This is a genomic window from Azotobacter salinestris, from assembly GCF_009363155.1.
GTDB lineage: Bacteria > Pseudomonadota > Gammaproteobacteria > Pseudomonadales > Pseudomonadaceae > Azotobacter > Azotobacter salinestris.
On record NZ_CP045302.1, the window covers coordinates 875,205 to 984,176 of the forward strand.

General features: G+C 65.9%; 118 protein-coding genes, 3 pseudogenes and 1 riboswitch (2 of these 122 running past the window's edge). Of the genes and pseudogenes, 45 read left to right on the forward strand and 76 right to left on the reverse strand.

The window, feature by feature from the left end; genetic code table 11:
• The 3 genes in view from GCU53_RS04140 to GCU53_RS04150 are tightly spaced (at most 60 nt apart) and all read right to left on the reverse strand, a layout consistent with a single transcriptional unit that may run on beyond the window.
• Positions 1-196: the 5' end (the start) of a holin family protein gene (locus GCU53_RS04140; protein WP_152386489.1), read on the reverse strand. The gene continues 248 nt to the left of window position 1, outside the view; the window shows 196 of its 444 coding nt (coding positions 1-196); the start codon lies at positions 194-196; its stop codon lies off the left edge, out of view.
• On the reverse strand, positions 193-681 hold the full coding sequence (locus GCU53_RS25930) for a hypothetical protein (RefSeq protein ID WP_152386490.1): 489 nt from the start codon (positions 679-681) through the stop codon (positions 193-195). Before GCU53_RS25930 ends, GCU53_RS04140 begins: the two co-directional genes overlap by 4 nt.
• Before the next feature lie 60 nt (positions 682-741).
• Positions 742-978: a hypothetical protein gene (locus tag GCU53_RS04150; protein ID WP_152386491.1), complete on the reverse strand. Its 237-nt coding sequence runs from the start codon at positions 976-978 to the stop codon at positions 742-744.
• Between the two features lie 298 nt (positions 979-1,276).
• On the opposite strand from GCU53_RS04150, the gene GCU53_RS04155 reads away from it, so the two are divergent.
• On the forward strand, positions 1,277-2,641 hold the full coding sequence (locus GCU53_RS04155) for a hypothetical protein (protein WP_152386492.1): 1,365 nt from the start codon (positions 1,277-1,279) through the stop codon (positions 2,639-2,641).
• Positions 2,642-2,794: 153 nt separating this feature from the next.
• On the opposite strand, the gene GCU53_RS04160 is transcribed toward GCU53_RS04155, so the two are convergent.
• The 7 genes from GCU53_RS04160 to GCU53_RS04190 all read right to left on the reverse strand — a co-directional run bounded on the left by GCU53_RS04160 (position 2,795) and on the right by GCU53_RS04190 (position 13,599).
• Positions 2,795-4,546, reverse strand: coding sequence for a hypothetical protein (locus GCU53_RS04160; RefSeq protein WP_152386493.1), 1,752 nt, complete (start codon positions 4,544-4,546; stop codon positions 2,795-2,797).
• Positions 4,546-5,292: a hypothetical protein gene (locus GCU53_RS04165; RefSeq protein WP_152386494.1), complete on the reverse strand. Its 747-nt coding sequence runs from the start codon at positions 5,290-5,292 to the stop codon at positions 4,546-4,548. The genes GCU53_RS04160 and GCU53_RS04165 overlap by 1 nt, the downstream gene beginning before the upstream one ends.
• 3 nt (positions 5,293-5,295) lie before the next feature.
• Positions 5,296-6,273 (reverse strand): hypothetical protein, encoded by a 978-nt coding sequence (locus tag GCU53_RS04170; protein ID WP_152386495.1) that lies wholly within the window; start codon positions 6,271-6,273, stop codon positions 5,296-5,298.
• Positions 6,273-9,812 carry a hypothetical protein gene (locus GCU53_RS04175; protein WP_152386496.1) on the reverse strand — a complete coding sequence of 1,180 codons (3,540 nt, stop codon included), beginning with the start codon at positions 9,810-9,812 and terminating at the stop codon, positions 6,273-6,275. The genes GCU53_RS04170 and GCU53_RS04175 overlap by 1 nt, the downstream gene beginning before the upstream one ends.
• A gap of 52 nt (positions 9,813-9,864) precedes the next feature.
• Positions 9,865-10,695: a KilA-N domain-containing protein gene (locus GCU53_RS04180; RefSeq protein ID WP_152386497.1), complete on the reverse strand. Its 831-nt coding sequence runs from the start codon at positions 10,693-10,695 to the stop codon at positions 9,865-9,867.
• Between the two features lie 142 nt (positions 10,696-10,837).
• Positions 10,838-12,121, reverse strand: coding sequence for a phage antirepressor N-terminal domain-containing protein (locus GCU53_RS04185; protein WP_152386498.1), 1,284 nt, complete (start codon positions 12,119-12,121; stop codon positions 10,838-10,840).
• 440 nt (positions 12,122-12,561) lie between these two features.
• Entirely contained in the window at positions 12,562-13,599 is a 1,038-nt protein-coding gene (locus tag GCU53_RS04190; protein WP_152386499.1) for an IS630 family transposase, read from the reverse strand.
• Between the two features lie 104 nt (positions 13,600-13,703).
• Here GCU53_RS04190 and GCU53_RS04195 point away from each other — a divergent pair, with 104 nt between their 5' ends.
• From GCU53_RS04195 to GCU53_RS04240, 9 genes and pseudogenes are all read left to right on the forward strand, one after another.
• Positions 13,704-14,072, forward strand: a complete 369-nt coding sequence (locus GCU53_RS04195) for a hypothetical protein (RefSeq protein WP_152386500.1) — start codon at positions 13,704-13,706, stop codon at positions 14,070-14,072.
• A gap of 417 nt (positions 14,073-14,489) precedes the next feature.
• Positions 14,490-15,470, forward strand: a complete 981-nt coding sequence (locus tag GCU53_RS04200; RefSeq protein WP_152385958.1) for an IS5 family transposase — start codon at positions 14,490-14,492, stop codon at positions 15,468-15,470.
• A 562-nt stretch (positions 15,471-16,032) separates the two neighbouring features.
• Positions 16,033-17,550: a transposase gene (locus tag GCU53_RS04210; protein WP_152386501.1), complete on the forward strand. Its 1,518-nt coding sequence runs from the start codon at positions 16,033-16,035 to the stop codon at positions 17,548-17,550.
• A 351-nt stretch (positions 17,551-17,901) separates the two neighbouring features.
• Positions 17,902-18,945: an HNH endonuclease gene (locus tag GCU53_RS04215; RefSeq protein WP_152386502.1), complete on the forward strand. Its 1,044-nt coding sequence runs from the start codon at positions 17,902-17,904 to the stop codon at positions 18,943-18,945.
• Positions 18,946-19,084: 139 nt separating this feature from the next.
• Positions 19,085-19,240: pseudogene (locus tag GCU53_RS04220) on the forward strand (nuclease); the annotation flags it as partial.
• Between the two features lie 240 nt (positions 19,241-19,480).
• Positions 19,481-19,726, forward strand: a complete 246-nt coding sequence (locus GCU53_RS04225) for a type II toxin-antitoxin system prevent-host-death family antitoxin (protein ID WP_152386503.1) — start codon at positions 19,481-19,483, stop codon at positions 19,724-19,726.
• Positions 19,716-19,997 (forward strand): type II toxin-antitoxin system RelE family toxin, encoded by a 282-nt coding sequence (locus GCU53_RS04230; protein WP_152386504.1) that lies wholly within the window; start codon positions 19,716-19,718, stop codon positions 19,995-19,997. Before GCU53_RS04225 ends, GCU53_RS04230 begins: the two co-directional genes overlap by 11 nt.
• A 157-nt stretch (positions 19,998-20,154) precedes the next feature.
• A complete protein-coding gene (locus GCU53_RS04235; protein WP_152386505.1) occupies positions 20,155-20,430 on the forward strand; it encodes a BrnT family toxin in 276 nt (91 codons plus the stop codon).
• Positions 20,408-20,713, forward strand: a complete 306-nt coding sequence (locus tag GCU53_RS04240; RefSeq protein WP_152386506.1) for a BrnA antitoxin family protein — start codon at positions 20,408-20,410, stop codon at positions 20,711-20,713. The genes GCU53_RS04235 and GCU53_RS04240 overlap by 23 nt, the downstream gene beginning before the upstream one ends.
• Before the next feature lie 165 nt (positions 20,714-20,878).
• Here GCU53_RS04240 and GCU53_RS04245 read toward each other — a convergent pair whose 3' ends face one another.
• The 14 genes from GCU53_RS04245 to GCU53_RS04310 all read right to left on the reverse strand — a co-directional run bounded on the left by GCU53_RS04245 (position 20,879) and on the right by GCU53_RS04310 (position 34,264).
• Positions 20,879-21,271 (reverse strand): hypothetical protein, encoded by a 393-nt coding sequence (locus tag GCU53_RS04245; RefSeq protein WP_152386507.1) that lies wholly within the window; start codon positions 21,269-21,271, stop codon positions 20,879-20,881.
• On the reverse strand, positions 21,272-24,553 hold the full coding sequence (locus tag GCU53_RS04250) for a tape measure protein (protein WP_152386508.1): 3,282 nt from the start codon (positions 24,551-24,553) through the stop codon (positions 21,272-21,274).
• Between the two features lie 78 nt (positions 24,554-24,631).
• Positions 24,632-25,384: a phage tail tube protein gene (locus GCU53_RS04255; RefSeq protein WP_152386509.1), complete on the reverse strand. Its 753-nt coding sequence runs from the start codon at positions 25,382-25,384 to the stop codon at positions 24,632-24,634.
• A 15-nt stretch (positions 25,385-25,399) separates the two neighbouring features.
• Entirely contained in the window at positions 25,400-25,837 is a 438-nt protein-coding gene (locus GCU53_RS04260) for a hypothetical protein (RefSeq protein ID WP_152386510.1), read from the reverse strand.
• A 1-nt stretch (position 25,838) separates the two neighbouring features.
• Positions 25,839-26,144, reverse strand: coding sequence for a hypothetical protein (locus GCU53_RS04265; RefSeq protein WP_244307048.1), 306 nt, complete (start codon positions 26,142-26,144; stop codon positions 25,839-25,841).
• 1 nt (position 26,145) lies between these two features.
• Positions 26,146-27,153, reverse strand: coding sequence for a major capsid protein (locus GCU53_RS04270; protein ID WP_152386511.1), 1,008 nt, complete (start codon positions 27,151-27,153; stop codon positions 26,146-26,148).
• A 58-nt stretch (positions 27,154-27,211) separates the two neighbouring features.
• Complete coding sequence (locus GCU53_RS04275) at positions 27,212-27,559, reverse strand: head decoration protein (RefSeq protein ID WP_152386512.1); 348 nt, start codon at positions 27,557-27,559, stop codon at positions 27,212-27,214.
• A 3-nt stretch (positions 27,560-27,562) separates the two neighbouring features.
• Complete coding sequence (locus GCU53_RS04280) at positions 27,563-28,780, reverse strand: S49 family peptidase (RefSeq protein WP_152386513.1); 1,218 nt, start codon at positions 28,778-28,780, stop codon at positions 27,563-27,565.
• A gap of 2 nt (positions 28,781-28,782) precedes the next feature.
• Positions 28,783-30,366, reverse strand: coding sequence for a phage portal protein (locus GCU53_RS04285; protein WP_152386514.1), 1,584 nt, complete (start codon positions 30,364-30,366; stop codon positions 28,783-28,785).
• 2 nt (positions 30,367-30,368) lie between these two features.
• On the reverse strand, positions 30,369-30,581 hold the full coding sequence (locus tag GCU53_RS04290; protein WP_152386515.1) for a hypothetical protein: 213 nt from the start codon (positions 30,579-30,581) through the stop codon (positions 30,369-30,371).
• A gap of 9 nt (positions 30,582-30,590) precedes the next feature.
• Positions 30,591-32,603 (reverse strand): phage terminase large subunit family protein, encoded by a 2,013-nt coding sequence (locus tag GCU53_RS04295; protein WP_341873584.1) that lies wholly within the window; start codon positions 32,601-32,603, stop codon positions 30,591-30,593.
• Positions 32,521-33,045 (reverse strand): terminase small subunit, encoded by a 525-nt coding sequence (locus GCU53_RS04300; RefSeq protein WP_152386517.1) that lies wholly within the window; start codon positions 33,043-33,045, stop codon positions 32,521-32,523. Before GCU53_RS04300 ends, GCU53_RS04295 begins: the two co-directional genes overlap by 83 nt.
• Positions 33,046-33,148: 103 nt before the next feature.
• Entirely contained in the window at positions 33,149-33,922 is a 774-nt protein-coding gene (locus GCU53_RS04305) for a hypothetical protein (protein WP_152386518.1), read from the reverse strand.
• Between the two features lie 3 nt (positions 33,923-33,925).
• A complete protein-coding gene (locus GCU53_RS04310) occupies positions 33,926-34,264 on the reverse strand; it encodes a phage holin family protein (protein WP_152386519.1) in 339 nt (112 codons plus the stop codon).
• Positions 34,265-34,985: 721 nt separating this feature from the next.
• Here GCU53_RS04310 and GCU53_RS04315 point away from each other — a divergent pair.
• Together GCU53_RS04315 and GCU53_RS04320 are read left to right on the forward strand one after the other, a co-directional pair.
• On the forward strand, positions 34,986-35,264 hold the full coding sequence (locus GCU53_RS04315) for a BrnT family toxin (RefSeq protein WP_152386520.1): 279 nt from the start codon (positions 34,986-34,988) through the stop codon (positions 35,262-35,264).
• Complete coding sequence (locus GCU53_RS04320; protein ID WP_152386521.1) at positions 35,218-35,547, forward strand: BrnA antitoxin family protein; 330 nt, start codon at positions 35,218-35,220, stop codon at positions 35,545-35,547. The genes GCU53_RS04315 and GCU53_RS04320 overlap by 47 nt, the downstream gene beginning before the upstream one ends.
• A gap of 16 nt (positions 35,548-35,563) precedes the next feature.
• On the opposite strand, the gene GCU53_RS04325 is transcribed toward GCU53_RS04320, so the two are convergent.
• From GCU53_RS04325 to GCU53_RS04340, 4 genes are all read right to left on the reverse strand, one after another.
• Positions 35,564-35,935, reverse strand: a complete 372-nt coding sequence (locus tag GCU53_RS04325; RefSeq protein ID WP_152386522.1) for a PA0613 family protein — start codon at positions 35,933-35,935, stop codon at positions 35,564-35,566.
• Positions 35,932-38,166 carry a VapE domain-containing protein gene (locus tag GCU53_RS04330; protein ID WP_244307049.1) on the reverse strand — a complete coding sequence of 745 codons (2,235 nt, stop codon included), beginning with the start codon at positions 38,164-38,166 and terminating at the stop codon, positions 35,932-35,934. Before GCU53_RS04330 ends, GCU53_RS04325 begins: the two co-directional genes overlap by 4 nt.
• Positions 38,159-38,680 carry a phage regulatory CII family protein gene (locus tag GCU53_RS04335; RefSeq protein ID WP_208845441.1) on the reverse strand — a complete coding sequence of 174 codons (522 nt, stop codon included), beginning with the start codon at positions 38,678-38,680 and terminating at the stop codon, positions 38,159-38,161. The genes GCU53_RS04330 and GCU53_RS04335 overlap by 8 nt, the downstream gene beginning before the upstream one ends.
• A 337-nt stretch (positions 38,681-39,017) precedes the next feature.
• Positions 39,018-39,269 carry a transcriptional regulator gene (locus GCU53_RS04340; protein WP_341873585.1) on the reverse strand — a complete coding sequence of 84 codons (252 nt, stop codon included), beginning with the start codon at positions 39,267-39,269 and terminating at the stop codon, positions 39,018-39,020.
• Between the two features lie 63 nt (positions 39,270-39,332).
• Here GCU53_RS04340 and GCU53_RS04345 point away from each other — a divergent pair, with 63 nt between their 5' ends.
• Positions 39,333-40,328, forward strand: coding sequence for a LexA family transcriptional regulator (locus GCU53_RS04345; protein ID WP_280115878.1), 996 nt, complete (start codon positions 39,333-39,335; stop codon positions 40,326-40,328).
• A gap of 230 nt (positions 40,329-40,558) precedes the next feature.
• Here GCU53_RS04345 and GCU53_RS04350 read toward each other — a convergent pair whose 3' ends face one another.
• The 4 genes from GCU53_RS04350 to GCU53_RS04365 are packed head-to-tail and all read right to left on the reverse strand — an operon-like array spanning position 40,559 to position 43,309.
• A complete protein-coding gene (locus GCU53_RS04350; protein ID WP_152386523.1) occupies positions 40,559-42,256 on the reverse strand; it encodes a DUF2326 domain-containing protein in 1,698 nt (565 codons plus the stop codon).
• On the reverse strand, positions 42,243-42,476 hold the full coding sequence (locus tag GCU53_RS04355) for an ABC-three component system middle component 6 (RefSeq protein WP_152386524.1): 234 nt from the start codon (positions 42,474-42,476) through the stop codon (positions 42,243-42,245). Before GCU53_RS04355 ends, GCU53_RS04350 begins: the two co-directional genes overlap by 14 nt.
• A complete protein-coding gene (locus tag GCU53_RS04360; protein ID WP_152386525.1) occupies positions 42,463-43,011 on the reverse strand; it encodes a hypothetical protein in 549 nt (182 codons plus the stop codon). The genes GCU53_RS04355 and GCU53_RS04360 overlap by 14 nt, the downstream gene beginning before the upstream one ends.
• A 1-nt stretch (position 43,012) precedes the next feature.
• On the reverse strand, positions 43,013-43,309 hold the full coding sequence (locus tag GCU53_RS04365; RefSeq protein ID WP_152386526.1) for a hypothetical protein: 297 nt from the start codon (positions 43,307-43,309) through the stop codon (positions 43,013-43,015).
• 387 nt (positions 43,310-43,696) lie between these two features.
• On the opposite strand from GCU53_RS04365, the gene GCU53_RS04370 reads away from it, so the two are divergent.
• The 9 genes from GCU53_RS04370 (at position 43,697) to GCU53_RS04405 (ending at position 47,051) form a co-directional block, all read left to right on the forward strand.
• Positions 43,697-43,879, forward strand: a complete 183-nt coding sequence (locus GCU53_RS04370) for a hypothetical protein (RefSeq protein ID WP_152386527.1) — start codon at positions 43,697-43,699, stop codon at positions 43,877-43,879.
• Positions 43,879-44,478: a hypothetical protein gene (locus GCU53_RS04375; protein WP_152386528.1), complete on the forward strand. Its 600-nt coding sequence runs from the start codon at positions 43,879-43,881 to the stop codon at positions 44,476-44,478. Before GCU53_RS04370 ends, GCU53_RS04375 begins: the two co-directional genes overlap by 1 nt.
• An 11-nt stretch (positions 44,479-44,489) precedes the next feature.
• The gene (locus tag GCU53_RS04380; protein ID WP_152386529.1) at positions 44,490-44,780 is read left to right on the forward strand and encodes a phage antirepressor KilAC domain-containing protein; all 291 of its coding nucleotides are present in this window, start codon (positions 44,490-44,492) and stop codon (positions 44,778-44,780) included.
• Entirely contained in the window at positions 44,770-44,925 is a 156-nt protein-coding gene (locus GCU53_RS25410; protein WP_167520029.1) for a hypothetical protein, read from the forward strand. The genes GCU53_RS04380 and GCU53_RS25410 overlap by 11 nt, the downstream gene beginning before the upstream one ends.
• The gene (locus tag GCU53_RS04385; protein WP_152386530.1) at positions 44,922-45,260 is read left to right on the forward strand and encodes a pyocin activator PrtN family protein; all 339 of its coding nucleotides are present in this window, start codon (positions 44,922-44,924) and stop codon (positions 45,258-45,260) included. The genes GCU53_RS25410 and GCU53_RS04385 overlap by 4 nt, the downstream gene beginning before the upstream one ends.
• Positions 45,261-45,305: 45 nt before the next feature.
• Positions 45,306-45,797 carry a FliH/SctL family protein gene (locus GCU53_RS04390; protein ID WP_152386531.1) on the forward strand — a complete coding sequence of 164 codons (492 nt, stop codon included), beginning with the start codon at positions 45,306-45,308 and terminating at the stop codon, positions 45,795-45,797.
• Positions 45,794-46,210: a hypothetical protein gene (locus tag GCU53_RS04395; RefSeq protein ID WP_152386532.1), complete on the forward strand. Its 417-nt coding sequence runs from the start codon at positions 45,794-45,796 to the stop codon at positions 46,208-46,210. The genes GCU53_RS04390 and GCU53_RS04395 overlap by 4 nt, the downstream gene beginning before the upstream one ends.
• Positions 46,203-46,709: a hypothetical protein gene (locus tag GCU53_RS04400; RefSeq protein ID WP_152386533.1), complete on the forward strand. Its 507-nt coding sequence runs from the start codon at positions 46,203-46,205 to the stop codon at positions 46,707-46,709. The genes GCU53_RS04395 and GCU53_RS04400 overlap by 8 nt, the downstream gene beginning before the upstream one ends.
• A 75-nt stretch (positions 46,710-46,784) precedes the next feature.
• Positions 46,785-47,051 (forward strand): pyocin activator PrtN family protein, encoded by a 267-nt coding sequence (locus GCU53_RS04405; RefSeq protein ID WP_152386534.1) that lies wholly within the window; start codon positions 46,785-46,787, stop codon positions 47,049-47,051.
• On the opposite strand, the gene GCU53_RS04410 is transcribed toward GCU53_RS04405, so the two are convergent.
• The gene (locus GCU53_RS04410) at positions 47,031-48,185 is read right to left on the reverse strand and encodes a site-specific integrase (RefSeq protein WP_167520030.1); all 1,155 of its coding nucleotides are present in this window, start codon (positions 48,183-48,185) and stop codon (positions 47,031-47,033) included. The two genes, GCU53_RS04405 and GCU53_RS04410, sit on opposite strands and share 21 nt — an antisense overlap.
• Before the next feature lie 124 nt (positions 48,186-48,309).
• Between GCU53_RS04410 and dusA the strand changes: the two genes are divergently transcribed.
• Positions 48,310-49,314: a tRNA dihydrouridine(20/20a) synthase DusA gene (dusA, locus tag GCU53_RS04415; protein WP_152386535.1), complete on the forward strand. Its 1,005-nt coding sequence runs from the start codon at positions 48,310-48,312 to the stop codon at positions 49,312-49,314.
• 140 nt (positions 49,315-49,454) lie between these two features.
• Entirely contained in the window at positions 49,455-50,381 is a 927-nt protein-coding gene (gene tal / locus GCU53_RS04420; protein ID WP_152386536.1) for a transaldolase, read from the forward strand.
• A gap of 50 nt (positions 50,382-50,431) precedes the next feature.
• Here tal and rssC read toward each other — a convergent pair whose 3' ends face one another.
• The 3 genes from rssC to GCU53_RS04435 all read right to left on the reverse strand — a co-directional run bounded on the left by rssC (position 50,432) and on the right by GCU53_RS04435 (position 53,078).
• Positions 50,432-50,914 (reverse strand): anti-sigma factor antagonist RssC, encoded by a 483-nt coding sequence (rssC, locus tag GCU53_RS04425; protein WP_152386537.1) that lies wholly within the window; start codon positions 50,912-50,914, stop codon positions 50,432-50,434.
• On the reverse strand, positions 50,911-52,095 hold the full coding sequence (gene rssB, locus GCU53_RS04430) for a two-component system response regulator RssB (RefSeq protein WP_152386538.1): 1,185 nt from the start codon (positions 52,093-52,095) through the stop codon (positions 50,911-50,913). The genes rssC and rssB overlap by 4 nt, the downstream gene beginning before the upstream one ends.
• Before the next feature lie 278 nt (positions 52,096-52,373).
• The gene (locus tag GCU53_RS04435; protein WP_152386539.1) at positions 52,374-53,078 is read right to left on the reverse strand and encodes an MlaA family lipoprotein; all 705 of its coding nucleotides are present in this window, start codon (positions 53,076-53,078) and stop codon (positions 52,374-52,376) included.
• A 244-nt stretch (positions 53,079-53,322) separates the two neighbouring features.
• Here GCU53_RS04435 and GCU53_RS25415 point away from each other — a divergent pair, with 244 nt between their 5' ends.
• The 3 genes from GCU53_RS25415 to GCU53_RS04445 all read left to right on the forward strand — a co-directional run bounded on the left by GCU53_RS25415 (position 53,323) and on the right by GCU53_RS04445 (position 55,354).
• Positions 53,323-53,490 (forward strand): hypothetical protein, encoded by a 168-nt coding sequence (locus GCU53_RS25415; RefSeq protein ID WP_167520031.1) that lies wholly within the window; start codon positions 53,323-53,325, stop codon positions 53,488-53,490.
• A 39-nt stretch (positions 53,491-53,529) separates the two neighbouring features.
• On the forward strand, positions 53,530-53,793 hold the full coding sequence (locus tag GCU53_RS04440; RefSeq protein ID WP_152386540.1) for a DUF4404 family protein: 264 nt from the start codon (positions 53,530-53,532) through the stop codon (positions 53,791-53,793).
• 166 nt (positions 53,794-53,959) lie between these two features.
• Positions 53,960-55,354 (forward strand): adenylate/guanylate cyclase domain-containing protein, encoded by a 1,395-nt coding sequence (locus GCU53_RS04445; protein ID WP_152386541.1) that lies wholly within the window; start codon positions 53,960-53,962, stop codon positions 55,352-55,354.
• A 261-nt stretch (positions 55,355-55,615) separates the two neighbouring features.
• Here GCU53_RS04445 and GCU53_RS04450 read toward each other — a convergent pair whose 3' ends face one another.
• The 5 genes from GCU53_RS04450 to recQ form a co-directional block, all read right to left on the reverse strand.
• On the reverse strand, positions 55,616-56,671 hold the full coding sequence (locus GCU53_RS04450) for a glycosyltransferase family 4 protein (RefSeq protein WP_152386542.1): 1,056 nt from the start codon (positions 56,669-56,671) through the stop codon (positions 55,616-55,618).
• Complete coding sequence (locus GCU53_RS04455) at positions 56,668-57,492, reverse strand: UDP-2,3-diacylglucosamine diphosphatase (RefSeq protein ID WP_152386543.1); 825 nt, start codon at positions 57,490-57,492, stop codon at positions 56,668-56,670. Before GCU53_RS04455 ends, GCU53_RS04450 begins: the two co-directional genes overlap by 4 nt.
• Before the next feature lie 105 nt (positions 57,493-57,597).
• On the reverse strand, positions 57,598-57,882 hold the full coding sequence (locus GCU53_RS04460; protein ID WP_152386544.1) for an Rdx family protein: 285 nt from the start codon (positions 57,880-57,882) through the stop codon (positions 57,598-57,600).
• Between the two features lie 98 nt (positions 57,883-57,980).
• Entirely contained in the window at positions 57,981-58,427 is a 447-nt protein-coding gene (locus tag GCU53_RS04465) for a MarR family transcriptional regulator (RefSeq protein ID WP_152386545.1), read from the reverse strand.
• Positions 58,428-58,550: 123 nt separating this feature from the next.
• Positions 58,551-60,674, reverse strand: coding sequence for a DNA helicase RecQ (gene recQ, locus GCU53_RS04470; RefSeq protein WP_152386546.1), 2,124 nt, complete (start codon positions 60,672-60,674; stop codon positions 58,551-58,553).
• A 240-nt stretch (positions 60,675-60,914) separates the two neighbouring features.
• On the opposite strand from recQ, the gene GCU53_RS04475 reads away from it, so the two are divergent.
• Together GCU53_RS04475 and GCU53_RS04480 are read left to right on the forward strand one after the other, a co-directional pair.
• Entirely contained in the window at positions 60,915-61,502 is a 588-nt protein-coding gene (locus tag GCU53_RS04475) for a UPF0149 family protein (RefSeq protein WP_152386547.1), read from the forward strand.
• Between the two features lie 10 nt (positions 61,503-61,512).
• The gene (locus tag GCU53_RS04480; RefSeq protein ID WP_152386548.1) at positions 61,513-61,917 is read left to right on the forward strand and encodes a YbaN family protein; all 405 of its coding nucleotides are present in this window, start codon (positions 61,513-61,515) and stop codon (positions 61,915-61,917) included.
• Here GCU53_RS04480 and GCU53_RS04485 read toward each other — a convergent pair.
• From GCU53_RS04485 to cysK, 3 genes are all read right to left on the reverse strand, one after another.
• Entirely contained in the window at positions 61,883-62,524 is a 642-nt protein-coding gene (locus GCU53_RS04485) for a tRNA-uridine aminocarboxypropyltransferase (protein WP_152386549.1), read from the reverse strand. The two genes, GCU53_RS04480 and GCU53_RS04485, sit on opposite strands and share 35 nt — an antisense overlap.
• Positions 62,525-62,612: 88 nt before the next feature.
• Positions 62,613-62,750: a PA1414 family protein gene (locus GCU53_RS25420; RefSeq protein WP_167520032.1), complete on the reverse strand. Its 138-nt coding sequence runs from the start codon at positions 62,748-62,750 to the stop codon at positions 62,613-62,615.
• 191 nt (positions 62,751-62,941) lie between these two features.
• Positions 62,942-63,919, reverse strand: a complete 978-nt coding sequence (cysK, locus tag GCU53_RS04490; protein WP_152386550.1) for a cysteine synthase A — start codon at positions 63,917-63,919, stop codon at positions 62,942-62,944.
• 159 nt (positions 63,920-64,078) lie between these two features.
• Between cysK and GCU53_RS04495 the strand changes: the two genes are divergently transcribed.
• A complete protein-coding gene (locus tag GCU53_RS04495; RefSeq protein WP_152386551.1) occupies positions 64,079-64,924 on the forward strand; it encodes an AAA family ATPase in 846 nt (281 codons plus the stop codon).
• Between the two features lie 52 nt (positions 64,925-64,976).
• Entirely contained in the window at positions 64,977-66,155 is a 1,179-nt protein-coding gene (locus tag GCU53_RS04500; RefSeq protein WP_152386552.1) for a vWA domain-containing protein, read from the forward strand.
• Positions 66,156-66,183: 28 nt separating this feature from the next.
• Here GCU53_RS04500 and GCU53_RS04505 read toward each other — a convergent pair whose 3' ends face one another.
• Both GCU53_RS04505 and GCU53_RS04510 read right to left on the reverse strand, forming a co-directional pair.
• A complete protein-coding gene (locus tag GCU53_RS04505; RefSeq protein WP_152386553.1) occupies positions 66,184-66,966 on the reverse strand; it encodes a class II glutamine amidotransferase in 783 nt (260 codons plus the stop codon).
• 33 nt (positions 66,967-66,999) lie between these two features.
• Positions 67,000-67,455 carry a hypothetical protein gene (locus GCU53_RS04510; protein ID WP_152386554.1) on the reverse strand — a complete coding sequence of 152 codons (456 nt, stop codon included), beginning with the start codon at positions 67,453-67,455 and terminating at the stop codon, positions 67,000-67,002.
• Between the two features lie 104 nt (positions 67,456-67,559).
• On the opposite strand from GCU53_RS04510, the gene GCU53_RS04515 reads away from it, so the two are divergent.
• A complete protein-coding gene (locus GCU53_RS04515) occupies positions 67,560-69,608 on the forward strand; it encodes a S9 family peptidase (RefSeq protein WP_152386555.1) in 2,049 nt (682 codons plus the stop codon).
• On the opposite strand, the gene GCU53_RS04520 is transcribed toward GCU53_RS04515, so the two are convergent.
• The 8 genes and pseudogenes from GCU53_RS04520 to GCU53_RS04555 form a co-directional block, all read right to left on the reverse strand.
• Complete coding sequence (locus tag GCU53_RS04520) at positions 69,609-70,478, reverse strand: YihY/virulence factor BrkB family protein (protein WP_152386556.1); 870 nt, start codon at positions 70,476-70,478, stop codon at positions 69,609-69,611.
• Between the two features lie 115 nt (positions 70,479-70,593).
• Positions 70,594-71,043 (reverse strand): bacteriohemerythrin, encoded by a 450-nt coding sequence (locus GCU53_RS04525; RefSeq protein WP_152386557.1) that lies wholly within the window; start codon positions 71,041-71,043, stop codon positions 70,594-70,596.
• Positions 71,044-71,263: 220 nt separating this feature from the next.
• Entirely contained in the window at positions 71,264-72,502 is a 1,239-nt protein-coding gene (locus GCU53_RS04530) for a M61 metallopeptidase family protein (RefSeq protein ID WP_152386558.1), read from the reverse strand.
• 100 nt (positions 72,503-72,602) lie between these two features.
• A complete protein-coding gene (locus GCU53_RS04535; RefSeq protein WP_152386559.1) occupies positions 72,603-73,052 on the reverse strand; it encodes a YcgN family cysteine cluster protein in 450 nt (149 codons plus the stop codon).
• A 121-nt stretch (positions 73,053-73,173) separates the two neighbouring features.
• A complete protein-coding gene (locus GCU53_RS04540) occupies positions 73,174-73,611 on the reverse strand; it encodes a hypothetical protein (RefSeq protein ID WP_152386560.1) in 438 nt (145 codons plus the stop codon).
• A gap of 290 nt (positions 73,612-73,901) precedes the next feature.
• Entirely contained in the window at positions 73,902-75,254 is a 1,353-nt protein-coding gene (gene gudD, locus GCU53_RS04545; RefSeq protein WP_152386561.1) for a glucarate dehydratase, read from the reverse strand.
• Positions 75,255-75,331: 77 nt separating this feature from the next.
• Complete coding sequence (locus GCU53_RS04550) at positions 75,332-76,669, reverse strand: MFS transporter (protein ID WP_152386562.1); 1,338 nt, start codon at positions 76,667-76,669, stop codon at positions 75,332-75,334.
• A 78-nt stretch (positions 76,670-76,747) separates the two neighbouring features.
• Positions 76,748-77,011, reverse strand: a pseudogene (locus tag GCU53_RS04555) (dihydrodipicolinate synthase family protein); the annotation flags it as partial.
• Here GCU53_RS04555 and GCU53_RS04560 point away from each other — a divergent pair.
• Positions 76,892-77,566: a FadR/GntR family transcriptional regulator gene (locus tag GCU53_RS04560; RefSeq protein ID WP_425278163.1), complete on the forward strand. Its 675-nt coding sequence runs from the start codon at positions 76,892-76,894 to the stop codon at positions 77,564-77,566. The pseudogene GCU53_RS04555 and the gene GCU53_RS04560 sit on opposite strands and share 120 nt — an antisense overlap.
• A 77-nt stretch (positions 77,567-77,643) precedes the next feature.
• Here the strand turns inward: GCU53_RS04560 and GCU53_RS04565 are convergent, their stop codons facing one another.
• Complete coding sequence (locus GCU53_RS04565) at positions 77,644-77,937, reverse strand: YcgL domain-containing protein (protein WP_152386563.1); 294 nt, start codon at positions 77,935-77,937, stop codon at positions 77,644-77,646.
• Positions 77,934-79,061, reverse strand: coding sequence for a ribonuclease D (gene rnd / locus GCU53_RS04570; protein ID WP_152389786.1), 1,128 nt, complete (start codon positions 79,059-79,061; stop codon positions 77,934-77,936). The genes GCU53_RS04565 and rnd overlap by 4 nt, the downstream gene beginning before the upstream one ends.
• A gap of 253 nt (positions 79,062-79,314) precedes the next feature.
• Here rnd and GCU53_RS04575 point away from each other — a divergent pair, with 253 nt between their 5' ends.
• From GCU53_RS04575 to GCU53_RS04590, 4 genes and pseudogenes are all read left to right on the forward strand, one after another.
• The gene (locus GCU53_RS04575; RefSeq protein ID WP_152386564.1) at positions 79,315-80,169 is read left to right on the forward strand and encodes a sulfurtransferase; all 855 of its coding nucleotides are present in this window, start codon (positions 79,315-79,317) and stop codon (positions 80,167-80,169) included.
• Between the two features lie 230 nt (positions 80,170-80,399).
• Positions 80,400-80,858 (forward strand): annotated as a pseudogene (locus GCU53_RS04580) (hypothetical protein); the annotation flags it as partial.
• Positions 80,859-81,342: 484 nt separating this feature from the next.
• A complete protein-coding gene (locus tag GCU53_RS04585) occupies positions 81,343-81,822 on the forward strand; it encodes a hypothetical protein (protein ID WP_152386566.1) in 480 nt (159 codons plus the stop codon).
• A gap of 73 nt (positions 81,823-81,895) precedes the next feature.
• A complete protein-coding gene (locus GCU53_RS04590) occupies positions 81,896-82,231 on the forward strand; it encodes a four-helix bundle copper-binding protein (protein WP_152386567.1) in 336 nt (111 codons plus the stop codon).
• Between the two features lie 11 nt (positions 82,232-82,242).
• On the opposite strand, the gene GCU53_RS04595 is transcribed toward GCU53_RS04590, so the two are convergent.
• The 13 genes from GCU53_RS04595 to GCU53_RS04660 all read right to left on the reverse strand — a co-directional run bounded on the left by GCU53_RS04595 (position 82,243) and on the right by GCU53_RS04660 (position 95,229).
• Complete coding sequence (locus GCU53_RS04595) at positions 82,243-82,974, reverse strand: adenosylcobinamide-GDP ribazoletransferase (RefSeq protein WP_152386568.1); 732 nt, start codon at positions 82,972-82,974, stop codon at positions 82,243-82,245.
• A gap of 2 nt (positions 82,975-82,976) precedes the next feature.
• Complete coding sequence (gene cobC / locus GCU53_RS04600) at positions 82,977-83,546, reverse strand: alpha-ribazole phosphatase family protein (RefSeq protein ID WP_152386569.1); 570 nt, start codon at positions 83,544-83,546, stop codon at positions 82,977-82,979.
• Positions 83,543-84,601, reverse strand: a complete 1,059-nt coding sequence (cobT, locus tag GCU53_RS04605) for a nicotinate-nucleotide--dimethylbenzimidazole phosphoribosyltransferase (RefSeq protein WP_152386570.1) — start codon at positions 84,599-84,601, stop codon at positions 83,543-83,545. The genes cobC and cobT overlap by 4 nt, the downstream gene beginning before the upstream one ends.
• A complete protein-coding gene (gene cobU / locus GCU53_RS04610; protein WP_152386571.1) occupies positions 84,598-85,119 on the reverse strand; it encodes a bifunctional adenosylcobinamide kinase/adenosylcobinamide-phosphate guanylyltransferase in 522 nt (173 codons plus the stop codon). The genes cobT and cobU overlap by 4 nt, the downstream gene beginning before the upstream one ends.
• 255 nt (positions 85,120-85,374) lie before the next feature.
• Entirely contained in the window at positions 85,375-86,832 is a 1,458-nt protein-coding gene (locus GCU53_RS04620; protein ID WP_152386573.1) for a cobyric acid synthase, read from the reverse strand.
• A complete protein-coding gene (cobD, locus tag GCU53_RS04625; protein ID WP_152386574.1) occupies positions 86,829-87,827 on the reverse strand; it encodes a threonine-phosphate decarboxylase CobD in 999 nt (332 codons plus the stop codon). Before cobD ends, GCU53_RS04620 begins: the two co-directional genes overlap by 4 nt.
• Positions 87,820-88,728: an adenosylcobinamide-phosphate synthase CbiB gene (cbiB, locus tag GCU53_RS04630; protein ID WP_152386575.1), complete on the reverse strand. Its 909-nt coding sequence runs from the start codon at positions 88,726-88,728 to the stop codon at positions 87,820-87,822. Before cbiB ends, cobD begins: the two co-directional genes overlap by 8 nt.
• Positions 88,725-89,381: a 5,6-dimethylbenzimidazole synthase gene (bluB, locus tag GCU53_RS04635; protein ID WP_152389787.1), complete on the reverse strand. Its 657-nt coding sequence runs from the start codon at positions 89,379-89,381 to the stop codon at positions 88,725-88,727. Before bluB ends, cbiB begins: the two co-directional genes overlap by 4 nt.
• A 170-nt stretch (positions 89,382-89,551) precedes the next feature.
• Entirely contained in the window at positions 89,552-90,844 is a 1,293-nt protein-coding gene (locus tag GCU53_RS04640; protein ID WP_152386576.1) for a cobyrinic acid a,c-diamide synthase CobB, read from the reverse strand.
• A gap of 160 nt (positions 90,845-91,004) precedes the next feature.
• Positions 91,005-91,616: a cob(I)yrinic acid a,c-diamide adenosyltransferase gene (gene cobO / locus GCU53_RS04645; protein ID WP_152386577.1), complete on the reverse strand. Its 612-nt coding sequence runs from the start codon at positions 91,614-91,616 to the stop codon at positions 91,005-91,007.
• On the reverse strand, positions 91,613-92,197 hold the full coding sequence (locus GCU53_RS04650) for a hypothetical protein (protein ID WP_152386578.1): 585 nt from the start codon (positions 92,195-92,197) through the stop codon (positions 91,613-91,615). Before GCU53_RS04650 ends, cobO begins: the two co-directional genes overlap by 4 nt.
• Before the next feature lie 44 nt (positions 92,198-92,241).
• On the reverse strand, positions 92,242-94,095 hold the full coding sequence (gene btuB / locus GCU53_RS04655; RefSeq protein WP_152386579.1) for a TonB-dependent vitamin B12 receptor: 1,854 nt from the start codon (positions 94,093-94,095) through the stop codon (positions 92,242-92,244).
• 94 nt (positions 94,096-94,189) lie between these two features.
• Positions 94,190-94,419, reverse strand: a riboswitch (cobalamin riboswitch).
• A 72-nt stretch (positions 94,420-94,491) separates the two neighbouring features.
• A complete protein-coding gene (locus GCU53_RS04660; RefSeq protein WP_152386580.1) occupies positions 94,492-95,229 on the reverse strand; it encodes an SIR2 family NAD-dependent protein deacylase in 738 nt (245 codons plus the stop codon).
• Positions 95,230-95,329: 100 nt separating this feature from the next.
• Here GCU53_RS04660 and GCU53_RS04665 point away from each other — a divergent pair, with 100 nt between their 5' ends.
• Together GCU53_RS04665 and GCU53_RS04670 are read left to right on the forward strand one after the other, a co-directional pair.
• Entirely contained in the window at positions 95,330-96,037 is a 708-nt protein-coding gene (locus GCU53_RS04665) for a glutamine amidotransferase (protein WP_152386581.1), read from the forward strand.
• A gap of 14 nt (positions 96,038-96,051) precedes the next feature.
• Entirely contained in the window at positions 96,052-96,759 is a 708-nt protein-coding gene (locus tag GCU53_RS04670) for an MOSC domain-containing protein (protein ID WP_152386582.1), read from the forward strand.
• A 24-nt stretch (positions 96,760-96,783) separates the two neighbouring features.
• Here GCU53_RS04670 and GCU53_RS04675 read toward each other — a convergent pair whose 3' ends face one another.
• From GCU53_RS04675 to ttcA, 6 genes are all read right to left on the reverse strand, one after another.
• Positions 96,784-97,296: a C40 family peptidase gene (locus GCU53_RS04675; protein WP_152386583.1), complete on the reverse strand. Its 513-nt coding sequence runs from the start codon at positions 97,294-97,296 to the stop codon at positions 96,784-96,786.
• A 133-nt stretch (positions 97,297-97,429) separates the two neighbouring features.
• Complete coding sequence (locus tag GCU53_RS04680; protein WP_152386584.1) at positions 97,430-98,056, reverse strand: C40 family peptidase; 627 nt, start codon at positions 98,054-98,056, stop codon at positions 97,430-97,432.
• Between the two features lie 350 nt (positions 98,057-98,406).
• Positions 98,407-99,174 (reverse strand): NAD-dependent deacylase, encoded by a 768-nt coding sequence (locus GCU53_RS04685; protein WP_152386585.1) that lies wholly within the window; start codon positions 99,172-99,174, stop codon positions 98,407-98,409.
• 124 nt (positions 99,175-99,298) lie between these two features.
• On the reverse strand, positions 99,299-99,970 hold the full coding sequence (locus GCU53_RS04690; RefSeq protein ID WP_152386586.1) for a DNA-3-methyladenine glycosylase I: 672 nt from the start codon (positions 99,968-99,970) through the stop codon (positions 99,299-99,301).
• Between the two features lie 91 nt (positions 99,971-100,061).
• Complete coding sequence (locus tag GCU53_RS04695; protein WP_152386587.1) at positions 100,062-101,141, reverse strand: 3-deoxy-7-phosphoheptulonate synthase; 1,080 nt, start codon at positions 101,139-101,141, stop codon at positions 100,062-100,064.
• Between the two features lie 468 nt (positions 101,142-101,609).
• Complete coding sequence (gene ttcA, locus GCU53_RS04705) at positions 101,610-102,434, reverse strand: tRNA 2-thiocytidine(32) synthetase TtcA (RefSeq protein ID WP_152386588.1); 825 nt, start codon at positions 102,432-102,434, stop codon at positions 101,610-101,612.
• A gap of 284 nt (positions 102,435-102,718) precedes the next feature.
• Between ttcA and GCU53_RS04710 the strand changes: the two genes are divergently transcribed.
• The 3 genes from GCU53_RS04710 to GCU53_RS04720 all read left to right on the forward strand — a co-directional run bounded on the left by GCU53_RS04710 (position 102,719) and on the right by GCU53_RS04720 (position 104,750).
• Positions 102,719-103,318 carry a Yip1 family protein gene (locus GCU53_RS04710; RefSeq protein WP_152386589.1) on the forward strand — a complete coding sequence of 200 codons (600 nt, stop codon included), beginning with the start codon at positions 102,719-102,721 and terminating at the stop codon, positions 103,316-103,318.
• A 201-nt stretch (positions 103,319-103,519) separates the two neighbouring features.
• The gene (locus tag GCU53_RS04715; RefSeq protein WP_152386590.1) at positions 103,520-104,191 is read left to right on the forward strand and encodes a Yip1 family protein; all 672 of its coding nucleotides are present in this window, start codon (positions 103,520-103,522) and stop codon (positions 104,189-104,191) included.
• 64 nt (positions 104,192-104,255) lie between these two features.
• A complete protein-coding gene (locus GCU53_RS04720) occupies positions 104,256-104,750 on the forward strand; it encodes a SprT family zinc-dependent metalloprotease (RefSeq protein ID WP_152386591.1) in 495 nt (164 codons plus the stop codon).
• Here the strand turns inward: GCU53_RS04720 and GCU53_RS04725 are convergent.
• Positions 104,725-106,056 carry a dicarboxylate/amino acid:cation symporter gene (locus GCU53_RS04725; RefSeq protein WP_152386592.1) on the reverse strand — a complete coding sequence of 444 codons (1,332 nt, stop codon included), beginning with the start codon at positions 106,054-106,056 and terminating at the stop codon, positions 104,725-104,727. The two genes, GCU53_RS04720 and GCU53_RS04725, sit on opposite strands and share 26 nt — an antisense overlap.
• A 305-nt stretch (positions 106,057-106,361) precedes the next feature.
• On the opposite strand from GCU53_RS04725, the gene GCU53_RS04730 reads away from it, so the two are divergent.
• From GCU53_RS04730 to GCU53_RS04740, 3 genes are all read left to right on the forward strand, one after another.
• Positions 106,362-107,147, forward strand: a complete 786-nt coding sequence (locus tag GCU53_RS04730) for a dienelactone hydrolase family protein (protein WP_152386593.1) — start codon at positions 106,362-106,364, stop codon at positions 107,145-107,147.
• Positions 107,148-107,240: 93 nt separating this feature from the next.
• Positions 107,241-107,951 (forward strand): 4'-phosphopantetheinyl transferase family protein, encoded by a 711-nt coding sequence (locus tag GCU53_RS04735; RefSeq protein ID WP_152386594.1) that lies wholly within the window; start codon positions 107,241-107,243, stop codon positions 107,949-107,951.
• Positions 107,952-108,679: 728 nt separating this feature from the next.
• A protein-coding gene (locus GCU53_RS04740) for a ribonucleoside-diphosphate reductase subunit alpha (RefSeq protein WP_152386595.1) crosses the window boundary here: on the forward strand, positions 108,680-108,972 show its 5' portion. It continues 2,590 nt past the right edge of the window; the window shows 293 of its 2,883 coding nt (coding positions 1-293); its start codon is at positions 108,680-108,682; the stop codon falls past the right edge of the window.

Below are 108,972 nucleotides of genomic sequence, written 5' to 3' on the forward strand. Positions count from 1 at the left end.
GCGCCTCGATCTCGTTGATCTTCGCCTGGGCAAGCCCGTTCTGGAGCGCCGCATCCAGCTCCCGGAACGCCCCGTCCTGCTGCAGCCTGAGCAGTTCCAGCTGCGCCTGGACCTTGGCCTGCGGGTCTGGGATGACGCGGTCGAGCAAGCCGGCGACGGTCGGCAGCAGCGCCGTGGCAGCAGCGAGCAGGGTCATGCCGGCACCCCGCCGGCCAGCGCATCCATGGCCTGCGCGTAGCAGGCATCCCAGCGGTTACGGTGGGGCTTGCCGGGCCTCCAGGTGCGCAGGTACAGGTCCCACGATTTCCCCACCTCGCCCACCGCCGGCAGCGGCGCCGGATCGGTCCACAGCAGCAGGCGGGCGAAGGCGGCGGCGAGGATGTCGTCGTGCTCGAGCGCGGCATAAACGACAGCAGACGACGGCGCAACGCCGCGCGCCTCGCAGACCGCCAACGCATGCTGCCGACTCAGCGGGTGCAACAACACGCCGCGCACGCCGCCGCCCTGCTCGAACTGCCAGAGGCCACGGGCCGGCCCGCCGACCTGCCGGCGATGGGCAAGGCCGGACTCCTGCAGCCCGATCGCCAGCAGCATGGCCTCGGCCTGGGGGCTGTTCATGCGCGCAGGCAGCAGCGCGAGCGCCGGGGCGATGGCCGCGGCGCGGATCTCGGATAGCAGCATGGGATCTCCAGAAATGAAAAAGCCCGCACGCGGCGGGCTCGGGTTGGGATGGGGTTACGCTCAGACTTCGATGTCGTACTGCGGCAGCTCCGGCGCCGGGCCGACGAGTTGGCCGTCGACGACGAAGGCCTTGCCGCCTATTGCCACGCCGGTGCCGCGGGCGGCGATCGACACGCCGTTGCGCAGCTCGACGGTGCTGGTGCCGCTGGCGGTGTCGACGGCGGTCACGGTGCCGACGGCGCGCACGCCGCCGGGCAGCAGGCCGATGAATTTCTTCCAGGGGTTGACGGTGGCCATTTCGGTTCCTGCGATTGGCGGGTTGCACCTGCCCTACAGGGCGGGTGCAACCCGCCGGTCAATGGTGGAGCTCGAGGCGCACGGTCTGGGTGATGCGGACCACATCGGTGCTACTGAACAGGTCGTCGTAGACGTCCGGTGCGGACTCTCGCCAACGGTGCTTACCAGAACAGGAAAGCACCGTTCAAAACTCCCCAAAATAGAAAATTAACTATGATTCTCTTGGAAGGTTGGGCAGTAAAACAATCGAAAATCATGCAGTAAACAAGGAACATGCCACCTCACACAGGGAACCACAATGAAAAAACAAGCAATAACACTCAGCACCTTACTATTGCTGCACGGATGCTCGGGGAATGAAGTAAAGCCATCACCTCCCCCAGCCAGAGCGATGAGTGATTACGACATAAACACCATCTACCCGCCACGCGAGGATCTTTTCATAGGCGATATATACGCAAACATTTACACTCCAAACTGCAATGCAACTCTGGATAACAATGAATGCACCTTTACGTCAATAAGAATCGCCAGGATACCTATCGAAAACATCAGTAAAATGACCCCCAACCAGCACGACAATACCCAGCCACTTGCCCCAGAAGAAAATGGATGCCAGCTCAAGGAGATAAAAGAAACAGACCAGAAAGACAACACAAAAAAATATCTACCATCAAAAGAGTGCTTCACAAGAGACACTATCGACCCATCAGACTCATATCAACACTTAAAGCAAATAGCCTTCCCTAACTTCTATAAGCACACGGGGAACTCGTCACAAGCCTCAACTGCAATCCTGGCCAAAATTCTCCCCAAGGCAGGCATAGGCATAAACAACATAAAAGAATATAGCGTAGCGATCCCCACCGCACGGTACTATTCGGTCAACCCATTTGAAATACTTGATGCACTACAAAACCTTCCACCCGAGCAAAGTCAAAAACTGCAACAAGTAAAAGACTACAAGGAAATGGTCTGCAGCCAGTGCAAGACAAAAATATTCATCCCATATCAAATATATTACACAAGAGAGCTTGACATCACCTACAAGGGAGAGTTCTTTGCCAATAGAAAATATAGCCAAACAATAACCCCCAACAAACCCAGGGTATTATACACACCGCCAACAGACACCAATGACAGCACGAACACATCAAGCGCAGCACTTATCGAAGAGAATAGCTTTGGCGTAACAACAACCCTAAGCCACGCCTCAACGGGAGACATAGGCGTAAGGCAAGTTTTCGATACTCCAATGGCGATTGGTTACAAAGGATTTGTCTACGACGATCATGAGGAAATAAAAAATAGACTGGCTGCCCATCACAAAAACTCCTACGAGCAACCTACTGTAACCGCACCCGAAAAATCCCCCCCATCCAGCGTTGTTGAAGAACGCTCGGATGAATCATTCAAAGCCGCTGACGATGTCTACTTCGCTGACAGTGGCGACGGTACGGACACCGCCGAACAGGAAACGGCTAACGCAGATCACTCGGAATCCGTTACCGACGGCGCGGACACCACCGAACAGGAAGCGGCTGACGCAGATCACTCGGAATCCGTTACCGACGGCGCGGACACCACCGAACAGGAAACGGCTGACGCAGATCACTCGGAATCCGTTACCGACGGCGCAGATATTAATCCGGCAATACAATAGGGCACTTTCTGTATTTTGGTTTCTCCTTGAAAATCAAGGATATATGCCGATACTAGTATGAGCCTTATTTGTGCTTTCGTATTGCCGGATTAATACCGCCAAGCAGCAGACCGATAAACTCCTTTCGGAGGCTGGTGATGTCCATGCCGCTTCTCAGTGGTGCCGCTCCAGGCGCACGGTCTGGGTGACGCGGGCCGCGCCGATGCCTTCGGCGGAAATCTCGGTAGCCAGGCACAGGCCGCGCCAGGTGCCGTCGATGTCGCGCACCTCGCAGAGCATGGCCGGCTCGATCAGGGCCGGGGCGGTGGCCTCGGGGAACAGCGGCAGGGCGAGGGTGACGATCTCCTGGTTGCCGCCCTTGGCCAGCTCGGCGATGCCCCTTGAGCGGGCCGCGTCGGTGGATGTGATCAGCTCGTCGTAGACGTCCGGCGCCGGCGCATCCCCGGCGGTCCCGGCGCGGCGCACGTCCACCGCCACGCCATGGGTGGTGCCGCTGACGTAGCAGCTGTTCCACACCGGCTGCGGGCTCCATTCGCTGCCCCATTCACCGACGATCTCGGCCGGGATGATCCGCTCCATCACCTCGCCGGCCCAGGCCCAGGGCGCGGTCCGGTAGCGCGGGATCACGCTCAGGGCGTCGCTGTCGCGGGCCGGCTTGACCACCGCGCCGATGGCCTCGGCGAGGCGGGCGATCACCTGCAGGGCGGTCCGGTCCTGGTAGCTGAAGGCGCCGGCCGGAAGGGTCCAGTCCGGCGGGTACTGGTTGGCGCTGTCCCAACTCAGGGTGAAGCCGGTGTCAGTCAGCTGGTCGGCCGCCGCCTGCCGGGCATTGATGGCCACGGCGTTGACCGCCGAGCGCCTGGGCGCGTAGGGCTCGGCCAGCAGCTGGGTGCGGGATACCCCGCCGATGGTGAAGCGCTCGGCCGGGAACCTGCCCTGGCCGCTGTAGCGCTCGACCAGGAACACCCAGACGTGGCCGTTGATGGTCAGCTCCACGGCTTTCGGGCCGTTGCTGTCGGGGCGCACCAGATTGAGCGAGGTTCGGCCGAGCAGCTGGGCGCTGAACTGCCAGGCGAAGGCGTCGATATCGCGGCTGACGCTGAGGCCGGTAGCTTCCAGCGGGGTGCGCTCGGGCAGCACCACCAGCTGTACGCTGTTGGCGATCATGTAGGTCTCCAGAATGTCGGGCTCGACGGCCGGCTCGATGGCGACTACCGGGCCGTCGTAGTCCGGGTAGGCGATGCCGACGCCGGCCGGGTCCATCGGACGGCCCGGCCCCCAGCGCAGGGCGCGGCGCAGGTCGAGCCGCCGGGCCGACTGCCAGCGCGGGGCGCTGCCGCTGTCCACCGGCTGGATGGCGCGGGTCGGCGCGATATAACGGAAGTCGAAGAACACTTCGGGCGTGGTGCCCGGGCTGTAGCGCTCGCCGGCGAAGTCGAAGGCCAGCGGCCGCGTGCCGGGCAGGTAGACGCTGCGGCGCAGGGCCTCGGCCGCATCGATGCGCGGGCCGAACTCGTCGCAGCGCTGGAAGGCCTGGGCCGTGCCGGCATCCTTGCGCGCCGGCTTCGGGTTGTAGAGCAGGCGCAGGCGCACCTCGCGCGGGCGGATGCTGCGGTCCCAGCCGCTGGCATTGGCGTGGTCGCAGGGCGGTACGACATCCCAGGCTGCGGCCTTCTCGGCGGCACTGACCGGGACCGCAGTGCTCCAAGGTTGCACTCCGGAGCGGTCGCGGGCGGGGACACCACTCCAGAGACTGCTGCCGGCCCGCTCGCGGGGCTGCCCGTGTTGCCAGGCGCCGGCCAGCGCCCGGTTGCGCGGCGGCGGGCGGTTCCAGGGCGCGGCGGCCTCGGGATCGCCGGACGTGCGGGCGCGGCGCCATCCGGCGCCGATATCGGCGGTCAGCATCAGATCGTCTCGACGGGTACGGGGCCATGGGCCAGGGGACGGTGGTAGCGCACCACCTCGGCGCGGGCGCTGCCGAGGTCCTGCGGGCCGGCGAGGTTGCCGTCCCACCAGGCGGGCTCGCTGGCCGGCAGGCTGCCGGCTTCGGTGATGCGGTAGAGCCAGCCCTTGAAGACGCTCGGGCGGATCACGTCGCCCACTGCCACGGCGCGGTTCGGCTGGTAGAGGGTGCCGTAGTCGTCGAGGGCCAGGGCGTAGACGGCGCCACCAGTGACGCGCAGGTCCAGCGAACCGTCTTCGGTGCGCAGGCTGCCGGCGATGCGCCAGGCGCCGTCGGTCTGCCGCTCCACGGCGAGCACTTCGCGGGCGGCATCGAGCCCGTCGACCCGCACGCGGGCGGCAAGCGTTGCCGGGGAGCCGCCCGCTGCACCGCTACCGTCGTTGAGGTCGAGGCTCAGGGTGACGTCCTCACTGATCGTCGGGTAGCGAGCGGCAGCGCGCTTGGGTGGGGCCTCATCGGTGGCGAGCAGCAGATAAGGGCCGTCGACCGCCGAGGCGAGAAACAGCTGGCTGTCGCTGTAGCCATCGCGGGCGACGAAGGCGACCTGCAGGACCAGGCTTCCGGGCGTCAACAGCTGGGCGATTTTCTGATTGCCGGTCTGTTCGCCATCCCGGGTGATCTGAACGGTGATGCGCCGCAGGGCAAGGCCCAGGGCCAGCGGGATCGTGACGGGGGGCATGACGACCATGGTTCACTCCCAGTCCGCCGCATCCAGGCTGACGAAAAACCCCTGATCGAGCGTGCTCGGGAACAGCGGCATCAGTTGCTTGCCGTTGGCCAGCGTGACCACCGTCACCCGGGCCTGCCAGGTATTGCTCGAGCCCAGCAGCGGCAACACCTGCGAGGCCGGCGCCCCGCTCAGCACCGGCTCGCTGAGGATGCCCCGCAACTGCCCGCAGAATACGGCCGCGGCAGAACTGGCTCCGCCGGAAATCCCTGCCCCGTACCCCAGCAATCCGGCGCGGATCGGAACCAGCCGATCCGGCTGCAGCGGACTGCGGCTCGTACCGGCCCCCGACTGGTAGGCCGCCCCCAGGCAGGCGTACAGGGGGCCTGTCCCCTGATCCGCCAGTCCCGTGAACGGATTGCGCAAAACGGCGCCGCTGAATCCGATCAGTGATCCAGTGCCCGAACTTGAGGAAGATGCAACCCCTCCGAGCGAGCAAAAACCGCCGAGCCCAGCGGCATTGAGGTAGCGCCCGAACACCTGCGCGAAACAGGACCCACTACCGTCCGCCGTGCTTGTACCGTAGCCGAGCTGCAGAATGCACGTCTTGTCGTCCGCCACCACCGCCCAATGCGGGTTTGCTCCCGCCGTGAAGTTCGCCGAGTAGAAGACCTGCCGCCTGTTTTCCGTGGAGCCGTCGTACCAGGGCCCGCTGCGCCGGTTGACGCCGCCCGCCAGCGCCGTGGAGCCGTCGGTGATGGCCTCCATGATGTACGCGGCGTAGGAGGAGTTTCCCAGACTCACGAGGTTGACGAAGCCCTCGCCGTTGCCCAGCGAGAAGCCGTCGGCATGCTCGTGGCCGACCGCCCAGCCGGCTGCCGGCTTGCTGCCGTAGCCGTTGACCAGGCAGGCCAGCAGGATCTGCTTGACGCGATCAATGATCCGGCTGCCGCTCAGCGCGGGTGCCCCGGTATCCAGGCTCGAATAGAAACGCACGGTCATCAGTCCGCATCCCCCCTGATCTGAATCCGAAATTGGTCATCCTCGACCGTGCCCTGTCCGCTCAGCACGGTGCGCACGATCCACAGCGGGCCGAGGCAGCTGTCGGTGTTGAAGCGCATGGCGTTGCCGGCCGCCCAGCCCGAACCCCAGCCGGCGGCGAGGATGGTGAAGTACGGCACCCCGGTCGCCGGGTTGGTCGGTGCGCAGTCGCTGGCGGTGTTGCCGGTGGTGATCACCCCGAGCTTTTCCTCGACCACGTTGAATGCCGTGGCCGAGGTGAAGACGATGGCCCACTTGCCGGCGATGGCGCCCTTGTTGGTCACCACCGGCGGATAGTTGAGGCTGTTGTAGTTGCTGGTGGTGCTGTCGCCGCTGGGACTGTCGGTCCAATTGGGCGCGCCGCTGTTCCAGGTCTTCTGGGTGTACCAGGTGTGCAGGCGGGCCTGCAGGTCGCCCCAGGCCACCGCGCTGGACACCTGGGTTTCGCCGGCCGGCAGGTCCCAGGGCAGCGGCGCGCCGACGCCGAGGGCGCCGGAAATCTGCACCTCGCTGCATACCGCCATGTGCTCGACCCGGTCGCGGATGGTCAGCGGCAGGACCAGCGGGTTGCCGCCGGCATCCTGCACCACCAGCGGGTTGGCCCAGGTGACGCTGCCCAGCTCGCGGTCGGCGGTGTACTGCGCCGGGTCCAGGGCGAGGCCGGCGGCATCCACCACCTCGATGGCGGCCTGCTGCGCGCGGGCCAGGGTTTCCGTGGTGCCGGCCAGCGGGCTGGCGACCGTCGTCTCGGCCGTGTGGTGGATCACCAGCACATCGCCCTCGCGGTAGATCGGCACCCGGCCGTCGGCGGGCAGGCGCACCGGGTCGAGGCCGATCAGCTCGGCATTCAGCGGCAGGCTGCTGTAGAGGACGGCGTTGTAGCGCAGCAGCGCCGGAATCACCGGGATGTCGCTCGCCCCGCTGGTGTCGTCCGGGTCGCTGGTGAACTTCAGGCGGACGATGCCGGTTTCCACGTCCACCGTGCCCCAGATCACCGGGCCGCCGAAGGTCCCGTTGGTGTCTGCCGTGGCGGTGACCACCTCGGCGGTGTCGGTACGCACGGCGGTCAGCTGCAGGCTGGCCGGGCGCAGCGGCGCGCCGGGCGTGCGAAAGGTGACGTCGACCACGGCAAAACCGCTGTTGCTGGTCAGGCAGCCCTGCACGTCGATGCTCGCCGTCTTGCCGCTCGGGTAGCTGCTCAGGGTGGCGGTGCCGCCGGCGTAGTCGACGGCGCCGACCGCGCTGCCGGCGTTGGTGCTGCTGCTGATGCCCTTGTAGAGCACGCCGTCGCGGTCGACGTAGGTGTCGCCGCCCCAGGCCAGGATCAAGGAGCCGGGCACGATGGGCTCGGCGACGTTGGGCAGCAGGTCGAAGGCCAGCGGCGGCGCGGTCTGGCTGTCGGTCTGCGCGCCGTAGCTGACCCCGGCCGGCTGGGCGCGGGCGACCAGGGTGCCGCCGTACTGCTCCTGCAGGCTGGTGGTGGTGCTCTTCAGCTCGGTCGAGGTGAAGGGCCAGCCGCCGGTCTGCTTGTAGGTGTACTCCTTGTAGGCGTAGCTCTCCTCGACGCGCAGGGTGAAGGCGCCGGTGGCGTAGTCGAGGGTGCCGCTGACGCCGACCCAGCCGCCGCTGCCGTTGTCGGCCACCGCGCGGTCGAGGACGAGGGTTTGCTCGTAGGTCGACTCGGTCGCCGACGAGGGCACGGCCTGGCGCTGCAGCACCGACCAGCTCATCCGCACGCTGCCCGGCTGCAGCGGCGCGCCGGGAATGGTGCCGGACACGGTGCCCGCGGCATCCGGGGTCACGCTGAGCACGCTGTCGGCGACGCTGCCCTGCTGGTAGCTGTAGCTGATGGCGCTGCCGCTGTCCGGGGTGGCGGTCAGCTCCATGTCTAGCTCGCCGGTGGCGTAGACGATGGTGCCGCTGGCCTGCCCGCTCAGGGTGCCGGCGCCGGTGTCGGTGATGGTTTTGGTCACCCCGCCGACCAGATAGGTGGCGGTCAGGCTGCCCGGCTGGATACCGTCGTGGGGCAGGCGGTGACTGATGCGCGCCTTGGCCGCGACGCTCGCCCCGGTGCGCTGGGTGTAGGCCGCGGCGTTGTCGCCGACGTAGCTGTAGATGAGCGATGAACCGACATCCGGCAGCGCCGCCAGGGTGACGGAGACGCTGCCGGTGGCGAAGTCGATGCTGCCGCTGCCCTGCCCGCCCAGTTCGCCGTTGCCGGCGTCGCTCAGCTCCTGCCAGTTGCCGAGGGCCAGGTAACTGACCGTGAGGGTGCCGGGCTTGGGCTTGGCGTTGGCCAGGTTCAGGGTGTAGACGTAGCCGCGGCTGGCCAGGTCGACGGGGATCTCGCCGGTCACCGTTTCGCCGGTCACCGCGGCGGCCGGGGTGTAGGTCACGCTGGCCGCGCCAGTGAAGGTCGTGGCCTTGTAGGCGTCGATCTGCCCGGTGACGTAGTCGACGGTGAGCTTGCTGAAGGTGTTGCTGCCGCTGACGAAATTCAGGTTGCCCTTGCGGTCGTCGGCATAGACCCCGCCGTTGACGGTCAGGGTGATCGAGCCGGGCAGCGCGCCGGTGCCGAGGAAGGACCGCGACTGGCCGCTGACCACCTGGGCGAAGGTCAGCGCCGGCGAGCGGGCGGCGCCGCAGGCCAGATATTGGCGGCGGCTGTAGCCGGCCAGCTGGTCGAGCAGCGCGGTTTCCTTGTTGGTGCTGGGCACCAGGGCGGCATAGACCGACTCGACCTTGAGGGTCAGGTCGCCCTGGGCCACGGCCTCGGCCAGCGGGCTGATGCCGTAGTACTTCGCCGCATCGGCCACCTGGGTGGACAGCACCGAGGCCTTGGCCTGGCTGGCGGCGTTGGTGGCGGTGGTGCCGGCCGGGTTGACGCTGCCGCCCGGGTAGGTGGCCAGCAGCGCGGCGCTGATCCCCAGCTGCAGGCGCCGGCGCGGCAGGGTCAGGAACTGGCCGGAGGCGTATTCGTAGATGAAGTTCTCCAGCGTGGCCTCGACGCTGGTGATGCGCACGTACTGGCTGGTGGTGCCGTTGACCAGCTGGTAGACCTCGCCGATTTCGGGAATGCGGTGTTCCTCGCGCTGCACGCCGGCGATCGAGCGCTGGCCGGCCAACTGGTTGCCGAGCAGCTCGAAGGGCGCGGCGGTGGCCGGCACCACGTAGTTCTCGATGGCGCTCCGGGCGTCGTCGCGCTCGTCGGTCTGGCTGCCGGAATTGAACAGCAGCACCGAGACGCGCGGATCGGCCGGGGCCTGGGTAAGGATGCAGTGGGCGCCCAGATAGGCGTCGGCGTTGTCGGTGAGCACGCCGGCGAAGCCCTTGCGCAGGTTGATGCGGCCCAGGGTGCGGTCGAGGCGGCTGATGTCGGGGAACAGGTTGTTGACCTCGCCGTCGACCACGGCGGTGCCGGTGGCGCGCCCGCCGCCGTCGGCCTCGTCGGTCAGGCGCTGGGATTTGAGCAACTTCACGTCGCTGGCGTTGATGGTCATGCGGAACTCCGGGCATGAAAAAGCCCGCACGGGGCGGGCTTGGGAATTGGCGTTACCCTCGGGCCACCGGCTTGAGCAAACCGCCCAGTTCCGTGGCCGCCTTGCGCAGCTCGTCCAGCAGCGATTCTTTCCAGCGCAGGACCCGCACCGGCGCGCCGTCGTTGTGCTGCCGGCCGGTATCCTCGTAGGCGCAATGCGGCTCGCCTTTCGGCGTGGGCCGCCAGGCCGGGCTTTCCCCCGCCGGGGCCTTGAACTGGAAGCCGCAGCGCATCAGCAGGCTGTTGAAGGTTCGCGCCGACATGTTGAAGCGGGCGCCCAGTTGTTGCGGGGAGAAGGTCAGATCGGCCTCCGCCGCCGTCAGCGAGGGCAGCCCCAGCAACTCGATCGGGCCGATGCCGATCTGGCGCCTGACCAGCTTGTCGGCGTAGAAGCGGCCCTGGTTGTCCCGCAGGCCCAGCAGGTTGGCCAGCCGCAGGGAATGCTCGGTCATGTCCGCCACGGTCTTGACCAGCTCCAGGCGGGTGAACTGGAACTCCCTGAAAACGCCCTGGCTGAACTCGCCGCCGACCGCCTGTTTGTGGCCGGTGACCACGGCGTCGAAGGTGCGGATAACCTTGACGTGGAACGCGGGGCTGATTCGCATGGCGTAGGCGTACACCAACTCCTTGCAGACGTAGGTACCGCCGTTACGACCCTCCAGGGTAACTACCGGATTTCCGGTAGTTTCCAATTCGGAAACAAGCTCTTTGGTCTGCTGGTTTGCCAGCCAGTAGCTTGGGCCATGGCGTTTCTCCCCGCCGCTCGCCCGGTGCAAATCGTTCAGGCAGTAGCGGCCTTCGGCATCCTGACGGATGGTGGTGTTGGCGATTACCAGATCGTTCATTTCGCATTCTCCTTAAAAGTCAGCGGGTATAGCTGCCCGTGCCGCTGGGGTTGCCCAGCAGCAGGGTCGGTTCGGAACAGGCGGTGTCGAGGGACGCCCGAGGGGCGCCCCGCTCAGGGGATGGCGCAGGCCGGGCCGGGCGTCAGGCCCGGTGGCCCTTCACGCCAACGAATTTCTGGAGGCGCCGACGATCCTGCTCGAAGCCTTCTATTGCCTGGCGCGCATTGCCGACCATCAGCCGGATGGCCATGTCCATCTGGAGCATCAGGTTCTGATAGGAGCGCAGCTCGTAGAAGGCGCCATCGACGCGGTAACCGGCGTTGTGCAGCTTGTCCAGCAGGTCGCAGCAGGGGGAATAGCCGCTCGACAGCAGATCCCCATAGCCGACCACCAGATCCGGGCTGTTCGGGTTGTCGTGGCGGAACTGCTGGGGGTTGCGGGCCTTCCAGTCCTCGATGGGGTAGTCGATGTCGAGGCGGCCCACCCCCTTCGGCGCCTCCGGCTCCAGCAGCTCGCCCTCCAGCACGATGCGCGCCACCAGACTCACCGCCTCGGTGAACCGCTCCGGGGCGATCTCCTTGTAACCGCAGCCGAACTTGGACTTGAGCGCCGACCAGCAGCGCGTCGCCGCCCTGCCCCGTTCCAGCTCGGGCAACGCCTCGATGCGTGCGGCCACCAGCGCCTTGAGCGCGCCCTGCTGCTCGCCGGACAGCCCGCCCGGCAGCGCACGTGGCGCCGCGACGGGCATGAACTGCTCCAGGGCGGCTTCAAGCCACAGACGCAGCGGTTCGGCCCGCGCCGGGCTGGCGTGATGCAGGGCCAGCTCCAGCCCGGGCCGGTCGATCAGGCTCAGTCGCTTGTGGCCGACCTGCCGCAGCGCCTTGTGCTCGCTGCGCAGATGGCGGGTGAGGCAATGGCCGTCGCGCATGTCCAGGGCGCGAGCCACATCGACGGCGACGAACCACAGCGCCGCGCCCTCGGGGACGATGCGGAACGGGCGGTCGTTGTAGGTGAGGTGGATGGGTTCGGCGGTGGCTGGAGCCACCGTGCGCGGATTAACCGCCTCGCCCTGCTGCCAGTAGGCGGCCAGCGCGGCGAAGCATTCGCGCTGATACTGCACCAGTCGCTCGCGGATTTCGGGTTTGACGCGGGAGGCATCCACGCCGAACAGCCAGCCGTTGAGGTAGTCGAGGGGGAGGCAGATCGTTTCCTGTTCGCCACCAGTGGAAGGGGTGCGTATTACACGCATACCTTCCTTGAGGACTTCGTGACGCTGGATGCGCTCGTTCTGACCACGCCAAGAAAGGCCGATGGCTTCGCAGATAGGTTTCATCGCTACGAGGTGTTCGCCTGCGGGCGTGGTGATGACGGTGAGATCGTGTCCGTGAAAGCTGACAGTGTCGAGCTGGCTGATGATGGCCGACATGGTGTTTTTTCCTTTGCAGTCCGTTGACCGCTTCCCAAACGCCAATTTGGGTGAGCGGAACCGTGCGGGTTGGCGTACCGGGCAAAGGGACCGGCGGGTCCGAAGACCCCCACACACGGCCCGCCCATAACGGGTGCAGCCATGTCGCGGGCACAAAAAAACCGCATATGAGCGGTTTCGTGACCGCCTTTGCTACCGGGACGCCAATCCCAGGCTGCCGATTTGGCGACAGCGGGCAAACCTTAGTCATAAGGACGTAAGGAGTCAATCACGGCTTCAGCCGGGATTGCTGGAGTGATGGCACACTGGACTTGCCTGAACCTGCTGCCCATGGTGTATAACGGTCCTACAGAGTCACCATTGCCGCGAAACCAGCGAGCTAGACAGTGAGGACGGGAGTGGTCAGGAATGTTATTAATCCGGCAATCCAATACCCCAAATCATGCCGCATAGGCTATTTTGGGGTGCCTGAAGTACGAGCGAATTCGCTCGGGCTTTGATTGCAGGCGGCGCATGACCGAACGAACACGTCCTTCCAGAGCCTCCCGGCTTCTCGCGCTCGGCCCGCTGCGCACCTGCTGCTTGAGGTCGCCATTGAGGTACTCGTCCGGGTTGAGCTCCGGGGCGTACGCAGGCAGAAAGAACACCTCGATCCGCTCTCGTCGCTCGCCCAGCCAGGCTTTCACTGTCTTGCAGTGATGCACGCGCAGGTTGTCCAGGATCAGGAACACCTTGCGCCCTTGGGTGTCCCGGATCAGCCGCCCCAGGAAGCGGATCAACACAGTCGCCGTCATGGTTTCCCGGTACAGCATGAAGCGCAGCTTGCCCCGGTTGGTCACCGTCGAAATCATGTTCGTGGCAAAGCGGCTTCCACTGACCTCGCGTACCGGCGTTCGCCCTGTCGGGGCGTAGCTGCGCCCCGCGTGGCTATCGCTGCGCAAGCCGGTTTCATCGCCCCAGTGAATCTCGCCGCTCTCGGCCTTGGCACGCTGTTCGATCTTCGGGTACTCGGTCTTCAACCAGCGCTGTATCGCCTCGGGCTGCTGCTGATAGGCGCGCTTCAACGGCCGCTGCGGGGTATAGCCCCAACGCTTGAGGTATTCGCCGACCGTCCGGATCGGCATCTGAAAACCACAGTGCAGGGCGATCAGGGCCTGTACCGCCTCCCGAGTCCAGAGCGCGAAAGCGAGCTTCAGCTGGTCTGGCATGGTATCGAGCAGCAACGTGCGAATCAGCGCCTCCTGCTCCGGGCTGAGGCTGCGGCGCTCTCCTGGCAGTGACCCGCGCTGGCCACCCTCGATGGCAGCCGCCTTGCCCTGGCGCTGCGCCACCTCAACCCAGTGCGCCACGGTGCGCAGATGAACGCCAACGGCTTCGCCGATGGCTCGGTAGGTATACCCCTGCTCGCGCATGCGAAGGGCGATGGCGCGTTTTTCGCGCTGTTCCAGGGGGCTGAGGCTTCGGGCGTCACGGGTCATCGGGAAAATGCTGATTATGCCCTATTTTATTGCCGGATTAATATACACCATGCCCGTTCAGGTAGTTATGCACCACTTGGTGTCTAATAATAGTTAGAGCTCTCATGACTGCGCACCGCCTCCGCTCTCTCATTCTTGCCGCATGCATAGCGCTGACCGTTGCCAGTGGCGTATTCTTTGGCCTTTTCTCGTGTGGCGGCTATTACTGGCATTGGCAGTTTCACGATCTTCTTGAGCTATCCACATCTACTGCGTGGGTTGTTGCCACCATCTACATTTATCGAAAGACTCCAAAAGCTGATCGCAGGCTTTTCCCCACCATCGGCTTGTGCCTCGGTTTCTATTTCGCCATCCATATTCTGTTCTTCACCATCATGGCATCAGTTGCCCCGTTTTATCCGGCACCGCCAAAGTCGCTTGGTGAGTGGTGGCAGGGCTTTTTGTTCACATGGCAAGAGGGTGTGCCGTGCTAAATCCGAGCTCTAACATGGCGCTCAACCTCGCTCCCTTCGGTCGCTGGACGCTGCGCGATAAAGCCGCGCAGCGCCGGTTAGCTCTACGTTATGTGCAAGGAGTGCATTTAGGCCGATAGGGGTAATAGGTGGGGGACTGGCAATCCCTATGGCGCTTGTTGGCTCCGTAGCCCTTCTGCTGCTTTTGTTGCGTTACGCAAGTATCAATTTGATTCCATCGGATCAAAACAACATTAAGGAGGTGTCTATGGTAAAAACATTAACTGCTCGTACTCGTGTGTTCTTCAGCTCAGTCTTTGAAACAACATGGGCTATCGGAGTCGGCGGCGTTGTTGCACACCTATCGACCTAAGGAAATCCTGAAAAAGACTTCCCGATTCTGGTGAAATACACCCGCTCCCTTGTCCGAGTTTCCCGATGAAGCAACTGTCCTTCGCCGATGCCGAGTATGCCGGCAAGCGCAAGCAGACCCGCCGCGAGCGCTTCCTGCTCGAGATGGACCAGGTGGTGCCGTGGCAGGGGCTGATCGCCCTGATCGAGCCCTACTATCCCAAGGGCGAAGGCGGTCGGCCCGCCTACCCGCTGGCAGCCATGCTGCGCGTGCACCTGATGCAGAACTGGTTCGGCTACAGCGATCCGGCGATGGAGGAAGCGCTGTACGAAACCACTCTCCTGCGCCAGTTCGCCGGCCTGAGCCTGGAGCGCATCCCGGACGAAACGACCCTCCTCAACTTCCGTCGCCTGCTGGAGAAGCACGAACTGGCCGGGGGAATACTGGAGGTGATCAACGGCTATCTGGGCGAGCGCGGACTGTCGCTGCGCCAGGGCACCATTGTCGACGCCACCCTGATCCATGCGCCGAGCTCGACGAAGAACAAGGACGGCAAGCGCGACCCGGAAATGCACTCGACGAAGAAGGGCAACCAGTACTACTTCGGCGCAAAAGCTCACATTGGTGCCGACGCTGAGTCGGGTCTGGTGCACAGCGTGGTGGTCACGGCAGCCAACGTGGCAGATGTCACCCAAGTCGACCAACTGCTGCATGGCGAGGAAAACGTAGTGAGTGCCGATGCGGGCTATACCGGCGTAGAGAAGCGCCCCGAGCATGAAGGTCGGCAGGTCATCTGGCAGGTCGCGGCCCGGCGCAGTACCTACAAGAAGCATGGCAAGCGTAGCGCCTTATACAAAGCGATCCGCAAGATCGAGAAGGCCAAGGCCCAGGTACGAGCCAAGGTCGAACATCCGTTCCGCGTGATCAAGCGCCAGTTTGGCTACACCAAGGTGCGCTTCCGGGGATTGGCCAAAAACACGTCACAGTTGGTGACGCTGTTCGCCTTGTCGAATCTGTGGATGGCGCGCCGATATTTACTGGCGAATGCAGGAGAGGTGCGCCTGTAATGCGGGAAACGGTTGCTGCGACGTGCTCGCGGCAGCTAAAAAACGCAGAAACGAGCGGGTGATCTGATCGTTTTTGATCGATTCTCCGCTTTCAAAGTCGGCGGGGGGCTGAAGTCAGCCAGAAATACATGACTACTTCAGACCATCCCTAAGTGCGCTCATAAATTCAGGAGTTACTTCTATGAAAGGTACAAAAATCTGGGCGGTGACTCTGGTGTTGCCTATTATGAAATTGGGGGTGAATCGATAACCGTGCAATTTACAACTGGCGCGACATACATATATAACTACCAGAGTGCAGGTCGACATCATATAGAGCAAATGAAAGCCCTGGCCATCGCCGGCCACGGGCTCAATAGCTATATCAAAAGGTATGTCAACAGAGGCTACGCGGGAAAACTGCGCTAGCACATAACAACTGGTTCAAGTCGCTCGCTTTGCTCGCTGGGACGGGCTAAAGCCCGCCCCTTAACCAAACGTTGAGGCTGTAGAAAAACCTGCTATCGGTCCGTGTCGGGCCTGATACCCTTCGACCCATCCATTCGCAGGGAGGCGCGAGGCGATGCCTCGGTTCAAGTCCGTTCACAAGGGGTTAAAGCTGCTCCCCGTGGATTTCGACAAGCAGTTGCTGCCCGGCAGCTTCGAGCATGCCCTGTGTTACCTGGTCGACCACGAACTGGATCTCTCCGGCTTCCACGCCCGCTACCGCAACGACGTCGAAGGCGCTCCGGCCTTCGATCCGGCCGTGCTGCTGAAGATCGTTCTGCTGGCCTACAGCCGCGGCATCGTCAGCAGCCGCAAGATGGAAGCCGCCTGCCGCGAGCATGTGCTGTTCATGGCCGTATCCGGCGACAGCCAGCCGCACTTCACCACCCTGGCCGCGTTCGTCTCCAACATGGGCGACCTGGCCGCCAAGCTGTTCGCCCAGGTGCTCGCCGTCTGTGACCGCCAGGGCCTGATTGGCCGCGAGATGTTCGCCATCGATGGCGTGAAGCTGCCGAGCAACGCCAGCAAGGCCCGCAGCGGCACCCGTGCCGACTTCCTGCGTCAAGCCGAGAAAATGGAAAAGGCCGCCCGGGCGATGATCGAGCGGCAGCGTCAGAGCGACCATAGTCCGGAGGGCGAGGATCAGCGTGCTGCACGCCAGCTCGAGCGCCTGCAAGCCAGTGCCCGGCAACTGCGTGCCTGGCTGAATGACAATCCGGAGGACCACAAGGGCGTGACCGGACGGGTCAACCTGTCCAATCGCACCGACAACGAGTCGGCCAAGATGGCCACCGGCAAGGGCGTGATCCAGGGCTACACCGGGGTCGCGGCGGTGGACGAGAAGGCACAGATCATCGTCGAAGCCCAGGCCCATGGCACCGGCGCAGAGCAGGCGTTGCTCGGCCCGGCGGTCGAGGCTACGGCCCATGTCCGCTCCCCCGACACCTGCTACACCGCCGATGCCGGCTACCACAGCCGAGCCGGACTCGAACAACTGAGCGCAGCCGGCATCCCGGCCTATATCCCCGACAACGGCTATCGTCAGCGCGACCCGCGCTATGCCGGGCAGGAGCTGCACCTGAGCAAGCCCGACCCGCTCTGGGACAAAAACCCCAAGCCACGTGCTTCCAAACTGTATACGCCCGCCGATTTCCGCTTCGATCCGGAGCAGAAAACTTGCGTGTGTCCGGCCGGTAAGTCGCTGTACGGCAACGGCAGCCACTGTTTGATCAAGGGCCTGCGGGCCATCAAGTTCCAGGGCGCCATGCGCGACTGCCTGGCCTGCCTGCAGCGCGCGAAATGCCTGCGTAACCCGGAGAAAACCGCGGCACGGCAGGTGGCGTTTTTCCTGCCCAGGGCTCAGCGGGAGGACGATGTGCTGGAGCAGATGCGTCAGCGCATCGACAGCCCGCAGGGGCGCGAGATGATCGGCCGGCGCTTCGCCACGGTGGAACCGGTGTTCGGCAACCTGCGCTACAACAAGCGCCTGGACCGCTTCACCCTGCGGGGCCGGGAGCGCGTGGACGGGCAGTGGAAGCTCTATTGCCTGATTCACAACATCGAGAAACTGGCGACCCACGGGGCCTGGCAATGAGTGCCGGCCCCTGCAGCCGCCCCAACCGGGCGCCTCGTCAGGGCTTGCCTGTCCGACATGGACGCCCACCGGGCGGGTATCCGCTCAAAACATCCTCGAATGCCCTGCTGACCATGTAATCCGGCCGTGCGCAAAAAACGCGGCGCTGGGGCGTGCGTGGCGGCAGTGTTTTTGGGGTTTTTCTACAGCTTCGTTAGGTCGCCACAGCAAGTAGGGTAGACAACGGCGCAGCCTTGTCTACCAATGCCAACGGTGGGTAATCGATACGCGAGTCACCCACCCTACGACTGCCAATTGCCGCATGAATCTTACCCAAAAAATCTTCACTACCCCTAGCAACTCAAGAACAACATGACTGCCAAAAATGAAATAAATCTTGACCTCAGCGCCATTGACGACCTAACGATCCAGCGAATTATATGGTTCGGGGCAAATTACGGGCCGCCCATTTCCTCTGGAGTATTGACTATTGGCAAAAAGAGCTACTTAGGCTCAAAAGCAGAGGGGCGATACTGCCGTTTTTGCAAAAAAGGCGAACCAGAAGTCAGCTTCTCAATGGAAGCCCACGCATTCCCTGAGATGATTGGAAACAAATCTCTAATAGATCTTCAAGAGTGCGACAAATGTAATAAATTTTTCGCCGACACCATCGAGGATGCTTTTGGGAAGTGGACCATGCCCTGGCGCTCACCGCATATGGTTCCGGGAAAAAATGGAGTCCCAACATCAAAATCAAAAGACAAAAAATTAAGAATAGAATCAAATAGACCAAAGCATTTAGTGATCAGCATTGAATCTGGAGATGAGCGCTGCACCGTTGATCCGGACACTGGGAAAGTTACCATAACGCTAACTAGAGACCCATTTCTACCGATGGCCGCCTACAAATGTCTAGTCAAGATGGCGCTTTCGGTTATGCCGGAAGACCTCAGAGAAGAATGCTCTCATCTTTACAAGTGGGTATTAGAAGAAAGGCAGAGCTTTGAATCCTTTCCCTATAAGCCTCTGAGCGTATTGGTAACCAAAATTTCCGGACCACTGCCAAGAGACAGAATTGACTACTACCTATACAAAAGACTTGAAGAGAACAACTCCGCCCCATACCTTCAATTCGTAGTGCTATTTGGAAATAATCAATATCAGATATTTCTACCAATGCCGAATCAAGATAAAGAATTAATCTCTAAAGGCACGGTAAGCATCTTGCCGCACCCTCACAGATTCGGACTAAGAAAACATATAGACCAATACGGCGGCGATTCCATCACGAGTTACGACCTGAGCAGCCCAGACCGATGCGAGGGCTCAGCAGAGAAGTTGACATTCTTAGCTGAATCAATAAAACCCATACCTCCGGAAGAAATACCACCTGAAGATATGCCGAAAAATAAGTAGGTGTGCGCGTAAGCGCGCAGGGCAGACAGCCGCACTGCCTTTTCTACCGAGGCCAACGGTGGGTAATCGCTACGCGAGTTACCCACCCTACAACTGACCAACACGCAGCCCCACCCCACCGTAGTCGGAGAATCTGAAATTGGATTTCACACCCATCATCGCCCAGGTCTGGAAAGCGGCCATCTGGCTCGTGCCGCTGATGTTCCTGCTCGGCCTCCTGAAGTCGCCCTGGGCAAAGGGGCATATCGGCGAACTGCGGGTTCGCCTGTTCGCGCACTGGCGACTGGACAAGCAGCGCGTAGGGTAGACAACGGCGCAGCCTTGTCTACCGATGCCAACGGTGGGTAATCGCTGCGCGAGTTACCCACCCTACGGCTGACAACTACCCAGCTGTCCTATCCGCCATCTGCAGGCGTTTCTCCAGTCGCTCCGCCACAGCCCGGTGCAGGCCATCGGCCAGACCAGCGACTCCTTCCTACCTTGCCAGCTCCGATCAAAAAAGACCAGAATAAAGACCTGAAAAGGAGTCTTTCCCATGCAAAACGTACTGGCCAACAAGGCCGTCAGCGTGTCAGAGCTGAAGAAGAACCCGTCTGCAGTGATCGGCAGCGCCAATGGCGGGCCGGTGGCGGTGCTGAATCACAACCGGGTGATGGGTTACATGGTGCCGGCTGCGGAATTCGAGGCAATGGTCGAGCGGCTGGAAGACCTGGAGCTGGCCGAACTCGCCCGCTCTCGCGCCGGCGAAACACCCGTGCCGGTGAATCTGGATGACCTATAGCCTGGAGTTCCTCCCGTCCGCGCTGAAGGAATGGGAGAAGCTCGGGCACACGGTGCGCGAGCAGTTGAAGAAGAAACTGCGCGAGCGTCTGGAGCTGCCCAGAGTGCCACCCGACGCTCTGCGAGAAATGCCGAACCACTACAAGATCAAGCTACGCGCCTCGGGCTATCGGTTGGTGTACCGGGTGGAAGATGAGCGCGTGGTGGTGGTCGTGGTCGCCGTGGGCAAGCGCGAGCACAGCGCGGCCTATGAGAAGGCAAAGGGGCGGTAAAGGCTGCGCAGCCTTGTCTACCGATCCCAACGGGGGTAATCGCTACGCGAGTTACCCACCCTACAGCTGACCACCGCGCAGCTGCGCTGCCGGACCGAACGTCCGACAGGCCGCGACTCCGGCTTGCCCGATATTTTTTTGTCTATACGATAAGACCATGATCATCTACGACGAAGCCAAGCGCGCAAGCAATCTGGCCAAGCACGGCCTCGATCTGGCCGACGCGGGGCTGGTGTACGACGCGCCGAACAAGATCACCCTGAGTTCGCCGCGTCAGGACGAGGAACGCCTGATGGATGTCGCGATGGTCGAGGTGATGGGTGTGGTCCTGGTGCTGGTGTACGTCGAGCGTGGCGAGGATATCCGCGCCATCTCGCTGCGCCGTGCCTCGAAACAGGAGAGGAAACGCTATGCAGCACTCCAGCAAGACTGACTGGCAGCGCGTCAAGGCCGAGGCAGCCGCCGACGAGCCAGTGGCGCGCGATGCCGACGATCTCTATGACCCGAACGACCCTGCGGCCGTGGATGCCTTCTGGGATGCCGCCACCGTACGCCGCCGCGGCGAGCGCGGCCCGCAGAAGGCGCCGACCAAGCAGCAGGTATCCCTGCGCCTGTCTCCCGAGGTGCTGGCCTACTTCAAGGCCGGCGGCAGCGGCTGGCAAACCCGTCTCGACCAGGCGCTCAAGGATTACGTGCGAGAGCACAGCCACGACTAGCCGGCAGGCGGCCACCGCCTGCCAACTGCTCCAGCTTCCACGAAACGCCCGTGCCGGTGAATCTGGATGACCTGTAGTGCGTAGGGTAGACAACGGCACAACCTTGTCTGCTGCTACAAACGGCGGGCAATCGCTGCGCGAGTTGACCGCCCTACCCGAGGCGGATCACTCCACCGGCGGAGCAACGGTGATCAGGCGCAGGTTCACGTCGTAGGGCCAGTCCTCGGGCGGGGCGACCCGCCGTTCGAGCGGCACGGCTTCCAGCGCGGCGCCGTCGGCGCGGTTGAAGATCACGCTGAAGCTGCGCCCGTCCGGCAGGGTCAGGGCCATGACCTTGTTCGGGATGTCGCGCAGCACTTCCAGCGAGCGCACCACCGACAGCGGGGTCCAGACCCCGCCGTTGCTTTTCAGGGTGATCGGGCGGCCGTACAGCTTGACCCCTTCCTGAATCAGCAGCGCGCCGCTGACCGAGCGCTCCTGCTCCTGGGCTACGGCATCCCATTCGAACTCGTCCACCCATTCGAACTGGTCGTCCAGTTCCACCGAGTCGAGCATCATTCACAGCGTCCTCAGGCCGGCGTCGGCCAGTATGTCGAGCAGTTGGGTCTGCTGGCCCGCCGGCACCTGCACGTCGACCCGCCGCCCGCGGGGGCTTTCCAGGCGGATGACGGTGGCGGGCCGGGCCTCGGTCGTGGCCGGCGCCGGTGCGGCCTGCTGCTGCGCCTGGGCCCGGGCTTGCTGCTGCTCGCGCCGGCGCCGGTTGGCGGTTTCCGCCTCGATCTCGCGCAGGGTGGCGATGGCCCGGTTGAGGTCCGCCACCGCCTGGCCGTTGCCGGCGGCCGTGGCCTCGGCGCGCTGGGCCTCCAGCTCGCGGCGGCGGCTGGCGAAGGCGCGCCGATCGACTTCCTCCTGGTCGCCGCGCAGCTGGGCCAGCTCGCTCTGCAGGCTGTCCAGAGTGTTGCGACTGGAGTCGCCGAGGGCGTCCATCTGCTGCCGGGCACTCTCCAGGGCGCTTTTCAGGCTGGATAGGTCGGAGCTGTCGAGCAGGCTCAGCCCGTGCTGGGCGCGCTCGGCGCGGCGGATGAAGGCCTCCAGGCTGATCGAGCCGTCTTCGTAGCCTTCCATCAGCGATTGCAGGGCCTTTTTCTGGCCCAGGTACGACACCTGCAGCTCGTGGCTGCGGATCAGGGTTTCCATGGCCCAGATGCCGGCGTTGGTGTGCGGCAGGGGCTTGGCCAGCTCGGTCTTGAGGAAGGCCAGCTGCTCCTGGGCGCCGCGCAGGGATGCCTCGGTGGCCTCGAGGTTGCCGGTGTCGATGCCCCAGTCCACGTTGTTGATGCCCTGCAGGGCGTCGAAGGCCTTGAGCGCCGCATCGCTCATGCCGGCCAGCGGTTCGCGGGCCTGGCTGAGGATGCTGCCGAAGAAATCCACGCCCGCTCCGGCGTCCTCGGCGGCGCCGCCAATTTGGCGCAACGAGCCTTCCGTTTCGGCGGAGGCGTCGGCCATGTCGGCGGAGGCTTTCTCGACGCTGCGGCCGGTCGAGGCAGCGGCTTTCTTCACCTCGTCCATCCGTTCGGCCAGGGCAGCCTGGGCCCTGGCGAAGTCCTCGGCACTGATCGCCCCGTCGCCGTAGGCCTTGCGCAGGCCCGTGCGGATCTGGCTGAAATCCACCTCGTTGGCCACGCGGCCGATCTGCCCCATGATCGACTCGAGGCTGGCGAACTTGTCCTCGAGGCCGGCGAACTCGCCGGCCGTGGCACCGGCCCCGCGCTGGAGCTGCCGCAACTTCTCGCTGAGCACGCCGGAGGCGCGGGCGTAATCCTGCTGGCCGATGGCCCCGGACTGGTAGGCCTCGCGCAAGGCATCGCGCAGCCCGTCGATCTGGGCGGTCGTGCGGCTGGCGTCGATCAGCTTGAGCGCTTCGGCCATGTTGCCAATGGCGGCCGAGCCCTCGGCTGCGGCGGCCACGGCAGCATCCTTGGCCTTCTTCTGGTTGGCGATCAGCTCGTCGGCATAAGCCTGGTCGAGCATGCGCTGCTGATCGATCTTGGACTTGACGGCGGCGGTCTGGGCGGCGGCGCTCTCGGCAGCATGCCGGGTGGTCACGTCCCAGGCCGCCCGGATGTCCTTGCCGTCCTGCTCGATCTGCCTGGCAAAATCGGCACTCAGGCTGTTGAGCAGGTCCTGGGCGGAGCTTACCGAGGCGCGCAGCTTGTCGCCCCCCAGCATGTCGGGGACGGATTTTGCTACCAGAGCAAGCGCGTCCATGGCCATGCGCAAAGGTTTCAACAGCGAACCGGCCACCAGAGAAAAGCCTGCCGTCAAACCGTTGAACAGGGTGCGGAATGGCGCCACGAACAGCTGGACGCTGGTCGTGGTCTGGTCGAGTTTGGCGCCGAAGTCGTTCAGCCATTTCGTGCTGTCGTCGGACAGTTTCTTGAAGTCGGTCCCGGCCAGTTGCTTGGCGAACGCCTCGACCCGCCTGGCCCCGTCGATGAACGCCGTGCTGAGCGACTTGGCCAGCCTGTCCAGCCGGCCGTCCTTATCCATCCCGTCGATGGTTTCGAGCAGTTCCTTGAGCTTGCCCTTGACGTAGTCGAGCGCGCCGGCCTTGGCGATGCGGTTGTAGAAGTCCTGGGCCACATCGCCCAGCTGGCTGAGCTGGCCGGACAGGCGCGACATGCCGGCCTCGGCCGCGCCTTCGGCGGTCTTGCCCAGCTCGGCGACCAGCGCGGCGATCACGTCGCGGCCGAGCTTGCCCGCGGAAGCCAGCTCTTCCAACTGGCCGGCGTTCTTGCCGGTGATCCTGGCCAGCATGTCCCAGGCCGGCACGCCGCGCTCGACCAGTTGCAGGATCTCCTCGGTCTGCAGCTTGCTCTTGGCCCAGGCCTGGCCGACGGCCATGACGATGCCTTCGAGGCGATCCATGCCGCCGCCCAGCTGTTCGTTCTTGTCGACCAGCGCCTGCAGGGTGCCGTTCATGGGGTCGAGGCCGTAGGCCTTGAGCAGCATGAAGGCATCGGCCACTTCGGCCGCCGCCATCGGCGTGCGCTTGGCGAAGTCGCCGATCCAGTCGACCGCCTCCTTGCCGGCCTCCACCGAGCCCATCAGCGAGGTCATGCGCTGCTCCAGGCCTTCGGCAGAGTCGCCGGCCTTGAGCATGTCGACGATGCCGGTGCGGATCGCGCCGGCCAGACGGTCGACCACGGAGACGGCCGCATCGACCCCGACGAAGGCGCCCGCAAAGGCCAGCACCCGGCGGGTCGCGCCGTTCAGCGCTTCGCGCACGGCAGCCAGGCGGGAAGCGTGCTCGGCGGCGCCGCGGGCCGCCGCCGCCTCCTGCTGCTCCAGTTCGCGCAGCTGCTGGGTGTGTCGAGCCAGGGCCTGCTGGCCGTCGTCCGCCGCCTGGGCGAGACGGCGCTGTTCGTCGGCCAGGTTGTTCGTGTCGATGCCGGCAGCCCTGGCGGCCTGCTCCAGCTCGCCCAACTGAGCGGTGGCCCGGTTCAGCTCGCGATTGGCACGGGCGGCCTCCCGCTCCGCTTCGCGCAGGGCGACGGCCAGGCCCTCGCTTTCCGGGTCCTTGTCCAGCGCCTTGCGCAGGTCGTCCGCACGCTGCTCGGCCCGCTGCAGGACACTGCGCGCCTGCTCGGCGGCACGACCGGCGGCGGCAAGGCTTGCCGCCAGGCCGCGGGTCTCCCTGGCTTTGCCCAGCGCTGCGCCGAGCCGCTCGCCTTCCCGGCGCAGCGCTTCCAGGGCGTCGGCGCCCTGCTCCGCCGCCGGCGAGAGCTCGTCGCGCCCGCGCAGGACGAACTGGATCAGGCGGTCTTTGATGCCGGCCATTCAGGTTTCTCCTGACATGGAAAGCCCAGCAGGAGCTGGGCTGTCGAAAAGCATATTCGGCCATCCCTGGCCTCCCCGTCATGCCACCTTCTTCAGCAGCTGCATCTCGCAGAACTTGGAGATGCCGGTCGCGGTGACCAGGTCGTCGGCCAGCAGCTCGGCCGGTGCCTCCAGGCGCAGGTATTCGGTGCCGAACACCGGCAGCTCCGAGGCGATACCGAACTTCACCCGGCGCGGGCGCAGGGCGAACGGCTCGCTGGACTGCGCGTCGTTGAGGCCAGCGATGTAGAGCTCCAGCTCGACCTGGGCGCCGGCGAGCATCTGCACGGCGCTGGACTCCAGCCTGGTGTAGGTGGCCTTGATTCCGGCAGAGGTGATCAGGCTATCGGCCAGGACGACGATGCCATGCGGGGTCAGCAGGTAGTCAGTACCGGCGGCCAGCGCGGCATCGGCGGCGGTGACAACGGTGACCGACTGGCTCATGTCCGGCAGGTTCTTGAACGGGACCAGTTCGCCCTCGACCCCGGCGCAGCCCAGCACCTCGGCGGTCACGGTGCCGGCAGCGATCTCGGTGATCGTCGCCTTGGTGACGCGGGCCAGGTTGGTGGCGGTGATGTCGAACATGCCAATGGTGGCGGTAACGTCGGTCACCTGCTCGCGCACGTTGCGGTTGCCACCGCCGCCGCGGTAGTTGGGCAGCGTGGTGCGGTTGGTGGCGAACGACAGGTTGAAGGTGTCGCAGTTGCCGATGTCCAGCAGCGGGTCGGCGGACTGGTAGGCACGGGCGTAGACGATGCCCTCGCCCACGAAGGAGCGGTCGATCTGGGTCATGAATGGCTCCTGTGATTACTTGAGCGGTTGGATGTAGGTGATCTGCAGCGGCATGACGTGAGCGGCCCAGCGCCGGCCCTCACCGGGCGGCATGGGGCTTTCCGGCTGGAAGGCGGCCTGCTGCACGCCAGCGACGGTCAGGCCGGCCCTGGTGCCGGGCAGCGCGACCTTGACGGCCAGCCGCGCCGCACGCAGGGCCGGGGCGAACTGCCGGCGGCGGGTCATGGCGGTGAGGTTGAGGGTGACGCGCTCGCGCACGCTGCCCTGGCCGATGCGCTCGACTTCCTCGGTCTGGCCCGGCTGAACGACGATGAGGTCAGCCGGCAGGGTTTCGTCCTCGGCGTCGAGGATGCGCAGCACGCTGTCCTCAAGGACCAGGGCGCCGAATTCGGGCACGTCGGCCAGGCGCGCGATCAGCTCCGCGACGATGGCGGATTGCAGGTCGATGGGCATGTCAGGGCACCACGAAGAAGCTGATGAGGTGGCCGTCATCGCTGGCGATGGCGTCGATGTGCCAGAGCTGGCCGTCGAGCAGGAAGGCGCCGCGGCGGTCGAGCGGCTGCAGCAGGGCCTTGCGGGCAGTGATGGTCGCCGCCCGCTCCATGGCGCCACTGACGCTGTCGATTGCGAAGCGCTCGACGTCGCGGTCGAGGATCAGTTCCAGTCCGGCCGCCAGGACGGTGCCGGCCGCGGACAGGTAGTCGCCCTGGCCGTCGTTGAGCGACGCCATGATGGCTGCGTCTATGTCGGCGCCGAACATCTCAGGCCCTGGTCAGCCGGATGATCGCCCGCGGACGGGTGCAGATGGACAGCGGGTTGGACTGCGCTTCCAGGTCGATGCCCTTGTTGTGGGGCAGCGGCTCCTGGCTGGCGTAGAACTTCTGCCCCATGGTGTTGACCGTGTCCATGTAGTCCGCCGGGGCGTACTTGGTGACCAGGAGGCCGTCGACGCCGAGCGGGATCAGGTAGGCGTCGTCGCTGCCGATGAACTCCACGCCGCCGACCTTGCCGTAGAACTCCTGCCACTCGACACCGCCGAACTGGAAGCCGGTCTGACGCAGGTCGTTGCGCAGAAACTGGCCGTCCTGGAAGCGATCCCAGGCGTCGGTGGTGGACGTGTGGCCGGTGAAGGCATCCCAGAAGCCTCGGCCGCACACGGCCAGCCAGCCGCCGATGATGCCGCTGTCGGCGATGGCGTCCTCGGCCTTGCGCTTGGCCTCGACGATCTTGGCGAGCACCTTGGTGGCGTCGTTGCCGAGCGCCATGGCGTGGCTTTGCTGCTCGATGCCGAACTGCTGATGCAGGTCGAGCAACAGGCGCTGGCCGTCGGCATCGTAGATCTTGCCGGTGACGGCGCCGGCCCGCTGGAAACGGATGGTCGCCTCGAGACGGCGGCGCTGCTTCAGCAGGCGCTTGCCGACCAGCTCCATGACGGTTTCCAGCTCGCTCTCCGAGCCGAAGGCGCGGACGCCCTGCACCTCGTCGGCGCGGATGGTGGAGCGGGTCGGCAGGTGCAGGGTCCTGAACGGGACGATGTCGCGCTGCGCGCCGGTGGTGACCCCGGCGGGCGCGCCACGCTCGCCGGCCGGCACCAGGGCTAGGCTGTCGTTCTCGCGCTCGATGAACACGGAGGTGGTGTTGACCCCCTCCTCCTCGAACAGGGAATCCAGCAGCGCCGGCACGCGCTGGCCCTCCGGGCTGGTGTTGATGGCGTTGGTCAGGCTGACGGCGCCGAAGGCGTCGCCGTTGAAGATGTCGAGGCTGGGCATGTGGCTCTCCTGAAACGAAAAAACCGCCACGCGGGCGGTTTCGGAATGGGTGCTGGGGTTAGCGGACGACGATGCCCAGGGCGAGCAGGTCGGCGGTGGCGTCGGTATCCAGTCCGGTGAGCTTGGCGCCGACCACTTCGGCATCGCGCATCACGACTGCGGCCGGCTGGGCTGCGGCAGACACCGGCACAGCCGCGTAGAGGATGGCAACAGCGGTTTCGGTGCCGTCGGTGGCAGCGGCGCTGTAGGGCGCATATTCGCCGCTGGCGGTGACCTTGCCCAGCAGCTGGCCGGCGGGCAGAGCCACGGCGGTGATGGCGAGGGTGACCTCTTCGCGGGAGCGCTGGCCGTTGGACTCGCTCAGCAGGAACTCCGCGGTGCGCTTTGCCTGGGTCAGGATGGTCATGGCTTAGCCTCCGATCTTCTTCATGGTGCGGCTCCAGGCGGCCGCGGTGTTGGCTGTGCTGGCGGCGCCGGTAGCCGGCGGTGTGGCCGGAGCGGCGGCGGTGGCGTCGCGCTTGATGGCGGCGATGCTGATGCCGCGGTCCTGGGCGGCCTTGAACAGGGTCAGGGCGGTGGCCTCGACGGAGGCACCGCTGTCGATGGCAGCGGCGACCTCCTCGTCGAAGCCGGCGGCGGCCAGGGCGTGGATGCCCTTGATACGCTCGCGCTCGGTGGCGACGGCCTTTGCCTCGATGGCGTCGACGTCGACCGGCTCGGCGGCGGCGATCTGGAGGGTCTGCGGATCGGTGCCGGCGGCGATGGCCGCCTGCAGCTCGGCCGTGGTGCGGACGATGGTCATGCTGGGTTTCCTCGGGTAGGCGGCCGGGCTGGCCAGTTCGGTGAGCAGGGATTCGAGCGAGCCGAGGCGATGGGCCAGGCCGGCGGCGACGGCGGCAGCGCCGACCTTGAGGCCGCCGAAATCGCCCATGGCGGGCACGTCTTCGGGGTCGACTGCGAGGTTGCGGGCGACCTTGGCGACGAACACCCCGGCCAGGGCGTCGATGCTCTTGGCGACCTCGGCGCGGCCCTCCTCGGTTTCGAGATCCGGGCGCTTGTTGGGCGCGTTGCTGCTGGTGATCGTGTAGCGCTTGATGCCGTCGGCTTCCTTGCGGATGGCCACCTCCACCACCACGCCGATGGAGCCGAGCAAGGCGGTGTCGTCGACCACCACTTCGTCGGCCGCGCTGGCGATCCAGTAGGCGGCGCTGGCTCCGGTGCCGCCGACGTAGGCCTTGATCGGCTTCCTGCCGCGGGCGGCGTGGATCATGTCGGCCAGCTCGTTGATGCCGGTCGCCTCGCCGCCGGGGCTGTCGACGTTGAGGACGATGGCCCGGACCTTGGGGTCGTCGAGGGCGGCCTGCAGGTCGGTGGCCAGCTCCTGGGTGCTGGTCGCCCCGCTGATGCGGGTGAACAGGTTGGCGTAGCGCATGATCGGCCCGGTGACCGGGATCACCGCCACGCCGTCGCGCAGGCTGACGGCGCGGGTGTTGCCCAGCGGCTTGCCGAGCCGGGCCTCCAGGGCTTCGGGATCACCCTGGCGATCGGCGATGGCCATCAGGGTATCGAGGGCGTCGGGCAGCATCAGCCAGGGCCGCGAGGCGGCCAGCTCGAAGGCGCGGGGCATGGTCATTCCTCGGCGGGTTGCGGGGGTTCTTCGGGTTGCGGCGGCGCGTTGCCGAGGCCGTCGCGCCGGCGCTGGTCGAGCTCGCGCTTGCGCTGGCGATAGATCTGCTGCCAGGTCTCGCCGGTCATGGCGGCGGCCTCGATGGTTTCGTTGCTGACGCCGATCTCGATGCGCTTGCCGGCGGCGTTGGCCTCCTTCAGCTCGTCGATGGCGCCCCTGGCCGGGCCGATCCAGATCGCCCGGGTGTAGGCGCGGCGAAGGGCCGGGTCGGCGTAGCCGGGCGCCCGGATGCGGCCACGGGCGACGGCCTCGTCGATCAGCAGCTCATAGCAGGGCTGGCAGAAGTCGCAGACCAGCCACCAGCGGCGCATCTGGTAGGCGCGCCAGGCCTGCAGCATGCCGGCCCGGGCGGCGCTGTAGGAGCTGCTGTAGTAGAGCATCAGCTCTTCCATGGGCAGTTCCAGGGCGGCGCCGATCTCCTTGACGATGCTGGTGAAGAACGGGTCGAACTGGGCGTTGGGCCGCGCCGGGTTGGCGATCACCGGCTCCTCGCCGGGCGCCAGGTCGACCACGGCGCCCTCGCCCAGCTCCACGGGCGGCTGGTCGAGGGCGTCGTGACCGCCCATGCCGTCGCCCAGGGCCGAGAGCGGCAAGTTGCTCTGCTCGAAAGCCTCCCCCTTCTTGAGAAAGACGGTGAACATGGCCGAGACGATGGCCGCCATCAGTTCGGCGCTGCTGTAGCGCTCCAGCTTCTGCAGCGGCTCGAGCACCGGCGCGAGGTACGGGGCGCCGCGCTTCTGGCCGGGACGGTCCTTGTCGCACCAGATCTGCAGCACCCGGCGGCGGCCCGTCTCGGCGCCGAAGACCGGGACGCGCTGCCATTCCAGCGGCTGGCCGGCGACGGGCTCGCCCGGATAGCCGGTGCAGATGTGGAAGGCGACCGGAGCGCCGTATGCGTCGAACTCGACGCCGTTGACCAGGCTCGCGCCGTCGGGCATGCCGTGCGGGTTGCCGACCCGGTCGGTTTCGATCAGCTGGATGCGCGTGCTGTAGAGGGTTCCGGGGCGCTCGATGTCCGGGGTGGTGGCGAAGGCATCGCCGCCGACCAGGGCGGAGACCAGGGCCAGCGCCTGCAACTGGTAGTGGTTGAGGGTGGCCTCGGCATCGCACTCCAGCGGGTTCTCGGCCCACAGGGTCCATTCGCGCTCCAGCCGGGCGTTGAGCCGCTCGCCCTCCTCCTCGCCGATACCCAGCGCTTCCCAGTCCACCTGCGGCCGGCAGATGAGGCCGGTGCCGACCACGCTGGTCCGATTGCGGACGATGGCGGCGCGGGCGATCAGGTGGTTGCGCATGGCATCCCGCGAGCGGGCCACCAGGGTGGCGCGCTCGGGGGTGTTGAGGTCGCGGCGCGGGCTGCCGAGGCCGGGCACCCAGCTGGCCATCGAGCGCAGCACGCGGGAAGCGCCCCGCCAGCGGGTTTCCACCCCGCCACCGCCGCCCTGGGCGCTCGGGCGCAACTGCCGGCCGGAGAGCTTGACGGCCTCGGCCAGCAGGCGCTCTTCGGGAGACTTGCGGAACAGGCCCATGGTCAGATCTTCACGTAGCCGATGCGGTTGCGGGCGCCACGCCGGGCGAGTTGCTCGGCGGCGACGTCCCGGGTGTATTGGGCCTCCAGCGTGCGCAGGCTGCCCAGGTCGGCCCGGCGCAGCTCGCGGCCGTCCTTGCGGACCGACTGGCCCTTTTCGAGGATGTCCTTGATCGCCGCCCGGACGTCGGCCAGGCGCTGTTGTGCTTCGGTCATGGGTGGGCCTCAGTAGGTGGTGCGGCTGCGGGTGCCGCGTCCCCGGGCACGCAGGAGCACCGGGGCGACGGGTTGTGCGGTGTCGGCGAACAGGGCCGGCTGCAGGAGCTGCTGCTCGAGCAGGTCCCACTCGCGGTCCTTGAGCAGGTGGGTCTTCAGGCTGCGGGCGGCGTGCAGGGCGTACACCTCGCAGTCGAGGGCTTCGTTGCGCCGGCCGGCCTTCTTCTGCCAGACCATCTTGCTGGGATTGCGCGGGTGCGGTGCCAGCACTTCGTTGGTCAACTGCTCGTAGTAATCGGCACGGATTTCCCCGTACCAGTGCATGCGGCCGGGACCGCGGCCCTTGAGGCGCAGGCGCTGGTCGATCAGGGTCTTGGCCTTGTGGGTGCCGACCATGTGGACGCGCAGGCCATACTTGGCGGCCTTGGTGTTGTCCTGGCTGGTGTCGGCCGACTGCGCCGGCTTGGTGAAGATCTCCTTGTCGCGGTTGTCGATCGATGCGCCCTTGATCGCCATGATGTTGTAGCGCTGGCGGTTGCGGACGTAGGTGTAGACGGCGTGGTTGGTGTTGCCGTCGGAGCTGTCGATGCTCGCCGCGGAGATGACCAGCTGGCCGCCACCGACGGTCGGGACGGGCTGCGACAGCAGCTTGTCCAGCTCGCTCCAGACCAGGTCGTTGACGTCGACCGGGTTGCCTTCCAGCTCGCCCCAGTACAGCCGCCAGGACTCCTCGCCGCGCCCCCAGCCGGTAATGACCACGGCCAGGCGGTCGCCCTGGACGTCGATGCCGGCGGTGATCAGCAGCACGCCGTGGGGCGCGGTCAGCTCGGGATAGTCCTCGGCGCGCCCGGCCAGTTCGTCGGTCTTGGGCGCGTCGCTCTTGTACTCGTAGGACTCGCCCACCGAACTGTTGACGAAGGCGATCATCGGGCCGATGTTGCCGAGGCTGGCGGCATGCTCGGCCTGCAGCTTCTTCTCCATCAGCACCTGGAAGCGCGAGCCCCAGAAGGTGGCGTACAGCTCGTTGAGCTGGTAGCCGGCGATGCCGCGGAATTCGGCGGTGGCCTGCCAGCGGCCGCGCTTGAGGTTCTGGTTTTTCTGGTTGTCGTTCCAGATCGAGCCGCAGTGCGGGCAGACGTAGTAGCTCGTCTCCGGGCGCTTGCTGCCGTAGACCGGGTGGTTGTAGGCCGGGGCCTCGTCGCAGTGCAGGTTGTCGAAGGACAGTGCGTGCTCCTGGCCGCACTCATGGCACGGCACCAGGCCGATGCGCTTGTCGGAGATCTCCATTTCCGCATCGATGGCGGACAGCCCTTTGATGGTCGGGGTGCCGCCGATGATGATCTTGGGCCGGCGGAAGGTCTTCAGACGCTCCTTGGCCAGCTTGATGCTGTCGCCCTGGCCGCGCAGGTTGAGGTTGCAGTCGTCGGGCTCCTCCACCGCCACCCGCGGCACCGGCGTGGACTTCACGCTGGCCGGGCTGTTGGAGCCGACCATCTTCAGGAAGCCGCCGGGGAATTTCTTGAAATCCTGCCGCTGCTGCAGCTTGCGACTGCGCAGGTCGACCTTGCGGGCCAGCCGCGGCGTGGCCTCGATCATCGGCTCGAGCTTCTCGGCGACGTACTGCTTGACCGCCTCGGCCTTGGGGAACAGGACGAGGATCGGCGAGGGATCGATGTCGATCCACTTGCCGATGGCATTGCCGAGCACGCCGGAGGTCCAGGCCACCTGGGCGGACTTGCGGCAGACGATCTCGGTGACGTCGGGGTCGTCGAGCGCCTCCAGCGGGCCGCCGGGCCAGGTCAGGTGCGGGGTGACAGCGAAGCTGTACTTGCCCGGCCGGGCCGCCTCCACCGGCGACAGCCAGCGGAACTTGTCGGCCCACTGGACGATGGTCATCCGCGGCGGTGGCGACCAGCGGCGGGCGGCGCGAGCGAGCGTCTTAGTCGCCGTCCTCTTCAGTTGCCGGCGGATCGTCCGGTTCGTCAGGATCTCCGTCTGGCTCGATATCGTCGTCAGGGTCATAGTCGGCCATCTTTCTCAGAATCGCCTCGATGGGCTCGCGGATGAGCTGGTCGTCGACCTCGACGCCGTAGCGGGCGGACAGTTCGCTGGCCAGGTTGTCCGGCAGCGTGTTGAGCAGCTCGACCTTGGCGGCGGTGATCATCGCCTCGAAGCCTTCGATCAGATCGGCGGCCACCACCACCTCGCCAAGCTCCTTGGCAAAGGCCAGCTCCTCGCGGTTGGCCCTGATCCGGTCGAGACGGTCGCGGGCGCTTTCCTTGGCGCCGCCCGCTCTCGCCCTCTCGACCATCCAGGTGACGACCGCAGCCGTGTCGTACTGGTTCGAGCTTCCCCGCCCGGCGCTCACCTCGATAGGCATGCCCTGGGCTTGCCACTCCGTCAGCGAGCGCTCGGAAACATCAAGGATTTCGGCCAGCTCGCGCTTGTTGACCTTCTGCCCCATATCCGCCTCGAAAAAGTAAGGAAGTCCCTAGCAACATGTCAGCTAGAGAGAAAACGCGGTTCGAATTACCCGTGTAGGGGCCGGCCGGGGGAAGGACCCGCCCTCACCGGGGCCAGGCCTGCGGCCTTCGCCTGAAATTGGTCGGCAGCCTGCCGGCCAGAGCATCGGTGACGGCCTTGTCGACGTTGACCGCCAGCCGCTCGTCCGCCACGCGCCGGACGATGCCATGGAAGTCCAGCCGCGGCCGGTAGCTGGGCTGCCCGACGAAGGCCAGGACCATCTGCAGCGTCCTGCCCCGGCGCTCCGCAATGCCGATGGGCACCTTGCCGCGGCGCATGACGAAGAACGCCCTGGCGTGCCCCTTGCGGAACGAGCGCCAGTTGTTCGAGGCATCGCCCGTATAGCCCGGCCGATTCAGCAGCCGCAGCCCCGACAGGATCTGCATCATGTGCGCCCGGCTCATGTTGCCGTAGGCATCCAGACGCGCCCCTTCGGCCAGAACGACGAACCGCCCGGCCGGCAGGATGCCCCGCCGCCTAAGCAGCAGCTCGCTCTTCTTGTCGACGCGCGGCCCGCCGAACACCTGCGGCGCGACCCAGTCCTCGGGCGCCTGGCCCTTGGCGTTGTTGTCCTTGTCGTCCTTTACCCAGATCGCCGCCTCCAGCGAATCCGGCCTGGCGTTGAGAATGCGCAGCGCATTCAGGGTGAACGGCGTCGGCCGGTCGAACACGCTCTCCATCTCGGCCCGCAGCACGATCCGCGCCTGGTTGGCCGTGTGGTTCAGCGCATCGGCCAGCGCCCGCTTCGGCAGATCGCCGGCCAGTCGATCCAGCGCGGCGAACGCCTCATCGAGGCCGGAACGCCTAATCGAGAACACCGCTCACGCCTCCCGATCCGCACGCGGCAAGTCGCCCAGCCCCGCCCGCTTCGCCAGCCAGCGTGCATACAGCCCGCCAGCCACATCCGCGCCGATCACCCCGACCACGATGCCGATCCCGCCGGCGATCAGGTGGTTGCCCCACAAGGCCACGGCGAACAGCATCGAGGCGATGCCGAGCAGCGCCGAGGCGGAGAAGCGCAGCACCACCCGCAGCAGGATCTGGCCCAGGGTCAGGTTGCCCTTGGATGCCCGCAGCATCTCGCCGGACAGCCCGGCCATCGAGATCAGGACCAGCATCCAGAAAGGCATGTCCGCCAGCGTGTGCTGCTCGGTCGACATCGACATCCCTCGAACGAAGACGCCCGCACCGCGGCGGGCTGGAACGGCCAGGCCGGCCGCAGCGATAGGTGCCGGCTTGCGCCGGCGTGGTGCTGGTGACCAGGGCGGGGAACCCCACAGCACCGGGGAAAATGAAAAACCCGGCGCGGTGGCCGGGTTTGCTGGATCGGGTGAGGCGCTTGCCGCGCCCGCACCTCTTTGAAATTAGCGACTTTCTACCCCTCGATTCCCATGGCAGCAAGCCCTTTTCACTGCCATACCTTCAATATCCCTGTTATGTCCGGCGAACGTCCCCTGTACGTCGGTAATTCTCCCTATCTGGATTTCGCTTTTTCCTTCCCACCCCATTCGTCCTATTCGAGAAAATCAGATAGGGCACTACAACTTATTGATTTATATAGAAATGTCTCATGTCCCATTGATATCTGAAGTCTATATATAGGGGGGTGGTGGGAAATACACGCTGCGCGCCTGCTCGCATTTGCTCGGGCGCATACATGCGCGGGCGTGTATGCGATGGGACACGGGACAGGCCCACTAACGGCGTGCCTTGGACTTGTCCCATTGCCTTTGGCGCAATGGGACAGACGGGACAGGCAGAGGCGCACCACTGCATCGGTGTAGTGATATTCCACTGTGTATCCGGTGGCACCACATCGACCGGATTTGCTCCGCTTACCCCATGGCTATAGACTATTTTTGTAGTTACAGAAAATAAGCCATGGAAATCGAATTCGACCCCGCCAAAGCGGCCAAAACCATGGAAGAGCGCGGGCTCGACTTCGCCGATGCAGCCATCGTTTTTTCCGGCCATCACTTCACGATTGAAGACACCCGAAATGACTACGGCGAACCCCGCTTCATTACAGTGGGATTCCTGGCTGAGCGGATGATCGTCCTTGTCTGGACACCCCGCGACGGGGCTCGTCGCATCATCTCCATGAGGAAAGCCAATGAGCGAGAACAAGCCTACTACCGGGAGTACTTGGATCGACCCTGACGATGCCCCGGAAATCACTGCCGACTTCTTCGAGCAGGCCGACGAATACATCGGCGACAAACTGATCCGCCGCGGCCGGCCGCGCAAACCCAACCCGAAAACCCAGGTGACACTCCGCTTGAACCCTGAGGTAGTGGAGTTCTTCAAGAGCACCGGGGACGGCTGGCAGACCCGGATGAACGACATACTGGAGGCTTTCGTCTCCGATGCGCGAGCGGGACACTCCAAGCCACCAGCCAAAGTCGATAAAAACGACGTGCGCGGGGACGGAAAACGGGCGTGATTCGAGGCCCCGCCCCTCACGCCGCCCTCCTCTTCACCAGCGCCGCCCGCACGTGCTCGTGCGCCGTCCCCAGCGCCCGGTAGTAGGCACTGGTGCCGGAATAGCCCAGCGCCCGCGCCTTCTGGGCGGGCGTGCTGAGCGGGTTGCGCAGGTAGTGCTCGTAGACCAGCAGGTTCAGGTCGTGCCGCAGGGCGTTGACGATCAGCTCGGTCACCGGGAAGCGCGGATCGTCCAGACCGCGCGAACGCTTGGTGGCCGGAATCACCACCCCCTGGCTGTCGATCAGGGTGCCGATGGTGCAGCGGACATTGCCGGGGCCGGGGAAGGCCTCGCGGATGGCCCGCTGCTTGGCCCAAGCGTGCAGCAGCTCGTCGATCTCCTTGATCAAAACGCCGTCTCCCTGGCCTTGGCCGCCGCTTCGGCCGCCTCGGCGGCGGCCGCCACCTTCCAGCTTTCCGGCCGCCGGTAGCCCCAGGGGCGGATGCCGCTCTTGCGCGAGGCCGCCAGCCGCTCCCGTCGCCAGCCGAGGCGCTGCATGATGTGGCCGATGCGGATCTGCTCCGGCCGGCCCCAATGGCCATAGTCCAGCTTCAGGGCATCCTGCAGGATGCGGTCGGAGGTGACGGTCTCGCCCGAAGCCGGGTCTTCGAGCCATTGGCGGATGGGGTACTCCCAAGCGTCCACGGTATAGCGGGCATCCTGCTGCTCCGCGAACTGCTCGGCCTCCTCCCGTGCCACCCACCAGCCCTCGCCGGCCTGGAAGCGGAACACCGCCTCGGCCCACAACTGGTCGCGCAGCTCCCGCAGCGCCTCCAGCTCCACCTTCTGGCAGGTCACCGGCCAGTAGCGGCGGTTGCCGGTGGTGTCCTTCAGGTACTCCTCCTGGTTGGTCGTGCCGGCGAAAACACACTGGCGTGGTACGTCCAGCACCCGGCGGCCGTAGCTCTCCCGGTAGGTATCGACGGACGCCGAGAAGAACTGCTTGGCCCGGGTCGACTCGGCCTTGTTGAAGCTGTCCAGCTCGCCCAGCTCGACGATCCACTTGCCGCGGATCACCTGGAAGCCGTCCTTGTCGCCCAGGTTGAACGGCGTATCCATGAACCACTCGCCGCCCAGAATCGACAGCGCCGTGGACTTGCCCGCGCCCTGCGCGCCCTCGAGGATCAGCACCGCATCCGCCTTGCAGCCCGGCCTCATCACCCGCGCCACCGCCGAGATCAGCCAGCGCTTGCCCACCTTCATGCTGTAGGGCGACAGCGGCACGCCGAAGATCAGATGCAGCCAGCTCTCCAGGCGCGCCACCCGGTCCCATTCCAGCCCCTGCAGATACTCCCGCACCGGGTGGAAGGCATGGTCGTTGGCGACCACGCTGACCGCCTCGACCACGCTGGGCGCCTTCACCCGCAGGTTGTACTGCTCGGCCAGCCACATCACCACCCGCGCATCGTCCAGATCGCTCCACTCCCCCGTTTCGCTGCCATAGGGCGGCGAACGGCGCTTCACGATCTTCGAGCTGAAGGCGTTGTAGCCGATCACCCCGGCCCAGCGCTCGTCGTTCCCCAGGATCAGCGCCACATTGAAGGCATGGGCGATCAGCGCGCCGGATTCGCTGCGCTGCAGCTTGTCCTTCCAGCCCCCGGCCGCCGGCGGGCGAACCACCGCCAGCACCTGCCGGCGCACCGCATCCAGCCCCTCGGCGACGTGCAGATCGTTGAAGTCGGTCCACTTCTCCTCGCGCCCGGCGCCGAACACCGGCACCACCATCTGGCCGCCGAGGATGGTGGCGGCGTTCGTGGCCTTCTCCACGCCCGGATTCCACGGCTCGCCGTTCGGGCGGGTGGTCTTCCAGTCGTCGTCGGCGCAGAAGATCAGCGGCCGGCCGGGGAACTGCTCCCGCAGCGTCTTGCCCACCGGCAGCAGGTTGCCGGCGTCGAAGGTGATCGCCACGGCATTGCCGGTCGCCATGTGCAGGCTTGCGCCGGTGGCGTAACCCTCGCACACCAGCAGCGGCTCGCCCGGCTCGGGGTGCGGGCCGATCAGATGGAACGCCCCCTCCTTCGCCATGCCGGCCGGCCAGTAGGTCTTGTCGCGGCCCAGCTGCTCCTGCTTCTGCGGATAGATCACCTGCAGGCCGGCCAGCTCGCCGCGGGCGGTACGCATCGGCACCAGGACGGCCCCGCTCCTCGGCGCATAGCGCACCCCGAAGCCGACCACCTGCTTGCGTTGCAGATAGGCGCTCGCGCCCTTCTCCGCCATCCTTGGCCACAAGGCCGCCGCCCGCCTGGCCGCGCGCCGCGCAGCGTGCTGTTGCGCCTCCGCGGCCCGACGCCTGGCCTCCTCCTGGCGGGCGCGCATCAGCGCGCGCTCCTCGTCGGTCAGCCGCACGCCCTTGACCCTGATCTTCTCCGAAGCACCCAGACGCCAGTTGCCGTAGGCGCCGAAGATCAGCGTCTCGCCCTGCTCGGTCCGGTACTCGTGGGCGATGTACCAGCCCGTGCGGGCCCTGCTCTTGTCGCCCTCGGCCCTCACCCGGGTCAGCTTGCCGAAACAAAGCGGCAGCTCGACCTCCAGGCCGAACTGCCGGAACTGCTCCAGAACGTCGTCCATGCGTTCAGCCATGGAATCCCTCCACCGCCCGCTCCAACATGCGCTCCAACGCCAGCAGCGCGCCCTGGGTGCGGCGCAGGTGCAGCTTGCACTCGGCGAGCTCCTCCCGGTCGATGCGGCCGTCGTCGGCCAGGTGGCGGGCGACCGAGTCGGTCAGCGCCGACTGGCGTTGCAGGGTTTCCCCCACCGCCTTCAGCACGCCCGGCAGGGCCTTGTCGTGGTCGAAGCCCTGCAGCAGCTCGCGCAGGTCCACCCAGGTCGCGTCGCCATAGGCCTCCATGATCGAATCCACGATGCGCGGGTCGCGCGTGGCGGCGATCACCTCCTCGATCTCGTCCGGGTTCGGCGAGTGGGTCGGCTGGGTCGGGCTCATCTTGTGCTGGAGGGTGGTCGGGTTGCGACCGTAGATGGCGGCAATCGCCGCGGCACCGCCGGGGAAATCCCGGCAGGCGTGGTACAGCGAAAAGCGCAGCGCCAGAATCTCGCGCTGTGCCCGCTCGGAGCGGCCCGAATCGGCTCGGCTCATGGCAGTAATCCCCGAAGTCTGCCAGTGCCGCGGCGCAGGGGCTCTGGTAAAGTCGCGCCGTGGTCACTGAAAGGTGGTCATAGGCAGGCGGCGGCTCTGTGGTAGGAATGCCGCCTGCTCCCCCGATGGCGAGGCGCCCGCTCCGCGAACGCCCCGCCGTTACAGCCAGCGGCTCTGTGGTGGAAAGGCTGGCAACCCAGGGCATCCGTGCCCTGGTAGGTGCCCGAACCCGACGTGTGTATTGGTGTGCTCCCGTCAGGCTCGACGCACCGCCCGACGCCCTTGTGGTGAGGGCGCCGGGCAGACCGGGCGGCTGGTTAAAGGCCGCCCGGTTTTTTTATGCAGCAGCGACCGAGTCGGTCGGTACCGGGAAAAGCTCGGGCAGATCGGGGCGCAGCTCGTGGGCCTGAACGGCGCCGTCGGTGGCGCGGACGACGGCAGGGACTCGTTCGGCGGGAACGCCCCGCCTTTTCCATTGAGAGACAGCCATCGGGCTAACCCCCAGCTTGCGGGCCAAGGCACGCCCGCCGCCTGCGGCCCGGATCGCTCTCTCCAAGGCTGAATCACTCATAAACATTCCGATTATCATGGGAACCTACGTACACTTTACGTTTATTTATACGGGGTGTCTACCCCCGTAAACTCGGTGTTTATGAATATTTCAGGAAAACGCCTTCGCGACCTCCTCGACGAGCGAGGCATCGCCTACCGGGACTTCGCCACAGCGATGGGCGTCGAGCCTCAACACGTCAACAACTGGTTCAACCGGGGCATCCCCAAGGCTCGAATCTTCAAGGTCGCCGACTTTCTTCAGGTCAACGCACGGTGGTTGGCCGATGGCGAAGGAGACAGCTCCCCCGATCAGCAACAATCTTCGATAATCGTTGATGGCAACGCCAAACGGTTCGAGGAAGCCTTGTCCCTCGCGGGCATTACCGGGGCCGAGCTGGCTCGCCGCCTTGGCTTGGAAAACGAGCAGAACATCACGAACTGGAAGTCCAGAGGGGTTCCCGCAGCCAAGGTTTCGGCGGTTGCCGCTGCGCTGAACATTTCCCGAGACTGGCTGGAGTCCGGCCAAGGCGAGCCACAACCAGCCACGGGCTCACCGGACAATAACGTGACTAGCAGGGACCGGGGAGTCATGCCGTGCCATCTGGAGCCACTTCACCCATGGGATAGCAGTACGCCCCTCGATGACGATGAGGTAGAAATACCCTTGTACAAGGAAGTCGAACTTGCAGCCGGCAGCGGCCGTACAGCCGTGCGGGAAATAGAAGGTCGCAAGCTCAGGTTCTCCCATGCCACCATGCGCGCGGCCGGTGTGTGTCCATCCCAGGCCGTGTGCGCCACCGTCTCGGGCAACAGCATGGAGCCCCTGATTATGAACGGCGCGACCATGGGCCTGGACCGCGGCACCACTCACGTCATCGACGGCGAGATCTATGCCCTGGAGCACGACGGCATGCTGCGGGTGAAGTTCCTCTATCGTTTGCCGGGCGGCGGTATCCGCCTGCGCAGTTTCAACCGGGAAGAGCACAAGGACGAGGACTATAGCCTCCAACAGCAGCAGGACCAGCACATCCGTATCTTGGGGCGGGTGTTCTGGTGGTCGACCGTGCGACCGCTGAAGTCGGCGCCGTTGATTTAGAACTGCTAACAAAACCTATTCAGCCGGCCTGCATGGTAAAGTTATCCGGACAAGACCAACTGCTTGAGGTTTTGTTAGCCGCTCTTAATATAACATGTCGCATAAGAGGCACTTGTATTGCATAGCTGCAGGGCGCGGTGCAATTGACCGCATATTTACCGAGCCTTTAGGAGTACACACGCAACACCCCATTCGCGTGCAAACCTCACCTCAACTATCACTCACCCAACTCAAATCCTAAAAAATTTATCATCCTCAGAAAGCTCAAGTATCACTGAATCCTTTTTAAACACTTCAAACCTACTATCCGAAATCTTGTCACGAAGAAGTGCAACTATATATTGGCCATCTATCTTATTGGCGCATTGAAATATATCGAACACCTGATTTGCATCTACATCTTCAATACCATCATGCACAACAAATGTCGGGCGCTTCAGCTTTGCCTCATTCACAAAATTAATATACGCCAAATCGAACGCACTTAACTCTCCTTTCTTCTTTCCTCCTGTTGAGTTCGGCGTAATACAAGCTATATCAAACTCACAGCGCTCTTTCTCCAAGTCGAAGGCAAGATCAAATATATACCTTTCGTCATAGAACAATTTGCTTAAATCACCAAAATATGAATTAAATAACTCAATATTATGATCAAGCATTTTAGTATTCTTATAAATTTCCTCTACAACATTAGCTTTTGCAGCCTCCAACAAGGCAATATCACCCTTAGCGAGCTCAATTTTTTCAAGAAGCACTTTAACGCTAGCAATTTTCTCCCTGACAGAGGATAGATCATTATACATTTGACCTATAGACTTGAGGGTATCAGGCTCTTTAATACCTCGAAAAACATTGCCCTCCAACTCTTGAAGCCGATGAACCTCTTTTTTCAGGGAAAGATAAGAAGCCTCACACAACGAAAGCTCCTTTTTTATCAACTCAAGCTTATTGGACAATATCTTGTTATGAAAGACAATCAGATCTTCATAGGAACGCTTGAGGCTGCCGCTCACCGAAACTCCAGCATCCGAGTATATATCATAAAGTTCTTTCCCATCTATGCTGGCCGCATCACCCTTCAACTTTTCGATAAATCTCTTTAAATAGTCAATCCGATTAGCCTCCTTTGAATACTCCATAGTTACCCCAGATATCTCTCCCTGTATCCTAACCAACTCCTGAACACTTCCCTCCTGAGCATCCTTAAAGTCAAAGCTTGAAATCCTTGATTTTAAATCTTCTTCCTCATGCACAAGCGGCTTAATCATTTTTTCTAGCGCGCTTTCCTTATAAGGGTTTCTATATGCAGCCAAATGCTTTTTCTTTATCGATATCTGATTGTTTATGTGCGCCTTCTCCTTTAGCAAATCCAAGCCAGCAAACCCAAACAAAAAAAGATAAACCTGATCATAAACATCAGGCTTGGCGAGCAGATGCAAAAACCTTGCAGTATTTTGCATTTTCTCATTGGTGTTACGTATAAATTTATTGCTCAAGTTCCGAATAGACGGCTTTTCGCCAGTCAGCCCAAAAATATTCGCAGCAACAAACTCTGAATAGCTTTTCTTATCCGAAAGCACACCATTCACATAAAACTCAGAATCACTAGGATTCCTCTTAAGACTTCTAGAAATAGACTTAGGCTTATTATCAAAACCAAAAAACTCCAATTCTACCAAAATATCATTGCTATCGATAAAGCTCGAGACCTCAGGAATATCCTTTTTAAATTCCGGCTCAGTATAAATATCACTACCCGCCGACAGGAATAAATAATCCAACAACCTGGACGGAGTGGTTTTCCCGATACTGTTACCACTCTTTACCAACTTGGAGTCAGCATTAATTATTAAATTAAGGCCCTTTTTGAAGACAACCTGCCTCAGCAGCTCCTTATTTTTATAAACATTTAATCTATGCAGCAGCATACTCTATAAGCCCATTTTCATTAAGATCTATTGCACCAGCCACATACAGCCAATCCAATGCACAAACAAACACCTCATATGAAACACCAAGCTCCCTCCTAACCACATCATATAAGTCCTCAACACCGACTTGAGTAAATTCACTAGATGCCATCTCAGTCAAAATCCTAGCACCGATATAGACTGGATTCAGCTTGGGATCAGAATCAATCGTGATCATTTGGATTTTCCAAAACAATGCACTCTATTATTGCATAACTAATTATAAGATGAATACCGAAATTTATATCCTCATCATAGTAGCCCTGCTGTAGATCTGACGAGGACTTCACAAGCTCTGTTGCCAATGCAACCACTTCTTTAACCACGCGATCAGAATTCCTCTTAAGGCCATCCAGATCAAATGGTTTTGTAGATATCTCATATTTAGTCAGAGCTTGACGATAAAAAAGTTTAACCTGTTGTTTTAGTTTTCTACTGCCACTATTTATCACCCTATTCAACTCTACTATCGATTCATCGATCAAGAAACAATTCTCAATATATTCATCAACCAACCATCGATACATACAAAGATCATTAAATTTTATTTTCACCTCCACGTCAGCTGGATCTCTACTGAGATCCAGCCGCTCTGAATCAGCAGCTGCTATTATCTCTACGAGCTTCCCCAAAACAGTTGAGCGAGCAATGCCCCTCTCATTATTGATGTATATATCCCCACGATTATTGTCAAAGTTAACCCCCTGCCCCATATTATCCCCGATTATCAATATTCACCGAACCAGTATTACCATTAAAATACTGAGACCGCTCGCCTTGCGAAACACTATTCTTATTCTCGACCCTATTTATCTCCAGTTTTAATTTATTATTTTCCTCTACCTTCAAGTCCAGCTGCGCACTTAAACTTGACACCTCTTTAATTGCCTTATTTTTCCCACATGCCTGCACAATAGCGATAATTGCCGCAACAGCTGACAGTATATAGCCCACAAAACCAACAATCGGATTTGCAAGAAATAATTTTATACTTTCCATAACACCTTCCATAACTCCAACCCCCTCTCAAACAAAGAACAAATAAAACTTAACATCTACATTTTTCAATGGACGAGCACAAAAAAGACTCGCTATAGCAGGCCTATTACAATCCCCTAAAGGCTTAGAAAAACTGTACACTGAACCAAGGTCAACTCCCGTGCACTACCCACTGTCCCTCTTTGAGACAAGCCCCCTAACAGAGCCACTAACAAAACTTATCGCAGCCAAATTGCATGGCAGAGTTGGCAAGGTGTGTAGGCTAACTTATTGAGGTTTTGTTCGGCGCTCTGAGCTTTCATGCCCTCCCAGAAGTCAAAAGTAAACATTCCACATTGACCCGCCAATAAACACTAGGTTTAATAGCCTCATCTCTCCACCACAGAGCCGAGGCCCACCATGCACACCACCGCCACCCTGCACGTCCACCCGGCGTGCGCCTCCAACCGCCGGCTGATCGAGCAGCTCCAGGCCGACACCAAACGCCTTGTGGTCATCCACGGCGGCAAGCCCAGGCTGGTCAGCCGCGCCAAGGCTGCTGCGCCCTCCTCCGACTACCCGTTCGGCGGAGATGCGGCCTGATGAACACCTTCATCCTCAGCGACCGGACCCTGACCCTGCTCGCCGCCCAGCTCAACCTGAACGGCAGCTTCAACCACACCTGCCGCTCGGCCTTTTCCCGGCACAGCATCATGTTCCGCCTGAAGGTCGAGCGCGGCCCGTCCAGCACCGAGGCCACCGTCGAGCTGGGCGGCCAGCGTCACAGCCTCACCCTGCCCCACGGCGAGCCGCACCCGGCGCACCTGCTGGCCGACTTCGTCGAAGCCATCGCCAACGGCCGCCTGGACTCCGCCGAGCCGGCCCCGGCCCGCGTGGTCGCCGTCCTCCCGCCGGAGGACGAGCCGCTGCTCGACAGCGACCAGGAACGACAACTGCGCCATGTCGTGCAGCGCGGCGGCTTCCTCGAACTGCACCTGGGCCACGCCCACCCGATCCGCGTCGCCATCCACCGTAACCGGCCCCGGCCGGGCGTCACCGGCATCCTGGCCATCGGCGAGTCGCGCCCGCGCACCATCCTGCTCTCCAACTACGAGAACGGCGAGAGCAAGGCCTATGCGCGGATCGTCGAGGCCGTCGAGCACCTCTCCCTCGCCGCCGCGCCGGCGGCCAGCGCCGCCTGAGAGGTCCGCCGATGGCCCACACACTCGCCAACGCCGCCGCGCGTCTCGGCATCAGCCGCCCGCAGCTCATCAAGCGGATGCGCGCCGCCGGCCTGCTCGACACCGGCAACCTGCCGGCCCACCCGGAACGCGACCGCCTGCACCTGAAGGTCCATGAGGGCCACTGGTACCACCCGACGCTGGGCATGCAGTACAGCCGCTCCACGCGGGTGACGCGAGCCGGCCTGCACTGGCTGGCCACGCAACTGGATATCGGCCTGCCACCGCCTCCGCTTGAGCGGGAAGGCCGCAATGTCGCCTAGGCAATACGCCGCGCAGATCCTCGCCCTCCGCACCAAGGAAGAACGCCAGCAGGCGCTCGCCGAGGTGCCGGAGGAACTGCGCGTGCTGGTGAAAGATCACGTCGAGTCAGCCTGGAACCACCCGGCAAGGAAGAAGAAGCCGTGAGCAAACCCAACGACCACCTCCAGCCGCCCCTGCGGCTGACCCTCGCCCCGCCACCGGATGCCATCGAGCGGCTGTTCCGGGTCTTCGGCGACGAGCTGATACCCCTCGAACAGCTGCGCGCGCGGTACTTCCGCAACATGAACGCGGAGACGTTCAAGGCCGCCATCGGCACCGAGCGCATCCCGCTGCCGCTCACCACCGTGGTGACCAGCAACAAACGCCAGCAGTACGTCCACCTCCGCCACCTGGCCGCCTACATCGAAGAGCGCGCCTGGCTGGCCGACGAAGAACTCGCCCGCCGGCTGTCGCCAGCGGACGGCGGCGAGCAGGAATAACCCACGCCAGCCACCACCTGGCCTCGCCACACCCTGGAGCACACCATGGACATGACCACCGCCGCGCTGATCGGCATCACCCTCGGCACCGGCATCACCACCGCCGGCTGCTACCTGACCGGCCACGCCGCCGGCATCCGCCTCGGCCTGCAACGCGGCCACCGCGACGGCCACGACGCCGCCCGCGAGCAATTCGCCGCCGAACTGCTCGAATCCGGCCAGCGCCTGACCAGCGCCGAACGCATCCTCACCGCCACCCAGGCCGAGCTTCGCCAGGTGCAGAACGAACGCGCCCGCGAACGCCGCCAGACAGCCGAAGCCCTGGAGGAAGCCACCCTGCGCCTCGACGAAGCGCAGAGCCTGAACGCCGGGCACACCACCCTGCTGCGCCAGGCCTCCACCAACCTGGAACTGGCCGCCGCCACCTGGGACGCCATGACCGCCACGCGCAAGGCCCGTGACGCCCGTACCGTCGCCCACCAGTTGCGCGAGCTTGCAGACGCCATCGGCCCAAAACAGCAGGAGGCCGCAGCATGACGGCCCAGCCCGAAACCACCTACGTCCGCATCGCCACCGGCCTCCGGCGGCCGGATATCGACCTCGGGCTGGCGAAGGTCATGTGCCTCGATCTGGCTCGCCAGGTCGACAGTCTCCTGTCTGCCCTCTCCAACTCCAACCGCCTGGCCGAAGCGCAAATCGACCAGCTCGCCCGCCTGCGCGCCGACAACACGCGCCTGCGCGAGCAACTGGCCGACCTGCAGCACCTGGCCGACCACCGCGCAAACGCCCTCGCCGGAGTGCTCGAGCAGCAATCGCCCGTCGCCCAGGAGCAGGACGCCGTGACGCTGCCGCGTGATCGGCTGCAACACATCCACGACCTGATCCTGATCGGCTCGCCGTATACCGCGCAGCGAGAGATTCGTGCGCTGCTGGAGGCTGGCCATGATTGACAAACTGCTGCCGGCGAACGGCGTAGAAAACAGAATCCGCGCCATGGCGAAGGCCGGGCACAGCAAGACCATGACCCAGGAGCTGCTCGGCCTGAGCCGCTGGACCTTCGACAAGCTGGTCGCGCATATGCCGGATGTCGAGTTCCCAGGGCGTAACCGCTCCCGCGCCTACCGCGCCTCGGTGGACCGCAAGCGCGGCGTCTACACCGCGGCCATGCGCGAGGCCAGCACCCTGGCCGGCATGACGCACCATGAGCGGGCCAAGCGCACCGTCCGCGGCGTGACCGGCACCGTCGACGAACTGGTGGCACATTTCAAATGCCCACTGTCCCCCTCGCAGGTCCGCCGCCGCATGCGCCAGGGCATGACGCTGGAGGAAGCGCTGTTCACACCGAGGCTCATCCGCAACAACCTCGGCCGCTGGCTTGGCGTCACGGCCGACAGCCGCCGGGCGATTCTCGAGCGGGAGCGAGCGGTGCTGGAGGCTGGCCATGCTTAATCTCAACACCTTCGTCAGCTGGCGAGCCACCGCCCATGACGGGAAGAGGAAAGACAAGAAGGCAGGAAAGAGGCGATGAATACCGCATTTATACTGATGGCCCAGTACAACGGGCAGGCGATCATCCCTCTTGAATGGGTCTGCCGCGACTATTTCAACCTGACCGCCGATCAATTCCAGCGCAAGGCGCTGGCCGGTCAGATCACCCTGCCGATCGTGCGCATGGAGGGAGGGCAGAAAGCTGCGAAAGGGGTCCACTTGACCGACCTGGCTCAGTACATCGACGCCAGGCGCGCCGACGCCGTTCGTGAGTGCGAAACGCTAAACCGCCGCCGCGCCTGACCGCTTGCGCCGATCAACCCACTCCCCGAAGGTCGTCGGCATGGCGATGACCTTCGGCAACCACTCCCAGCCAGCGTACTTGTCGCCCTGCTCGTGCAGGTGCGTGTATCGCCTCAGAGACGTCCAGTTACGGTGCCCGCTCACGCTCGCGGCTCTCGGAATATCCCAGCCCATCTCGAACAGCCGGCTGACGCCTTCGTGGCGAAGATCATGGAAGTGCAGATCCTCGACGCCACAGATCTTGCACGCCCGACTCCACGCGCCCTGAATGGCATCCGCCGTGTACGGGAAAATCTCCGGGTAGGTGCGTGGCATGCTCTGCACGATTGCCCAGGCTTCGTCCGGCAGCGAGCACCACACATCGTTTCCCCACTTGTCGCCTGGGTTCTTCATGTCGCGCACGAGGACCCGCTGCCGTGCTTCGTCCAAGTCATCCCAGCGAATCCTGGTGATCTCTTCCTGACGCCGCGTCGAGAACAGCGCGAATACCACCACCTTGGTCATGGCTAGACTGGTGGGGCGCGATGCTTGCACTGCCACGAACTGCTGCAGCAAGGAGCCCAGCTCGGCGATCGTCGGGCGGCGATCGCGTTCGCGCGACTTGGTGTTGTAGCCAAGCTTCTTGATCACCCGCCGCGCATCGGCCATCGCACTCGCGTCAACCTCATAGCCCCAGGCCGGCCGCGCGATGGTCAGCACAGCGCCTATGTGCGACAAGTCGTTTCCAGCGGTCTGCGGCTTCACACTGCCGCCTTCCGGACTCATGCGCCACAGCGCATAGTCGACCAAGGCCTGACTTGTGAGCTCGCACTCGAGCAGACCTCCCAGGTGGCTAGCAGCCACGGCACGCAAAGTAGCCTCCTTGGTCTTGCCGAGCGGATTTTTAGGGTCGCGTTCACCGATATAGCGGTCGATCATCTCCGCCAGAGTGACCCTGCCACCGCGCTGCTCGCGCTCCAATGCGCCAGGCTCGCTCAGTTCGGTCTCCCGTCGCTTCGCCCAAGCCTCGGCCGCCTTCCGGCGACTGAAGCTCGCGCTCTCCTGATAGACTTGGACGCCATCGCGCTTGATCCTGAGCTGCGCGGTGTACATCACGGAGCCGTCCTTGTTCTTCCGGGTACGGATGGTGGCCATGGTGGAAAACCCTTCGAGGTCGGTGGTAAATCTGATTTACCGGGTGGTAAATTTTACCACCGACCTTTTAGAAACACCCGAAAACACCAGAAAATCCACATAAATGCACACTGCCGAAAGCCCGATGAAAACTAGCCAGAACCCAGCAACCACGCGCCCTGAGCCGTCCCGCCGCTTCTGCGTGGCGCCGATGATGGATTGGACCGATCGGCATTGCCGCTTTTTTCTCCGGCAGCTGTCGCATCACGCCCTCCTCTATACCGAGATGGTTACCACCGGAGCGCTGCTGCATGGCGATGCCCAGCGCTTTCTGCGTCATGACCAGTTGGAGCATCCCCTGGCACTGCAACTGGGTGGCAGCGACCCTGCCGAGCTGGCGGCCTGTGCGAAACTGGCCGAGGAGGCCGGCTACGACGAGGTCAACCTGAACGTCGGCTGTCCGAGCGACCGTGTGCAGAACAACCTGATCGGCGCCTGCCTGATGGGACATCCGGCACGGGTGGCCGATTGCGTGAAGGCGATGCGCGACGCTGTGGCCATTCCGGTCACGGTCAAGCACCGTATCGGCATCGACGGCCGGGATTCCTACGACGAACTTCGCGACTTCGTCGGCCAGGTATGCGAGGCCGGTTGCCGCAGCTTTATCGTGCATGCCCGCATCGCCATCCTCGCCGGGCTGTCGCCCAAGGAGAACCGCGAGATCCCCCCGCTGCGCTATGATGTGGTCGCACAGCTCAAGCAGGACTTTCCCGATCTGGAGATGATCCTCAATGGCGGAATCAAGACCCTCGAGGAATGTCGCCAGCATCTGCAGACCTTCGACGGCGTGATGCTCGGTCGCGAGGCCTATCACAATCCCTACCTGCTCGCCCAAGTCGATCAGGAGTTGTTTGGCAACCCCCTCCCCCCGATTAGTCGGCACGAGGCCCTGGAGTGCCTGCGTCCCTACATCCAGCAGCATCTGGACGAAGGCGGCACCCTGCACCATGTCACTCGCCATGTGCTGGGCCTGGGGCAGGGCTTTCCCGGGGCACGCCGTTTCCGCCAGTTGCTGTCGGCGGACATTCACAAGGCCAGCGATCCACTGGCACTGTTCGACCAGGCGATAGCACTGCTCGAAGGACGCTGAGGGCACGCGCAGGGAACGTTGAGCCATATCCGATATCGAAGCGCTGGCCGCCCCGCGGTCTTCCGCACAGGCCCCGAGCCGCCCGTTGAGTGCACCCCGGCGCTCGGGTAAGGTCAGGCAATCGTAAAAGGACAGAGCCCATGACATCCAAGCTGGAGCAACTCAAGCAATACACCACGGTGGTCGCCGACACTGGCGATCTGGACGCCATTGCCCGCCTGCAGCCGGTCGATGCCACCACCAACCCCTCGCTGCTGCTCAAGGCTGCCGCTCTGCCCCGCTACGCCGGGCTGCTTGAGCATGCAATGACGGGCTGTGGCGGCGACCTCGGACTGGCCTGCGACCGCTTCGCCGTCGCCGTGGGCCAGGAAATTCTCAAGGTCATTCCCGGGCGCATCTCCACCGAGGTGGACGCTCGCCTGTCCTTCGACAGCCAGGCCACCATCGGCCGGGCCGAGCGCCTGATCGACCTTTATGAGCAAGCAGGTATCGCCCGCAAGCGCGTGCTGATCAAGATTGCCGCCACCTGGGAGGGCATCCGCGCGGCCGAACAACTGGAGAAGGCCGGCATCCAGACCAACCTGACCCTGCTGTTCTCCTTCGCCCAGGCCGTCGCCTGTGCCGATGCCGGAGTGTTCCTGATCTCGCCCTTCGTCGGACGCATCTACGACTGGTACAAGAAGGCCGAGGGACACGACTTCACCGGCTCGGAAGACCCCGGCGTGCAATCGGTCACGCGCATCTACAACTATTACAAGGCCAACGGCTACGACACCGTGGTCATGGGCGCGAGCTTCCGCAATCTGGGGCAGATCGAGCAGTTGGCCGGCTGTGATCGCCTGACCATCAGCCCCGAACTGCTGCAGCAACTGGCCGAGGAGCAAGGCCTTCTGGAGCGCCAGCTGGCTCCCGGCAGCAGCGGAGAAGCCCGCCAGGTGCTGGATGAGCGGGCCTTCCGCTGGGCACTCAACGAAGACGCCATGGCGACGGAAAAGCTGGCTGAGGGCATCCGTCAGTTCGCCCGCGACCAGCTCAAGCTGGAGACGCTGCTGAGCGAGAAGATCTGATGCAAAAGACGGGGCGCCCCAAGGGCCGCCCCGCCTGCGCAGATCGCCGATTACTGGCGTTCGAGAGCACTGACCAGATCGTGGAAGGCTTCCCGATTGGATTCATTAAGGCCCATCAGGATACGGTGCGCTTCCAGTACCTTGGCCTTGACCACCTCTTCCGACTGATCTTGGGAAGGCAGCTCGGAAAGACATTCCGGACAAGGAATGGGGCGATCGACGATATTGAATACCTGATCGAAGCCCATCGACTGCAGCAGACGGGTAATGTCCGGATGAGTGGTCACCACCGTCGGCAACATGCCGACCTTCTGCCGGGAGAGGATCGAAAGCTTGGCCAGGAGCCCCAGCGTGGTGCTGTCGATGCTCTGGGTTTCGGTCAGGTCGATGACGATGGCGGAGAAATTGAGGGCAGCGAAAATCCGCTCGATGGTGTCGTCCAAAGCCGAACACAAGGTCAGCCGGATTTCCCCGATGAACTTGAGTACGAAGGTGCCGCTTTGCTCGGCGAACTGGATTTTCCCGATACTCATGCAAGGTTCCTGTTCAACACCAGCAAGGCGATATCATCCGGCATTTCGCCCAACTGGGCCAATCCCAATACCTGGCGCAACCCATCCAGAGTGCCCCCTGCGGTCCTCACGCGGTCCGGCAGGACGGCTTCTCTTTCTTTGAGCGTCTCCCCCGGCAAAAGATCCAGTACTCCGTCCGACACCAAGGTCAGACTGAAGGAAGCCGGCAACTGCAACTCGTAATTCTCGTAGCGAGCATCCTGAAACAGGCCGACCGGCAGACCGCGCCCTTTCAGGTAGGTGGCTTCGCCGTTGCTGTAGAACACGGGCAACGGTAAGTGCCCTCCCACACAATAGGTTAGCCGATCGGCAGCCAGGTCGATCAGACCGCCGAGCATGGTCACATGCTTGCCCAGCTTGCAGTTGATCAGGCCGCGATTGATGTGGGCGAGCACATCGGAAGGCTTGAAGTCGGGAAATGCGCCATTGCGCCGAAACTCGTACAGCAGGCGCGTAGTCATGAACTTGAGCAACACGGTGACGAACGCGGAAGAAGCGCCATGACCGGAGACGTCAGCCAGGTAGAAGCCCAGGCGTCGCTCATCGATCCGAAAATAGTCGACGAAATCACCCGACAGATAGAGGGACGGGATGATTTTGTGGGCAAAGCACAGGCCATCGACCTCCCAAGGGGTTTCCGGCAGCATGTTCAGTTGCACCTGACGCCCGGCGTTCTGGTCCTCCTGCAACAGGCTCAGGCTGGCCTGCAGCTCCCGGTTGGCGACTTCCAGCTTTTCCCGATAGCGGCGGTTTTCCAAACGCAGGCGCGCCCGATCCAGCGCCCGGCGCACCGAGTGCTCGAGCACGGCAAGATCTTCCAGCGGCTTGATCAGGTAGTCGGCGGCCCCGAGACGCAAAGCCTCGACCACATCGCTCATGACTCCCGCACCGGACATGACGATGACAGGGGTCTCGCTCTGTTGCTCGCCTATCCGCCGAATCAGCTCCAGGCCGTCGACCTGAGGCATGCGCAGATCGCAGATGACCAGATCGGGCTCTTCACTCTCGAAGACTTCGAGCCCTTGCAGAGCGTTGCCTGCCTGCAGAACCTGGAAACCACTGTCCTCCAGATAGGCCGCGAGACTGGCACGGACGACCTTGTCGTCATCGATTATCAGCAGCTTAGCACTGGAATTGTGCATGAGGTATCCGGGCTGACTGCGCAGGGGTCGGGCTCGCATACGGCCTGCCCCTGGCCAAAGCGCTAGTAGTGAGTTCGCATCACGGCGCAGACGGTACTCCCATCTGCCGGGTGATTCAAGCGTGCCCTGGTAACCATATTTGCGAGCACAATCGAAATGACGTGCCTCTATAAAAGCACGACTTTTCGCTTTCGACTCGACACCGGGGCAAGAAGCGGCGGAGGGAAAAATGCCAGTCAAAAAGACTGGCATCGCAATGACGCATCCAGGCGAATGCTTTAGAAATCGTCTTCCACATTGCCATCCTGCACCTTGAACTCACGATTCTGCAGGTAGGCGTTGCGGATGAAGACATACTTGTCGCCGGTGATGAGCTTCTCCGCCGACAGCAAACTGGCACGGGTATCCACGACATTGAGACCGAACATGATGTTGCGGGTCCGGATATCGTCATCCATGTACGGGTAGGGTTTGGTGTAGGAGTCCACAACCAGCCCGCCGGCATCGCGCACCGTGCTCGGACCGAAGAACGGCAGCACTACATAGGGACCACTCTGCACGCCCCAGGCCCCCAGAGTCTGCCCGAAGTCTTCGTCGTTTCGGTCGAGCCCCATTTTGGTCGCCACGTCGAAAAATCCCACTACGCCCAGGGTACTGTTGAGCAGCAGCCTGCTGCTGTCGACACCCGCATCGTGAAACTTGGCCTGCAGCAGATCGTTGGCCAAGTTGCCGACGTCACCAATATTGCGATAGACGTTGTGCACGCCATCCTCGAGGAACTGTGGGGTAATCGCCTGATACCCCTTGGCGACTGGCTTCAGAAAATAGGCATCCAGGGTATCGTTGAAACGGAATATCGCCCGGTTGACACCTTCCCACGGGTCTTCCTCGGCAACCGCTGTCATTACGGGCAACAGGGCCAGTCCGGCACAGACTAGCGAACGGCCCAATCGTTTGGTCCGGTCGGCGGCAATCACACGCATTGCTGGTACCTCCTCCGCGAAGAATTATTCAATAGTGGCCGAGTATATAGTCTGCTATGCATTCAGGCAGCAGCAGAACTGCCGTTGCGGATCAAACCAAAGTCATACTCGGTCACAGGCTTTTGCAATCGGACTGGCGCTCAAGCAATGCCGGTCATCTATATGTCACATATCGCCACTATTTTGGCTGCGCTGAAGCCAGTCCCGCACCTTCGGGCTTTCTGGCTGCCGGAAGGACATCGGCTTGACGCAAGGCTTCCCCGCCCTGCGCCCTCTCGGCCGGGACGGGGGAAACAGCCATGCCTTCCAGGAGGTCAAGACTCCGGTTGAGCGGCTGCATATCGGCGCAGATGGCAAAAATCCGAAACCCTCCCCCTCGTTGATCAGGATCAAGCAGGCACTTCCTGCCTGAACTATCCTTTACAAGGAAATTTCATAAGGGGATTTTGTCATGCCCGAAAACCTGCAGCGACATTTACAGGAACTGCGCGATCAGCTGGCCCAGAATCCGCCCATGAGCGCCGAAGAGCGCGCCAGAATGGCCTCTCTCATCCAGGAACTCGAGCTGCAACTGGCCCGCGATGCGGGCGGCGCGCCGGACGACAGCCTGGTGGATGGCATCAACCTCGCCGTGGAGCGCTTCGAGGCCGAGCATCCGACGCTTGCCGTGACTCTGCGCAACATTCTGCAAAGTCTGGCCAACATGGGCATCTGATTCCTACAGCGACAATCAGCGAGCAGAACCCCTCAGCCTGATCATGCCCGAAAGTCGCATGCCTGTCTTTCAACGTATGATTGTAACCATTGCAGCTAAAGCATAAGCTCCTGCGCCATAACAAGCATAAGCTCCAGCAGTAGCAGCAAGGAAGGCTTCTCCCCTCATGAAAGACGTAAGTAGTACTTGCCTAGACGGACTGCCCGCCTCCTCTTACTCGCTGCGCCAATATTACTCGCGCATGCTGGCCTACATCTCAGCTGCCGCGAGCGTCGCCGCAGGCACCTATGTACAGTATTTCAGCTATGACATTCTCTGGCTGGTGCCCTACGCCCTGCTCTACCCCCCTCTTGTCCATCACCTCAGCCAGGGCTATCGGCTCGAACATCCCCAGCAAACCAGCCAGGTTCTGCTGTTCTTCGATGCGATTCATGCCGGATTGGCAGCAGTGCTCCTGGGCTTCTCGATCGTCCCCAGCCTGATGCTCCTGCTGACGCTCTGCTTCAGCGCGCTGATGACAGGCGGTACCCGCAACCTGATACTTGCCGTGCTGGTAGCCCTGAGCACGACGCTGCTGGCCAATATGCTGCTGGCGCCCACCTACCGGGGCTCCACGCCCGATGTCGTCTCCCTGGTGAGCGTCGCCTTCACCATGCTGTACGTCTGCATCACCGCCTGCTTCGTCCATCGGCAGAGCCAGCGGCTGATCCAGATTCGCGCGGAGATCAAGCGGGAACAGGAGAGGTCCGCCCAGTTGGCCAGCAGTCTGGCCAAGTACCTGTCGCCCCAAGTCTGGGAGTCGATCTTCACCGGCAGAAAGAGCGTGCGCCTGGAAACCCAGCGCAAGAAGCTCACCGTGTTCTTCTCCGACATCAAGGGCTTCACCGAACTGTCGGAAGAGCTCGAGGCCGAGGCGCTGACCGATCTGCTCAACAACTACCTGAACGAAATGTCGAAAATCGCCCTGAAATACGGCGGTACCATCGACAAGTTCGTTGGCGACTCCGTGATGGTGTTCTTCGGCGACCCCACCACCGAAGGTGCAAAGAATGACGCGGTCGCGGCGGTGTCCATGGCCATTGCCATGCGCAAGCACATGAAGGTGCTGCGCCAGCACTGGCGCGCCCAGGGTATCACCAAGCCGCTGGAAATCCGCATGGGCATCAATACCGGCTATTGCACGGTCGGCAACTTCGGTGCCGACACGCGGATGGACTACACCATCATCGGCCGCGAGGTGAATCTCGCCAGCCGCCTGGAAAGCGCCTCGGAAGCCGGCGAGATCCTCATCTCCCACGAAACCTACTCCCTGGTGAAGGATGTGATCATGTGCCGCGACAAGGGCCAGATCACGGTCAAGGGCTTCAGCCGGCCGGTGCAGATCTACCAGATCGTCGACTTCCGCCGCGATCTGGGCGCCGTCTCCAGCTTCATCGAGCACGAAATGCCCGGCTTCTCCATGTATCTGGATACCAATGACATCCAGAACTTCGACAAGGAGCGTGTCATCCTGGCCCTGCGCCAGGCTGCAGAGAAGCTCAGGGACAAGGTAACCGTCTAGTCACAAGCAGCACGCCGCGCAAATCAGCGGATCTTCCGCTGCCAGGCTGGCCAGGGACGGCCAGCAGACCGGATGCAGCGAATCCGGCTATCCCGCGCAGAGCGCGACAAGCCGCCATAGTGCACTCCCTCGCTGCCCCTCGAGACGGCCGACCATCTGCCAGAGGATCAGCCCCAGCCTGATGTTCTGCCGAGCAAGCCCGAAGCTTTGCAACGGCACGGAAGAGCCCAAGTATGATGGCACAGGCTGTGCTCGCAGAGCCTAGTCGACCAGAACATCCGCCTGCAACCCTGCATACGCCTGAGCCAGGATGCATGGCTCGCCGTCCAGCAGCACCTGGTGAGCCAGAAACTCGAGCGCCGAGGCGCGCCAGGACTGCCGCCCCGCCAGCTCGGCACACTGCTCGCGATCCAGTGACAATGCAGCCAGGCAGGCCTTGCCAAGGTCCTCGTCGAGGACGCCGCTCACGCCCGCCTCCAGCACATCCAGCGGCCCTGGCACCGGAAACGCCGCGACCGGCGTGCCGCAGGCCAGGGCCTCCAGCATCACCAGACCGTAGGTGTCGGTGCGCGAGGGGAATGCCAGCACGCTGGCCTCGGCGTAGGCCACAGCCAGCTCACGGCCGTGACGATAGCCGAGAAAGCGGACTTCGGGATAACGCGCCTCCAACTCCGCCCGCTGCGGCCCGTCGCCGACCACTCGCTTCTCGCCTGGCAGTTCGAGAGCCAGGAAGGCCTCCAGATTCTTCTCCGGAGCGATCCGCCCGACATAGAGAAAGACCGGCCGCTCTGCCACGCGCCGCCCCGGCTGCGGAAAGAACAGACGGGTATCCACGCCCTTGCGCCAGATGACCAGCCGCGGCAGTCGCCAATGGCTGAACTCGTCGCGCAATCGCTCGGTACTCACCAGTACCGCACGGCTCGGCCGATGGAAGGCGCGCAGCAAGGCATAGCCCCAGCTCAGCGGCAGCCATGGCCAACGGGTATGGACGTACTCCGGGAAGCGCGTGTGGATGGCCGAGGAAAACGCCAACCCGTGTTTCAGCAGCCAGCGCCGGGCGGCCCAGCCGAGAGGCCCCTCGGTGGCCAGATGCACGCAATCCGGCCGGAACGCACGGATCGCCGGCCCAACACGCCAGAGATCCCAGACCAGCGGGATCTCCGGATAGGTCGGACAGGGTCGGGAGCGGAAGTCGCCGGGCGACAGCAGCCGTACCTCATGGCCCAGCTCACGCAACTCGCCGATCAGGGACTGCAGGCTGGTGACCACGCCGTTGACCTGGGGCAACCAGGCGTCGCTGATGATCAGGATTCTCATGCGGCGGTCTCGACGACGTTCGCCAGCGCGGCTCCCTGGCTCAGCAGAAGCGCCTGCTCCTCGGCCAGGCGATAGAGCTCGATGGTGCCATCCCAATGCTCGATCAGGGCCGTACAGGACTCCACCCAATCGCCGCAATTGAGGTACTCCACCCCGCCCATACGGCGAATCTCCGCATGATGGATATGCCCGCAGACCACACCACTGAAGCCGCGACGCTGGCATTCGTGAGCGATGGCCTCCTCGAAGTCGCTGATGAAGTTCACCGCCGTCTTCACCTTGTACTTGAGAAAGGCCGACAGCGACCAGTAGCCGTAGCCCCAGCGCTCGCGCCAGTGGTTGAGCCAGCGATTGAGGGTCAGGGTGAAGCCGTAGGCGGAGTCGCCGAGAAAGGCCAGCCACCTGTGACAGCGGGTGACCACGTCGAACTGGTCGCCGTGGATCACCAGCAGCCGCCGCCCGTCGGCCGTGACGTGCTCGGCCTCGTCGACCAGGTGGATGTTGCCCAGCATCAGCGCCGAATAGCGTCGCAGGAACTCGTCATGGTTGCCGGTGACATAGATCACCGTGGTACCGCGCTTGCTCATGGTCAGCAGGCGGCGGATGACATTGGTATGAGCCTGCGGCCAGTAGATGCCGCTGCGCAAGCGCCAGCCGTCGATGATGTCACCGACCAGATACAGGGTATCGGCGTGATAGCGCTTGAGAAAGCTCGCCAGGTGCTCGGCCTTGCAGTCCCGCGTACCGAGGTGCACATCGGAAATCCAGAGGGTGCGGACAGATTGCTTGTCGGTCTGCTGAAAGAGGTGGGCGCTGCTCATCGGCAATCTCCGGCAGGGTTTAACCGATCTTCCGCACCGGGGATGAAGACGCCGTGACGCCGCTGGGTCGATTCGATGACAACGACCCAGGCGCTATCGGGAAACTCAGGGATGGTCGCTGTGGCCGAGATCGCGTTCCGGCGCGATCAGATCGCGCACGCGCTGCTTGAGTACCTTGGCTTCGGGAAAGCCGCCATCGGCCTTGCGCTCCCAGATCTGCACATCGTCGCAGGTGATGCGAAACACCCCGCCGCGACCGGGCTCCAGGCTGACCTTGGCGAGGTCCTCGCCGAAGGTGCTGAGCAGCTCCTGGGCCAGCCAGGCGGCGCGCAGCAGCCACTGACACTGGGTGCAGTAGGTGATGAGGATTTCCGGCTTGGCCGTGGTCATGGCGCCTCCGGGAAACTGTGACGGACTGGTTATCATGATAGCGCCGCAGTCTGACGCATGCTCCGGCCGGCCTGGACTGCCGGCCAGGGCACGGTGCTTCAGCGCTTCTCCAGATTGGCGAGGATTCGCGCATGCACCTGCTGGCAGAGGCGCAACTCTTCCGGATCGATCCCGTCGAAGAGCTCCTGACGCAACTGGGAGGAGATCGCCTCGATCTGCTCGATCAGCGGCACCGCCACCGGATTCAGCACGATCCGCTTGGCCCGGCGGTCCTCGGCCACCGCCTGGCGGCTGACCAGCCCCTGCGCCTCCAGGGTGTCCAGCAGCCGGGCCAGGGTCGGCCCCTCGACGGCCACGCTCTCGGCCAGCTCACGCTGCGTCGGCCACTTCCCGACACGCGCCTCGAAGCGGGCCAGATGCAGCAACACCAGCCAGCGCGCCTGCGACAGGCCCATCCCGGACAACCGACGGTCCAGCTCGGCGCGCCAGGCACGCGACAACTGGGCAAGTTGCATCGCAAAACGATGCTGATTCAAGTAGGACATGGGAAAAGCTCGCGCTAGTACTTGGACTAATTATTAGTAAGCTAACCGTAACTGCAAGCCGAACAATATGCCACGCGACTTTTAGTCAGAAGATGTCAAAAGTCGTTCAGCCCCCACCACCGCTCAGGGGTCGAGCTCGGCCTGCAGGGCCGTGCGCACGCAATGCAGCACCCCCGACGGCACCCGTCCAGCGAATTGCTCGGCGAGCGCCGCGACTGACGGCAGCTCGCCATCGCCATCGAGGAAGGCATCGTGGATCTCGCCCAGCAGCTCCTCGGGCAGGTCGAGCGCTTGCTCGAGGCTGAGCTGGCGACGACCGATGGCCTCTGCCAGCAGGCTGTAGACGTTCTTTTCGGTACAGTCCAGTTGGCAGGCGATCTGCGCTGGCGTCATGCCGGCGCGCGCCAGGCTGATCAGCTCGTGGCGCAGGTCGGTCACCGGCTTCGGCGCGTCTCCGGGCTTGTTCAGCACCTCGAGGAAAGCCTCGCCGTAGCGCTCCAGCTTGCGCGCGCCGACACCACTGACCCGCGCCATCTCGGACAGCGAGCGCGGCCGACTGCGCAGCATTTCCAGCAAGGTGGCGTCGGGGAAGATCACATAGGGCGGCACCGAGTGCTCCTCCGCCAGCCTGCGGCGCAACGTGCGCAGCGCTTCCCACTGCTCGCGCTCGTCATGGCGGACCAGTTGGCTGGCGGCACTGGCCGCAGGCTTCGGCGCCTGCGGCTTGAGATCGCGGCGCAGCTCCAGGGTCATCTCGCCGCGCAGCAGCGCCCGGCAGCTCTGGTTCAGGCGCAGGCCACCGTAGCCGTCCAGATCCACATCGGCCAGCCCGCGGGCGACCAACTGGCGGAACAGGGTGCGCCATTCCCCTTCGCTGTGCGCCTTGCCGACGCCGAACACCGACAGGTGCTGGTGGCCCAGGCCGCGCACCTTGTCGTTGTCGCGGCCGAGCAGAATGTCCACCAGATGCCCCACACCATAGCGCTGACCGCTGCGGTAGATGGCCGACAGCGCCTGGCGGGCCGCCTCGGTGGCATCCCAGGTCTGCACGCCGTCGACACAGTTGTCGCAGTGGCCACAGGGCTCGGCCAGTTCCTCGTCGAAATAGGCCAGCAGTGCCTGGCGGCGGCAGCGGGTTTCCTCGCACAGCGCCAGCATGGCGTCGAGCTTGTGCTGCTCGATGCGCTTGTGCCGCTCGTCGCCCTCGGAATTGTTGAGCATCTGCTTGAGAAAGATGACGTCCTGCAGGCCGTAGGCCATCCAGGCATCCGCCGGCAGGCCGTCGCGCCCGGCCCGGCCGGTTTCCTGATAATAGGCTTCCAGCGACTTGGGCAGGTCGAGGTGGGCGACGAAGCGCACGTTGGGCTTGTCGATGCCCATGCCGAAGGCGATGGTCGCCACCATGATCAGCCCCTCCTCGTTGAGAAAGCGCTTCTGGTGGTACGCACGCAGCTCGTTGGACAGCCCGGCGTGGTATGGCAGGGCCGGAAACCCCTGCTCGGTGAGGAAGGTCGCGGTTTCCTCGACCTTCTTGCGCGACATGCAGTAGACGATCCCGGCGTCGCCGCGGCGCTCGGCGAGAAAGCCGAGCAACTGCTTGCGCGGCTGGTCCTTGGCGACGATGCGGTAGAAGATGTTCGGCCGGTCGAAGCTGGAGAGAAAGCGCTCGGCATTCTCCAGATGCAGGCGCTGGACGATTTCCTCACGGGTGCGCTTGTCCGCCGTGGCGGTCAGTGCGATGCGCGGCACCTGCGGAAAGAGCTCGGCGAGCTGGCCCAGCTGCAGGTATTCGGGGCGGAAGTCGTGCCCCCACTGGGACACACAGTGCGCCTCGTCGATGGCGAACAGGCCGATCGGCAGGCGCTGCAGGAAGGCCAGCATGCGCGGCTGCACCAGGCGCTCCGGAGCCAGATAGAGCAGTTTGATCTCGCCCTGGCGGATGCGCTCGGCGATCTCGCGTTGTTCGTCGAGGCTCAGCGTGGAATTCAGCGCCACCGCCGGCACGCCCAGCTCGTCGAGGGTGGCGACCTGATCCTCCATCAGCGCGATCAACGGCGAAACCACCACCGTCAGTCCCTCGCGCAGCAGTGCCGGCACCTGATAGCAGAGCGACTTGCCACCGCCGGTCGGCATCAGCACCAAGGCATCGCCGCCGCGGGCGACGCGCTCGATGATCGCCGCCTGGTTGCCACGAAACGCATCGTAGCCGAAGACGTCCTTGAGAATGCGCAGGGCCTGTTCGAGCATGGACACTCCAAGCGGAGCAACGAGGCCGGATGGCCTGTCGGGTTGAATCGACCGCACGGCTCCGGACGGGGCCGTCATGAAGCGACGCATTATACGTGACTGCCCGGCTGTCGGCCCCACTCGGGCACTGGACGGATGCCTGCGGTTGCAGCTTCCCGCGAAAAAAACCGCGCCACGGCAAGCCGCCGGGCGTTATCCGGGCTAAAATCCAGCCTCCCGAACCCTCAAGGTAGTCGCGCCATGTCCTTCGCCGAGCAATTGTCCCGCCTGCAAGCCTTTCTCGACGCCGACGATCTGCATGAAGAGGCGTTGGACTACGTCGCCGCCCATGGCTATCTGACGGCGCTGTCGATCTGTCCGGATCCCGTGCCCGAGCACGAATGGATCGACGCCCTGTTCGCCGAGCCGCCGCACTACCGCAGCGACCTCGAGCGGGAAGAGATCGAGTCCACGCTGGTGCAGCTCAAGGCGCACATCGGTCGTCAGCTGGCCAGCGACGAGGAGCCCGAACTACCCTGCGAACTCGACCTGGGCGACGACCCCGACGACTCCGATCTGCGCGGCTGGTGCATCGGCTTCATGGAGGGAGTATTCCTGCGCGAGGAAGCCTGGTTCGAGGATGCCGAGGAGGAAGTCAGCGAGCTGCTGCTGCCGATCATGATCGCCTCCGGCCTGTTCGAGGATCAGCCGGACTTCGCGGAAGTCGCCCACGACCGCAAGCTGGTGGGCGAGATGATCCAGCAGATCCCGGACCTGCTCACCGCGCTGTTCCTGCTCTGCCACGCCCCCGAGGAAAAGCCAGCGCTGCTCAAGCCGCGTCCCCACTGAGGGGCGCTGGATGGCGCGGACCGTCCGCGAAAGCCGCTCCCGCCTGGTGCGCCATGCCCTGCAGGCGGTCGGCCTGCTCAGCCTGGCGCTGGGAGTGATCGGCATCTTCCTGCCGCTGCTGCCGACCACGCCCTTCCTGCTGCTGGCCGCTGCCTGCTTCATGCGCAGCTCGCGGCGCTTCTATCTCTGGCTGATCGGCCACCCCTACCTGGGCCCCTGGATCCGTGACTATCTGGATGGCGAGGGCATTCCCCTCAAGGGCAAGATCTACGCCGTAGGCCTGATGTGGACGAGCATCCTCATCTCCTGCTATCTGGTCCCGCTGCTCCCCGTACGCCTCTTCATGCTGACCAGCGCCGTGCTGGTCACGATCTACATCCTCAGACAGAAGACTCGGCCGGTACGGAGCGACTGATCCGGGCCGCCGCATCATCGCCGTGATTACGCCGGTAGACTGCCTCCCCCATGGCCGCGATCTGCCCCTCGATCAAGGCTTCGAAGGGCCGCAGCATGGCATCGAAGCGCCCGGAGCCCTCGAGAAGGTTCAGCGCGCAAACGATCGCTTCGATGGTCGACAGCGCTCCCGCCATCGGTGCCTTGCGCAGCCGGTAGCGCGACGACAGGCCCTCCGCCAGGGCGACCCGCGGCAGCGCCGCCAGTTGCGGATCGAGATGAAGCAGCCGGCGGGCCTTGCGCCAGGTGCCGTCCGGCACGATCAACTGCAGGGGCGGCCCGTCCTGCGCCAGCTCGGCCAGCGGCATGGCTCCCGCACCGGGAAACAGCAGACAGCTGCGATGGGCACCGTGTGCCAGCTCCGTCGTCAGTTCAGGGAAGGTCTCGCCGACCCGCAGTTCGCCATTTTCCAGGGCCAGGGCGGCCAGGCGTGCGGTGTTCAGGGCATGGGAAGCCTCGCTGGGATGCTGCAGGATCAGCACCCGGGTACGGCTGGATAAGCGGGGGACGAGTGCGCACAGGCAATGGCTCAAGGGACGCGCGCAACGGGGACAACGTGGACGTGACATGGACTCTCCTTGACAGAGCAGTCTGCCACAGCCCGGACGGGGCGGGAAACGAAACAAGGCGCCCGCGGGCGCCCTGTCGGGTCGGCGATCAGCGGCGGCGTGCGCGCTCCTCGGCCAGACGACGACGTTCATCGCTTTCCAGAGGAATGGGCTGCATGCGCCCGGCACCATCCAGACCGAACAGGGAAGCGAGATCGGCGAGCAAACGATTGAGCCAAGCGTTCATGACCAGTCCTCCAGTTACGACCAAGTGGGCTTTCGGACAACAGTTGCACGGGCAACCCATGCCATCCTTGTTCTCAGGATAGTCCCTGTTTTCGCCTTGCGGCCTGACCCGCATCAAAAAGACACAAACGGACCGCGCGGCACCACCCGCGCACGCAGCGGAAGCGGCTTCCCCGCTCGTCACATCGATGCTTACTGGACCATCTCCTGCTCGCTGAACAGCCCCTCGAACAGCATGCTCGACAGATAGCGCTCGCCGGAGTCGGGCAGGATCACCACGAGGGTCTTGCCCTGCATCGCGGGCTCGTGCTCGGCCAGACGCACGGCGGCGGCCATGGCCGCGCCACCGGAGATCCCGCAGAGGATGCCCTCCTCGCGCATCAGCCGCAGGGCCATGCTCTTGGCCTCGTCGTCGGTGATCCGCTCGACCCGGTCGACCAGCGTCAGGTCCAGATTCTTCGGTACGAAGCCGGCGCCGATACCCTGGATCTTGTGCGGTGCCGGCTTGACCTCCTCGCCGGCCAGGGTCTGGCTGATCACCGGCGAGCCGGCCGGCTCGACGGCTACCGACAGCAGCGGCTTGCCGCAGACATGCTTGATGTAGCGGGACACGCCGGTGATGGTACCGCCGGTGCCGACCCCCGAGATCAGCACGTCCACCGCGCCGTCGGTGTCGTTCCAGATTTCCGGACCGGTGGTCTTCTCATGGATTTCCGGGTTGGCCGGATTGTCGAACTGCTGCGGCATGAAATACAGATCGGGATTCGAGGCGGCGATCTCGGTCGCCTTCTCGATGGCGCCCTTCATGCCCTTGGCCGCCTCGGTGAGCACCAGCTCGGCGCCCAGGGCCTTGAGCACCTTGCGCCGCTCCAGACTCATCGATGCCGGCATGGTGAGGATCAGCTTGTAGCCGCGCGCCGCGGCGACGAAGGCCAGGCCGATGCCGGTATTGCCCGAAGTCGGCTCGACCAGGGTCATGCCGGGCCTCAGGCGCCCACTGGCCTCGGCGTCCCAGACCATGTTGGCGCCGATCCGGCATTTGACCGAATAGGCCGGATTGCGTCCCTCGATCTTGGCCAGGATGGTCACGCCCTGGGGAGCCAGGCGGTTGATCTTGACCAGCGGCGTATTGCCGATGGACTGTGCGTTGTCGGCGTAGATGCGGCTCATGGCGCGTTCCTTGTTGATGTATGCACCGAAAGATGGGAAAGCCTAAGACGCCGGGCAAACGCCGTCCAGACCCCGTCGTTCCGGCATCGACGCGCGCACGTTATAGTCGGCTCCAGGTCCAATCCGGAAAAGGCCGACCACCCCACGCGAGGATTCACGATGAAGTTCCAGGGCACCTCCACCTACGTGGCCAGCGACAGCCTCAGGCTCGCCGTCAACGCCGCCATCACCCTGCAACGCCCCCTGCTGGTCAAGGGCGAGCCGGGCACCGGCAAGACCCTGCTCGCCGAGCAACTGGCGGAATCGCTCGGCACCCGGCTGATCGCCTGGCACATCAAGTCCACCACCAAGGCCCAGCAGGGTCTCTACGAATACGACGCGGTGAGCCGCCTGCGCGACTCGCAGCTGGGCGTGGACAAGGTCCACGACGTGCGCAACTACATCCGCAAGGGCAAGCTGTGGGAAGCCTTCGAGGCCGAAGAACGGGTGGTCCTGCTGATCGACGAGGTCGACAAGGCCGACATCGAGTTCCCCAACGACCTGCTGCAGGAACTCGACCGCATGGAGTTCTTCGTCTACGAAACCGGCGAGACCATCAGGGCCCGCCAGCGGCCGATCGTGGTCATCACCTCGAACAACGAGAAGGAACTACCCGACGCCTTCCTGCGCCGCTGCTTCTTCCACTACATCGCCTTCCCCGACCGCGAGACGCTGCAGAAGATCGTCGATGTGCATTTTCCCGGCCTCGGGAACGAGCTGGTGGCCGAGGCGCTGGACGTGTTCTTCGAGGTGCGGGAGATCCCCGGACTGAAGAAGAAACCCTCCACCTCCGAGCTGGTCGACTGGCTGAAGCTGCTGCTGGCCGACGACATCGACCTCGCGGCGCTGCGCGAGCGCGATCCGACCAAGGCCATCCCGCCGCTGGCCGGCGCCCTGGTGAAGAACGAGCAGGATACGCAGCTGCTGGAGCGCCTGGCCTTCATGACCCGCCGCGCCGGGCGCTAGGGCAACCCTGCGCGGTCACCCGCCCCACGCAATGTCTGACCGGAGCATCCCCATGCTGCTCAACCTGTTCAACGAAATGCGCGCGGCCAAGGTGCCGGTTTCGCTGCGCGAGCTGCTCGACCTGATCGAGGCGCTCGAGCAGCGGCTGGTGTTCGCCGACATGGATGCCTTCTACTTCCTCGCCCGCACCATCCTGGTCAAGGACGAGCGGCACTTCGACAAGTTCGACCGGGCCTTCACCGCCTATTTCCAGGGTCTGGAGAACCTCGACGCCCTGCTCGAGACGCTGATCCCCGAGGAATGGCTGCGCAAGGAGTTCCAGCGCCTGCTGACCGACGAGGAGAAGGCGCAGATTCAGTCCCTGGGCGGCCTCGAGCAGTTGCTCGAGACCTTCAGGAAACGCCTGGAGGAGCAGAAGGAGCGGCATGCCGGCGGCAGCAAGTGGATCGGCACCGGCGGCACCAGTCCCTTCGGCTCGGGCGGCTACCATCCCGAGGGCATCCGCGTCGGCGAGGCCGGCGAGCGCCAGGGCAAGGCGGTCAAGGTCTGGGAGCAGCGCGAATACCGCAACCTCGACGATCAGGTCGAGCTGGGCACGCGCAACCTGAAGATGGCGCTGCGCCGCCTGCGCAGCTTCGCCCGCCAGGGCGCGGCCGAGGAACTCGACCTCGACGCCACCATCGCCCATACCGCGCGCGACGCCGGCCTGCTCAACATCCGGATGCGTCCGGAACGGCACAACAGCGTGAAGCTGCTCCTGCTGCTGGACATCGGCGGCTCGATGGACGCCCACGTGAAGGTCTGCGAGGAGCTTTTCTCCGCCTGCCGCAGCGAGTTCAAGCACCTGGAGCACTACTACTTCCACAACTTCATCTACGAAACCCTGTGGAAGGACAACCGCCGGCGCCACTCCGAGCGCATCGCGACCCACGACCTGCTGCACAAGTACGGGCCGGACTACAAGGTGGTGTTCGTCGGCGACGCCTCCATGTCCCCCTACGAGATCCTCCAGCCCGGCGGCAGCGTCGAGCACTGGAACGAGGAGCCCGGCCTGGTGTGGATGCAGCGCCTCACCGAGACCTACCGCAAGCTCATCTGGATCAACCCGTCCCCGGAGCGTGCCTGGAACTACGGCAGCTCTGTGCAGATCGTCCGCGAACTGGTCGGGCAGCACATGTATCCCCTGACCCTGAGCGGACTGGAGGAAGGCATGCGCTATCTGGCCAAGTGAAACCGGTCGGGCCGGCAGAAGAAGCGGCTCAGGCCGGACCGACCTCGCCGCGGGCGACGCACTCGCCCAGCTGCCACAGCGTCCACTCCCCCGGCCGGTGGGCGAGCCAGGTCTCGTTGGCGGTCAACGGCTCGGTGGCCAGCACCGTCACCACGTCGTTCGGGGTCGTTTCGGCCTGGAAGTCCACGGTCAGGTCGGCGTCCTTCAGCCGCGCCGGACCGAAGGGCGCCCGGCGGGTGATCTCCGCCAGCTTGGTGGTGCAGAAGCTGAACAGCCATTCGCCATTGCCCAGCAGGCAGTTGAATACGCCCCTGGCGCGGTACTCGTTGCAGGCCGCCACTAGGACCGGCAGCAGCGCCTGCGCCTGCGCCGGCTCGGGAAAGGCCTGGCGCACCCGGTTGAGCAGGTCGCAGAAGGCGCGCTCGCTGTCGGTGTCCCCCACCGGCCGGTAGAAGCCCGCCGGCGGCTGGAAATCCGCCAGTTGACCGTTGTGGGCGAAGCACCAGTTGCTCCCCCAGAGCTCGCGCACGAAGGGATGGGTGTTGGCCAGGCAGATGCGCCCGACGTTGGCGTGGCGGATATGGCCGATGACCAGTTCGCTCTTGATCGGGTAGCGCTGCACCAGACGGGCCACCTCGGAGTCGGCGCTCGCCGCCGGATCCTGGAACAGCCGCACGCCGCGCCCCTCGTAGAAGGCGATGCCCCAGCCGTCGCGGTGCGGCCCGGTGCGCCCGCCGCGCTGCATCAGGCCGGTGAAGCTGAAGACGATGTCGGTCGGGACATTGGCACTCATGCCGAGCAATTCGCACATCGCATGGCTCCTCGCAGTCGGCCGGTTCCGGGTTCAGAAGCGCGGGCCGGCACGCATCCCCTGCCGCCGCCCGGCCGGCCCGCCGGCCTCGCCGTGGGCCATCAACTCGCGCATGGTCGGCTCGTACTCGGCCGCCGCCGGATCGTCCGAATCGCTCCGGCGGCGCCAGAACAGCCAGCGCCCCCCGGCCAGCAACAGGTACAGGGCCATGGCGAGCATGCCGTAGAGCGCCAGATCGGCCACCGCACGCCAGGCGTTGTTGCCGACGCCGAACAGCAGGTCGAGAGCGGTGATGGCGATGGCCGGAGCGAACAGCTCCTTGCCCGGATCGACGATGGTCGGAGTCAGCAGCAGCACCGTCACGATCACCCGCAACGGTTCGCCCAGCCAGCGCCACATCCAGCGGGTCAGGCGGAACCAGACCAGCAGGCAGCCAAGCGCGGCGATGCCGTAGGCGGACCAGGCAAGCAGATAGTCGTTCTCGATCATGACGGTGTGAGACTGGAGGAAGGGTGCTTATCATAACGACATTTCCCCGCCGCGGCGCCACTGCCGGAAGTCGCGCCGTCGGACGCCAGCTGTCAGGAGCCGCCATGCCGCAAGCCCCCTTCGCCCGTGTCGAGAGCCATTCCGCCGACCCCTACCGCTGGCTGGAGCAGCGCGACGCCTCGGAGGTGCTCGCCTATCTGGAGGCGGAGAACGCCTACCTGGAGGCCGAACTCGCCGATGTCGGCGCGTTGCGCGAGTCCCTTTTTGAGGAGATCAAGGGCCGCATCCGCGAAACCGACCTGTCCCTGCCGGTCCCCTGGGGTCCCTGGCTCTACTACCAGCGCACCACGGCCGGCGATGAATACCCGCGCCACTACCGCTGCCCGCGCCCGACGGACGGCTCGCTGCGCACGGACGACAGCCGCGAGGAACTGCTGCTCGACCCCAATGCCCTGGCCGACGGTGGCTACCTGTCGCTCGGCGCCTTCGAGATCAGCCCCGACCAGCGGCGCCTGGCCTACAGCCTGGATACCAGCGGCGACGAGATCTACCGGCTGTTCGTCAGGGAACTGGACAGCGGCGCGCTGCACGAACTGCCCTTCGAGGACTGCGACGGCAGCATGACCTGGGCCAACGACAGCGAAACGCTGTTCTTCGCCGAGCTGGACGACACCCAGCGCCCGCACAAGCTGTACCGCTACCGGCTCGGCGCCGAGGAGGCCGAGCTGGTATTCAACGAACCGGACGGACGCTTCTTCATCCACTGCTACCGCGCCAGCTCCGAGCGCCAGTTGATCCTCCTGAGCAACAGCAAGACCACCTGCGAGGCCTGGGCGCTGGACGCCGCGCGTCCGCAGGAGGCCTTCGTCTGCCTGGCGCCGCGTCTGGAGGGTCACGAATACTACCCCGACCACGGGCGCATCGACGGCGACTGGGGCTGGCTGATCCGCACCAACCAGGACGGCATCGAGTTCGCCGTCTACCAGGCCCCCGAGGGCGCACCGAGCCGAGAACACTGGCGGCCGCGGATCGGCCACGACGAAACGCGGATGATCGAGGACCTCAGCCTGAACGCCGCAGGCTTCGTCCTCAGCCTGCGCGAGCAGGGCCTGCCGATCGTCGAGGTGCACCCGGCCGACGCCACGCCCTACCGCGTCGAACTGCCGGATGCCGCCTACAGCCTGGACGTGCAGGACACCCTGGAGTTCGACAGCCCGGTGATCCGCCTGCGCTACGAGGCGCTCAACCGCCCGGCGCAGATCCGCCAGCTGGATCTGGCCGGCGGCGCCCAGCAGGTGCTCAAGGAAACCCCGGTGGAAGGTCCGTTCGATGCCGACGACTACCTCAGCCTGCGGCTCTGGGCCGAAGCGGCCGACGGCGCGCGCATTCCGGTCAGCCTGGTCGCCCGTCGCGACGTCCTCCAGGGCACGGGGGAGAGACGCCCCGCCCCACTCTATCTCTATGGCTACGGCGCCTATGGCGAGAATCTCGACCCCTGGTTCTCCCATGCCCGGCTGAGCCTCCTGGAGCGCGGCTTCGTCTTCGCCATCGCCCACGTGCGCGGCGGCGGCGAACTGGGCGAGGCCTGGTACCGCGCCGGCAAGCTCGAACACAAGGAAAACACCTTCGGCGACTTCATCGCCGTGGCCGAACGGCTGATCGCCGAGGGCTTCACGTGCGCCGACCGGCTGGCGATCAGCGGCGGCAGCGCCGGCGGCCTGCTGATCGGCGCCGTGCTCAACCGGCGTCCGGAGCTGTTCGCCGCGGCGATCGCCGAGGTGCCCTTCGTCGACGTGCTGAACACCATGCACAATCCCGACCTGCCGCTGACCGTCACCGAATACGACGAGTGGGGCGACCCGAACGATCCCGAGGTCCACGCGCGGATCGAAGCCTACGCGCCCTACGAGAACGTGCGCGCCCAGGCCTACCCGGCGATCCTCGCGGTGGCCGGCTACCACGACAGCCGGGTGCAGTACTGGGAGGCGGCGAAGTGGGTGGCCAGGCTGCGCGCCAGCAAGACCGACGGCAACCTGCTGCTGCTGAAGACCGAGTTCGGCGCCGGCCACGGCGGCATGAGCGGACGCTACCAGGCGCTGAAGGACGTGGCGCTGGAATACGCCTTCCTGCTCAAGGTGCTCGGCCGCAGTTGATCACAGCTTCTTCTCGCCGGGGTCCTTGCCCTCGGGATGATGGTGTTCGATCACCGCATTCAGCTCCGCGCCGAACAGCAGCACCGCCGCGGAGATGAAGAAGTACAGCAGCATGACGATGATCGCCCCGACGCTGCCGTAGGTGGCGTCGTAATTGGCGAAATTGCGCACGTAGAAGCCGAAGCCGAGCGAGGCGGCGATCCATACCAGCACCGCCAACACCGAGCCCGGAGTGATGAAGCGGAAGCTCTGCTCGGCGTCCGGCGCCACGTAGTAGATCACGGCCACCGCCAGGATCAGCAGCAGTATCGCCACCGGCCAGCGCAGCCAGGTCCAGAGGGTGACGATCAACTGCTCCAGCCCCACCCAGCCGGCCAGCCAACTCATCACCTCCGGGCCGACGAGCATCAGGGCGGCCGCACTCAGCAGCATCAGGGCGATGCCGACGGTGTAGAGCACCGACAGGGGAATGCGCTTCCAGGCCGGGCGGCCCTCCTTGACGTCGTAGGCCTTGTTCATCGCCTGCATGGTCGAGCGCACGCCGGCCGAGGCCGTCCACAACGCGACCACTATCCCTACCGAGAACAACCCGACCCGCTCCTGCTGGAACTGGGCGATGACCGTGTTGACCGTGTCCATCGCCTGCGGTGGCAGCAGCAGAGCCGCCTGCTGCTGCAGCCAGTCGAAGAATTTCTGCAGGTCGAGAAAGCCGATCAGGGCGATCAGGAACAACAGGAAGGGGAACAGGGAAAAGAGCATCTGGAAGGCCAGCGCCGAGGCATAGGTCGGCATCTCGTCGTCCATGAAATCCTTCACCGTGCACTTGAGGACCTCGACCAGTCCCATTCCCCGCAGATCCCACAGATGCATGCCGTCGCCTCCCGCTGAGCACTCTAGAGATAGACGGGACGGATCCGTATCGGTGCCCGCGGACCGACCAGTGGCAGGGCAGACACCCGGAAATGCGGCCGGAGGAGGCCCGGGCTCAGTCGAAGAACTTGGCCAGCATCCGCGAAACGAAGCTGCCCTCGATGCTTCTCTTCACGTCGCTCACGTAGTGCTTGTCGTCGCGCTTGATGTGGTTGGTCAGCCACAGCCCGATGTCGCTGCGCACCTCCCGAGCCAGACGGATCGGATCTTCGCCGCGCTCGAAGCGCACGCCGTAGGAGTAGGCGCGCTCCTTGAAGCGCTCGTGCACCTGGTGGTGGGCCTCGAGCAGCGGATAGCCGGCCTTCTCCATGAGGCTTTCCTCGAATGTGTTGTGGGAAATGGAGTAGTCGATGATCGCCTTGATCACGCGCTCGATCTCGGGAACCGACTTGTGGGCGATCGCCCGATCGATTTCGTTCAGGTACTCGAAGATACGCTTGTGCTGATCGTCGATGATGTCGATACCGGTCTCGAATTCGGCGGACCAGTTGATGTTGTAAGCCATTTCTACACGCACCTCGGCAAGACAGGAAAGCAGTCAAGTAACGCCTGCCGTGGACGTGCAATTCACATGCCGAATGACATCAAAATGATATCGTGCGACCAATGGCCGCTCTGGAAAGATTTCTTGACACCCGGACCTGCCTCTTGCCGGCTCCAGCTGAAGCAAACGTCACATAAATGCCTATTTGTTGTAATGAACCGCACAATGCAAAGCCCCCCTCTCAGCGCCTGGTCTTGAGGGCCAGCAGAGGCGTATCCAGCACCTTCGACTTGCCGCCCAGGAGGTTCTCGCTGATCGCGACGAAGTCGTCGGTGTTGACCCGCTCCATGCGGATCAGCCCGCGCACCACATCGTCCAGCGAGTGGCGGTTCTCGCTGCGCGTGCGGATCTCCGCGTCGAGCGCCTGCAGCAGGAGCACGGCGCGGGCGGTGGCCGGGCCGCTGACCCGCTCGCCGCGCAGGCTGACGACCTTGCGGCTCCAGCGGGTCAGCTGCTGGCGAATCCGCTCGTAGCGATCCTCGCCGAGGCCGCCGGCACGGCGCAGCAGCTCGATGGCGTAGTACTCGGCCAGCCCCTCGCTGATCCAGTCGCTCTCGTCGGTATCGCGAATCCGCGCGAACACGTGCACCAGCTCGTGCAGCAGGGAGCTGGTGCCGTTCTCGCTGACCAGCGGACGGTCGGCGTGCATGTAGAGGGAGTTCGGCGCCGACAGGCCGCCGCGCCACATCGGACTGCCGGCGCCGACCACCAGCAGCTTGCCGGGCTCGCGCAGGAACACCGCCTGGTATTCGTCCCAAACGAAAGTCAGGAGGGTCAGAATGTCCATCCGCCGCATCCCTTCGCCGAGCGGCGCCGCCACGCTGACCTCGCTGTCGCCCAGGGTCGCCCGCCGGGTACCGAGCTTGCCGGCGAGCAGCCAGCCGGTCGGCCGGTCGAACAGGCGCGCCGGGTTGTCTATGCGAAAGCGGTTCTTGCCGATGCGCGGCCAGCCGGTCTCGACGCCCGTCCAGCCCTCGGGCAGCTCGAACGCCAGGCGCGCCACCAGCTCCACGCCATCCTGCTGATCGAGGTGGGCGCTGGGCACCAGGTCGTCGCCGCGCAGCAGGGCCCAGTGCTCGGTCATCCGCGCATCGAAGCGCCCGGAAGCACGTGCATGGCTGACCTGCACCCGGTAGCTCAGGCTGCTCCTGCCCTCCGCGGGCCGCCAGGTGCCGCTGCCGGGCTCCTCCTGCTGCCACTGCCCGTCGCTCTGGAAATCGCTGTAGCGGCCCTGCTCGCCCAGCTCGAAGCGCAGGCTGCGGACCGCGCTGCCCCGCTCCAGGGTCAGACGGACCTCGGCCTGGTCGCTCTCGGGCAGAAAGCGCACGTGGTAGTCCAGATCGACCTTGTCCGCCGCCCACGCGGGGGCGACGGCAAGCAGCAGGACGGCACGGAACAGCAGCTTCGGGCTGGCAGGCATGGAAAGGACTCCTTGGCAGGACGGACAGGACAAGTGTGCCGACTGGGCGGACACGAGGGGAAGTGCCGGGCCGGCCGGCAGTTCGCGCTTCGGCGCGGTTTCAGCCGGCACGGAAGATCAGATGGTCTTCCCAGTCGTCCTCGGCCACCGAGGTCTCGCTGAGCATGCGTCCGGCCTGGGAAATCCGCTCGCGGTGCACCGCCTCGGGATCGCCGCAGACCAGCGGGTGCCAGAGCGGCAGGTCCTTGCCTTCGGCGAGCAGGCGATAGGCGCAGGTCGGCGGCAGCCACTGGAATTCGCCCGCCTGGGCCGGGGTGAGCTGGATGCAGTCGGGAACCGACTGGCGGCGGTTGGCGTAGTCGCGGCAGCGGCAGGTCTCCAGATCGAGCAGGCGGCAGGCGATGCGCGTGTAGTAGACGCCGCCGTCCTCCTCGTCCTCGAGCTTCTGCAGGCAGCACAGGCCGCAGCCGTCGCACAAGGACTCCCACTCCCCGGCATCGAGCTGGTCGAGGGTCTTGCGCTTCCAGAAGGGTTCGACTTTCGCCGCCATGGGAACTACCGCCACCTGTGCTGAAAAAGGCGCGCAGTCTAGCCAGTGCCGGCCCTCTGGCCAAGACCGGCAACACAGGCCGGAGGCACCGACCGTCGCCCGCCCGAAATGCCGGCCGGACTCACTGCGTGTCGAGCATCTCCCGGTGAGCGCGCAACTCCTCGAGCATCTTCTCCAGATGGGCGATGTGCCGGTCCAGTTGCTCGGGCGTCGGTTCACCCATCATGGCGCCATGACCGCCCGGCATGCCCTGGCCACCGCCCGTCGTGCCCATGCCGCCACCCGGCCGGTCCATGCCCTCGCCATGCATCATCCCCGGCCCCATCATGGGACAGCCGCCGGCCATGCCGGGGCCGGCATGCATGCTCTGCCAGTGCTGCTCCCGCAGTCTGCGGCGCTCTTCCGGAGTCTTGGCCGCCTGCCAGGCCTGGCGGTATTCCTGGACCTTCTGCCAGTGCTGCTGCCAGGCCGCCTCGGAATCGGGCGGCGTCTCCTGTGCGCCAACCAGCGCGGCCGAACTGGCGAACAGGATGCCGAACAACCAGGGAGCGATTTTCATGGAGGCGTTCTCCTCTATCAGGGACAGTCTGAAAGTAGAGACGACATTTGCTGCTCGTGCGCTCGACGGCGGAAAAGAACCGCACTGTCCCGGGGGTCGCCTGCAGGCAGCGCGGGCATGTCCGGGCAGCCGTTCCCGGCCAGGTAGAAGCCGCGTCGCCGGTGCCGGCAGCGGCGACGCGGAAGATGGGGAGCCGGCGGCCTTGCGCCGCCGGCCGTGGCAGTGGCGAGCACCGCCAGTGGGCACGAACGACTTGTCTGCGCCTCGAGCCGAAGATGACTTCAGCTGCTCTAGCGCACCAGACAGGGCTTCTTGTTATCGAAGCGCCAGCCGGGGATCAGGTACTGCATGGCGACGGAGTCGTCGCGCGCGCCGAGGCCCATGCCCTTGTACAGCTCGTGGGCCTTGTTCACCTGGTCCATGTCGATCTCCAGCCCCAGGCCCGGCTTCTGCGGCACCTTGACCTTGCCGCCGACGATCTGCAGCGGCTCCTTGGTCAGACGCTGGCCGTCCTGCCAGATCCAGTGCGTGTCGATGGCGGTGATCCTGCCCGGCGCCGCGGCGGCGACATGGGTGAACATGGCCAGCGAGATGTCGAAGTGGTTGTTCGAGTGCGAACCCCAGGTCAGCCCCCACTCGTGGCACAGCTGCGCCACCCGCACCGAGCCCTGCATGGTCCAGAAGTGCGGGTCGGCCAGCGGGATGTCCACCGATTGCAGCTGGATGGCATGGCCCATCTGCCGCCAGTCGGTGGCGATCATGTTGGTCGCGGTGGGCAGGCCGGTGGCGCGGCGGAACTCGGCCATCACCTCGCGGCCGGAGTAGCCGTCCTCGGCGCCGCAGGGGTCCTCGGCGTAGGCCAGCACACCGTGCATGTCGCGGCACAGGCGGATGGCGTCCTTGAGCAGCCAGCCGCCGTTGGGGTCGAGGGTCACGCGCGCCTCGGGAAAGCGCTCGGCCAGCGCGGTGACCGCCTCGATCTCCTCCTCGCCGCGCAGCACGCCGCCCTTGAGCTTGAAGTCGTGGAAGCCGTAGCGTGCATGCGCCGCCTCGGCCAGACGGACCACGCCTTCCGGGGTCAGGGCCTCCTCGTTGCGCACCCGGAACCAGTCGTTGTCGGCCCCGGGCTCGCCGCGATAAGGCAGGTCGGTCTTCTGGCGGTCGCCGACGTAGAACAGGTAGCCGAGCATCTCCACCTCGTCGCGCTGCTGGCCCTCGCCGAGCAGGGCCGCCACCGGCACCTCGAGGAACTGGCCGAGCAAATCGAGAAGGGCTGCCTCCAGGGCAGTCACCGCGTGGATGGTGATGCGCAGGTCGAAGGTCTGCAGGCCGCGGCCGCCGGCATCGCGCGCGGCGAAGGCCTGGCGCACCTGGTTGAGGATCTTCTGGTACTGGCCGATCGGCTGGCCGATCAGCAGGCTGCGGGCGTCCTCCAGGGTCTGGCGGATGCCTTCGCCGCCGGGGACTTCGCCGACCCCGGTGTGGCCGGCGTTGTCCTGGAGGATGACGATGTTGCGGGTGAAGTAGGGACCGTGGGCGCCGCTCAGGTTGAACAGCATGGAGTCGTAGCCGGCCACCGGGATGACCTGCATGCCGGTGATGACGGGCGCCTTGCCGATGGCTTGGGAAATCTGAGTGCTCATGAGGGATTCCTGCAACTGGATATGGGGGTTCCGTCCCGCGCCATGCCGGGGTCGGCAGGCGCGGGCGGGGTCTGGTTTCAGGCGTGGGACCGGCTCAGCCGCGGCTCGGGCAGCCCCGAGTCGCCACGGGGGCCGGGCTGGGTGCGGGCGAAGAACACCACGATGGCCGCCAGCACCGAGGTCGCGGCCAGCGCGTAGAGGCCGCCCTGGATGGAGCCGGTGTGCTGCTCGAGCAGGCCGAAGGTGGTCGGCGCGACGAAGCCGCCGAGGTTGCCCACCGAGTTGATCAGAGCGATGACGCCGGCGGCGATGCGCGCGTCCAGATAGCCCTGGGGAATCGGCCAGAACAGCGAGGCGGCCGACTTGAAGCCGATGGCGGCGAAGCACACGGCGACGAAGGCGAAGATCGGCCCGCCGGTGGTGGAGGCGAACATTCCCAGGCCGGCGGTCAGCAGCGCCGCGGCGACCCAGGCCTGCTGGAACTTCCAGCGGGCGGCCAGCCAGGCGAAGGCGTACATGGCGATGATCGAGATCAGCCAGGGAATCGAGTTGAAGAAGCCCACCTCGACGCTGCTCAGCTCGCCCATGCGCTTGATGATCGTGGGCAGCCAGAAGGTGGCGGCGTAGATGGTCAGCTGGATGCAGAAGTAGATCAGACAGAACAGGCCGATCTGGGAATCCTCGAGCAGCGTCCAGATCGACGGCTTGACGGTGGTCGCCGTCTCGCGGGCGCGCTGCTCCTCGTCGATGGCCGCGACCAGGGCGTCCTGCTCGGCGCGCTCCAGCCACTTGGCGTCATGGGGCCTGGAGTCCAGCCAGAACCAGACGAAGCCGCAGAGCAGCACCGAGGCCATGCCTTCGATGAAGAACATCCACTGCCAGCCGTGCCAGCCGAGTCCCTCGATCTGCAGCAGCGCGCCGGACAGCGGGCCGGAGATCAGCGAGGCCAGCGCCGAGCTGCTGAGGAAGATGGCGATGGCCTTGCCGTGCTCGGCTCCCGGCAGCCAGCGGGTGAAGTAGTAGATCACTCCGGGGAAGAAGCCCGCTTCGGCGATGCCCAGCAGAAAGCGCAGGATGTAGAAGTGGGTTTCGTTCTGGATGAAGGCCATCGCCGTGGCGACCAGGCCCCAGGTCAGCATGATCCGGGTCAGCCAGGCACGGGCGCCGACCTTCTGCAGCAACAGGTTGGAAGGCACCTCGAAGAGGGCGTAGCCGATGAAGAACAGGCCGGCGCCGAAGCCGAAGGCCGCCGCGCCGATGCCCAGGTCGGTTTCCATCTGGGAGCGGACGAAGCCGATGTTCACCCGGTCGATGTAGTTGACGACGAACAGCGGCAGCACATGGCGCTTGACCTTGGCGACCGCCGACTGCAGCGTCGGATCGGCGGTGGGGCCGGCATGGGATGCGTGATGCATGGTGAGTCTCCCACTGATTGTTTTTATGCGGGGTGCAGACGGGTGCCCGGCCTGCCGGAAGGCGGCCGGGCAGTCGTATCACTGCGGGCCGAGCTTCCTGATCAGCGCGGCGAGGCGTTCGTACTCGTCGGGCAGCAGGTCGGTCAGCGGCGCGCGCACGGGGCCTGCGTCGTGGCCGACGATCTTGACCCCGGCCTTGACCATGCTCACCGCGTAACCGGCGTGGCGGTTGCGGATCTCCAGCAGCGGCAGGAAGAAGTCGTCGATGATCTTGCCCACGGTTTCGTGGTCGTCGGCGGCGATGGCCTTGTAGAACTCCATCGCGGTGCGCGGGATGAAGTTGAACACCGCCGAGGAGTAGACCGGCACGCCCAGGGCCTTGTAGGCCGCGGCGAAGACTTCGGCATCGGCACCTTCGTGCTGGAGCGCAAGCCGCAGGCGCCGCTGGGCCTGAACGTCGAAACGGCGCTGAGCATGCGCGACATCCTGGAACTGCGCCTCGGACTGGAAAGCCAGGCGGTCGCCCTGGCCGCGCGGCGGCGCACGGAGGAACAGCTGGCGGCGATGCGCCAGGCACTGGACGATTATCAGGACGCGCTAGCCGGCGCCCGCAGCTGCGTGGAGGCGGATCGGCGCTTCCACCTGCTGATCGCCGAAGCCACCGGCAACCCCTATTTCGGCGAGATCATGCGCCACCTGGGCGAGGCCCTGATTCCGCGCAACAGGATCGACTCCGGCGCGCGGGGCGGCAAGGACCTGGCCCGCCACGGCTATCTGGCCAACCTGGAGCACGAAGCCATCCTGAAGGCCATCCGCCAGCAGGATCCGGACGCGGCCAGAGCCGCCATGTGGACCCACCTGAGCAACAGCCGCGAGCGCTTCGCACTGGACGAATAGCCGCGGCGCGAAGCCGCGAGGAAGGATCGGAGGCGGAACGGCCGCCGCGCACAGCCGCCCCGCCGGGCCGGCCCGGATCAGACCGGGTCGTTCATCCGCAGCAGCTCCTCCGGCAGGTGCTCGATGTACTCCTCCTCCGGCGGCGGCATCTGCAGGTGATAGCCCTGCTTCCCGAGGTTCTCCAGCACCTTGCGGATGTCCTCGCGGGCCAGCGTGCGTTCGGGCGAGAGCACCAGGTCGAAGGCGTGCTGCGGCGCGCCGAAAGCCGCCAGCAGGCCCTCCGGCACCCGCGACAGGGCATCCTTCTTCGCCACGTAGAGATACATCTCCCGGCGCCGCGGACTCTTGTAGATGGAACAGATGCATTTCATGGTCGTACTCCGCCGAGGCAATCGAGCAGGGCCTGGCCCATCCGCTCGCGGCGCCAGCCGCGCAGCGTATCGGGCAAGCAGTAGGGGCCGTTGGGGAAGCCGCTTTTCAGCAGGGCTTCGAGAATCTTCTTGCGCAGCGCCAGCTCCGGGGCGATCTGCAGGCGCACGGCCTCGGCCTGGCCGACCGCCCGCAGCTTCTTGAGCAGCCCCGAGGCCTCCATCGGCAGCGGTTCGGACAGGGGCTCGGGCCAGCTGTCGGGTGGCGTCGCGCCGCTGTCGCGGATCAGCCGGAGCAGAGTCTCGCCGTCCTGGCGCACCGTGCGCGGGTGCATGTCCTCGATGCGTCCGAGGCCGACCAGATCGGTCGGCTGATAGCGCGCCAGCGGCCACAGGCTGTTCTCGCGCAGGATGCGGTTGCGCGGCTGGTCGCGCCGGCGCGCTTCGCGCTCGCGCCAGGCGTACAGCTCGCGCAGCACGGCCAGTTGCTGGCGGCTCAGCTTCCAGGCCAGCCGGCCCTCGCGGTAGAGCTCCTCGGGCACCACGTCGCGGCGCAGGCCGGCGACCAGCTCGGCGCCGTCCTCCAGGGTCCAGGCGCGCTTCTCCTCGGACAGCTGCGCGGAGAGCGCGACGTAGAGTTCCGCCAGGTGCACGGCATCCTCGGCGGCATAGCGGATCTGCAGCTCGCTCAGCGGGCGCTGCAGCCAGTCGGAGCGGGTCTCGCCCTTGGGCAGCTCGATGCCCAGCACCGTCTGCACCAGCCGGGAGTAGCCCATGGAGAAGCCGAGGTTCAGGTAGGCCGCGGCCAGCTGGGTGTCAAACAGCGGCAGCGGCAGGCTGCCGGTCAGGCGCAGCAGCACCTCCAGGTCCTCGCTGCAGGCATGCAGCACCTTGACCACCGCCGGGTCCTCCAGCAGCTCGGCCAGCGGCCGCCAGTCGCCGATGGTCAGCGGATCGATCAGGTAGGCGCTGCGGCCGTCGCCGATCTGCACCAGCCCGGTCTGCGGATAGAAGGTGTCGACCCGCACGAATTCGGTATCGAGGGCGACGAAGGGCAACTGCCGCCAGCGCGCGCAGTGGCTGGCGAGGCTGGCATCGTCGCGGATCCAATGAATGTCGATGGCCACGAAGGCTCCTTGTTGACTGGCCGCGGCAAGCAGCGCCGCGCCGGGGCGACCGGCGCCGGACGCGGCTGGCACGGCTGCATCCGTACTGCGAAATGCGGCACCGGGCCGCCGGAGGGCATGCAGTATATCCAGCGCCCCGGGTCCCGGCCAAACGGCATCGGCGTCATTTCAACCGGACGGCTTGGCGTTTGCCGCGGCGGGCCGCAGACTCGCACCTTCCGGAAATTCCTCCACCGAACGACAAGGAGCCTTCATGTCCCACGCGCAACTGCTCAGCCCCGCCCAGTTGGCGGAACGCCTCGACCAGCCGGACCTGCGCATCCTCGACTGCCGCTTCGCCCTCGAAGACCCGGCCTACGGCGCGCGCAGCTACGCCGAGGCGCACATCCCCGGCGCCCGCTTTGCCGATCTCGAACGCGACCTCTCCGGCCCGGTGCACAAGGGCGTGACCGGCCGCCACCCGCTGCCCGATCCGGCCCTGCTGATCGAGCGCCTGCGCGCCTGGGGCATCGACAACGACAGCCAGGTGGTGCTCTACGACGACGGCCCCGCCGCCTTCGCCGCCCGCGCCTGGTGGCTGCTCGCCTGGCTCGGCAAGCGCGACGGCGTGTTCCTCCTCGACGGCGGCCTGAACGCCTGGCGCGCCGCCGGCCTGCCGCTGACCGCCGAGCTGCCCGCCCCGGCGACCGGCGCCTTCCGCGGCGCGCCCGACGCCAGCCTGCTGGTGGATGCGCCGCAGCTGCTGGCACGTCTCGGCGACGGACGCCTGACCCTGCTCGATGCCCGCGCCCTGCCCCGCTTCCGCGGCGAGGTGGAGCCCCTCGACCCGGTCGCCGGCCACATCCCCGGCGCCCGCTGCGCGCCCTTCACCGAGAATCTCGGCGCCGACGGCCGCTTCCTGCCGGCCGGAGAACTGCGTGCGCGCTTCGCCGGCCTGCTCGGCGAACGTCCCGTCGAGCAGTTGGTGGCCTATTGCGGCTCGGGCGTCACCGCCTGCCACAACCTGTTCGCCCTGAGCCTCGCCGGCTATCCGCTGGCACCGCTCTACGCCGGCTCCTGGAGCGAATGGCTGACCGACCGCTCCAGGCCGGTCGCCACGGGGGATTGAGGCTCCCCATGGGAGAGCCGGTCGGCGGCTGGTCTAATCACCAGCCGCTATATGGCTGCGAATCCCCCAGCGAAAATAAATTGAAAACAGGAGTTTACAGGCCAAAGATCGCACTACACTTCAAGTCGAGCGGCCAGCGGAGCGCCACAGACTCCGCATTCCCGCTTCCGGCGAGGCGCTGCACCCGGACCGAACTTCCCGCCGGACACCCTTTCCTTGCGAGGCGCCCCATGGGCATTGCAGCCAGCGAACTGAGCAAGCACGTGATCCGGCCGACCCTGCTCTACCTGGGTCGCTCCTCCGCCGCGGCCGAAGCCCTGCTGCTGGGCATCGCGGCGACCCAGTCGGCACTCGGCTCGGCCCTGCACCAGCACCATGGCCACGGCCTCTACGGCATCCGCGAGACCAGCCACCTGCAGCTCTGGGACCGTTATCTGGCCCAGGATCCGGACCTGGCCAGCCATGTCCGCGGCCTGGCCAGCCAGCACGCCTTCCTGATCGCGCCGCACCTGGAACTGACGGTCAACCTGCGCTACGCCACCGCCATCGCCTGGCTGCTGGTGGAAGCGCAGCGCCTGTCCCTGCCCAGCGCCGACGACCTGCCGGGCCTGGCGCAGATCTGGTGGCGCGTGTTCCATCCCGAGGGGCGGCCGGAGGAATTCCTCGACGCCTGGCGGCGCTGCATCGCGGCGCCATCCGGGCTGGCTGAAGCGGGCCAGGGCAACAGTCCCGAGCAGACACTCCCATCCATCCGTCACTTGCCGATGAACCTCACGTCCCGCTCCAGGTCGATCATGAGGTAATCGACGCATCCAACAATAACGCCATGAGCATCATGGCTGGTGCGACCGGTATCCGGGCTCTCGTGCCCGGGCTGCCGCTTTCGACGAATGTGCCCTGCCGCGCGGTCGATGCAAGGCCAGAAGGCCCCCTGCCCCGCCTCCGGCAAGGCCGGTTCGCCCGGGCAGCCGAGTCTGGCGTCCTGCCTGTGCGATTGATCAGTCGATACGCGATGGATGTCCGAAGCGACGCGGTGAAGGAAGTCCGCGCGGCCATGACAGGGAGCGACAACGCATCCTCAGGGGTTCGGGCAGCAGAATCGGCCGGTCACCTCGACCAAGCAGGCCACCGAAGGCTCGCCGTTCGCCTTTTCCCATGCGAGGTCCACCACATATGGGCATTGCAGCAAGCGAACTGAGCAAACACGTGATTCGTCCGACCCTGCTCTACCTCGGGCGTCCTTCCGCGGCCGCCGAAGCCCTGCTGCTGGGCACCGCGGCGATCCAGTCGGCGCTCGGCGAGGCCCTGCACCAGCGGCATGGGCATGGCCTCTACGGCATCAGCGCCGCCAGCCACCTGCAGCTCTGGGACCGTTACCTGGCTCGCAACCCCGACCTGGCCAGCCATGTCCGCGGCCTGGCCAGCCAGCAGGCCTTCCTGATCGCGCCACACCTGGAGCTGACGGTCAACCTGCGCTATGCCACCGCCATCGCCTGGCTGCTGGTGGAGTCGCAACCCCTGCCCCTGCCCAGGGCCGACGACCTGCCGGGACTGGCGCGGGTCTGGTGCCGGGTGTTCCAGCCGGAGGGCAAGCCCCAGGACTTCATCAACGCCTGGCGCCGCTGCATCGACGACTTCAGCCAGGCGGCCTGAACTCGCCTGTGCTGCCGGAACCGGCCGCTGCGCCTGCAGCGATGGAGAGGGCCACCGCCTTGGGAGGAGCATCATGACCATCATGGATTACACGATCGCCATCCAGGCCTGCAGCGCCTGTGCCGTGGCCTGCGACACCTGCGCCGAGGCCTGCCGGCAGGCCGCCGACCCGCAGCCCCTGCGACGCTGCATCGAGCTCAACCGCGACTGCGCCGACCTCTGCCGCCTGACCGCCCTGCTGATGGTGCGGGAAAGCGAATGGGCGGCGACCCTGTGCCGCCTGTGCGCCCGCCTCTGCACCGACTGCGCCGAGGAATGCATCGCGCATCGCCTGCCCCAGTGCCAGGAATGCGCGCAGACCTGCCAGCATTGCGCCGACGAGTGCGAGACGGCAGGCGAGGCGGCGTAACTACCCGCTCCTCAGAGCGCCAGTCCCACCACCACTGCACACTCCACCAGCTCGAGCAGCGCCCCGGCGGTGTCGCCGGTGGTGCCGCCGAGGCGTGCCAGCAGGCAGCGGCGCAGGTAGAGGAACAGCACTGCGGCCAGCAGCAGCGCAAGCAGCCCGGCCCCGCCGAACAGCAGCGGACAGGCCGCCGCCGAGCCCAGCAGTACCCGGCGGGCGGCCTTGCGCGGCAGGTGCTCGGCGAGGGCCTGGCCGAGGCCGCCGGGGCGCACGTAGGGGGTGAGGAGAAACAGCGCCAGCAGCGCGCCGCGCCCGAGCAGCGGCGCCAGCAGCAGCGCCGCGCCCGCGCCCTCCTCCAGCAGCGCCAGGAGCGCGGCGAACTTCAGCAGCAGCACGACGAGCAGTGCCACCACGGCGATCGGGCCGCTGCGCGGATCCTTCATGATCGCCAGGGTGCGTTCGCGGTCGCCGCAGCCGCCGATCCAGGCGTCGGCGCTGTCGGCCAGGCCGTCCAGGTGCAGCGCCCCGCTCAGGCCGACCCAGGCGGCGAGCAGCAGCGCCGCGTGCAGTGGTCCCGGCGCCTCGCCCAGCAGCCCGTGCAGGACCAGCAGCAGCGCGCCGAGCAGCAGCCCCACCAGCGGATACCAGAGCAGCGAGCGGCCCAGTTGCTGCGGCGCCGGCATGCCGGGCAGATGGATCGGCAGGCGGGTGAGGAACTGCAGGGCGATCAGCAAAGGCAGTGGCATCCTCACAGCTCCCGCCAGTCCAGCCCGTCCAGACACAGGCGATGCAGCGCGCCGTGGGCCACCGTCACCTGCAGCAGCGCGCGGCGCGGCAGGCCACGGGCGCGGGCCAGCAGCAGGCGCATCACCCCACCGTGGGTGACCAGCAGCAGGCGGCGGCCGGCGCAGTCGCGGCGCAGCCGCTCGACGGCGCCCAGCACCCGCGCCTCGAAGGCCGCCACCGGCTCGCCGTCCGGTGGGGTGAAGGCGTAGGGATCGTCCCAGAAGCGCCCGAGCCCCTCGGCGTCGTCGTGCATCAGCTCGCTGGCGTTGCGGCCTTCCCAGGCGCCGAAGTGCAGCTCGCGCAGGTCCGCCTCGTGGTGCAGCGACAGCCCCCTTGAAGCGGCCAGCTCGGCGGCGAAATCGGCGCAGCGACGCAGCGGCGAGCTGACCACGAGATCCCAGGGCCCGGCCGCGACGGTCGCCGCGCGCATCTGCGCCCGACCCACGGCGGTCAGCGCATCGTCCAGGCTGCCGCGGAAGCCGCCGCCGCATTCGGTTTCGCCGTGGCGCAACAGGTCGAGATGCAGGGTCATCGGCCGGCGTCCGCCACGGCCGCCTCGGCGAAGGTGGCCATCTCGCCGTGCAGCCGGCAGGCCAGCTGCAGCAGCGGCACCGCCAGCGCCGCGCCGCTGCCCTCGCCCAGGCGCAGGCCGAGCTCCAGCAGCGGCTCGGCGGCCAATGCCTCGAGCACCCGCCGGTGGCCCGGCTCGGCGCCGCAGTGGGCGAACAGCAGCCAGTCGCGGCAGGCGGGATTCAGGCGCACGGCGAGCAGCGCCGCCACGCTGCAGATGAAGCCATCCACCAGCGCCGGCAGGCCCTCCTGGGCGCAGGCCAGGTAGGCGCCGGCCAGCGCGGCGATCTCGAAGCCGCCGAGGCGCAGCAGGAGCTCCAGCGGCTCGCCGGCATGCGCACCGTGCAGCATCAGAGCGCGCTCGACGACCGCGACCTTGCGCGCCACCCCGGTGGCGTCCAGCCCGGTGCCCGGCCCGACCAGCGCCGTCGCCGGACGGCCCAGCAGGGCGCAGGCCAGGGCGCTGGCCGAACTGGTGTTGGCGATGCCCATCTCGCCGCCGATGTACAGGTGTGCGCCGACCGCCTGGGCGCGCCGCACGCTGTCGCGCCCGGCTTCGAGAGCGTCACGGCCCTGCTGCGCGCTCATCGCCGGTCCGAGGAGGAAATTCGCCGTGCCGCGCCCCAGTTGCAGGCGACGCACACCGGCCGGCGACGGCTCCAGCGGCTCGGCGGTGCCGAGGTCGATCAGCTCCAGCTCGGCGCCCAACTGGCGGGCCAGCACGCTGATCGCCGCGCCGCCGGCGGCGAAGTTGCGCAGCATCTGCCCGGTCACCGCCTGCGGATAGGGAGACACGCCCTCCTCCGCCACGCCGTGGTCGCCGGCGAAGATGGCGATCCACAAATGCTCGACGACCGGCCGCTCGCGGCCCTGCAGGGCCGCCAGGTGGATCGCCAGCTGTTCCAGGCGGCCCAGCGCACCGCGCGGCTTGGTCAGTTGCTGCTGGCGGATACCGGCCAGGGCGCGGGCCGTCTCGTCCAGCGGTCGGGCGGCGGCCTGCCACCAGTCGTGGTTCATAGAGGATCTCCCTTGAGGGTCATGGGCAGGCCGGCGACGCAGAACAGCACCCGCCCGCAACGTTCGGCCAGCGCCTGGTGCAGCCAGCCGGCCTCGTCCACGTAGCGCCGGCTCAGCTCGCCCAGCGGCACCACGCCAAGGCCGGTCTCGTTGCTGACCAGGATGAGCCGTCCGGGCAGTTCGGACAGACACTCCAGGAGCGCGTCGCGCTCGCGCGCCAGGCATGCCGGGTCGTCGGCCAGCAGCAGGTTGGTCAGCCACAGGGTCAGGCAGTCGACCAGCAGGCAGCGCTCCGGCCCGGCCTGCTCGCGCAGCACCCGGGCCAGCGCCAGCGGCTCCTCGACCAGTGCCCAGCCGGCCGGCCGCCGCTGGCGGTGATGGGCGATGCGCGCGGCCATCTCGCCGTCCAGCGCCCGGGCGGTGGCGACGTAGGTCACCGCCAGTCCGGACTCCGCGGCCAGGCGCTCGGCCAGGCGGCTCTTGCCGGAACGGGCGCCGCCGAGGATGAGCTCATGCATCGTGATGCCTCTCGATTCGTTGGGGCTTGCGTAGGGTGGAAAACGGCCGCAGACCTTTTCTACCAAGTCGCCCCGGCGTTTTCGGTGGAAAACGCTGCGCGGTTTTACACGGGGTGGCCATCCACCCTGCGATCCCCGGCTGCGGGATCAACCGACAAGGACCGTAGGGTGGGAAACTGCCGCAGGCATTTCCCACCATTGGGGGCGATGCGCTGGAAAACGCGGTACGGTTTTCCAGCCTACGCGGCATCGGAGTCATCCGGACAGCCCGCACAGCTCGCGCAGCCGCGCCGTATCCAGATGCGCCTCGACCAGATCGGCCAGCCGCTCGATGTCGCGCTCGCGCAGGGCGTGGTAGTCGTGGGTGACGACTTCGCCCAGGCCGGCCCAGCGCAGCAGCGCGCTGCAGGCGGCGGGCGACTCGAACAGGCCGTGCAGGTAGGTGCCGAGCACCTGGCCGTCCTCGCTCAGCGCGCCGTCGCTGCGCCCGTCATCGAGCTTGACCGCCGGCCGCTCGAGGCCCGCACCGCGACTGATCCCGGCATGGATCTCGTAGCCCGTGACCTCTGCGCCCTCCAGTGCCAGCCGTCCGCGCACGTTGCGCAGCTGCTTCTCCTCTTCCAGCACGGTATCCAGATCCAGCAGGCCGAGGCCGCGGCTCGTGCCCGGTGCGCCCTCCAGGCCCAGCGGGTCGGCGACCCGCCCGCCGAGCATCTGCAGGCCGCCGCAGATGCCGAGGACCTTGCCGCCGTAGCGCAGATGGCGGCGGATCGCCGCCTCCCAGCCCTGTGCGCGCAGGAAGGCCAGGTCGGCGCGCACGCTCTTCGAGCCGGGCAGCACGATCAGGTCGGAAAGCGGCGACGCCTGGCCGGGACCGACAAAGCTCAGCTCCACCTGCGGATGCAGGCGCAGCGGGTCGAAGTCGGTGTGGTTGCTGATCCGCGGCAGTATTGGCACCGCCACCTTCAGGCGCTCGCCCTCCTTGGCCACCTGACGATTGTCGATGGCGTCCTCGGCCTCCAGATGCAGGTCGTGCAGATAGGGCAAGACGCCCAGCACCGGCTTGCCGGTGTGCGCCTCCAGCCAGTCGAGGCCCGGCTTGAGCAGGGCCAGATCGCCACGGAAGCGGTTGATCACGAAGCCCTTGACCCGCGCCTGCTCGCTCTCGGAGAGCAGCGCCAGGGTGCCGACCAGATGGGCGAACACCCCGCCCCGGTCGATGTCGGCGATCAGGATCACCGGACAGTCGACCGCCTCGGCGAAGCCCATGTTGGCGATGTCGTTGGCGCGCAGGTTGATCTCCGCCGGCGAACCGGCACCCTCGACCATCACCACGGCGTACTGCTCGCTCAGACGCCGGTGCGAGACGAGCACCGCCTCGCGGGCCACGCGCTTGTAGTCGTGGTAGGCGGCGGCGTCCATGCAGGTGACGGCGCGGCCGTGGATGATCACCTGGGCGCCGGTGTCGCTGCTCGGCTTGAGCAGCACCGGGTTCATGTCGGTGTGCGGCACGAGGCCCGCAGCCTGCGCCTGCACCGCCTGGGCACGGCCGATCTCGCCGCCATCCAAGGTGACGGCGCTGTTCAGCGCCATGTTCTGCGGCTTGAACGGCGCCACCGCCACGCCCTGGCGCGCCAGCCAGCGGCACAGCGCAGTCACCAGGGTGCTCTTGCCGGCGTCGGAGGTGGTGCCCTGCACCATCAGGGTGGTCATGTCGTTTCCTTCTGGTAGTCGGCCAGCGCCCGAGCCAGGCGCTGCCAGCCGGTTTCGTCCGCCGGCAGGCCGAAGCGCAGGCTGGCGGGCGTCTCGAACAGGCGCACGAGGATGCCTTGGCGGGCGAGAAAGTCGTGCAGCCGAGCAGCTTCGGGCGTACGCACCCACTGGAACAGCGCGGTGCCGCCGGCTGGCGCCAGCCCCTGCGCGCTCAGCAGTCCGGCCAGCCGCTCTCCTGCCTTCTGCAGCTGGCCGGCACGCTGCGCGCGCGCCGCGCCGCCGGCCGGCCCTAGCGCCTGCAGGCCCAGCGTCCGCGCCGGGCCGCTGACCGCCCAGGGGCCGAGGCGCTCCTGCAGCCGCGCCAGCAGCGCCGTCTCGGCCAGCACGAAGCCCAGGCGGACGCCGGCCAGGCCGAAGAACTTGCCGAACGAGCGCAGCACGACCAGCCCCGGCCGCTGGCTATAGGCCGCCAGGCTGTAGTCGGGCGTGCAGTCCATGAAGGCCTCGTCGACCAGCAGGCAGCCGCCGCGCCGGGCCAGCCGTGCCTGCCAGTCGAGCAGCCGGGATGGCTCGAACCGCTCGCCGGTGGGGTTGTTGGGATTGGCCAGCACCAGCACATCGAGCTCGTCGAGACGCGCCTCGATGTCTCCGGCGAGCAGACGGATCAGCCGGTGACCGGCGCGTTGCCAGGCCTGGGCGTGCTCGGCGTAGCTCGGCGCCAGCACGCCGACCCTTCCGGCCGCGAACAGCGCCGGCAGCGCCTGGATCGCCGCCTGACTGCCGGCCACCGGCAACGCCTGGGCGGCGCCGTAGCAGGCGCAGGCGGCCTCGGCCAGACCGTCATCGTCCTCCGGCAGACGCGCCCAGGCATCGAGCGGGATGGACGGCACGGGCCAGGGCTCGGGGGCGATGCCGGTGGACAGGTCCAGCCAGTCGCCCAATGGGATGCCGTAACGTTGCGCCGCGGCGCGCAGACGGCCGCCGTGCTCAAGCATGCAGCCAGTCTCCCAGCAGAACCAGTGCCAGCCAGAGCAGCACGCCATGCTGGAGCAGGCGCCAGGCCGCGGCGATGGTCCCCGCATCGGCCGGGCCGCCGGCACCGAGGGTCGGGCGCTCGTGCCGCGCGCCGTGGTAGACCGCCGTGCCGCCCAGCTCGACGCCCAGGGCACCGGCGCCGGCGGCCATCACCGGGCCGGCGTTGGGGCTGTCCCACAGCGGCGCCTGACGGCGCCAGCAGGCCAGGGCGAGGCGCGTCTTGCCGAGCAGCGCGTAGGTCAACGCGGCGAGGCGCGCCGGGACATAGTTGAGGAGATCGTCGATCCGCGCCGCAGCCCAGCCGAAGCGCTCGAAGTGTGGCGTGCGGTAGCCCCACATGGCGTCCAGGGTGTTGGCCAGCCGGTGCAGCACCACCCCCGGCGCGCCGGCCACGACGAACCAGAACAGCGTGGCGAACACCGCGTCGCTGCCGTTCTCCAACAGCGACTCGCTGGCTGCGCGGGCCACGCCGCCGGCATCCAGCGTCGAGGTGTCGCGGCTGACCACCCGGCCCACGCCACGGCGGGCCGCCACCAGGTCGCCGCGCTGCAGCGCGTCCAGCACCGGCCGGGCGTGTTCGCCCAGGCTGCGCAGGCCGAGCGCGACGTAGAGGGTAAGGATCGCCAGCAGTTCGCCGACCAGCGGCAATTGCGCCAGCAGACTGGCGAGCAGAGTCAGGGGCAGCACTGCCAGGCTCCAGGCGAGCAGGCCGTCGAGGCGGCGGCCGCGCCCCGCCGCATTGAAGCGCGCCTCCAAGGCACCGGCCAGCCGACCGAAACCGACCAGCGGATGGAAACGCCGCGGCTCGCCGAGGGCCGCATCCAGCGCCACGCCGGCGAGCAGGCTCAATCCCAGGCTCACGGACGCACCCCCCAGCGGTTCTCGAAGACCAGCTCAGCCAGCGGTTTCTCCTCGGCCCAGCCCTGCTCCACCAGCATCGGCCGCGGGTAGAAGCCCTCCACCGGGCCGAGACAGAGCAGCGCCACCGGCTCGGCGCCGGCCGGCAGGCCGAGCAGCTCGCCGAGCGCCCGCGGCTCGAACAGCGACACCCAGCCCATGCCCAGGCCTTCGGCGCGGGCGGCCAGCCAGAGGTTCTGGATGGCGCAGGACAGCGAGGCCAGGTCCATCTGCGGCAGGGTGCGGCGGCCGAAGACGTGCGCCTCGCGGCCGTCCATCAGCGCGCCGACCAGCAGCTCGGCGCAGTCGCCGATGCCCTCGACCTTCAGGCGCATGAACTCGTCGGCGCGCTCGCCGAGGGCTTCGGCGGTGCGCACTCGCTCGGCCTCCACCAGTGCCTGGATGCGCCGGCGCAGCGCCGGATCGGTGATGCGGATGAAGCGCCAGGGCTGCATCAGGCCGACGCTGGGCGCCTGGTGCGCGGCGTTGAGCAGACGCGCCAGGAGCTCCGGTGCCACGCTGCCGGCGCTGAAATGGCGCATGTCGCGGCGCTCGGCGATGGCGCGGTAGACCGCGGCGCGCTCGGCGTCGCTGAAAGCATGAGGGTTCATGGAGATTTCTCGCGGGTCGCGGGCGTTCTCGATCATTTTCGGTTTCGTCGAATGGGCGGGCAGTTGGGTAGGGTGGATGGCCGAAGCCATCCACCCTGGTGGAAAATCGCTGCGCGAGTTTTCCACCCTACAGCCGCTCGCAGCTCGCTCCATATGAAGCAGCGCCTCCCGTGTCATCAGGGTCGCAGCAGCGCGGCCGTCGCCTGCGGCGCCGAGGGCAGGTAGAAATGGATGTAGCTGGCGGTCAGCCGGCCGCGGCGGTAGACCGCCTCGGCGGTGCGCCGGTAGTTGGGGCATTCGCCATGGGCGACGGGTGTCAGCGCGCAGGCCATGGTGGAATGGTGATAGCTGTGTCCGCGCAGGCGCATGCCGTCCAGCTCGACCTCCTGCATGGCCAGGGCGGCCAGCTTCGGCTGCATCCAGGCCTCGCCGGGCAGCAGGCCGAGCATGGCCGCGCGCCGGCCGTCCAGGTCGGTCAGCGCGTCGAGCAGGTAGAGCATGCCCCCGCACTCGGCGAGGATCGGCTTGCCGGCCTCATGGTGGGCGCGGATCGCCGCGCGCAGCGGCACGTTGGCGGCCAGCCGGTCCAGATGCAGCTCGGGATAGCCGCCCGGCAGGTAGAGGCTGTCGACCGCCGGCAGCGCGGCGTCGGCCAGCGGCGAGAAGAACGCCAGCTCGGCGCCGAGCCGTTCGAGCAGCTCCAGGTTGGCCTGGTAGAGGAAGGCGAAGGCGGCATCCCGCGCCACGCCGATGCGTACCCCGGCGAGCAGCGGCTCGGGCGTCGCCTGTGCGGGCGCGGCGAAGGCCACCGGCGCCGGCAGGTCGGTGCCGGCGCTGGCGGCCAGGGCCTCGGCGGCGGCGTCCAGGCGGGCGTCGAGATCGGCCAGCTCGCCGGCCTGTACCAGTCCCAGGTGGCGGCTCGGCAATTCGATGTCGGCGCTGCGCGGCAATGCGCCGTACCAGGGCAGGTGCGCCGGCAGGCTGCCCTGGAGGATCTCGCCGTGGCGGGCGCTGCCGACCCGGTTGGCCAGCACCCCGGCGAACGGCAGGTCGACCTGGAACGTGGCCAGGCCGTGGGCGACGGCGGCGAAGGTCTGGGCCATGGCCGCGGCGTCGATCACCGCCAGCACCGGCACGCCGAAGCGCCGCGCCAGGTCGGCGGCGGACGGCGCGCCGTCGAACAGGCCCATCACCCCCTCGATCAGGATCAGGTCGGCCTCCCCGGCCGCCGCCCAGAGCAGGCGCCGCGACTCGGCCTCGCCGACCATCCACAGGTCGAGCTGGTGGACCGGCGCTCCGCAGGCGCGGGCGAGAATCATCGGGTCGAGAAAATCCGGGCCGCACTTGAACACCCGCACGCGCCGGCCGCGGTTGACGTGATGGCGGGCCAGGGCGGCGGTGACGGTGGTCTTGCCCTGGCCGGAGGCCGGGGCGGCGATCAGCAGGGCCGGGCAGCGGCGCTCGTTCATCGGCGCCTCCCGAGGCCCGGGACCGCGAATGGAGGCAACAGCCGCAGGGTGGATGGCCATCCCGTGGAAAACCGCGCGGCGTTTTCCAGCATGAGCCCCACGGTGGGTAAGGCTGCGCCGTTATCCACCCTACGAGAAGCACGGAGCTTCGCTCGATACATCAGAACTCGATCCCCTTCTGCGCCTTCACCCCGGCCTGGAAGGCGTGCTTGACCAGGGTCATCTCGGTCACGGTGTCGGCCGCCTCGATCAGCCCGGGCGGCGCGCCGCGGCCGGTCACCACCACATGCTGGTGCAACGGCCGCGCCTGGATGTCGGTGAGCACCGGCTCCAGCTCCAGATAGCCGCATTTCAGCGCGATGTTCAGCTCGTCGAGCAGCACCAGGCCGATCGACGGATCGCCGAGCAGCTCGCGGGCCACCACCCAGGCCTCGCAGGCCTTGTCGATGTCGCGCTGGCGGTCCTGGGTTTCCCAGGTAAAGCCCTCGCCCATCACGTGGTAGCGCACCAGATCGGGAAAACGGCGGAAGAAGGCCTCCTCGCCGGTGGTGGCGGCGCCCTTGATGAACTGCACCACGCCGACCCGCATGCCGTGGCCGAGGGCGCGGGCAGCCATGCCGAAGGCCGCGCTGCTCTTGCCCTTGCCGTTGCCGGTGTGCACCAGCAACAGGCCGTGCTCGTCGGTGGCGTGGGCGATCTTCCCGTCGATCACCGCCTTCTTGCGCTGCATGCGTGCCTTGTGGCGGGCGTCCCGCTCCGGCGACTCGCTCATCCGCGGGCTTCCTCGGCGCGCTGCGCCTTCAGGCGGGCGGCGAAGCCGGCGTAGAGTACCGCAGCGAGACCCACGTAGAGGGCCAGATTGCCCAGGTTGCGCGGGTAGTAGGCCAGCAGGCGCTGCACGAACTCGGCGAACGCCGGCTCCGGATAGCGGCCGGAGAAGAAGTAGAAGCCGCCGCCGGAGAACAGGTAGCAGACGAAGGCGCTGGCGACCACCGCCAGGCCGAGCCCGGCCAGACTGTCCAGCTTGTCCAGGCTGTCGCGCTGCAGCGCAGCGAAGATCCGGCCGCCCAGCCACAGCGAGCCGTAGGCCGGCACCAGCAGCCAGTAGGCCGGCGACAGGCACCAGTCGCTCACGCCCATCCAGCCGATGGCGACGAAATCGAGCAGCGAGGCCTCGAGGAACAGCGCCGGAAACACCCAGCGCGGGCGCAGCAGCACGCCGGCGAGGAAGAACACCGCCCAAGAAGCGCTCGGCAGGTTGAGGGTGGCGAAGTGCTGGCCGCGGGTCATGGCCATCAGCAGGGCCAGCGCCACGCCGACGATCAGTTGGCTGCGAGGGGACAGGTTGAGCATGCGCGTTCTCCTTGTGTGATTCCGGCCCGCCGGCCGGCGGCGCCTCACAGCGCCTGATAGCGGACGGTAAGGTATACCGCCTGTCCTGGCTGGTTGTAGCCCAGGGCGGTCTCGTAATCGGCGTTCAGCAGGTTGGCCACGCGCGCCTGCAGACGCCACTCCGGGGTGATGCGGTATTCGCCGCGCAGGTCCACGTCGGCATAGCCGGACAGCTCGTTGGCGTTGGCCACGTCGTCGTAGCGCCGGCCCTCGGCGTGCAGCGTGGCGCCAACGGCGAGGTCGCCGAAGCGCCGGTCCAGCTCCAGGTTGAACATCTGCGAGGCACGGCGCGGCAGCTCGTTGCCGTCGTTGGCGCCCGAGCCGCTGTTCTCCGGCTCCAGCAGACTGTAGTTGGCGCTCCAGTCCCAGCCGAAGGTGCGGCTGCCGATCACCAGCTCGAGGCCGCGGATGCGCGCCTCGTCGAGGTTCGCCGGACCCTGGATGGAAGAATCGTAGACGATCAGATCGTCCACCTTGGTGCGGTAGGCGTTCAGCGACCAGTGCCCCCAGCCGTGCGTGCCGGACAGGCCGATCTCCAGACTGCGGGAAGTCTCCTCGTCGAGGTCGGGAATGCCGTAGAAGGGGTAGTACAGCTCGTTGAAGGTCGGCGCCTTGAAGGCGCTGCCGTAGCTGACGGTGGCGCGCAGCGCGTCGGTCAGGGCGTAGCCGTAGGCGATGTTGCCGGTCTCGTGCTGGCCGAACTGCTCGTTGTTGTCGCGGCGCAGGGACACCTGCCAGTCGTGGCGGCCGTATTCGCCGAGGTACTGGACGAAGGCGCCGTTGTTTTCCCGCGAATCCTCGTCGTAGTCGGTGCTGCCGTTGACCTCCTCGCGCTGGTAGTCGACGCCCAGGGTGAGGACATGGCCTTCGGCCAGGGTCAGGTCGTTCTGCCAGCTGGCGCTGTCGCGGCGGCTGTCGAAGCGCGAATAGAAGCTGCCGTCCTGGTAGGTGTCGGACTTGTCCTCGTTGCGCCCGGCCTGCAGGGTGACCTGCCAGAACGCCAGCAGGCTGAAGCGGGCGCGGCCGCTGACCACGTTCTGCTCGCCGTCGGCGTTGGCGGAAAAGCCGGCGGTGCCGCGGCGGTTCACCTGGTCGTAGTCGTTGTGCGACTTGGCGCGCAGGAAGGTGCCCTCCAGCTCCAGGCCGTTGTCGAAGCGCCAGCCGGCGCGCAGCGCGGCGGAATGGTTGCGGTAGCCGTCGGCGTCGTTCTCGTAGCCACTGGTGCCGGGGCTCTTCACGTTGATGCCGTCGGTGTCCGCGCTGCTCAGGGCCAGGCTGTACCAGCCGTGGGCGTTGCCGCCGGAAACCCCGGCGCTGCCGGTGTAGGTGTCGTGGGTGCCGTAGCCGGCGGAGAAGAACGGCCTGGGCGCGCCGTCACCGCCCTTGCGGGTGAAGATCTGGATCACCCCGCCGATGGCCTCCGAGCCGTACAGGCTGGAGCGCGGCCCACGGACCACCTCGATGCGCTCGATCATCTCCACCGGCAGATCCTGCCAGGCGGCGGTGCCGGTGGTCACCGAGCCGACCCGCACGCCATCGATCAGTACCAGCACATGGTCGGACTCGGTGCCGCGCAGGTAGACGGAAGTATTCTTGCCCGGCCCGCCGTTATTGGAGATGGACACCCCCGGCAGCCGCTTGAGCAGCTCGGGCACCGACTGCGCCTGGCTGCGCTCGATGTCGTCGCGCTCGATCAGGCTCGTCGCGGCGAGGCTGTCGCGCAGGGTCTGGGCGCTGCGTGCGGCGGTCACCACCGTGGCGTCGAGGCCCAGGGGGGTGTCGGCCGCCTGGGCCGGGGAAAGGGAAAAGAGGCCCAGCAGCGCGGACGCCGCCGGCCCGAAACAGGGCTTGCGAATCAAGGTCGTTCTCCGCCGCGCCACCCGCACGGCCTGCAATCAGCGAAAGCGGGTGGGAAAGCGCTCAGGCAGAACCTGCCTGCAGCCTTCTCCGCGCCGCCAGAAATCGCGACAGGCCGGTCTCCGGGCTCACGAGTGAAGCGCCATGCGGCGGCCTCCGAAACCACGCCTTCCCGTGCCCATGGGGCACAGTGGCCTTACTGCGGTTTCGCGACTCGTCTACCGTTGCGGGGGCAGCGCCGGCCTTGCACCGCGAATCGTCGCGGCACGCACCGGCTTCCCTGTTTCACCTTTCGAGAGAAAGGCACCTGAAGCGAGGCGCGCAGGGTAGTGGAAACGCCGGCCGCGCACAATGGAACGAATCGTCCGGCGTCATGAACAGCGCTCATACGCTCCCTTTCAGAGCGACTCCAGGGCAGTCAGCAACTGCGGCAGGACGCTGCCGGCCGCACCGTGCAGGCAGCGATCGGCGTACCGGCTGAGCGGGGTCGGCTGCGGGTTGATCTCGACCACGCAGGCGCCGCAGCGCTTGGCCGAAAACGGCAGGTCGGCGGCCGGATAGACCAGGCTGGAGGTGCCGATGCTGAAGAACAGTTCGGCCTGCAGGCCGGCCTCGCCGGCCCGGGCCAGCACATCGGACGGCAGGTTCTCGCCGAACCAGACCACCGCAGGGCGCAACAGACCGCCGCAGGCGCAGCGCGGCAGGGAGTCGAGCGTCTCCGGCCAGTCGCCGCCGTCGGCCTCGCAGCGAAAGCACTTGAGCCGGTGGATGTTGCCGTGCAGCTCCAGCGGCGCCGCGCTGCCGGCGCGCTGATGCAGGCCGTCGACGTTCTGGGTGATCAGTGTGACCCCGGGCAGCCGCCGCTCCAGCTCGGCGATGGCCAGGTGTGCCGGGTTCGGCTGAGCGGCCAGGCACTTCTCGCGGCGCCAGGCGTACCACTCCCAGACGGTGCGCGGATCGGCGCGAAACCCCTCGGGGCTGGCCAGTTCTTCCGGGCTGTAGCGCGCCCAGAGCCCGGTCTGGGCGTCGCGGAAGGTCGGGATGCCGCTCTCGGCGGACACCCCGGCGCCGGTGAAGAGCACCAGCCGGCTACAGTCGCGCAGGCGACGGGCGAGGTCGGAAATGGCGTCGTGCATGCTCGAGCTCCTGTTGCGGGGATGGGTGGCGGGCCTCGACAGCCTGCGAGCCCATCGCATAGGGTGCCTCTCAAACCCACAACATGAAACCGGTACAGAAATGAAAACCGCCATCGCCATTCGCCATGTCGCCTTCGAGGACCTCGGCGTCTTCGCGCCCGTGCTCGAGGAGCTGGGCTACCGGATCCGCTATGCCGACCCTGGCATCCTGGACGCCCGCGAACTGGCCGCGCTGGACGTGGAGTCGGCCGAACTCCTGGTCGTGCTCGGCGCACCCATCGGCGCCTGCGACGAGGCCACCTATCCCTTCCTGCTCGCGGAGCTGGAGCTGATCGGCAGGCGGCTGCGCAGCGGCAAGCCCCTGCTCGGCATCTGTCTGGGCGCCCAGCTGATCGCCCGCGCCCTGGGGGCAAAGGTCGCGCCGATGGGCGTCAAGGAAATCGGCTTCGGCGGCCTGCAGCTGACCGCGGAGGGCGCTGCCGGCTGCCTCGGCGAACTGGGCGACGACGGCAGCGTGCTGCACTGGCACGGCGACATGTTCGAGCTGCCGCCGGGCGCCACCCTTCTCGCCCGCACCGACATCTGCCCGAACCAGGCCTTCATGCTCGGCACGGCCGTGCTGGGCCTGCAGTTCCACCTCGAAGCCGATCCGGCGCGGATCGAGCAGTGGCTGATCGGCCACGCGGCGGAGCTGTCGGCCAGCCGGATCGATCCGCCGACGATCCGCCGGCAGGCGAAGGACGTGGGTGAAGAACTCCGCCGGCGCGGGCAGCGGGTACTGCGCCGCTGGCTTGCCGGTCAGCAGTGATCGGAAGCGCGGACATGCCGATCGCACTGGGAAGAATCGAGGCCGTCCTGATCGGAAAGGCAGCGCCCTATACCCGCCCGGGCACCTACAGCGGCATCGACAAGTCGGTGGTCGCAGGCTCGGTCCAGGTCCGCCGGCTGGGCCTGTGCGGAGACGAGCAGGGCGACCTGCGGGTGCATGGCGGAGTGGACAAGGCGATCCACCAGTACCCGGCGGAGCATTATTCATCCTGGACAGCGGAGCTTGGCCGCCTGCCCCCGCTCGAAAAGCCGGGCGCCTTCGGGGAAAACATCCACAGCCGGGGCATGACCGAGGCGGACATCTGTCTCGGCGACAGGCTCCGGGTCGGCTCGCTCGTCGTGGAGGTCAGTCAGGGCCGGCTGCCCTGCTGGAAACTGAACGACCGCTTCGGCGTCGCCGACATGGCGCTGCGGATACAGCGGAGCCAGAGATGCGGCTGGTACTACCGGGTGCTCGAAGAGGGCTGCATCACGGCGGGAGACCTGCTCCATCTGCTCGACCGGCCGCATCCCGCCTGGAGCATCCAGCGGATCTCGGCCGCCTTCCATGCGCGGGAGGTGGATGTGCCGTTCCTGCAGGAGCTGCTCGAACTGCCGCTCGTGCCCTCGTGGCGGAAGATCTTCCAGCGCCGGCTCGACACCCTGTGCGTGGAAGACTGGTCGGCGCGGCTGCAAGGGCCGCCACGGGATGACGGCAATTGACGGCATGGCGCGTTGCGCCTCCGCTCAGGGCTGGCGCGCCACCGGCATGCCGCGCAACACGCGCCGGGCGCCCAGGTAGCTGGCGCGCCAGTAATCGTCGGACAGGCGATCCAGACGCACCGTGCCGCCGCTGGAGGGTGCGTGCACGAAGCGCCCCTCGCCCGCGTAGATGCCGGCATGGCTGACCCGGCGGCCGCCCTCGGTGGCGAAGAACACCAGATCGCCGCTGCGCAGGGCCTCGGGACGCACGCCGGGCACGCCCATCGCAAGCATTTCGCGGGTCGAGCGCGGCAGGCGGATGCCCGCCGCCTCGCGATAGACATAGCCGATCAGCCCGCTGCAGTCGAAGCCGGAGTCCGGGGTGTTGCCGCCCCAGCGATAGGGCGTGCCGACCAGCCCGAGGGCGCGGACCAGCACGTCCTCCGCCGCCGGTGGGGGACCGGCATCGGGCAGCGCATCGGGCGTGGGAGAGCGGGCGGAGCAGGCCGCGAGCAGCGCGGCGAGGAGAACCAGGGCAAGGCGGGCCTGAGCGGGCATGAGCGACAGTCCGGTTGTCGTATCGCTCTACTCTGCCGACAGGCGGCACTTCGTGCAAGCCGACGCCCCGGCCCCGCGAAAACGAAAAGGCCCGATCGCCTGGAGGGGATCGGGCCTTTTCGCAAGCAAGGCTTCAGTCGTGCTGGGAAGCCAGTACCAGGGCGGGCTTGGCAGGCGCCATCGGCTGCGCGCTGTTGCCGGGCGCCAGCACCAGGGCGCGCTTGGCCTGCAGGTAGCTGGAACTCCAGTAGTCGTCCTGCAGGCTGTCGACTCGCACGCCGCCGCTGCGGCGGCTGGCGGAATGCAGGAAGCGGCCGTTGCCGATGTAGACGCCGACATGGTTGACCCCGCCGCGACCGCGGTTGTTGAAGAAGATCAGGTCGCCGGCCTGCAACTCGTTGCGGGCCACGCGGGGCGCCTCGAGGGAGATCATCTCGCGGGTCGAGCGCGGCAGCTTGATGCCCGCCTCTTCGCGGAACAGGTAGCCGATGAAGCCGCTGCAGTCGAAACCGGTGTCTTCCGAATTGCCGCCGTAGCGGTAAGGCGTGCCGAGCAGGCCGAAACCGCGCACCAGAATGCTGTCGGCCAGCGCCGGAAGACGGTAGCCGTTGTTCAACGCGGCCAGATCCTTTTGGCTGGGCTCCTGGACCAGGGCTACCCGCTGGGGAGCGGCGAAGTCCTGCTGCGGAGCCTGCCCCGCGCAGCCGGTCAGGAACACGGCGAGCGCCAGGGGCACGAGGGTTGCGAGACGATTCAGCATGGGCAAACGCTTGTCTAAAGGTCCAATGGCCGGCGACTATGCCTGTGACGAGAACGATTTACAAACTCTCTCTGTGCGGATTGTGACAAAAGAGGCGTTTTCGCCCCGGAGAAGGACAGGCAATGTCGCATTCCCGACACACCTGCGCGACACCACGACAATCGCCATAACCCCAGTAATTACGCGGGCTTCAGCCTGGACGAATGGGTTTTTCCGAGGGGAATTCCGGGCTGTCGGCGCGTGTATTCCCTGCGACAACCCGTCGCAAAATCATTTCGCCATTACGATTGCATGCTCGCGAATGTCACGTCCTGTCTTCGCACCTCCCGCCAGTGGCGGAAGCGACGGGATCAGCCGCGGGAAAGACGCTCCAGCAGGGCCGGCAGGACCCGGGATGCCCGCCCCGGCAGATGGATGTCGACGATGTCGCTGAGATCGGTGCGTTGCGGGTTGATTTCCGCGGTGAAACCGCCGGTCTGCCAGGTGCACAGGACCGGCTCGACGATGTAGGGAAAGCTCGCCGTGGTGCCCACCGCCAGTACCGCATCGAAGCCCCGGGCGAGCTGTTCGGCGAGGGTCTGGCAGGCGCGCGCGGGAAGCATTTCCTCGAACAGCACCACCGGCGGGCGGAGCACTCCGCCGCAGTGCGCGCAATGCGGCGGCAGCGGCCGCGCCAGGTGTTCGCGCAGTTCCTCGCTGCGTCTGCCACAGGCCTGGCAATACAGCGGCGCCAGCTCGCCATGGATCTCGATCAGCCGCTCCGGCGGCGAGCCGGCAGCGCGGTGATAGCCGTCGATGTTCTGGGTCAGCACCCAGCAGCCGGGCTTGCGCCGCTGCAGCTCGGCGATGGCCGCGTGGCCGGCGTTGGGGCGGGCCGCGAGACAGGCCCGGCCCAGCTCGGCCAGGTACTTCCAGCACAGCGCCGGATCGCGGCGCAGCATGCCGGCGGAGAGCGCCGCCTCGATCGGCAGGCCCTCTGGCGTGCAGCCGTTGTAGAGGCCGCCGAGGCCGCGATAGGTGGGCAGGCCGGAGTCGGCGGAAAGCCCCGCCCCGCTGATGACGAGGATGCGCTCGGCCCGCCGCAGGGCCCCGGCGATCCGCTCGATGCTGTCTTCCATGCCGCCTCCTTCGGGCGCAACCGCTCCCTGCCCGCCCGTGCCGAACAATGCCCGACTCAGTGAAGCCCAGGGAGCGCCGGAGGGAAAAGACCTTCGGTCGCCTCCCCCGGCAGCCGCCGTGTCGTCAGTGATTCACCGTGTGGGCGAGCATCACCGACAACTGGCACAGCGGCCGGCCGCTTTCCGCCTGCCAGCGGTTGAAGGCGGCCTGCACCGCGGCCAGGTCCTTCTGGCTGGTCGGCGCCTTGTCGACGATGCCCTGGGCCTTGAGCGCGGCGACCACGTCCTCGGTGGGAATGAAGGTGTCCTTGCCGGCCATGCGCAGCAGGCGCGGCGCCGACAGCCCGCCGAGCTGGTTGCCGTGTCTGGCCAGGTACTTCCACAGGCCGACGATGTCGGAAGCCGGCCAATCGGCGATCAGCGCGCCGAAGCTGCCCCGCTCCTGTGCCGCGTCCAGCACCAGGCGCGCATTGAGCGGCACGCTCCGGAGCTTGGCCAGATGACGGATCAGCCGCTCGTCGTGCATCAGCCGCTCCAGATGTTCGGCCCCCATCAGCACTGCCTTGTGCGGATCGAAGCCGAAGAAGGCTTCCTCGAAGGCCGGCCACTTGGCGTCCACCAGGCTGTGCTTGAGGCCGGCGCGGAACACCCGCAGGGCGATCAGCGACAGGTAGCGGTCATCGGGGATCGCACGCAGCTCGTCGGCGCTTCTGGGCTGCGGCAGCCGCGCCTCCAGTGCCGCCGCCGAGCCGAAGCGGTTGAGACAGTATTCGTGCAGCCAGGTGTAGTCGCGCATCCTGAAGGTCCGGTCCGAAAAAGGCAGCGGCAGAGGTTGCCCGCAGGCGGTGCCGCCCCGCAAGTGCGCCTCGCTGCGGGACGGCCGCGACTCAGTCGCGCAGGCGCCGGGCGGCGTCCTGCAGCAGCCGTTCGGTGCCGCTCCAGCCGAGGCAGCCGTCGGTGACCGAGACGCCGTAGCGCAGCGCGCCGGACAGCGGCTGGCAGCCGTCGAACAGATGGCTCTCCAGCATCACCCCGCGCAGGCTCGCATCGCCGGCCAGGCGCTGCGCGAGCACGCTGTCCAGCACGGCCGGCTGGCGCAGCGGATCCTTGCCGCTGTTGGCGTGGCTGCAGTCGACCATGATCCGCGCGGCGATGCCCTGGCGCTCCAGCGCCTGGCGGGCGCCGGCGACGCTGGCCGCATCGTGGTTCGGCCCGCCATGGCCGCCGCGCAGCACCAGATGGGTGTCCGGGTTGCCGCGGGTCTGCAGCAGGGCCGGATGGCCCAGCTCGTCGATGCCGAAATGCCGATGGGCATGGGCGGCCGAGCGCATGGCATCGCAGGCGATGCCCAGGCTGCCGTCGGTGCCGTTCTTGAAGCCCACCGGCAGGTCCAGGCCGCTGACCATTTCGCGGTGGATCTGCGATTCGCTGGTGCGCGCGCCGATCGCCGCCCAGCCCAGCAGGTCGTCGAAGTAGCTGGCTGCCAGCGGCTGCAGGAGCTCGGTGGCCAGCGGCAGGCCCAGCTCCAGCATGTCCAGCATCAGCCGGCGCGACAGGCGCAGGCCTTCGGCCATGTCGCCGCTGCCGTCCAGGTGCGGGTCGTAGACCAGCCCTTTCCAGCCGACGGTGGTGCGCGGCTTCTCGACGTAGGCGCGCATCACCACCAGCAATTGGTCGCCGACCTGCGGCGCCAGTTCGGCCAGGCGCGCGGCGTATTCCCGCGCGGACTCGGGGTCGTGCAGCGAACAGGGGCCGACCACCACCAGCAGGCGAGGATCCCGGCCGTCGAGCACGGCGCGGATGGCGGCGCGGTCGGCCTGGACGCGCTCGGCGAGCGCGGGATTCAGCGGCAGGCGCTGGCGCAGCACGGCGGGGCTGGGCAGCGGCTGGGCGCTGCGGCGGGCGGGAAGGGACTCGGCGGTGGCGAGCGAAGGGGTGGCGAGCTGGGCGGAAACGGATGCATTCATGGTCTGGCGGTCCTTGGCCGGCGCGGGCGATCCCGCGGCGGCGCTAGTCGGTCGTTCGTTCGAGGGGTGCCGGGACGGCGGTGGAGCGGCTAAATCGCCAGTCATGGCGGTAGGGACGATAAGTGCTGCGATAAGCGGTCATCGGTGACTCCTCGTGATGCAGGCCTTCTGGCGGCCGAAAAAACAAAACCCCCGGTCGGGTTGCCGACCGGGGGTTTGCGAAAACGTCTGGTGGCGACCCTGTTTGCCGGGGCGCCTGTGGGGTATCAGGCGCGCCTGTGGCTAAACCAATACCCGAAGTAATAACCGGCAGCCGCGACCTGACGCGCACGACCCTGCGCAGTGCGCGCGGCACCGGCGTGGACGAGGGACAGAAGATCGAGGCTGAGCGGCATGCTGTTCTCCATGAGATTTCCGAACCTTACTCCAGCGGCCCGGCGGTTTTCAACCGGGCCGTGCGGATGGGGCTCACAGGCTCATCACATCGACGAAGCGCGGCGTGGCCTCGTCGTCGATGCGCAGATTGACGAAGTCGAACAGCTTGCGGTCGGCCAGCTGCGAGGGATGCACGTTCTGCAGGGCGCGGAACATGATCTCGGTGCGCCCCGGCGACTGGCGCTCCCACTCGCGCAGCATCTCCTTGACCACCTGGCGCTGCAGGTTCTCCTGAGAGCCGCAGAGGTTGCAGGGGATGATCGGGAATTCCTTCAGCCTGGCGTAGGCCTCGATGTCCGTCTCGCTGCAGTAGGCCAGCGGGCGGATCACCACGTTGCGTCCATCGTCGGAGAGCAGCTTGGGCGGCATGGCCTTCAGGGTGCCGCCGTAGAACAGGTTGAGGAAGAAGGTCTCGACGATGTCGTCGCGATGGTGGCCGAGCGCCATCTTGGTCGCGCCGATCTGGTCGGCGAAGGTGTAGAGGGTGCCGCGGCGCAGGCGCGAGCACAGCGAGCAGGTGGTCTTGCCCTCGGGAATCTTCTCCTTGACCACCGAGTAGGTGTCCTTCTCGATGATGTGGTACTCGACCCCGATGGACTTCAGGTAGGCGGGCAGCACGTCCTCGGGAAAGCCCGGCTGCTTCTGGTCCATGTTCACCGCGACGATCTCGAACCTGACCGGCGCCACCTTCTGCAGGTAGAGCAGCACGTCGAGCATGGTGTAGCTGTCCTTGCCGCCGGACAGGCAGACCATCACCTTGTCGCCCTCCTCGATCATGTTGAAGTCGGTGACCGCCTCGCCGGCCAGGCGGCGCAGGCGCTTCTGCAGCTTGTTCTGATTGACCGAAAGGGTGCCCATGGTGCTGTGAATCCGGAAGGTACGAAAAGGCGGGCATTTTACGCGCAAATGATGCGCAACGGGCGCCGCCGCTCGAGCCAGCGCGCCCCGCCGTCGCCGGACTTTAATACTGCCGCGTTATCACCCCTCGCCCGCAGAGAGCAAATCACTCTAAAGCCGCAATCGGCGCGGCTTCCAGGCGCCTCCTATACTGCGATTGCAAGGTCGCGGGCCCGGCCTGGAGCCTGTCGCAGGAGCGAAGGCGTCCGGGCGCGGCCCACACAATAAAAAAGAGGAGAGTCGGCATGATCAACCACGTCTGGGGGCTGTTCACCCATCCCGATCGGGAGTGGCAGGAAATCCGTGGCGAAGAGGAAAGCATCAGCCACATGTATCTCACCCATGTCCTGTTCCTGGCGGCGATCCCCGCCGTCTCGGCCTTCATCGGCACGACCCAGATCGGCTGGAGCGTGGCCGGCGGCGAGCCGGTCAGGCTGACCGCGGCCAGTGCGCTGCAGCTGAGCATCATGACCTACCTGGCGATGCTCGCCGGCGTGGCGGTGATGGGCGGCTTCATCCACTGGATGGCGCGCACCTACGATGCCAGCCCGAGCCTCACGCAGTGCATCGTGTTCGCCGCCTACAATGCGACGCCCCTGTTCGTCGGCGGCCTGGCGGCGCTCTACCCCAATCTATGGCTGGCCATGGTCGTCGGCACCCTGGCGGTCTGCTACACGACCTACCTGCTCTACGTCGGCCTGCCGGCCTTCATGAACATCCCCCGCGAGGAAGGCTTCCTGTTCGCCAGTTCGGTGCTCGCCGTCGGCCTGGTGGTGCTGGTGGCGATGATCGGCATCTCGGTGATCCTCTGGGGCTTCGGCCTGGGCCCGACCTATATCAGCTGACCCGCAGCAGTTTCTCCATCCGCAACCGCGAGGCCGCCCCAGGGGCGGCCTCGGTGTTTTCGTGTGGGGAACGTCCGGGCCAGCGGGGCGAACCCTCGGCCAGACAGGCGTCTAAACCCCAGGGTCTGTCGACGTTCGCGGCCTGCGCCAACACGTCGACAGTTCCCAGATGTGCCGTTTTCCCTGACCACGGAGGCTCACATGACCCTGCATGCCCTGCATCTGATCAGCCACCCGCAGCAGACCTGGCAGGAAATCCGCCAGGAGGAAGACCACAACCGCCTGCACTACCTGCCCCACCTGCTGCTGTTCAGCCTGATTCCCGCGGTATCCCTGTTCATCGGCACCACCTTCGTCGGCTGGAGCCTGGTCGACGAGGAGCGGGTCAGGCTGGATGCCTGGAGCGCCCTGCAGCTCAGCGTGCTGCTGTACCTGGCGATCCTGGCCGGCACCTCCCTGCTCGGCTGGCTCGTGCACTACATGTCGCGCAGCTTCGCGACCCGTCCCGGCCTGCAGCAGTGCATCGCCTTCGTGGCCTATACCCTCACGCCCCTCCTGCTCCTCGGCCTGGCCGGGCTCTACCCGAACCGCTGGCTGCTGGTGACCGTCATCGTGCTGGGACTGGCGCACTGGACCTACCTGCTGTTCGTCGGTCTGCCCGCCTTCATGCGCCTTGGCCAGCGGACGACCCAGAGCCTGCTCTACGCCGCCTCGGTATGGGGCGCCGGACTGCTGGTGCTGCTGTCGGTCCTGCTGACCATCCTGCTGTTCTGGCAGTACGCCCTGCAGCCGAACTACGAGCGCACCGGCATCGACCAGGGCTACCCGACCCGCGACGAACGGCCGGTGGAGAGGCCGGGAGGAAGGGACTGACGGACGGAGCGCCAGGCAGCCGCCTGGCTTTCGGCATAATGGCGCATACAGGAGGTATCGCCCCATGCCCGAATCCATTCTTGCCCGTGTCGAGACCTGCTTCTGCCAGGCCGAGGCCTTCTTCGAGCGCCGCTTCGCGCGTCCCGAGATCAGCCTGAGGCTGCGAGGCCAGAAGGCGGGGATCGCCTACCCGCGGGAGAACCTGCTGCGTTTCAATGCCCAGCTGTACGCGAATAACCGCGAGGACTTCCTGCTCCAGACGGTGGCCCACGAAGTGGCGCACCTGGTCGCTTTCCAGCTGTTCGGAATGGGGATCAGACCCCACGGGGAGGAGTGGCAGCGGATCATGCAGGAGGTCTACGGCTTGCCGGCCAAGCGCTGCCACGACTACGTCGTGCAGCGCCGCCGGGCGACCCACTACCTGTACCGCTGCCAGTGCCCGGACGGCGAGTTTCCCTTCACCGCGCAGCGCCATTCGCTGGTGCTGCGCGGTCGCCGGTATCTCTGCCGCCGTTGCCGGGCGGTGCTGGAGTTCAGCGGCGAGCGGCGTCTTCAGTGACCAGCAGCGGCTCGGCGGTGGCCTCGACGACGGCCTCCTCCTTACCCTGGCTGGCCAGCTCGCGCTGCATCTGCTCGCTGTCCAGCTGGCCGACCCACTTGGCCACCACCACGCTGGCCACGCCGTTGCCGATCAGGTTGGTCAGCGCGCGGGCCTCGGACATGAAGCGGTCGATGCCGAGGATCAACGCCAGACCGGCCACCGGCACGTGGCCGACCGCCGACAGGGTGGCCGCCAGCACGATGAAGCCGCTGCCGGTGACGCCGGCCGCGCCCTTGGAGGCGACCAGCAGCACGGCCAGCAGGGTCAGCTGCTGCATCATGTCCATCGGCGTGTCGGTGGCCTGGGCGATGAACACCGCGGCCATGGTCAGGTAGATCGAGGTGCCGTCGAGGTTGAAGGAATAGCCGGTCGGGATCACCAGGCCGACCACCGACTTGTGGCAGCCGAGCTTCTCCATCTTCTTCAGCATGCGCGGCAGCACCGACTCGGAGGACGAGGTGCCGAGCACGATCAACAGCTCCTCGCGGATGTAGCGGATGAAGCGCAGGATGCTGAAGCCGTTGGCGCGGGCGATGCTGCCCAGCACCACCAGGATGAAAAACACGCAGGTGATGTAGAAGCACAGCATCAACTGGCCCAACTGCACCAGCGAACCGACGCCGTACTTGCCGATGGTGAAGGCCATGGCGCCGAAGGCGCCGATGGGCGCGACCTTCATGATCATGTTGATGATGCCGAACATCACGTGGGCGATGCGGTCGATGAACTCCAGCACCGGACGGCCGAAGTCGCCCATGCGCTGCAGGGCGAAGGCGAAGATCACCGAGAAGAACAACACCTGCAGGATGTCGCCGTTGGCGAAAGCGCCGACCACGGTGCTGGGGATCACGTTGAGCAGGAAGCCGATGGTGCTCTGCTCGCCGCCGGCCTTGGCATAGGCCGCGATGCTGCTGGCATCCAGGCTCGAGACATCGACATGCATGCCCACGCCCGGCTGCGCCAGGTTGATCACCACCAAGCCGATGATCAGGGCCACGGTGGAGACGATCTCGAAGTACAGCAGCGCGATGCCGCCGGTCTTGCCGACCGCCTTCATGTCCTGCATGCCGGCGATGCCGCTGACCACGGTACAGAAGATGATGGGGGCGATGGCCATCTTGATCAGCTTGACGAAGCCGTCACCCAGCGGCTTCATCGCCTCCCCGGTTTGCGGATAGAAATGACCCAGCGCGATGCCGACGGCGATGGCCACCAGCACCTGGACGTACAGACTCTTGTAGAAAGGTTGTTGTTGATTGGACATTGGCAAGGTCCTCGCGGGCGACGCCTTGGCTCCTTCCATGGATACCGACGCCACCGGACTGGGTACCTCCCTCCTCCGGGGAGATTTTGTAATCCCCGCGAGCGGGGCTGTACAGTCGAGGAGCAAGGCATATGCCACCCCGCCAATAGCCAGGATATTTCCTTTAAAATCAATAAATTGAAAAACAAGCATCAAGCCGAAACCACTCGACGAGGCGGATATCCGCCGGCCAGGAGGCGAGATCCCGCCAGCGGCCGGCTAGGCTTAGCTGCCATCGCCATGACCAACGAAAGGGAGAAATTCGCATGCGTCACTACCTGCCCGGCCTGCTTCTGCTGGCCTTCAGCACCGCCAGTCTGGCGGAGATCCAGACCCGCGAGCTGAGTTACCGGAGCGCCGACGGCACGCCCCTGGTGGGCTACTACGCCTACGACGACGCCATCGAAGGCCCACGCCCCGGCGTCGTGGTCGTGCACGAATGGTGGGGGCTTAACGACTACGCCAAGCGCCGCGCCCGCGACCTCGCCGGTCTCGGCTACAGCGCCCTGGCCATCGACATGTACGGCCAGGGCAAGAACACCCAGCATCCGGCCGACGCCCAGGCCTTCATGCAGGCCGCCACGGCCAACGCCGAGAACGCCAGGGGCCGCTTCCTCGCCGGCCTGGAGCTGCTCAAGGCCCAGCCGCAGACCGACAGCCGGAAGATCGCCGCGATCGGCTACTGCTTCGGCGGCAAGGTGGTGCTGGACATGGCCCGCCAGGGCGTGCCGCTGGCCGGCGTGGTCAGCTTCCACGGCAACCTGGTGCCGCAGAAGCCCGCCACCCCCGGCAGCGTCAAGGTGCGGATCCTGGTCGCCCACGGCGAGGCCGACAGCTTCGTCAGCGACCAGGACATCGCCAACTTCAAGCGCGAGATGGAGCAGGCCGGCGCCGACTACCGCTTCAACCGCTATCCCGGCGCCAGGCACGGCTTCACCAACCCCGACGCCGACGCCCACGCCGGCCACGGCCTGGACATCGGCTACCAGAAGGAGGCCGACGAACGCTCCTGGGCCGACATGCAGGCCTTCCTCAAGGACGTGTTCAAGTAACCGGCCGCGATACGGACGGTGGAAGGCGCGGCACGGCTTTCCACCCCGCGAAATCCCCTACCCGCCCGTCGCCGCTCGCGGCAGAATGCGGCGATGACCCTCTCCAATCCCCTGCCCCCCTGCCTGAGCGAACCGAGCGAGCGCTGGCCGCTGCCCCTGGCGCTGTCCGCCACCGTGTTCCATAGCGCCCGCTTCGAGCCGGGCCTGCTGCGAGCCGCCGACTTCGACGCCTGCGGCATCGCGCCGGTACGCGGCGCCGCCAAGCGCCAGGCCGAATACCTGGCCGGACGCCTCTGCGCGCGCCAGGCCCTGCAGCGGCTGACCGGCACGCCCGACGTACCGGCAATCGGCGAGGACCGCGCGCCGCAGTGGCCTGCCGGCGTGGTCGGCTCCATCACCCATGGCGCCGGCTGGGCCGCGGCCCTGGTCGGACAGGCGGATGCCTGGCGCGGCCTGGGGCTGGACACCGAACTCCTGCTTCCCACCGGCCGCGCCCGGCGCCTGGTCGGGCAGATCCTCACTCCCGCCGAACTCGGCCGCCTGCCCGACACCCCCGAGGCGCAGGCCTGGCTGACCAGCCTGACCTTCTCCCTCAAGGAAAGCCTGTTCAAGGCGCTCTACCCGCTGGTTCGCCGGCGCTTCTACTTCGAGCATGCCGAACTGCTCGACTGGACCCCCGCCGGAACGGCCCGCCTGCGCCTGCTCGAAGGCCTCGGCCCCGACTGGCCGGCCGGCAGCCTGCTCGAAGGCCAGTTCGTCTGCGAAGGCGAGCGCCTGCTGACCCTGATCGCCATCCCCGCCTGAGGCCTACGTCCGCAGCTTGTACCGTGGATGGCCACCCCGTGGAAAACCGCGCAGCGTTTTTCCATCGGCGAGGCCGCGGCCGAGCCTCCTGCCACCGATGGAGCCAAGGCAGGCGCCGAAGCGCTCCGCGCCATGGCAGAAAAATGAAAAAACACAAGATATTGTGTTCCCCCGCACAGGGCGGAAACCCTTCCCCGGACCGCCGATTTTCGCGGCGTCGACGACGAGCGGCGCAAGCCAGGCGGGACGCGGCCTGCACGAAAATACCCTCCTGCCGCCCACAGAAGACCCACACTTTATCCACAGCTTACCCCCTGCCGCTTCGCCTTGCATAAGCCCCCTACACGCATTATCTTGTATCCCCATTCAGCCAGACCCCTACATATAGGGATATAGACCGGGAGCCGGCCCCCTTCGCAAGACCTCTGGAGGCTCCAGTCCGCAGACTGGTCCATCCGGTTTCCCATACTGAAAAGATCATGTTCAGCCAGCCGCCGATGCGGCTGGCATTGCTTTCGGCGCAGGGTAGGCGCCGGACTCGAGGGGTATGCCGCCGACAGCGCGTACCACTAGATATTGTGGTTCAGCCCCAGGCACGGAGCCGCATTCGACAGACCAGGAGGACGCCTGCCGCAGCCATCCATCCACCGTTTCCGCACCGGATCTCCGGGCGGGCGGATCGCTGCGTCAGCCGCCCGAGCAGACACCTTTGACAATGGAGGAGCTTCATGCACACCGACGCCACTCGCGAGACCCAGTCGCCCGGCGCACAGCGGACCACCGAGTCGATCCCGGACCTGACCGCCACCGCCCCCGGCCAGCTGCGCGTGATCAAGCGCAACGGCACCGTCGTTGCCTACACCGACGACAAGATCACCGTGGCCATCACCAAGGCGTTCCTCGCAGTGGAAGGCGGCAGCGCCGCCGCCTCGTCGCGCATCCATGAAACCGTGGCCCGCCTGACCGAGCAGGTCAGCACCACCTTCAAGCGCCGCATGCCCTCCGGCGGCACCATCCACAT

Excerpts from the sequence above, each read along its gene's own strand:
- tal (WP_152386536.1), top strand. The coding sequence starts at position 49,455 with ATGACATCCAAGCTGGAGCAACTCAAGCAATACACCACGGTGGTCGCC.
- GCU53_RS04525 (WP_152386557.1), bottom strand. The coding sequence starts at position 71,043 with ATGGCTTACAACATCAACTGGTCCGCCGAATTCGAGACCGGTATCGAC.
- GCU53_RS04665 (WP_152386581.1), top strand. The coding sequence starts at position 95,330 with ATGAAAACCGCCATCGCCATTCGCCATGTCGCCTTCGAGGACCTCGGC.
- GCU53_RS04500 (WP_152386552.1), top strand. The coding sequence starts at position 64,977 with ATGCTGCTCAACCTGTTCAACGAAATGCGCGCGGCCAAGGTGCCGGTT.
- GCU53_RS04690 (WP_152386586.1), bottom strand. The coding sequence starts at position 99,970 with ATGCGCGACTACACCTGGCTGCACGAATACTGTCTCAACCGCTTCGGC.
- GCU53_RS04200 (WP_152385958.1), top strand. The coding sequence starts at position 14,490 with ATGAAGCAACTGTCCTTCGCCGATGCCGAGTATGCCGGCAAGCGCAAG.
- GCU53_RS04190 (WP_152386499.1), bottom strand. The coding sequence starts at position 13,599 with ATGACCCGTGACGCCCGAAGCCTCAGCCCCCTGGAACAGCGCGAAAAA.
- GCU53_RS04410 (WP_167520030.1), bottom strand. The coding sequence starts at position 48,185 with ATGGCCACCATCCGTACCCGGAAGAACAAGGACGGCTCCGTGATGTAC.
- GCU53_RS04530 (WP_152386558.1), bottom strand. The coding sequence starts at position 72,502 with ATGCCTGCCAGCCCGAAGCTGCTGTTCCGTGCCGTCCTGCTGCTTGCC.
- GCU53_RS04320 (WP_152386521.1), top strand. The coding sequence starts at position 35,218 with ATGAGCGAGAACAAGCCTACTACCGGGAGTACTTGGATCGACCCTGAC.
- GCU53_RS04360 (WP_152386525.1), bottom strand. The coding sequence starts at position 43,011 with ATGGGGCAGGGGGTTAACTTTGACAATAATCGTGGGGATATATACATC.
- GCU53_RS04175 (WP_152386496.1), bottom strand. The coding sequence starts at position 9,812 with ATGACCATCAACGCCAGCGACGTGAAGTTGCTCAAATCCCAGCGCCTG.
- GCU53_RS04455 (WP_152386543.1), bottom strand. The coding sequence starts at position 57,492 with ATGAGCAGCGCCCACCTCTTTCAGCAGACCGACAAGCAATCTGTCCGC.
- cobC (WP_152386569.1), bottom strand. The coding sequence starts at position 83,546 with ATGACCCTGCATCTCGACCTGTTGCGCCACGGCGAAACCGAATGCGGC.
- cobT (WP_152386570.1), bottom strand. The coding sequence starts at position 84,601 with ATGAACCACGACTGGTGGCAGGCCGCCGCCCGACCGCTGGACGAGACG.
- GCU53_RS04405 (WP_152386534.1), top strand. The coding sequence starts at position 46,785 with ATGAATACCGCATTTATACTGATGGCCCAGTACAACGGGCAGGCGATC.
- GCU53_RS04375 (WP_152386528.1), top strand. The coding sequence starts at position 43,879 with ATGAACACCTTCATCCTCAGCGACCGGACCCTGACCCTGCTCGCCGCC.
- GCU53_RS04395 (WP_152386532.1), top strand. The coding sequence starts at position 45,794 with ATGACGGCCCAGCCCGAAACCACCTACGTCCGCATCGCCACCGGCCTC.
- GCU53_RS04330 (WP_244307049.1), bottom strand. The coding sequence starts at position 38,166 with ATGGCTGAACGCATGGACGACGTTCTGGAGCAGTTCCGGCAGTTCGGC.
- GCU53_RS04445 (WP_152386541.1), top strand. The coding sequence starts at position 53,960 with ATGAAAGACGTAAGTAGTACTTGCCTAGACGGACTGCCCGCCTCCTCT.
- GCU53_RS04505 (WP_152386553.1), bottom strand. The coding sequence starts at position 66,966 with ATGTGCGAATTGCTCGGCATGAGTGCCAATGTCCCGACCGACATCGTC.
- GCU53_RS04735 (WP_152386594.1), top strand. The coding sequence starts at position 107,241 with ATGACCCTCTCCAATCCCCTGCCCCCCTGCCTGAGCGAACCGAGCGAG.
- dusA (WP_152386535.1), top strand. The coding sequence starts at position 48,310 with ATGAAAACTAGCCAGAACCCAGCAACCACGCGCCCTGAGCCGTCCCGC.
- rssB (WP_152386538.1), bottom strand. The coding sequence starts at position 52,095 with ATGCACAATTCCAGTGCTAAGCTGCTGATAATCGATGACGACAAGGTC.
- GCU53_RS04300 (WP_152386517.1), bottom strand. The coding sequence starts at position 33,045 with ATGGGGCAGAAGGTCAACAAGCGCGAGCTGGCCGAAATCCTTGATGTT.
- GCU53_RS04495 (WP_152386551.1), top strand. The coding sequence starts at position 64,079 with ATGAAGTTCCAGGGCACCTCCACCTACGTGGCCAGCGACAGCCTCAGG.
- GCU53_RS04195 (WP_152386500.1), top strand. The coding sequence starts at position 13,704 with ATGACTGCGCACCGCCTCCGCTCTCTCATTCTTGCCGCATGCATAGCG.
- GCU53_RS04390 (WP_152386531.1), top strand. The coding sequence starts at position 45,306 with ATGGACATGACCACCGCCGCGCTGATCGGCATCACCCTCGGCACCGGC.
- GCU53_RS04695 (WP_152386587.1), bottom strand. The coding sequence starts at position 101,141 with ATGAATGCATCCGTTTCCGCCCAGCTCGCCACCCCTTCGCTCGCCACC.
- GCU53_RS04485 (WP_152386549.1), bottom strand. The coding sequence starts at position 62,524 with ATGTCACGTCCACGTTGTCCCCGTTGCGCGCGTCCCTTGAGCCATTGC.
- GCU53_RS04250 (WP_152386508.1), bottom strand. The coding sequence starts at position 24,553 with ATGGCCGGCATCAAAGACCGCCTGATCCAGTTCGTCCTGCGCGGGCGC.
- cobD (WP_152386574.1), bottom strand. The coding sequence starts at position 87,827 with ATGCTTGAGCACGGCGGCCGTCTGCGCGCCGCGGCGCAACGTTACGGC.
- gudD (WP_152386561.1), bottom strand. The coding sequence starts at position 75,254 with ATGAGCACTCAGATTTCCCAAGCCATCGGCAAGGCGCCCGTCATCACC.
- GCU53_RS04640 (WP_152386576.1), bottom strand. The coding sequence starts at position 90,844 with ATGAACGAGCGCCGCTGCCCGGCCCTGCTGATCGCCGCCCCGGCCTCC.
- cysK (WP_152386550.1), bottom strand. The coding sequence starts at position 63,919 with ATGAGCCGCATCTACGCCGACAACGCACAGTCCATCGGCAATACGCCG.
- GCU53_RS04355 (WP_152386524.1), bottom strand. The coding sequence starts at position 42,476 with ATGATCACGATTGATTCTGATCCCAAGCTGAATCCAGTCTATATCGGT.
- GCU53_RS04590 (WP_152386567.1), top strand. The coding sequence starts at position 81,896 with ATGACCATCATGGATTACACGATCGCCATCCAGGCCTGCAGCGCCTGT.
- GCU53_RS04435 (WP_152386539.1), bottom strand. The coding sequence starts at position 53,078 with ATGCGTGTGATTGCCGCCGACCGGACCAAACGATTGGGCCGTTCGCTA.
- GCU53_RS04465 (WP_152386545.1), bottom strand. The coding sequence starts at position 58,427 with ATGTCCTACTTGAATCAGCATCGTTTTGCGATGCAACTTGCCCAGTTG.
- GCU53_RS04460 (WP_152386544.1), bottom strand. The coding sequence starts at position 57,882 with ATGACCACGGCCAAGCCGGAAATCCTCATCACCTACTGCACCCAGTGT.
- GCU53_RS04350 (WP_152386523.1), bottom strand. The coding sequence starts at position 42,256 with ATGCTGCTGCATAGATTAAATGTTTATAAAAATAAGGAGCTGCTGAGG.
- GCU53_RS25930 (WP_152386490.1), bottom strand. The coding sequence starts at position 681 with ATGCTGCTATCCGAGATCCGCGCCGCGGCCATCGCCCCGGCGCTCGCG.
- GCU53_RS04515 (WP_152386555.1), top strand. The coding sequence starts at position 67,560 with ATGCCGCAAGCCCCCTTCGCCCGTGTCGAGAGCCATTCCGCCGACCCC.
- GCU53_RS04260 (WP_152386510.1), bottom strand. The coding sequence starts at position 25,837 with ATGCCCATCGACCTGCAATCCGCCATCGTCGCGGAGCTGATCGCGCGC.
- GCU53_RS04285 (WP_152386514.1), bottom strand. The coding sequence starts at position 30,366 with ATGGGCCTGTTCCGCAAGTCTCCCGAAGAGCGCCTGCTGGCCGAGGCC.
- GCU53_RS04245 (WP_152386507.1), bottom strand. The coding sequence starts at position 21,271 with ATGATGCTCGACTCGGTGGAACTGGACGACCAGTTCGAATGGGTGGAC.
- GCU53_RS04225 (WP_152386503.1), top strand. The coding sequence starts at position 19,481 with ATGCAAAACGTACTGGCCAACAAGGCCGTCAGCGTGTCAGAGCTGAAG.
- GCU53_RS04215 (WP_152386502.1), top strand. The coding sequence starts at position 17,902 with ATGACTGCCAAAAATGAAATAAATCTTGACCTCAGCGCCATTGACGAC.
- GCU53_RS04400 (WP_152386533.1), top strand. The coding sequence starts at position 46,203 with ATGATTGACAAACTGCTGCCGGCGAACGGCGTAGAAAACAGAATCCGC.
- GCU53_RS04730 (WP_152386593.1), top strand. The coding sequence starts at position 106,362 with ATGCGTCACTACCTGCCCGGCCTGCTTCTGCTGGCCTTCAGCACCGCC.
- GCU53_RS04480 (WP_152386548.1), top strand. The coding sequence starts at position 61,513 with ATGGCGCGGACCGTCCGCGAAAGCCGCTCCCGCCTGGTGCGCCATGCC.
- GCU53_RS04715 (WP_152386590.1), top strand. The coding sequence starts at position 103,520 with ATGACCCTGCATGCCCTGCATCTGATCAGCCACCCGCAGCAGACCTGG.
- GCU53_RS04650 (WP_152386578.1), bottom strand. The coding sequence starts at position 92,197 with ATGCTCAACCTGTCCCCTCGCAGCCAACTGATCGTCGGCGTGGCGCTG.
- GCU53_RS04280 (WP_152386513.1), bottom strand. The coding sequence starts at position 28,780 with ATGCCCCGCGCCTTCGAGCTGGCCGCCTCGCGGCCCTGGCTGATGCTG.
- GCU53_RS04670 (WP_152386582.1), top strand. The coding sequence starts at position 96,052 with ATGCCGATCGCACTGGGAAGAATCGAGGCCGTCCTGATCGGAAAGGCA.
- GCU53_RS04685 (WP_152386585.1), bottom strand. The coding sequence starts at position 99,174 with ATGGAAGACAGCATCGAGCGGATCGCCGGGGCCCTGCGGCGGGCCGAG.
- GCU53_RS04710 (WP_152386589.1), top strand. The coding sequence starts at position 102,719 with ATGATCAACCACGTCTGGGGGCTGTTCACCCATCCCGATCGGGAGTGG.
- GCU53_RS04150 (WP_152386491.1), bottom strand. The coding sequence starts at position 978 with ATGGCCACCGTCAACCCCTGGAAGAAATTCATCGGCCTGCTGCCCGGC.
- GCU53_RS04185 (WP_152386498.1), bottom strand. The coding sequence starts at position 12,121 with ATGTCGGCCATCATCAGCCAGCTCGACACTGTCAGCTTTCACGGACAC.
- GCU53_RS04535 (WP_152386559.1), bottom strand. The coding sequence starts at position 73,052 with ATGGCGGCGAAAGTCGAACCCTTCTGGAAGCGCAAGACCCTCGACCAG.
- ttcA (WP_152386588.1), bottom strand. The coding sequence starts at position 102,434 with ATGGGCACCCTTTCGGTCAATCAGAACAAGCTGCAGAAGCGCCTGCGC.
- GCU53_RS04315 (WP_152386520.1), top strand. The coding sequence starts at position 34,986 with ATGGAAATCGAATTCGACCCCGCCAAAGCGGCCAAAACCATGGAAGAG.
- GCU53_RS04370 (WP_152386527.1), top strand. The coding sequence starts at position 43,697 with ATGCACACCACCGCCACCCTGCACGTCCACCCGGCGTGCGCCTCCAAC.
- GCU53_RS25420 (WP_167520032.1), bottom strand. The coding sequence starts at position 62,750 with ATGAACGCTTGGCTCAATCGTTTGCTCGCCGATCTCGCTTCCCTGTTC.
- GCU53_RS04595 (WP_152386568.1), bottom strand. The coding sequence starts at position 82,974 with ATGCCACTGCCTTTGCTGATCGCCCTGCAGTTCCTCACCCGCCTGCCG.
- cobU (WP_152386571.1), bottom strand. The coding sequence starts at position 85,119 with ATGCATGAGCTCATCCTCGGCGGCGCCCGTTCCGGCAAGAGCCGCCTG.
- GCU53_RS04160 (WP_152386493.1), bottom strand. The coding sequence starts at position 4,546 with ATGCTGACCGCCGATATCGGCGCCGGATGGCGCCGCGCCCGCACGTCC.
- GCU53_RS04335 (WP_208845441.1), bottom strand. The coding sequence starts at position 38,680 with ATGAGCCGAGCCGATTCGGGCCGCTCCGAGCGGGCACAGCGCGAGATT.
- GCU53_RS04565 (WP_152386563.1), bottom strand. The coding sequence starts at position 77,937 with ATGAAATGCATCTGTTCCATCTACAAGAGTCCGCGGCGCCGGGAGATG.
- GCU53_RS04660 (WP_152386580.1), bottom strand. The coding sequence starts at position 95,229 with ATGCACGACGCCATTTCCGACCTCGCCCGTCGCCTGCGCGACTGTAGC.
- GCU53_RS04725 (WP_152386592.1), bottom strand. The coding sequence starts at position 106,056 with ATGTCCAATCAACAACAACCTTTCTACAAGAGTCTGTACGTCCAGGTG.
- GCU53_RS04180 (WP_152386497.1), bottom strand. The coding sequence starts at position 10,695 with ATGAACGATCTGGTAATCGCCAACACCACCATCCGTCAGGATGCCGAA.
- cobO (WP_152386577.1), bottom strand. The coding sequence starts at position 91,616 with ATGAGCGAGTCGCCGGAGCGGGACGCCCGCCACAAGGCACGCATGCAG.
- GCU53_RS04575 (WP_152386564.1), top strand. The coding sequence starts at position 79,315 with ATGTCCCACGCGCAACTGCTCAGCCCCGCCCAGTTGGCGGAACGCCTC.
- GCU53_RS04270 (WP_152386511.1), bottom strand. The coding sequence starts at position 27,153 with ATGCCCAGCCTCGACATCTTCAACGGCGACGCCTTCGGCGCCGTCAGC.
- GCU53_RS04680 (WP_152386584.1), bottom strand. The coding sequence starts at position 98,056 with ATGCTGAATCGTCTCGCAACCCTCGTGCCCCTGGCGCTCGCCGTGTTC.
- rssC (WP_152386537.1), bottom strand. The coding sequence starts at position 50,914 with ATGAGTATCGGGAAAATCCAGTTCGCCGAGCAAAGCGGCACCTTCGTA.
- GCU53_RS04240 (WP_152386506.1), top strand. The coding sequence starts at position 20,408 with ATGCAGCACTCCAGCAAGACTGACTGGCAGCGCGTCAAGGCCGAGGCA.
- GCU53_RS04440 (WP_152386540.1), top strand. The coding sequence starts at position 53,530 with ATGCCCGAAAACCTGCAGCGACATTTACAGGAACTGCGCGATCAGCTG.
- GCU53_RS04620 (WP_152386573.1), bottom strand. The coding sequence starts at position 86,832 with ATGACCACCCTGATGGTGCAGGGCACCACCTCCGACGCCGGCAAGAGC.
- GCU53_RS04510 (WP_152386554.1), bottom strand. The coding sequence starts at position 67,455 with ATGATCGAGAACGACTATCTGCTTGCCTGGTCCGCCTACGGCATCGCC.
- GCU53_RS04475 (WP_152386547.1), top strand. The coding sequence starts at position 60,915 with ATGTCCTTCGCCGAGCAATTGTCCCGCCTGCAAGCCTTTCTCGACGCC.
- GCU53_RS04720 (WP_152386591.1), top strand. The coding sequence starts at position 104,256 with ATGCCCGAATCCATTCTTGCCCGTGTCGAGACCTGCTTCTGCCAGGCC.
- GCU53_RS25410 (WP_167520029.1), top strand. The coding sequence starts at position 44,770 with ATGTCGCCTAGGCAATACGCCGCGCAGATCCTCGCCCTCCGCACCAAG.
- GCU53_RS04170 (WP_152386495.1), bottom strand. The coding sequence starts at position 6,273 with ATGACCGTGCGTTTCTATTCGAGCCTGGATACCGGGGCACCCGCGCTG.
- GCU53_RS04340 (WP_341873585.1), bottom strand. The coding sequence starts at position 39,269 with ATGATAATCGGAATGTTTATGAGTGATTCAGCCTTGGAGAGAGCGATC.
- GCU53_RS04230 (WP_152386504.1), top strand. The coding sequence starts at position 19,716 with ATGACCTATAGCCTGGAGTTCCTCCCGTCCGCGCTGAAGGAATGGGAG.
- GCU53_RS04295 (WP_341873584.1), bottom strand. The coding sequence starts at position 32,603 with ATGACCCTGACGACGATATCGAGCCAGACGGAGATCCTGACGAACCGG.
- recQ (WP_152386546.1), bottom strand. The coding sequence starts at position 60,674 with ATGCTCGAACAGGCCCTGCGCATTCTCAAGGACGTCTTCGGCTACGAT.
- GCU53_RS04520 (WP_152386556.1), bottom strand. The coding sequence starts at position 70,478 with ATGCATCTGTGGGATCTGCGGGGAATGGGACTGGTCGAGGTCCTCAAG.
- GCU53_RS04210 (WP_152386501.1), top strand. The coding sequence starts at position 16,033 with ATGCCTCGGTTCAAGTCCGTTCACAAGGGGTTAAAGCTGCTCCCCGTG.
- GCU53_RS04675 (WP_152386583.1), bottom strand. The coding sequence starts at position 97,296 with ATGCCCGCTCAGGCCCGCCTTGCCCTGGTTCTCCTCGCCGCGCTGCTC.
- GCU53_RS04265 (WP_244307048.1), bottom strand. The coding sequence starts at position 26,144 with ATGTTCGGCGCCGACATAGACGCAGCCATCATGGCGTCGCTCAACGAC.
- GCU53_RS04155 (WP_152386492.1), top strand. The coding sequence starts at position 1,277 with ATGAAAAAACAAGCAATAACACTCAGCACCTTACTATTGCTGCACGGA.
- GCU53_RS04345 (WP_280115878.1), top strand. The coding sequence starts at position 39,333 with ATGAATATTTCAGGAAAACGCCTTCGCGACCTCCTCGACGAGCGAGGC.
- GCU53_RS04380 (WP_152386529.1), top strand. The coding sequence starts at position 44,490 with ATGGCCCACACACTCGCCAACGCCGCCGCGCGTCTCGGCATCAGCCGC.
- GCU53_RS04255 (WP_152386509.1), bottom strand. The coding sequence starts at position 25,384 with ATGACCCAGATCGACCGCTCCTTCGTGGGCGAGGGCATCGTCTACGCC.
- GCU53_RS04540 (WP_152386560.1), bottom strand. The coding sequence starts at position 73,611 with ATGAAAATCGCTCCCTGGTTGTTCGGCATCCTGTTCGCCAGTTCGGCC.
- GCU53_RS04550 (WP_152386562.1), bottom strand. The coding sequence starts at position 76,669 with ATGCATCACGCATCCCATGCCGGCCCCACCGCCGATCCGACGCTGCAG.
- GCU53_RS04365 (WP_152386526.1), bottom strand. The coding sequence starts at position 43,309 with ATGGAAGGTGTTATGGAAAGTATAAAATTATTTCTTGCAAATCCGATT.
- GCU53_RS04275 (WP_152386512.1), bottom strand. The coding sequence starts at position 27,559 with ATGACCATCCTGACCCAGGCAAAGCGCACCGCGGAGTTCCTGCTGAGC.
- GCU53_RS04585 (WP_152386566.1), top strand. The coding sequence starts at position 81,343 with ATGGGCATTGCAGCAAGCGAACTGAGCAAACACGTGATTCGTCCGACC.
- GCU53_RS04450 (WP_152386542.1), bottom strand. The coding sequence starts at position 56,671 with ATGAGAATCCTGATCATCAGCGACGCCTGGTTGCCCCAGGTCAACGGC.
- GCU53_RS04235 (WP_152386505.1), top strand. The coding sequence starts at position 20,155 with ATGATCATCTACGACGAAGCCAAGCGCGCAAGCAATCTGGCCAAGCAC.
- GCU53_RS04290 (WP_152386515.1), bottom strand. The coding sequence starts at position 30,581 with ATGACCGAAGCACAACAGCGCCTGGCCGACGTCCGGGCGGCGATCAAG.
- GCU53_RS04165 (WP_152386494.1), bottom strand. The coding sequence starts at position 5,292 with ATGGTCGTCATGCCCCCCGTCACGATCCCGCTGGCCCTGGGCCTTGCC.
- GCU53_RS04310 (WP_152386519.1), bottom strand. The coding sequence starts at position 34,264 with ATGTCGACCGAGCAGCACACGCTGGCGGACATGCCTTTCTGGATGCTG.